At 63.2% G+C, this 110485-nt stretch carries 110 protein-coding genes, 1 tRNA gene and 4 pseudogenes (2 of these 115 running past the window's edge); 61 read left to right on the top strand and 54 right to left on the bottom strand.

What is annotated here, in order from left to right; genetic code table 11:
- Both QN224_RS25120 and QN224_RS34090 read right to left on the bottom strand, forming a co-directional pair.
- On the bottom strand, positions 1–303 hold the start of the coding sequence (locus QN224_RS25120; RefSeq protein ID WP_283978836.1) for a hypothetical protein. The gene continues 1323 nt to the left of window position 1, outside the view; 303 of the gene's 1626 nt are visible here — the first part of the coding sequence; its start codon is at positions 301–303; the stop codon falls past the left edge of the window.
- A complete protein-coding gene (locus QN224_RS34090; RefSeq protein ID WP_369292613.1) occupies positions 230–412 on the bottom strand; it encodes an AAA family ATPase in 183 nt (60 codons plus the stop codon). The genes QN224_RS25120 and QN224_RS34090 overlap by 74 nt, the downstream gene beginning before the upstream one ends.
- Before the next feature lie 515 nt (positions 413–927).
- Here QN224_RS34090 and QN224_RS25115 point away from each other — a divergent pair.
- The 6 genes from QN224_RS25115 (at position 928) to QN224_RS25090 (ending at position 8771) form a co-directional block, all read left to right on the top strand.
- A complete protein-coding gene (locus tag QN224_RS25115; RefSeq protein ID WP_283978835.1) occupies positions 928–1908 on the top strand; it encodes an ABC transporter substrate-binding protein in 981 nt (326 codons plus the stop codon).
- Between the two features lie 7 nt (positions 1909–1915).
- Positions 1916–3940 (top strand): iron ABC transporter permease, encoded by a 2025-nt coding sequence (locus QN224_RS25110; RefSeq protein WP_283978834.1) that lies wholly within the window; start codon positions 1916–1918, stop codon positions 3938–3940.
- Complete coding sequence (locus tag QN224_RS25105) at positions 3928–4998, top strand: ABC transporter ATP-binding protein (RefSeq protein ID WP_283978833.1); 1071 nt, start codon at positions 3928–3930, stop codon at positions 4996–4998. Before QN224_RS25110 ends, QN224_RS25105 begins: the two co-directional genes overlap by 13 nt.
- 433 nt (positions 4999–5431) lie before the next feature.
- Positions 5432–6040 carry a glutathione S-transferase family protein gene (locus tag QN224_RS25100; protein ID WP_283978832.1) on the top strand — a complete coding sequence of 203 codons (609 nt, stop codon included), beginning with the start codon at positions 5432–5434 and terminating at the stop codon, positions 6038–6040.
- A 301-nt stretch (positions 6041–6341) separates the two neighbouring features.
- Positions 6342–8048: an HAD-IIB family hydrolase gene (locus tag QN224_RS25095; RefSeq protein WP_283978831.1), complete on the top strand. Its 1707-nt coding sequence runs from the start codon at positions 6342–6344 to the stop codon at positions 8046–8048.
- 222 nt (positions 8049–8270) lie between these two features.
- Entirely contained in the window at positions 8271–8771 is a 501-nt protein-coding gene (locus QN224_RS25090; RefSeq protein WP_283978830.1) for a hypothetical protein, read from the top strand.
- An 84-nt stretch (positions 8772–8855) separates the two neighbouring features.
- Here the strand turns inward: QN224_RS25090 and QN224_RS25085 are convergent, their stop codons facing one another.
- Entirely contained in the window at positions 8856–9056 is a 201-nt protein-coding gene (locus QN224_RS25085; RefSeq protein ID WP_283978829.1) for a hypothetical protein, read from the bottom strand.
- Between the two features lie 278 nt (positions 9057–9334).
- On the opposite strand from QN224_RS25085, the gene ftsZ reads away from it, so the two are divergent.
- Positions 9335–10378 carry a cell division protein FtsZ gene (ftsZ, locus tag QN224_RS25080; protein ID WP_173509967.1) on the top strand — a complete coding sequence of 348 codons (1044 nt, stop codon included), beginning with the start codon at positions 9335–9337 and terminating at the stop codon, positions 10376–10378.
- A gap of 130 nt (positions 10379–10508) precedes the next feature.
- On the opposite strand, the gene QN224_RS25075 is transcribed toward ftsZ, so the two are convergent.
- Both QN224_RS25075 and QN224_RS25070 read right to left on the bottom strand, forming a co-directional pair.
- On the bottom strand, positions 10509–12326 hold the full coding sequence (locus QN224_RS25075) for an adenylate/guanylate cyclase domain-containing protein (protein ID WP_283978828.1): 1818 nt from the start codon (positions 12324–12326) through the stop codon (positions 10509–10511).
- Positions 12327–12568: 242 nt separating this feature from the next.
- Positions 12569–13903 carry a sorbosone dehydrogenase family protein gene (locus tag QN224_RS25070; RefSeq protein WP_283978827.1) on the bottom strand — a complete coding sequence of 445 codons (1335 nt, stop codon included), beginning with the start codon at positions 13901–13903 and terminating at the stop codon, positions 12569–12571.
- Between the two features lie 192 nt (positions 13904–14095).
- On the opposite strand from QN224_RS25070, the gene QN224_RS25065 reads away from it, so the two are divergent.
- The 5 genes from QN224_RS25065 to QN224_RS25045 all read left to right on the top strand — a co-directional run bounded on the left by QN224_RS25065 (position 14096) and on the right by QN224_RS25045 (position 19006).
- Entirely contained in the window at positions 14096–15238 is a 1143-nt protein-coding gene (locus QN224_RS25065) for a TRAP transporter substrate-binding protein (protein ID WP_283978826.1), read from the top strand.
- Positions 15239–15351: 113 nt separating this feature from the next.
- A complete protein-coding gene (locus tag QN224_RS25060; protein ID WP_283978825.1) occupies positions 15352–16020 on the top strand; it encodes a TRAP transporter small permease subunit in 669 nt (222 codons plus the stop codon).
- Positions 16017–17759, top strand: a complete 1743-nt coding sequence (locus QN224_RS25055) for a TRAP transporter large permease subunit (protein WP_283978824.1) — start codon at positions 16017–16019, stop codon at positions 17757–17759. The genes QN224_RS25060 and QN224_RS25055 overlap by 4 nt, the downstream gene beginning before the upstream one ends.
- 90 nt (positions 17760–17849) lie before the next feature.
- A complete protein-coding gene (locus tag QN224_RS25050; protein WP_283978878.1) occupies positions 17850–18440 on the top strand; it encodes an ankyrin repeat domain-containing protein in 591 nt (196 codons plus the stop codon).
- Between the two features lie 44 nt (positions 18441–18484).
- A complete protein-coding gene (locus QN224_RS25045; RefSeq protein WP_283978823.1) occupies positions 18485–19006 on the top strand; it encodes a YHS domain-containing (seleno)protein in 522 nt (173 codons plus the stop codon).
- Between the two features lie 282 nt (positions 19007–19288).
- Here QN224_RS25045 and QN224_RS25040 read toward each other — a convergent pair whose 3' ends face one another.
- From QN224_RS25040 to QN224_RS25025, 4 genes are all read right to left on the bottom strand, one after another.
- Positions 19289–20527, bottom strand: coding sequence for an MFS transporter (locus QN224_RS25040; RefSeq protein WP_283978822.1), 1239 nt, complete (start codon positions 20525–20527; stop codon positions 19289–19291).
- Positions 20528–20765: 238 nt separating this feature from the next.
- Positions 20766–21398 carry a PQQ-binding-like beta-propeller repeat protein gene (locus QN224_RS25035; RefSeq protein WP_283978821.1) on the bottom strand — a complete coding sequence of 211 codons (633 nt, stop codon included), beginning with the start codon at positions 21396–21398 and terminating at the stop codon, positions 20766–20768.
- A 104-nt stretch (positions 21399–21502) separates the two neighbouring features.
- On the bottom strand, positions 21503–21874 hold the full coding sequence (locus QN224_RS25030; RefSeq protein WP_283978877.1) for a nuclear transport factor 2 family protein: 372 nt from the start codon (positions 21872–21874) through the stop codon (positions 21503–21505).
- Between the two features lie 119 nt (positions 21875–21993).
- A complete protein-coding gene (locus QN224_RS25025) occupies positions 21994–23214 on the bottom strand; it encodes a helix-turn-helix domain-containing protein (RefSeq protein ID WP_283978820.1) in 1221 nt (406 codons plus the stop codon).
- A gap of 116 nt (positions 23215–23330) precedes the next feature.
- Between QN224_RS25025 and QN224_RS25020 the strand changes: the two genes are divergently transcribed.
- Together QN224_RS25020 and QN224_RS25015 are read left to right on the top strand one after the other, a co-directional pair.
- Entirely contained in the window at positions 23331–24122 is a 792-nt protein-coding gene (locus QN224_RS25020; RefSeq protein ID WP_283978819.1) for a thioredoxin family protein, read from the top strand.
- Between the two features lie 6 nt (positions 24123–24128).
- Complete coding sequence (locus QN224_RS25015; protein ID WP_283978818.1) at positions 24129–24458, top strand: hypothetical protein; 330 nt, start codon at positions 24129–24131, stop codon at positions 24456–24458.
- Positions 24459–24744: 286 nt separating this feature from the next.
- On the opposite strand, the gene QN224_RS25010 is transcribed toward QN224_RS25015, so the two are convergent.
- Positions 24745–26958 carry an adenylate/guanylate cyclase domain-containing protein gene (locus QN224_RS25010; RefSeq protein WP_283978817.1) on the bottom strand — a complete coding sequence of 738 codons (2214 nt, stop codon included), beginning with the start codon at positions 26956–26958 and terminating at the stop codon, positions 24745–24747.
- 247 nt (positions 26959–27205) lie between these two features.
- Positions 27206–27658, bottom strand: a complete 453-nt coding sequence (locus tag QN224_RS25005; protein WP_283978816.1) for a low affinity iron permease family protein — start codon at positions 27656–27658, stop codon at positions 27206–27208.
- A gap of 571 nt (positions 27659–28229) precedes the next feature.
- Here QN224_RS25005 and QN224_RS25000 point away from each other — a divergent pair.
- On the top strand, positions 28230–28439 hold the full coding sequence (locus QN224_RS25000; RefSeq protein ID WP_173509982.1) for a hypothetical protein: 210 nt from the start codon (positions 28230–28232) through the stop codon (positions 28437–28439).
- A gap of 143 nt (positions 28440–28582) precedes the next feature.
- Here the strand turns inward: QN224_RS25000 and QN224_RS24995 are convergent, their stop codons facing one another.
- On the bottom strand, positions 28583–29059 hold the full coding sequence (locus QN224_RS24995) for a VOC family protein (protein WP_283978815.1): 477 nt from the start codon (positions 29057–29059) through the stop codon (positions 28583–28585).
- 99 nt (positions 29060–29158) lie between these two features.
- Positions 29159–30049, bottom strand: a complete 891-nt coding sequence (locus QN224_RS24990; protein ID WP_283978814.1) for a sigma-70 family RNA polymerase sigma factor — start codon at positions 30047–30049, stop codon at positions 29159–29161.
- A gap of 119 nt (positions 30050–30168) precedes the next feature.
- On the opposite strand from QN224_RS24990, the gene QN224_RS24985 reads away from it, so the two are divergent.
- From QN224_RS24985 to QN224_RS24975, 3 genes and pseudogenes are all read left to right on the top strand, one after another.
- On the top strand, positions 30169–30630 hold the full coding sequence (locus QN224_RS24985; protein ID WP_283978813.1) for a carboxymuconolactone decarboxylase family protein: 462 nt from the start codon (positions 30169–30171) through the stop codon (positions 30628–30630).
- A gap of 340 nt (positions 30631–30970) precedes the next feature.
- A pseudogene (locus QN224_RS24980) lies at positions 30971–31361 on the top strand (DUF1348 family protein).
- Positions 31362–31365: 4 nt separating this feature from the next.
- The gene (locus tag QN224_RS24975) at positions 31366–31932 is read left to right on the top strand and encodes a TetR/AcrR family transcriptional regulator (protein ID WP_283978812.1); all 567 of its coding nucleotides are present in this window, start codon (positions 31366–31368) and stop codon (positions 31930–31932) included.
- 194 nt (positions 31933–32126) lie between these two features.
- Here the strand turns inward: QN224_RS24975 and QN224_RS24970 are convergent, their stop codons facing one another.
- Positions 32127–32756, bottom strand: coding sequence for an FMN-binding negative transcriptional regulator (locus QN224_RS24970; protein ID WP_283978811.1), 630 nt, complete (start codon positions 32754–32756; stop codon positions 32127–32129).
- Positions 32757–32948: 192 nt separating this feature from the next.
- Here QN224_RS24970 and QN224_RS24965 point away from each other — a divergent pair, with 192 nt between their 5' ends.
- Entirely contained in the window at positions 32949–34403 is a 1455-nt protein-coding gene (locus QN224_RS24965; RefSeq protein ID WP_283978810.1) for a PLP-dependent aminotransferase family protein, read from the top strand.
- A gap of 21 nt (positions 34404–34424) precedes the next feature.
- Here QN224_RS24965 and QN224_RS24960 read toward each other — a convergent pair whose 3' ends face one another.
- From QN224_RS24960 to QN224_RS24940, 5 genes are all read right to left on the bottom strand, one after another.
- A complete protein-coding gene (locus QN224_RS24960; protein ID WP_283978808.1) occupies positions 34425–35069 on the bottom strand; it encodes a CDP-alcohol phosphatidyltransferase family protein in 645 nt (214 codons plus the stop codon).
- Complete coding sequence (locus QN224_RS24955) at positions 35066–35461, bottom strand: hypothetical protein (protein WP_283978807.1); 396 nt, start codon at positions 35459–35461, stop codon at positions 35066–35068. The genes QN224_RS24960 and QN224_RS24955 overlap by 4 nt, the downstream gene beginning before the upstream one ends.
- The gene (locus tag QN224_RS24950; RefSeq protein WP_283978806.1) at positions 35458–36408 is read right to left on the bottom strand and encodes a phosphatidate cytidylyltransferase; all 951 of its coding nucleotides are present in this window, start codon (positions 36406–36408) and stop codon (positions 35458–35460) included. Before QN224_RS24950 ends, QN224_RS24955 begins: the two co-directional genes overlap by 4 nt.
- A complete protein-coding gene (locus tag QN224_RS24945) occupies positions 36405–37049 on the bottom strand; it encodes a lysophospholipid acyltransferase family protein (RefSeq protein ID WP_283978805.1) in 645 nt (214 codons plus the stop codon). The genes QN224_RS24950 and QN224_RS24945 overlap by 4 nt, the downstream gene beginning before the upstream one ends.
- Positions 37050–37188: 139 nt before the next feature.
- Positions 37189–37881 carry an adenylate/guanylate cyclase domain-containing protein gene (locus QN224_RS24940; RefSeq protein ID WP_283978804.1) on the bottom strand — a complete coding sequence of 231 codons (693 nt, stop codon included), beginning with the start codon at positions 37879–37881 and terminating at the stop codon, positions 37189–37191.
- A gap of 278 nt (positions 37882–38159) precedes the next feature.
- On the opposite strand from QN224_RS24940, the gene QN224_RS24935 reads away from it, so the two are divergent.
- The 7 genes from QN224_RS24935 to QN224_RS24905 all read left to right on the top strand — a co-directional run bounded on the left by QN224_RS24935 (position 38160) and on the right by QN224_RS24905 (position 45579).
- Positions 38160–38939 (top strand): SDR family oxidoreductase, encoded by a 780-nt coding sequence (locus QN224_RS24935; protein WP_283978803.1) that lies wholly within the window; start codon positions 38160–38162, stop codon positions 38937–38939.
- Between the two features lie 175 nt (positions 38940–39114).
- On the top strand, positions 39115–40035 hold the full coding sequence (locus QN224_RS24930; RefSeq protein WP_283978802.1) for a 2-dehydropantoate 2-reductase: 921 nt from the start codon (positions 39115–39117) through the stop codon (positions 40033–40035).
- Positions 40036–40420: 385 nt separating this feature from the next.
- On the top strand, positions 40421–41527 hold the full coding sequence (locus QN224_RS24925) for an endonuclease/exonuclease/phosphatase family protein (RefSeq protein ID WP_283978801.1): 1107 nt from the start codon (positions 40421–40423) through the stop codon (positions 41525–41527).
- Between the two features lie 2 nt (positions 41528–41529).
- The gene (locus tag QN224_RS24920; RefSeq protein ID WP_283978800.1) at positions 41530–42279 is read left to right on the top strand and encodes an NUDIX hydrolase; all 750 of its coding nucleotides are present in this window, start codon (positions 41530–41532) and stop codon (positions 42277–42279) included.
- A gap of 53 nt (positions 42280–42332) precedes the next feature.
- On the top strand, positions 42333–43136 hold the full coding sequence (locus QN224_RS24915) for an alpha/beta hydrolase (RefSeq protein WP_283978799.1): 804 nt from the start codon (positions 42333–42335) through the stop codon (positions 43134–43136).
- A 110-nt stretch (positions 43137–43246) separates the two neighbouring features.
- Entirely contained in the window at positions 43247–44980 is a 1734-nt protein-coding gene (locus QN224_RS24910; protein WP_283978798.1) for an adenylate/guanylate cyclase domain-containing protein, read from the top strand.
- Positions 44981–45150: 170 nt separating this feature from the next.
- Positions 45151–45579 carry a GFA family protein gene (locus tag QN224_RS24905; protein WP_283978797.1) on the top strand — a complete coding sequence of 143 codons (429 nt, stop codon included), beginning with the start codon at positions 45151–45153 and terminating at the stop codon, positions 45577–45579.
- 47 nt (positions 45580–45626) lie between these two features.
- On the opposite strand, the gene QN224_RS24900 is transcribed toward QN224_RS24905, so the two are convergent.
- Positions 45627–46616 carry a zinc-dependent alcohol dehydrogenase family protein gene (locus QN224_RS24900; RefSeq protein ID WP_283978796.1) on the bottom strand — a complete coding sequence of 330 codons (990 nt, stop codon included), beginning with the start codon at positions 46614–46616 and terminating at the stop codon, positions 45627–45629.
- Between the two features lie 105 nt (positions 46617–46721).
- Here QN224_RS24900 and QN224_RS24895 point away from each other — a divergent pair, with 105 nt between their 5' ends.
- Entirely contained in the window at positions 46722–47636 is a 915-nt protein-coding gene (locus tag QN224_RS24895; protein WP_173510003.1) for a LysR family transcriptional regulator, read from the top strand.
- 91 nt (positions 47637–47727) lie between these two features.
- Here the strand turns inward: QN224_RS24895 and QN224_RS24890 are convergent, their stop codons facing one another.
- Positions 47728–48555 (bottom strand): nickel-binding protein, encoded by an 828-nt coding sequence (locus tag QN224_RS24890; RefSeq protein WP_283978795.1) that lies wholly within the window; start codon positions 48553–48555, stop codon positions 47728–47730.
- A gap of 185 nt (positions 48556–48740) precedes the next feature.
- Between QN224_RS24890 and QN224_RS24885 the strand changes: the two genes are divergently transcribed.
- From QN224_RS24885 to QN224_RS24870, 4 genes are all read left to right on the top strand, one after another.
- The gene (locus tag QN224_RS24885) at positions 48741–50264 is read left to right on the top strand and encodes an FAD-dependent monooxygenase (RefSeq protein ID WP_283978794.1); all 1524 of its coding nucleotides are present in this window, start codon (positions 48741–48743) and stop codon (positions 50262–50264) included.
- Between the two features lie 196 nt (positions 50265–50460).
- Positions 50461–51135 (top strand): class I SAM-dependent methyltransferase, encoded by a 675-nt coding sequence (locus QN224_RS24880; protein WP_283978793.1) that lies wholly within the window; start codon positions 50461–50463, stop codon positions 51133–51135.
- A 417-nt stretch (positions 51136–51552) separates the two neighbouring features.
- Positions 51553–52470: a PhzF family phenazine biosynthesis protein gene (locus tag QN224_RS24875; RefSeq protein ID WP_173510007.1), complete on the top strand. Its 918-nt coding sequence runs from the start codon at positions 51553–51555 to the stop codon at positions 52468–52470.
- A 71-nt stretch (positions 52471–52541) separates the two neighbouring features.
- Positions 52542–53351 carry an endonuclease/exonuclease/phosphatase family protein gene (locus QN224_RS24870; protein ID WP_283978792.1) on the top strand — a complete coding sequence of 270 codons (810 nt, stop codon included), beginning with the start codon at positions 52542–52544 and terminating at the stop codon, positions 53349–53351.
- A 365-nt stretch (positions 53352–53716) separates the two neighbouring features.
- Here the strand turns inward: QN224_RS24870 and QN224_RS24865 are convergent, their stop codons facing one another.
- On the bottom strand, positions 53717–54121 hold the full coding sequence (locus tag QN224_RS24865) for an OsmC family protein (protein ID WP_283978791.1): 405 nt from the start codon (positions 54119–54121) through the stop codon (positions 53717–53719).
- Positions 54122–54171: 50 nt separating this feature from the next.
- Between QN224_RS24865 and QN224_RS24860 the strand changes: the two genes are divergently transcribed.
- Together QN224_RS24860 and QN224_RS24855 are read left to right on the top strand one after the other, a co-directional pair.
- Positions 54172–54381 (top strand): hypothetical protein, encoded by a 210-nt coding sequence (locus tag QN224_RS24860; RefSeq protein ID WP_283978790.1) that lies wholly within the window; start codon positions 54172–54174, stop codon positions 54379–54381.
- A tRNA-Lys gene (locus tag QN224_RS24855) sits at positions 54372–54447 on the top strand. Before QN224_RS24860 ends, QN224_RS24855 begins: the two co-directional genes overlap by 10 nt.
- A 93-nt stretch (positions 54448–54540) precedes the next feature.
- On the opposite strand, the gene QN224_RS24850 is transcribed toward QN224_RS24855, so the two are convergent.
- The gene (locus tag QN224_RS24850) at positions 54541–54786 is read right to left on the bottom strand and encodes a hypothetical protein (protein WP_283978789.1); all 246 of its coding nucleotides are present in this window, start codon (positions 54784–54786) and stop codon (positions 54541–54543) included.
- A 482-nt stretch (positions 54787–55268) separates the two neighbouring features.
- On the opposite strand from QN224_RS24850, the gene QN224_RS24845 reads away from it, so the two are divergent.
- From QN224_RS24845 to QN224_RS24825, 5 genes are all read left to right on the top strand, one after another.
- Positions 55269–55625 carry a hypothetical protein gene (locus tag QN224_RS24845; RefSeq protein ID WP_173510009.1) on the top strand — a complete coding sequence of 119 codons (357 nt, stop codon included), beginning with the start codon at positions 55269–55271 and terminating at the stop codon, positions 55623–55625.
- Between the two features lie 256 nt (positions 55626–55881).
- Positions 55882–57006: a GSCFA domain-containing protein gene (locus QN224_RS24840; RefSeq protein ID WP_283978788.1), complete on the top strand. Its 1125-nt coding sequence runs from the start codon at positions 55882–55884 to the stop codon at positions 57004–57006.
- Positions 57007–57525: 519 nt separating this feature from the next.
- A complete protein-coding gene (locus QN224_RS24835) occupies positions 57526–58296 on the top strand; it encodes a Stf0 family sulfotransferase (RefSeq protein ID WP_173510011.1) in 771 nt (256 codons plus the stop codon).
- A gap of 177 nt (positions 58297–58473) precedes the next feature.
- On the top strand, positions 58474–60525 hold the full coding sequence (locus QN224_RS24830) for an acyltransferase family protein (protein WP_283978787.1): 2052 nt from the start codon (positions 58474–58476) through the stop codon (positions 60523–60525).
- A gap of 92 nt (positions 60526–60617) precedes the next feature.
- Entirely contained in the window at positions 60618–61595 is a 978-nt protein-coding gene (locus tag QN224_RS24825) for a glycosyltransferase family 2 protein (RefSeq protein WP_283978876.1), read from the top strand.
- A 225-nt stretch (positions 61596–61820) separates the two neighbouring features.
- On the opposite strand, the pseudogene QN224_RS24820 reads toward QN224_RS24825, so the two are convergent.
- Positions 61821–61940, bottom strand: a pseudogene (locus QN224_RS24820) (DUF2280 domain-containing protein); the annotation flags it as partial.
- Between the two features lie 242 nt (positions 61941–62182).
- Positions 62183–62816, bottom strand: a pseudogene (locus tag QN224_RS24815) (putative metallopeptidase).
- A 101-nt stretch (positions 62817–62917) separates the two neighbouring features.
- On the opposite strand from QN224_RS24815, the gene QN224_RS24810 reads away from it, so the two are divergent.
- The 5 genes from QN224_RS24810 to QN224_RS24790 all read left to right on the top strand — a co-directional run bounded on the left by QN224_RS24810 (position 62918) and on the right by QN224_RS24790 (position 65415).
- Positions 62918–63439 carry a YfbU family protein gene (locus tag QN224_RS24810; protein WP_283978785.1) on the top strand — a complete coding sequence of 174 codons (522 nt, stop codon included), beginning with the start codon at positions 62918–62920 and terminating at the stop codon, positions 63437–63439.
- Positions 63440–63558: 119 nt separating this feature from the next.
- Positions 63559–63810, top strand: coding sequence for a hypothetical protein (locus tag QN224_RS24805; protein WP_283978784.1), 252 nt, complete (start codon positions 63559–63561; stop codon positions 63808–63810).
- An 87-nt stretch (positions 63811–63897) separates the two neighbouring features.
- Positions 63898–64083: a DUF3606 domain-containing protein gene (locus QN224_RS24800; RefSeq protein ID WP_283978783.1), complete on the top strand. Its 186-nt coding sequence runs from the start codon at positions 63898–63900 to the stop codon at positions 64081–64083.
- Positions 64084–64279: 196 nt separating this feature from the next.
- The gene (locus QN224_RS24795; RefSeq protein WP_173510015.1) at positions 64280–64585 is read left to right on the top strand and encodes a hypothetical protein; all 306 of its coding nucleotides are present in this window, start codon (positions 64280–64282) and stop codon (positions 64583–64585) included.
- A gap of 644 nt (positions 64586–65229) precedes the next feature.
- The gene (locus QN224_RS24790; RefSeq protein WP_283978782.1) at positions 65230–65415 is read left to right on the top strand and encodes a hypothetical protein; all 186 of its coding nucleotides are present in this window, start codon (positions 65230–65232) and stop codon (positions 65413–65415) included.
- Between the two features lie 219 nt (positions 65416–65634).
- Here the strand turns inward: QN224_RS24790 and QN224_RS24785 are convergent, their stop codons facing one another.
- From QN224_RS24785 to QN224_RS24775, 3 genes are all read right to left on the bottom strand, one after another.
- Positions 65635–65787 (bottom strand): hypothetical protein, encoded by a 153-nt coding sequence (locus QN224_RS24785; protein WP_283978882.1) that lies wholly within the window; start codon positions 65785–65787, stop codon positions 65635–65637.
- Between the two features lie 564 nt (positions 65788–66351).
- Positions 66352–67170, bottom strand: a complete 819-nt coding sequence (locus QN224_RS24780) for a polysaccharide pyruvyl transferase family protein (protein ID WP_283978781.1) — start codon at positions 67168–67170, stop codon at positions 66352–66354.
- Positions 67171–67213: 43 nt separating this feature from the next.
- On the bottom strand, positions 67214–67627 hold the full coding sequence (locus QN224_RS24775) for a hypothetical protein (RefSeq protein ID WP_283978780.1): 414 nt from the start codon (positions 67625–67627) through the stop codon (positions 67214–67216).
- An 82-nt stretch (positions 67628–67709) separates the two neighbouring features.
- On the opposite strand from QN224_RS24775, the gene QN224_RS24770 reads away from it, so the two are divergent.
- From QN224_RS24770 to QN224_RS24755, 4 genes are all read left to right on the top strand, one after another.
- A complete protein-coding gene (locus tag QN224_RS24770) occupies positions 67710–68369 on the top strand; it encodes a DUF2278 family protein (RefSeq protein WP_283978779.1) in 660 nt (219 codons plus the stop codon).
- A gap of 473 nt (positions 68370–68842) precedes the next feature.
- Complete coding sequence (locus QN224_RS24765; protein WP_283978875.1) at positions 68843–69892, top strand: Tim44 domain-containing protein; 1050 nt, start codon at positions 68843–68845, stop codon at positions 69890–69892.
- 535 nt (positions 69893–70427) lie between these two features.
- On the top strand, positions 70428–71090 hold the full coding sequence (locus QN224_RS24760) for a pentapeptide repeat-containing protein (protein WP_283978874.1): 663 nt from the start codon (positions 70428–70430) through the stop codon (positions 71088–71090).
- A 399-nt stretch (positions 71091–71489) separates the two neighbouring features.
- Positions 71490–72287, top strand: coding sequence for a DUF1194 domain-containing protein (locus QN224_RS24755; protein WP_283978778.1), 798 nt, complete (start codon positions 71490–71492; stop codon positions 72285–72287).
- A gap of 151 nt (positions 72288–72438) precedes the next feature.
- Here QN224_RS24755 and QN224_RS24750 read toward each other — a convergent pair whose 3' ends face one another.
- A complete protein-coding gene (locus tag QN224_RS24750; RefSeq protein ID WP_283978777.1) occupies positions 72439–73869 on the bottom strand; it encodes a PLP-dependent aminotransferase family protein in 1431 nt (476 codons plus the stop codon).
- A 218-nt stretch (positions 73870–74087) separates the two neighbouring features.
- On the opposite strand from QN224_RS24750, the gene QN224_RS24745 reads away from it, so the two are divergent.
- A complete protein-coding gene (locus tag QN224_RS24745; RefSeq protein WP_283978776.1) occupies positions 74088–74951 on the top strand; it encodes a DMT family transporter in 864 nt (287 codons plus the stop codon).
- A 69-nt stretch (positions 74952–75020) separates the two neighbouring features.
- Complete coding sequence (locus QN224_RS24740; RefSeq protein WP_283978775.1) at positions 75021–76409, top strand: M20 family metallopeptidase; 1389 nt, start codon at positions 75021–75023, stop codon at positions 76407–76409.
- A gap of 122 nt (positions 76410–76531) precedes the next feature.
- On the opposite strand, the gene QN224_RS24735 is transcribed toward QN224_RS24740, so the two are convergent.
- The 3 genes from QN224_RS24735 to QN224_RS24725 form a co-directional block, all read right to left on the bottom strand.
- Complete coding sequence (locus QN224_RS24735; RefSeq protein WP_283978873.1) at positions 76532–77104, bottom strand: dienelactone hydrolase family protein; 573 nt, start codon at positions 77102–77104, stop codon at positions 76532–76534.
- A 365-nt stretch (positions 77105–77469) separates the two neighbouring features.
- Positions 77470–78099, bottom strand: coding sequence for a TerC family protein (locus tag QN224_RS24730; protein ID WP_173510023.1), 630 nt, complete (start codon positions 78097–78099; stop codon positions 77470–77472).
- Between the two features lie 279 nt (positions 78100–78378).
- Positions 78379–79236: a glycosyltransferase gene (locus QN224_RS24725; protein WP_283978774.1), complete on the bottom strand. Its 858-nt coding sequence runs from the start codon at positions 79234–79236 to the stop codon at positions 78379–78381.
- Between the two features lie 130 nt (positions 79237–79366).
- Here QN224_RS24725 and QN224_RS24720 point away from each other — a divergent pair, with 130 nt between their 5' ends.
- From QN224_RS24720 to QN224_RS24710, 3 genes are all read left to right on the top strand, one after another.
- Complete coding sequence (locus QN224_RS24720; protein WP_283978773.1) at positions 79367–80104, top strand: hypothetical protein; 738 nt, start codon at positions 79367–79369, stop codon at positions 80102–80104.
- A gap of 164 nt (positions 80105–80268) precedes the next feature.
- A complete protein-coding gene (locus tag QN224_RS24715) occupies positions 80269–80760 on the top strand; it encodes a hypothetical protein (protein WP_283978772.1) in 492 nt (163 codons plus the stop codon).
- Positions 80761–81123: 363 nt separating this feature from the next.
- The gene (locus tag QN224_RS24710; protein WP_269282768.1) at positions 81124–81357 is read left to right on the top strand and encodes a hypothetical protein; all 234 of its coding nucleotides are present in this window, start codon (positions 81124–81126) and stop codon (positions 81355–81357) included.
- Positions 81358–81436: 79 nt separating this feature from the next.
- Here QN224_RS24710 and QN224_RS24705 read toward each other — a convergent pair.
- Both QN224_RS24705 and QN224_RS24700 read right to left on the bottom strand, forming a co-directional pair.
- Positions 81437–81847 (bottom strand): annotated as a pseudogene (locus QN224_RS24705) (DUF1194 domain-containing protein); the annotation flags it as partial.
- A gap of 19 nt (positions 81848–81866) precedes the next feature.
- Positions 81867–83306: an MFS transporter gene (locus tag QN224_RS24700; RefSeq protein WP_283978872.1), complete on the bottom strand. Its 1440-nt coding sequence runs from the start codon at positions 83304–83306 to the stop codon at positions 81867–81869.
- Positions 83307–83464: 158 nt separating this feature from the next.
- Between QN224_RS24700 and QN224_RS24695 the strand changes: the two genes are divergently transcribed.
- The gene (locus tag QN224_RS24695; RefSeq protein WP_283978771.1) at positions 83465–84367 is read left to right on the top strand and encodes a LysR family transcriptional regulator; all 903 of its coding nucleotides are present in this window, start codon (positions 83465–83467) and stop codon (positions 84365–84367) included.
- A gap of 45 nt (positions 84368–84412) precedes the next feature.
- Here QN224_RS24695 and QN224_RS24690 read toward each other — a convergent pair whose 3' ends face one another.
- From QN224_RS24690 to QN224_RS24670, 5 genes are all read right to left on the bottom strand, one after another.
- On the bottom strand, positions 84413–84631 hold the full coding sequence (locus tag QN224_RS24690) for a hypothetical protein (protein WP_173510029.1): 219 nt from the start codon (positions 84629–84631) through the stop codon (positions 84413–84415).
- A gap of 188 nt (positions 84632–84819) precedes the next feature.
- The gene (locus tag QN224_RS24685; protein WP_283978769.1) at positions 84820–85611 is read right to left on the bottom strand and encodes a phosphotransferase; all 792 of its coding nucleotides are present in this window, start codon (positions 85609–85611) and stop codon (positions 84820–84822) included.
- Positions 85612–85940: 329 nt separating this feature from the next.
- Positions 85941–86693, bottom strand: coding sequence for an SDR family oxidoreductase (locus QN224_RS24680; protein WP_283978768.1), 753 nt, complete (start codon positions 86691–86693; stop codon positions 85941–85943).
- Between the two features lie 94 nt (positions 86694–86787).
- Entirely contained in the window at positions 86788–87201 is a 414-nt protein-coding gene (locus QN224_RS24675) for a cupin domain-containing protein (RefSeq protein WP_173510031.1), read from the bottom strand.
- Positions 87202–87284: 83 nt separating this feature from the next.
- Entirely contained in the window at positions 87285–88037 is a 753-nt protein-coding gene (locus QN224_RS24670; RefSeq protein WP_283978767.1) for an SDR family oxidoreductase, read from the bottom strand.
- A 595-nt stretch (positions 88038–88632) separates the two neighbouring features.
- Here QN224_RS24670 and QN224_RS24665 point away from each other — a divergent pair.
- The gene (locus QN224_RS24665) at positions 88633–90219 is read left to right on the top strand and encodes a winged helix-turn-helix domain-containing tetratricopeptide repeat protein (protein WP_283978766.1); all 1587 of its coding nucleotides are present in this window, start codon (positions 88633–88635) and stop codon (positions 90217–90219) included.
- A gap of 54 nt (positions 90220–90273) precedes the next feature.
- Here the strand turns inward: QN224_RS24665 and QN224_RS24660 are convergent, their stop codons facing one another.
- From QN224_RS24660 to QN224_RS24620, 9 genes are all read right to left on the bottom strand, one after another.
- On the bottom strand, positions 90274–91083 hold the full coding sequence (locus QN224_RS24660) for a DUF1194 domain-containing protein (RefSeq protein ID WP_283978765.1): 810 nt from the start codon (positions 91081–91083) through the stop codon (positions 90274–90276).
- 197 nt (positions 91084–91280) lie between these two features.
- Positions 91281–92531, bottom strand: coding sequence for a bifunctional alpha/beta hydrolase/OsmC family protein (locus QN224_RS24655; protein WP_283978764.1), 1251 nt, complete (start codon positions 92529–92531; stop codon positions 91281–91283).
- Positions 92532–92657: 126 nt separating this feature from the next.
- Positions 92658–93386 (bottom strand): hypothetical protein, encoded by a 729-nt coding sequence (locus tag QN224_RS24650; RefSeq protein ID WP_283978763.1) that lies wholly within the window; start codon positions 93384–93386, stop codon positions 92658–92660.
- A gap of 344 nt (positions 93387–93730) precedes the next feature.
- Positions 93731–94237: a peptide-methionine (S)-S-oxide reductase MsrA gene (gene msrA / locus QN224_RS24645; RefSeq protein WP_269282791.1), complete on the bottom strand. Its 507-nt coding sequence runs from the start codon at positions 94235–94237 to the stop codon at positions 93731–93733.
- On the bottom strand, positions 94238–94681 hold the full coding sequence (gene msrB, locus QN224_RS24640; RefSeq protein WP_283978762.1) for a peptide-methionine (R)-S-oxide reductase MsrB: 444 nt from the start codon (positions 94679–94681) through the stop codon (positions 94238–94240). It abuts the gene before it with no gap.
- 106 nt (positions 94682–94787) lie between these two features.
- Complete coding sequence (locus QN224_RS24635; RefSeq protein WP_283978761.1) at positions 94788–95663, bottom strand: LysR family transcriptional regulator; 876 nt, start codon at positions 95661–95663, stop codon at positions 94788–94790.
- A 207-nt stretch (positions 95664–95870) separates the two neighbouring features.
- Entirely contained in the window at positions 95871–96869 is a 999-nt protein-coding gene (gene trxB / locus QN224_RS24630) for a thioredoxin-disulfide reductase (RefSeq protein ID WP_283978760.1), read from the bottom strand.
- 55 nt (positions 96870–96924) lie between these two features.
- Complete coding sequence (locus QN224_RS24625; protein WP_100674904.1) at positions 96925–97080, bottom strand: DUF1127 domain-containing protein; 156 nt, start codon at positions 97078–97080, stop codon at positions 96925–96927.
- Positions 97081–97137: 57 nt separating this feature from the next.
- Positions 97138–97656, bottom strand: a complete 519-nt coding sequence (locus QN224_RS24620; RefSeq protein WP_283978759.1) for a DUF417 family protein — start codon at positions 97654–97656, stop codon at positions 97138–97140.
- A 263-nt stretch (positions 97657–97919) separates the two neighbouring features.
- Here QN224_RS24620 and QN224_RS24615 point away from each other — a divergent pair, with 263 nt between their 5' ends.
- On the top strand, positions 97920–98534 hold the full coding sequence (locus QN224_RS24615; protein ID WP_283978758.1) for a helix-turn-helix domain-containing protein: 615 nt from the start codon (positions 97920–97922) through the stop codon (positions 98532–98534).
- 78 nt (positions 98535–98612) lie between these two features.
- Here QN224_RS24615 and pdhA read toward each other — a convergent pair whose 3' ends face one another.
- The 4 genes from pdhA to QN224_RS24595 all read right to left on the bottom strand — a co-directional run bounded on the left by pdhA (position 98613) and on the right by QN224_RS24595 (position 102255).
- Positions 98613–99581: a pyruvate dehydrogenase (acetyl-transferring) E1 component subunit alpha gene (pdhA, locus tag QN224_RS24610; protein ID WP_283978757.1), complete on the bottom strand. Its 969-nt coding sequence runs from the start codon at positions 99579–99581 to the stop codon at positions 98613–98615.
- A gap of 374 nt (positions 99582–99955) precedes the next feature.
- Positions 99956–100867 carry an NAD(P)-dependent oxidoreductase gene (locus tag QN224_RS24605; protein WP_283978756.1) on the bottom strand — a complete coding sequence of 304 codons (912 nt, stop codon included), beginning with the start codon at positions 100865–100867 and terminating at the stop codon, positions 99956–99958.
- 494 nt (positions 100868–101361) lie between these two features.
- Positions 101362–101817, bottom strand: a complete 456-nt coding sequence (locus tag QN224_RS24600; protein WP_283978755.1) for a carboxymuconolactone decarboxylase family protein — start codon at positions 101815–101817, stop codon at positions 101362–101364.
- A 15-nt stretch (positions 101818–101832) separates the two neighbouring features.
- Complete coding sequence (locus QN224_RS24595) at positions 101833–102255, bottom strand: cupin domain-containing protein (protein WP_283978754.1); 423 nt, start codon at positions 102253–102255, stop codon at positions 101833–101835.
- A gap of 120 nt (positions 102256–102375) precedes the next feature.
- On the opposite strand from QN224_RS24595, the gene QN224_RS24590 reads away from it, so the two are divergent.
- Entirely contained in the window at positions 102376–103782 is a 1407-nt protein-coding gene (locus QN224_RS24590; protein ID WP_283978753.1) for a PLP-dependent aminotransferase family protein, read from the top strand.
- Between the two features lie 208 nt (positions 103783–103990).
- Entirely contained in the window at positions 103991–104644 is a 654-nt protein-coding gene (locus QN224_RS24585) for a glutathione S-transferase family protein (protein ID WP_283978752.1), read from the top strand.
- Positions 104645–104828: 184 nt separating this feature from the next.
- Here QN224_RS24585 and QN224_RS24580 read toward each other — a convergent pair whose 3' ends face one another.
- On the bottom strand, positions 104829–105275 hold the full coding sequence (locus QN224_RS24580) for an AAA family ATPase (protein ID WP_283978751.1): 447 nt from the start codon (positions 105273–105275) through the stop codon (positions 104829–104831).
- A 287-nt stretch (positions 105276–105562) separates the two neighbouring features.
- On the opposite strand from QN224_RS24580, the gene QN224_RS24575 reads away from it, so the two are divergent.
- From QN224_RS24575 to QN224_RS24560, 4 genes are all read left to right on the top strand, one after another.
- Positions 105563–106675: an acyltransferase gene (locus QN224_RS24575; RefSeq protein ID WP_283978750.1), complete on the top strand. Its 1113-nt coding sequence runs from the start codon at positions 105563–105565 to the stop codon at positions 106673–106675.
- Between the two features lie 153 nt (positions 106676–106828).
- Positions 106829–107149, top strand: coding sequence for a low affinity iron permease family protein (locus QN224_RS24570; protein WP_283978749.1), 321 nt, complete (start codon positions 106829–106831; stop codon positions 107147–107149).
- Between the two features lie 301 nt (positions 107150–107450).
- On the top strand, positions 107451–109505 hold the full coding sequence (locus QN224_RS24565) for an SMc04171 family calcium-binding repeat protein (protein ID WP_283978748.1): 2055 nt from the start codon (positions 107451–107453) through the stop codon (positions 109503–109505).
- 489 nt (positions 109506–109994) lie between these two features.
- Complete coding sequence (locus QN224_RS24560) at positions 109995–110384, top strand: YkvA family protein (protein WP_283978747.1); 390 nt, start codon at positions 109995–109997, stop codon at positions 110382–110384.
- A 93-nt stretch (positions 110385–110477) separates the two neighbouring features.
- Here the strand turns inward: QN224_RS24560 and QN224_RS24555 are convergent, their stop codons facing one another.
- Positions 110478–110485, bottom strand: partial view of a RidA family protein gene (locus tag QN224_RS24555; protein WP_283978746.1) — the end only. Its footprint extends 400 nt past the window's final position; only the last 8 of its 408 coding nucleotides appear in the window; the start codon falls outside the window, past its right edge; it ends in the stop codon at positions 110478–110480.

Genomic DNA, 110485 nt, shown 5'->3' with positions numbered 1-110485 from the left:
CTTTTCTTTGGCGAAAATGGGACCGAGATCAAGTGCAGGAATCTCTAGGTATGGTTTGGCAACGGTAAACCCATTTATTTTTGGCAACTTTGCCTTGGGTTCAATGTTTGATTTTATTACATGAATATCGAAAATTTCTGATATTTTATTCGAGCCTGAATTTGCTCCCAACGTATTGCCGTCATACTCAATTGATAGTTTTGAGGCTGCCGTATCTTTTTTCTTGTGTTTATCTTTTTCGTCGACGTTTAGCCTTGCTGCCTCTAGCGCAATTGAATGCTGTAGATATGCTGCTTTTCCCAAATCCGTTCGGCGCAACAAGAATGTTGGTGCAGTTGGGACGAAGATTGACTGTCAAGCTCACCTTTTCGAAACCACGAATATTATCGATGTCAATTTTCGAAATCGTCATGCCTCACCCTACGAATCGCCAGCATTACCGTGATGGTTCAAATGTAGGGTGAGTATTCATTATTGCGCAAGCGACACGTGTGCTCGTTACATCGATGGTAGACGCGGACGCACAAAATCTCGATGCAGATGTGGAGATACATCCGCTGCACGTTTCAAAATGTAGGTGATTGATGCAGCTGGAGATTCTCGGTAGCGTGGTTGGAGATTGGCGACACGACAGAGGGGACATAAGACCGGAATTGGGGGGGCTTGTCCGCATGGGTATACTTTGCGAACACTCGAAGGCATGAAAGACTGCGTGTCCAAGTCTCAGATTTCCTCTTCGGTTGGGCAATTCTGCGGACACGACCCCAGCGTGAATTCTCACGAGTTGCAAAGGGAAGCTCACTCTCGATTTATCGGTAGGTCCGCTTCTGGCGCGAAGCTGTCTCACGTTCTGGTTCCCCTGTCACACCCCTGTAAAACACCGCCTCTATCCCTCGGCGCCATCTTTCACCCACCGAGGGCAATCCCATGAAAACGCTTCTCTCCGCCGTTGCCGCCGCGCTCGTCGCCGGCCTCATGTCCACCGCGGCTTATGCCGAAAGCCTGGTGCTTTATACCAGCCAGCCGAACGAGGATGCGCAGGCGACGGTGGATGCGTTCAAGGCGGCTAACCCCGGCGTCGAGGTCGAGTGGGTGCGCGAGGGGACGACGAAGATCATGGCCAAGCTGATGGCCGAGATCGAGGCGGGCAATCCGGTGGCGGACGTGCTTTTGATCGCCGACACGGTGACGATGCAGCGGCTGAAGGAGGGCGGGCATCTGCTGCCTTACAAGTCGCCCGAGGCGGCGGGTTATGATGCCGCGCTCTACGATGCGGACGGCGCCTATTACTCGACCAAGATGATCACCACCGGCATCGTCTACAACACATCTGCCGCGATGAAGCCGGAAGGCTGGCAGGATCTCGCCAAGCCCGAGGCCAAGGGCCTCGTCACCATGCCGAGCCCGCTTACTTCAGGTGCTGCGCTGATCCATGCCGAGACCCTCGCCGCCATTCCCGGCCTCGGCTGGGATTATTACAAGGCGCTTGCCGAAAACGGCGCGACGGCCGCCGGCGGCAACGGCGGCGTCTTGAAGGCGGTTGCGACGGGCGAGAAGGCCTATGGCATGCTCGTCGATTTCATGGCGATCCGCGAGAAAGCCAAGGGCGCGCCGGTGGAATTCGTCTTCCCGGCCGAGGGCGTTTCCGCCGTCACCGAGCCGGTCGGCATTTTGAAGACCGCGAAGAACGTCAACGCCGCGAAGAAATTCGTCGACTTCCTGATCTCCGAGGAAGGGCAGAAGGTCGCGGTGAAGATGGGCTATATCCCGGCCCGCAACGGCGTGGCGCTGCCGGAAGGCTATCCGGCCCGCGAGACGATCAAGGTGCTGCCGGTCGATGCCGGCGCGGCGGTCAAGAATTCGAAAGCGGACCTCAAGACCTTCTCCGGCATTTTCGGGACGAACTGATCCTCTCATGACGCGAGCGGACGAGATCGCCCGCAGTCGGCGCGCGAGCGCTCCGGTGGAATCCGACGCGGAAGGCGGCTCCGGCTTCAAGTTGCTGGAGCCGCCTCGACGTCTTCTGTCGAGGGCGTGGCGCTCGGGCCCATTGCGGTTTCTCTTCGGTGGCGGGGAGGCGGCGGAAAGCCGGCCTCCCCAAACGGCTCCCGTAAAACTACCCGGCGAACTGACGCGCGCGTTACGCGGCGTCGAGCTGCCGGCGATGCCTCACCTTACTGAAGGTGATTCCCTCAAGGTGAGGTCGCCGGGCGGCGGCCGGGGAGGGCGCTGGCTCGCCTTCCGCTGGCGCAAGCGGCGGGTGTCGTCCGGCGGCGAGCCGGCCTGGCTGCTGCCCTTCGTGCTCGGCGCCGTGCTCCTGCTTTCCGTGCTGCCGCTCGCGCGCCTTGCCGGGGCAGGCTTGAGCGGGCTTGTCGAAGGGCAGGCGGCACGGCTGATCTTCGAGCCGGCGACCTTCGCGGCGCTTCGCAACACGCTCATCACCGCCACCGGCGGCATGGTCGTCTCGCTCCTCCTCGGTTCGCTCTTCGCCTTCGCGGTGGCGCTCACCGATATCAGGCGCAAGCTGATCTTGAGCTTCGCCTTCATGCTGCCGATGATGATCCCGCCGCAGGTGACGGCGCTTGCCTGGGTGGAGATGTCCGGGCCGGCGAGCCCGTTGCTCAAGACGCTCGGGCTGGCGCCGCCGCTCGGGAGCCCGCAGCCGCTCTATTCGCTTTCCGGCATCGCTCTTCTTTTGGGCGTGCAGCATGCGCCGCTCGTCTTCCTGGCGCTCAAAGCCGGGCTTGCGGCAAGCCCGCGCGAGGGCATCGAGGCGGCGCGGCTTGCGGGCGCCGGGCCGTTCCGCGTCTTCCGCGATATCGTGCTGCCGTTGGCTACTCCGGGGCTGATTGCCGGCGGGGCGATCGCCTTCGTCTCCGGCATCGGCAATTTCGGCATTCCGGCGATCCTCGGCATTCCCGCGGGTATCGAGACGCTGCCGACCCTGATCTTCAGCCGGTTCGCAAGCTTCGGCGCCGGCACTTTCGGCGAGATCGCGCTGATCTCGACGCTGATCGCGGCGATTTCCGCCGCCGGACTCATCGTGCAGCAGCGCGCGCTCCAAGGCCGCGACTATCGCCTGATCGGCCATTCCGGCGCGCGCGCCGCCTTCGCGCTCGGGCGCTGGCGCATCGCCCTCGAAGCGCTGCTATGGGCCGTGCTGGCGCTGGTGCTGGTCGCGCCCCTCCTGGCGCTCGTCGCAAGCTCGCTGGTGCCGGCCTATGGCGTGCCGCTCAATCTCGAGACCGTGTCGCTCAGCGCCTATGGCGAAATCCTCTTCCGCCAGTCGATCACGCTGACGGCGCTCAAGAATTCGGCCTTCCTCGCCTCGGCAGCAGCACTTGGGCTGCTCGTCGTCACTGTGCCGGGCGCCTATCTGCTGACGCGGCGGAAGGGCGCGCTCGCCAATCTCATCGCCATCCTGATCGAGGTTCCCTATGCGCTACCCGGCATCGTGCTCGCCGTCGCCTTCATCCTCACCTTCGCCGCACCGCTGCCGGTCGTCGGCGTCTCGCTCTACGGCACGATCTGGATCATCCTCGCCGCCTATTTCTCCTCCTTCCTCGCGGTCAGCCTGAAGCCTGTCATGAGCGCCTTTCTCCAGATGGATCCCTCGCTCGAGGAGGCGGCAAGGCTTGCCGGCGCGGGCTTCTTCCGCCGCATGCGCGATGTGCTGCTGCCGCTGATTGCGCCCGCGGCGGGGGCTTCCGTCATCCTCGTCTTCCTGATCGCGGCGAACGAGCTCACCGTCTCGGCGCTGCTCTGGTCGGCGGGTACGCAGACCCTCGGCGTCGCGATCTTCAATCTCGACGACAGCGGCTCGTCCGATCTCGCCTCGGCGCTCTCGGTGCTCGTCGTGCTCTTAGTGATGGCGCTGATGGCCGCGCTTGAATTTTTCGCAAAGTACCTGCCGGAGGGCGTGCTGCCGTGGCGCAACTGATCCTCAATCATCTCACCAAGGATTTCGGCGCCAAGTCCTTCGGGAATAGCAGGCCGGCGGTCGCCGACGTTTCCCTCGCGCTGCGCAAGCAGGCCTTCCTCGCGCTCCTCGGCCCTTCCGGCTGCGGCAAGACGACGGTGCTCAGGATGATTGCCGGTTTCGAGCAGCCGAGCGACGGCTCGATCTTCTACGGCGAGCGGCGGCTTTCGGATGCCGAGCGCGCGCTGCCGCCGGAAAAGCGCAACATGGCGATGGTGTTCCAGTCCTATGCGCTCTGGCCGCATATGACGGTGGCGGAGAACGTCGGCTATCCCTTGAAGGTGAGGGGGATCTCGGGTGCTGCCTGGCAGAAGCTCGTGGGCGAAGCGCTGTCGCTGGTCAAGCTCACCGAGCTTGCCGAGCGGCGGCCGGCCGCACTTTCCGGCGGCCAGCGCCAGCGGGTGGCGCTCGCCCGCTGCCTCGTCACCCAGCCGGACGTGGTGCTGCTCGACGAGCCGCTCGCCAATCTCGACCAGCATCTGAGAAAGTCGATGGAGGAGACTTTCCGCGCCTTCCACGAGCGTTCCGGCGCCACCATGGTCTATGTCACCCACGATCAGGCCGAGGCGATGGCGCTTGCGACCGATGTCGCAGTGATGTCGGAAGGTCGGCTCCTGCAGGTGGCGCCGCCGGCGGAGATCTATGCAAGGCCGGAGGGCCGCGTGGTCGGCGGGCTGATCGGCCGCGGCAGCATTTTGCGGCTGCCGCTGGCGGAGAGCGGCGAAAGGCAACTCGGCTGGCCGGTGCTGCGGGAGGCGCTGGGGTCGCGCGATGCAAATGCTGCGACCGGCGGGCTGATTGCCGACGTGTCCCTTGCCGATGTTCTCGTGCGGCCGGAACACGTCCACCGCGGCACCGACGGAATTCTGATGCGTGTCATGTGCTGCGTCTTCGAAGGCGAGCGTTTCGCCCTCGACCTTGCGCTTGGCGATGACCAGCGCCTGAAGGCGTTCAGCAGCGTGGCGATCGCGGAAGGGCAGGCGGTGCCGTTCGTGGTCGCGAGTGGCTGGCGGCTGTGAGGGTGGCGGTGGCGGCGTGCCACACATACACACTCGACGGTGGTCGCGGTCCGCTGACCAGCGGCTAACCACGCGCACCTCATTCCTGTGCACGTCACAGGAATCCAGCGCGCCCAAGTCCTTGGGCGCGGAAGACTCCGTAGGGCCGGCAGTCGAGCGTTTTGGCCCGTACGCGGTGGGTTGGCCGGTGTTTCCTACGCCGCGTCGCACATGCTGAAAGCGGGTCATTCACGGCGCGGACGCGCCGTGGCTGGACTCCTGTGACAAGCACAGGAGTGAGGGAGGTTTGGGAAGGCGCCGGCCTGCATCGCCGGCGCTTTCGCATGCGCAGCTGTTCTGTTTTGTAAAACCAGATACAAACTAAAACCGGTTGTCTTTTGCAATCAATGTTGCCATAATGCCCATCATGATCGACCAAACAAGGGAGGTAACAATGAAGCTCTACCAGGGCATAGGACCGAATTCCTACCGCGTGCGCATCTTCATGGCGGAGAAGGGCATCACGCTGCCGATGGCGGACATCGATTTCTTCAAGGGCGAGCACAAGTCGCCGGAATTCCTGAAACTCAATTCGCTCGGCCAGATACCGGTGCTGGAACTCGACGACGGAACGATCATCACCGAAAGCGTCGCAATCTGCCGCTACCTCGAGGAGACGCATCCCGAGCCGCCGCTGTTCGGGACCGACGCCGTCAGCCGCGCCAAGGTCGAGATGTGGAACCGGCGGGCGGAACTGGTGATCTTCGCCACGATCGGCAATGTCGCGCTCCACACCGAAGAATTCTTCAAGGATCGCCTCACGCAGTTTCCGGCCTTTGCGGAGACCGAGCGGCAGGCGGTGCCGAAGAAATGGGCGTGGCTCGACCGCGAGCTTGCCGACGGCCGGCCGTTCCTTGCCGGCGACAGTTTCTCGATCGCCGATATCACCGCCGGCGTCTGCGGCTGGCTGGGCGAAGCCTTCGGCATGGAGATCCCGGCGTCGCTCACAAACGTGCAGCGCTGGAACGAGCGGGTCAGGAGCCGCCCGAGCTGGAACGCGTGAGCGCCGGAACGAAACGGCATTCGAAACTTTGAAACGGAGCAATTCCGACGGAAAACGGTTACATACTTTCCTGGAATTGCTCTGGCTCGCAGGTCGGCTCCACGCGCCTGTCGGTCCCTTGCGGCGGGAGTTCGCCGCTCCGGCGCCGAACATTCCCTGAACAAAAGCGGCGTCCGCCCATGCCCGGGAACCAGCGTCGGGCTCGCACGTTCGGTTTGTCCGGGAGATCAACGGCGACGGCCGGGAACATGCGCGCCAGGAACATGCGCGTTTGACGGCCGGGAAGAGAGGCGGCGAGCAAATGTATGTCATGGCCCTTGCGACAGATTATGATGGCACCCTGGCTGAGGACGGTGTCGTCAGGCCGGAAACCCTCGAGGCCCTGAAAAAACTGAGGGCGACCGGCCGCAAGCTCCTCCTCGTCACCGGCCGCGAGCTGCCGGACCTCAAGCGCGTCTTCCCCCATACGGACCTCTTCGACAGGGTCGTCGTCGAGAACGGCGCCTTGCTCTATTCGCCCGATACCGAAGAGGAGCGGCCGCTTGCGCCCGCGCCGCCGCCGGAATTCGTCGCGCGCCTGCGGCAGAAAGGTGTCGAGGAAATATCTGTCGGGCGGTCCATCGTCGCCACCTGGGAGCCCCATCAGGTCACGGCTCTCGAGGCGATCAACGAACTCGGCCTCGAACTCGAGATCATTTTCAACAAGGGCGCGGTGATGGTGCTTCCGAGCGGCGTCAACAAGGCGACCGGTCTGAAATCGGCGCTCGAGGAGATGCAGCTTTCCTTCCTGAACGTCGTGGCGGTCGGCGATGCGGAGAACGATCACGCGCTCCTGAGAACCTGCGGCTGCGGTGCTGCGGTCACGAATGCCCTGCCTGCGCTCAAGGAAACGGCCGATCTCGTCCTTGAAGGCGCGCGGGGCGCCGGTGTGGAGGAGTTGATCGGGCAGATCATCGAGCTCGATTATGCGCTCTGCGCCAATGCGCGTCACCAGGTGCCGATCGGCGAGGACGACGACGGGACGGTCGAAATCGGGCCGCCCGATGTCCTGCTGATCGCCGGAAGCTCCGGCATCGGCAAGTCGACGCTGGCAACGGCTCTTTCGGAGCGCATGCGGGAGCGGAATTGCCAGTTCTGCGTTTTCGATCCTGAGGGCGACTACGAGGGTCTCGAGGGCGCCGTGACCTTGGGCAGCAGTTCGGCGACACCAACCGACAGCGAGGTGCTGGAGCTCCTCGCCAACCCGGAGGACAACGTCGTGGTCAATGCGCTCGGCTTCGAAGTGGAGGAACGGCCGGCGTTCTTCGCCGAACTCATGCCGGGTCTTTCGGCGCTTCGGGCCAAAACCGGCAGGCCGCACTGGCTGATCATCGACGAGGCCCATCACCTCATGCCGGCGTCACGCGACAGTGCCTCGCTTGCGCTTTCGGACGACCGCTCGGGCATGATCATGATCACCGTCCATCCGGATGCCGTTTCTCCCGACGCGCTTGCGGCAGTCACCGCCGTTGCAGCGCTCGGCCCCAAGGCGCGCGAGGTGATCGAGGCTCTTTGCACGACCGTCGGCGAAGCGCCGCCGGACGGCCTCGACGAGCCGCAGGAGGAGGACGAGGTTCTTTTCTGGCAACGCTCGACCGACGCGCCCGTGCGCCGCATCCGGGTCGAGAAACCGAGGCAGACCCGCAAGCGCCACACGCGGAAATATGCCGAAGGCCATATGGACGAGCAGACAAGCTTCTATTTCCGCGGGCCGAAGAACGAAATGAACCTGCGCGCCCACAATCTGATGATGTTCCTGCAGATTGCCGAAGGAATCGACGACAAGACCTGGGAGCATCATCTGCGTGCCGGCGACTATTCGAAATGGTTCGAGGAGCGCATCGGCGATCCGGATCTGGCAGCGGAAGCCGCCGGCATCGAAGAGGACCGCGCGCTCTCGCCCGCCGAGAGCCGCGACAGGATCGCCGAGGCCGTACGCCGTCGCTACACCGCGCCCGCATTGGGGTAGAACTGATCTCGGCCCATGGGCGACGTTTTTGGCGTGCAAATCCCCACGTCACCACGAACGCCAAGCGCTGGAACGAGCGGGTCAGGAGCTGTCCGAGCTGGAATGCGTGAGTGATTTCATGCGTGGCGGCAGGCACGTGGTTGAAGCATTCGCAAGATGTTAATTCAGCGCAAGTACAACTCCGCAACGACCGAGGCTGAGACTGTGCTGATGATAACAAGAATGCCCGATTTTCGACGTGACGTGCTCGCAGCGGCCCTGCTGTCCGGCGTTCTTTACGGTACACCTGTCCCGGCCCAGGAACTTCAGAAGTTGAGTGGCATAGCTATGCTCACCGGCACCTGCGAACGTCTTGTGATGGGTGGTGACAACTTGTCGGGTCTTTGCGGCGGCAAAGTCGTCCAGTCGATCTATAGCACCGGCCGGACCGGATTTACCGTCGTGATGGGCGAAAAAGGGGCGGTGACTTTCAGCGGGATCGAGGGCGCGAAGCCGGACGCCGATACCCAATTGCAGAGCTTGGATGGGATTATTCTGAATCTCGGGATAGAGGGAACACCGCCAAGCTCTCAGGCCGTTACGGGCAGTTGCACCTATGGCAATCCGTTTAAAGGGCCGGCGACGATCAGTTGTCAGGGCGTCGACGCGAACAAGGAGGAATACCTCCTGCAGTTCACGTCAGATGGGGCCCCTCCGATCATGAGATATTTCGATCAGGAATAGCTACTGCAATTCAAAAAGCTACAGCGTCCTTTGCGCGTCTGATGAGACGCGCGGCGCTGTAGTAAGCGGTTGAAACGAGAGGCTTTACCGCTTCGACTTCGGCTTCTGCTTCGTTCCTGCACTCTTGCCGTCAGAGCTTTTGGAGCGCTCGTCGAACCGTTCGGCGCCTTTGCGGAGATCGGACCCTTTCTGCGCTTCCACCTTCTGCTCTTCTTCCGCGGTGCTCTTGTGCAAGCCGCGAGCGGATCGTTTGCCCTTTTCGGTAGGGGCCTGATCGACACCCATTGCAGCTACTCCTCCACTGACTATGTGCCATCCGAACGTACGGGGAATGTGCTTGTTCCCTTTGCTGGGGCCATGCTTCCGCGCTTTGACAAGCCGCACTGCGGTTCGCCTGCCCATCCACGTAGCTGTGGACTTGCCTCGTTTTTGCCGTTCTTGCCTTCTCCGTGGCCTTTTTGAGTTCCTAAAATGACTGACTGATTCGCGCCCGCACCGCTTTCGTCGCAGTTTCCGGGGACGGACAAGCCTTTCAACCGCGGAACTGCCCAAGGAGAACAGCCATGACAGAGTACAAGAAGCCGATCATCACGGAGATGCGTCCGAAAATCACTGTCATCGGTGTCGGCGGCGGTGGCGGCAACGCCATCAACAACATGATCGCGGAAGAGCTGCAGGGCGTCGATTTCATCGCCGCCAACACCGACGCGCAGGCGCTTTCGATGTCGAAGGCGGAGCGGCGCATCCAGCTCGGCGCGGCCGTGACCGAAGGCCTCGGCGCCGGCTCGCTGCCCGATATCGGCAATGCCGCGGCCCAGGAATCGATCGACGAGATCATGGATCATTTGGGCGGCACGCATATGTGCTTCGTCACCGCCGGCATGGGCGGCGGCACAGGCACGGGGGCGGCGCCGGTCATCGCGGAGGCAGCACGCCGCGCCGGCATCCTGACGGTTGCGGTGGTCACGAAGCCTTTCAGCTTCGAGGGCAAGCGGCGGATGCAGACGGCGGAGCAGGGCATCGAGCGGCTGCGCGAGAGCGCCGACACCGTCATCGTCATCCCCAACCAGAACCTCTTCCGCATCGCCGACGCCAAAACCACCTTCGCCGATGCCTTCATGATCGCGGACCGGGTGCTCTATTCGGGGGTCAGCTGCATCACCGACCTGATCGTCAAGGAAGGCCTGATGAATCTCGACTTCGCCGATGTGAAGACGGTGATGAAGGGCATGGGCCGGGCGATGATGGGAACGGGCGAGGCGACCGGAGACAACCGCGCGATGATGGCGGCCGAAGCGGCGATCGCCAACCCGCTGCTCGACGAAGTCTCGATGCGCGGCGCCAAGGGCGTGCTGGTCTCGATCTCCGGCGGCATGGACATGACGCTGTTCGAGGTCGACGAGGCGGCCACCCGCATCCGCGAGGAGGTCTATGACGAGGCCGACATCGTCGTCGGCGCGATCTTCGACCGCACGCTCGACGGCACCTTCCGCGTGTCGGTGGTGGCAACGGGCCTCGACAGCCCGCGCATGGCCGGCGACATGCAGGGCCAACCGGAGATGGCCAACGGCCAGCCGGCACAGATGCCATCGCGCACGCTGCAATAGGTCTGCGAAATCAGGCAATCCCCGGCGGAAAGCCGTCGCACGCTATCCGTGGAATTGATTAGGCGGGGGGAGCCGGAGAAGCAGGGGGTGCGAGGCGAGCCTTCTCGTCCCGCAGCTTCTCCGGCGCTGCCTATCCCGGCAAGCCGGCGCGCTCGAGGTCGGTGGCGAAGCGGTCGATGAAGTGTTCCGGCATGGCCGGGATGCCGCCGAAATAGAATTCGGCTCGTGCTTTTTCGATCGTCATCTCCGGCCGGAACTTGAGAAGCTCGGTGAGCGCCGCAGGCGCCGCCTCGGCGTTGCCTTGGGCGCCGACGACTGCCGTCAGCACCATTGCCGGCCAGAAGGTGGTGTTTTCCTGCCTGAGCGATGCGCGGGCGGCGGCTTCGGCTTGCGTGAGCCGGCCCGACTGGTAATGCGCGATCGCCAGCATGTTGTGAAACGTCCACAGATGCGGATCGCGCGGGCTCAGCCGGAACGCCTCGTTGATTTCGGCGATGCCCTCCTCCGGGCATTCGACGTAGCAGAGCGCCTGGCCGAGGGCGAAATGGCCCTGGGCAAAGCTCGCGTCGAGCTCGAGCGCATTGCGCAGGTGGGTGATGCCGCGTTCCGGCTGGCCGCGCAGAGCCAGCGCTCGGCCGAGGGCGACATGGGCGGCGGGCTCGCGGCTGTCGAGGGCGATCGCGCGTTCCGCGAGCCGGATGGCGTCGGCGATCCGCGCGCCGCGCTCGTCCATCGCGCCATACCAGCCGAGCTGGATGTGCACATAGGCGAGGCGCGCATAGGCCTGCGCGAATGTCGGGTCGACGCTCACCGCGCGTTCGAAGAGGTCCTTGGCGATCTTCAGGTCGTCGAGATTGAACTTGTAGAGGTGCCAGAGACCTTTGAGATAGATGTCCCAGGCATCCATGTCGGCGGCGGTCTGCCCGCGAAGGGCAGCAAATTCGATGATGCCGAGTTCGGGCTGGACCGTGCCGGTGATCTGGCCGGCGATCTCGTCCTGAAGCACGAACAGGTCGTCCAGCGTCCGGTCGTAGCGTTCCGCCCAGAGAAGTGTGGCACTGTCTGCGCGCAGAAGCTGGGCGGTGATGCGGATGCGGTTGCCTGAGCGCCGGATGCTGCCTTCGATCACGTATTTCACGCCGAGCTCCTCGGCGGCCTTCCTGATGTCCACGGGCTTGCCCTTGTAGGCGAAGGAGGAATTGCGGGCGACGACGTGCAGCCACCGGCAGCGCGCAAGCGTGTGAATGAGCTCTTCGGTGAAGCCGTCGGCAAAATGCTCCTGTTCGTCGACGCTGGACATGTTGATGAACGGGAGCACCGCGATCGACGGCCGCTTGCGATCGGGGAGAGTGCGGGCGGCGTGAGCGGATGGGGGCTGGTCGCACCGGTCGTCTTCACCGAACCGAGGCGCCGCCGCGGTGCTGCCGGGCGCCTCGTCCGGCATCCAGCGCCAGACGCGAACGGGGTGGCGAATGTCGGGGAGCGTGCGGCGGCCGAGGTCGGTCAAAGTAAAATCGAGCTTCGCCCCGATATGGTCGTGGACCTGTTGCGAGATGCAGATGCCGCCGGGCGGGGCGATCTCCTGGAGCCGCGCGGCGACGATGACGCCATCGCCGTGGATGCCGTCGTCTTCTACGATGACGTCGCCTAGGTGGATGCCGATCCGCAGGTGCATGTGGCGGTCGGAATCTGCGGTTTGATTGCGTCCGAGCATTGCCTGCTGAATCTCGAGCGCCGAGGTGACCGCCCCGAAGACGCTCGGAAATTCGGCGAGCAGACCGTCGCCGATCTGCCGGACGACTCGCCCGCCATGTCCGGCGATCGCCGGGAGAATGACCTCCGTCTGGTGAGCCTTCAGCGCCGCGAAGGTGCCGGCCTCGTCAAGCCGCATCATCCGGCTATAGCCGGAAAAATCCGCATCCAGGATTGCTGCCAGCCGTCGCTTCATGCGCCCCGTCTCCTGCAGCGCCGTCGCGTATTTCAGACGCACGAACATCGCTGTGGCACTTTGAATTGCCGCGGAAGAGTAACAATCGCGGAATTGGGAGTCCATGAAGACGGCCGGCGGCGCAGGGCCTTTCATTCGATCAGCAGCAGCCCGACCGCTGTGGCGAAAACCAGACGGCGCTCCGGTCCGTTGGCGTCCGTCGGATGATAGAATTCACGGCTGCGTCTTACGCGTTGAACCCGCTAGCGCCCGTTTGCCGGCGTCACGCGCCAGATGACGTTGCCGACATCGTCGGCCACCAGCAGGGCGCCTTTCTTGTCGATCGCCACGCCGACCGGGCGCCCCAGCGCCTTGTCGTCGGTGTCGATGAAGCCGGTCAGGACGTCCTTGGGCGGGCCGGCGGGTTTGCCGTCGCGGAAGGGCACGAAGATCACCTTGTAGCCGCTGCGCACGCTGCGGTTCCACGAGCCATGCTGGCCGACGAAGGCGCCATTGGCGTAGTCCGGCCCGAGCCGCGCGCCGGCCGCGAAGGTCAGCCCGAGAGAGGCGGTGTGGGCGCCGAGCGCATAATCGGGCTTGATCGCCTTCTCGACGAGGTCCGGGCGCGGCGGCTTGACGCGCGCGTCGACGTTCTGGCCGAAATAGCTGTAGGGCCAGCCGTAGAAGCCGCCGTCACGCACTGAGGTCATGTAGTCCGGCACCAGGTCGTCGCCGAGTTCGTCGCGCTCGTTGACGGCGACCCAGAGCCTGCCGTCGTCCGGATTCCAGGTAAGCCCGTTCGGGTTTCTCAGGCCCGAGGCGAAGACGCGTGTGCGGCGGGTCGCCGCGTCGACCTCGAGAACGGCGGCGCGATTTTCCTCCGCGGCCATGCCGTTTTCCCCGACATTGCTGTTCGATCCGACGGTGACATAGAGCTTGCTGCCGTCGCGGCTGGCGATGACGTCCTTGGTCCAGTGATGGTTGAGGTCTCCTGCGGGCAGATCGACGATCTTTTCGGGAGCTGCCGTCATGCGCGTCAGGCCGTCGGAGTGGGGGAAAGCGACGAGTGCATCGGTGTTCGCGACATAGAGTTTGCCTTTCGATAGGGTCATGCCGAAGGGCGAGTTCAGGCCCTCGATGAAGGCACTGCGCTGATCGGCGACACCGTCGCCATTGGTATCACGCAAGAGTGTGATGCGGTTGGCGCTCGGAGTGGCGGCACCGGCGCGCTTCTGGGCCTGGTCCGTGAAGACCTTCTTTATGCTGAAATATTCGTCGTGCTTGGCGGGGGCATTGCTTTCGGCGACCAGCACGTCGCCGTTCGGCAGCACATGCAGCCAACGGGGATGGTCGAGATCGCCGGCAAACGCGTTCACCTTCAGCCCGCTTGCCGTCTTCGGCTTGGCGCCATTTGGCCAACCCTTGGCCTCGGCGATGTTGACCGTCGGTATCAGCGTGCTGCTGGGCGCCGGCAAGGTCGGGTCGGGACCGTAGCCACCGCTTTGCTCCGCACGTCCTTGCGCCGAAACGCCGGCGCAAGCCGCGACGAGCGCACCGGCGAGGACGGTAGCTGCAATTCCAATCGCACCGGTTTTCATCTTGCGTCCTTCGAGCGGAATATTCGTGCCGCACTCGTATCGTCTCACGAGACTTCGATCCGCTCCAGCTTCTTTCTCACGCGCTCCTAACGGCGGTGCCCGGCCATCGTTCCCTGCAATCTTTGCGCGGGGCGTCATTAGGAGTATTCTTAAATGCTTAGGCGAAAAAGCCTATGTTTTCGGGAGGAAAAGATGAAACGCAGAACCCAGACCGGGGGGAGGACGTCGCGTCGCAAATTCCTGAGTGGCGCAGCAATGGCCGGGGCGGCGATGGTCGCTGCACCGAGCATCGTCAAGGCACAGGGGCCCGTGAACATGCGCTGGCAGAGCACATGGCCCTCCAAGGACATCTTTCACGAATTCGCGCTCGATTTCGCCAAGAAGGTCAACGACATGACCGGCGGGGACCTCAAGATAGAGGTGCTGCCGGCAGGGGCCGTCGTGCCGGCCTTCGGCCTGCTGGACGCCGTCTCGGAAGGGACGCTCGACGGCGGCCACGGTGTTCTCGTCTATCACTACGGCAAGCAGACGGCGCTGGCGCTGTGGGGCTCCGGCCCGGGCTTCGCCATGGATGCCAACATGCTGCTCGCCTGGCACAAATACGGCGGCGGCAAGGAACTGCTTGCAAAACTTTATGAATCGATCGGCGCCAATGTGGTGTCGTTCCCCTATGGACCGATGCCGACGCAGCCGCTCGGCTGGTTCAAGAAGCCTGTTGCCAAGGCCGAGGATATCGAGGGGCTCAAGTTCCGCACCGTCGGCATCTCGATCGACGTCTTCACCGGTCTCGGTGCCGCCGTCAATGCGCTGCCGGGCGGCGAAATCGTCGCGGCTCTGGACCGCGGCCTGCTCGACGCGGCGGAGTTCAACAATGCCTCGTCCGACCGGGTGCTCGGTTTCCCGGACGTCTCGAAGATCTGCATGCTGCAGAGCTATCACCAGAACGCCGAACAGTTCGAGATCCTGTTCAACAAACCCAAATATGACGGCCTGCCCGACCAGATGAAGGCGATCATCACCAATGCGGTTGAGGCAGCATCGCAGGACATGCACTGGAAGGCGATCGACCGCTATTCGAAAGACTATGTCGAGATGCAGACGAAGGACCAGGTGAAGTTCTACAAGACCCCGGAGGCTATCCTGAAAAGGCAGCTCGAGGTCTATGACGAGGTCGTGAAGAAGAAGGCTGGAGAAAACCCGCTGTTCAAGGAGATCCTGCAGTCTCAGATCGCCTTCGCCGAACGGGCGACGCGATGGGAACAGGATACCGTCGTCGGCCGGCGGCTGGTCTTCGACCATTACTTCGGCCAGGAGGGCGTGGCCAAGGAGCTTTAGCTCGACAAGGCCTCGGGCTGCTGGGCCCGAGGCCGCAAACATCACCGATTCCAATGAGATAGAGCGGTGATGCGGCCACGGCCGTGTCTGCCGCCGCCGGTGGGAGGCGCGGGGTGAACGTCCAGCATTTTCTCCTGAGGGTCGATGCAATCAGCGTTTGGGTCGGGAAGGCTTCGGCCTGGCTGATCATCGGCCTGATGACGCTCGTCTGCGTCGAGGTCTTCAAGCGCTACATCATGAACATGCCGACGGCGTGGATCTTCGATGCCAGCAACATGTTCTACGGCACGCTGTTCATGCTCGCCGGCGCCTATGCTCTGGCGCAGAACGCCCATGTGCGCGGCGATTTCCTCTACAGCTCGCTCAGGCCTCGCACGCAGGCGGTGCTCGACCTTTTGCTCTACATCCTCTTCTTCCTGCCCGGCGTCGCCGCCCTGATCTATGCCGGCTACGACTATGCGGCGCTGTCCTGGCGGATCGGCGAGCATTCGACGGTGACGGCGGAAGGACCGCCGATCTATTATTTCAAGACGGTCATTCCGATAGCGGGCGCGCTCGTGATGCTGCAGGGGCTCGCCGAGATCGCTCGCTGCGTCGTGTGTCTCAGGACCGGGGAATGGCCGAGCCGGCTGCGCGATGTCGAGGAGATCGACGTCGTCGCCGAGCAGCTCGCGCACAGCGAATATGTCGACGAGGAAGCCCGCGAGGCGGCGATCGAGCGGGCGCAGAACATCGAAAAGGCGGCCCGGCAACGGGGCATGGGGGGAGAGGCCGAAACGTGAGCGATCCGTTCCTTGGACTGACGATGCTGGTGCTCATCATCGTCGTCATCATCATGGGCTTCCCGACCGCCTTCACGCTGATGGGGCTCGGCATGCTCTTCGGTTTTTATGCCTTCTACAATCCGGCCGAGCACTGGATCGACAACCGCGTCTTCGACCTGATGGTCCAGCGCACCTATGGGGCGATGACCAACGACGTGCTGATCTCGATCCCGCTCTTCGTGCTGATGGGCTACGTGATGGAGCGCGGGGCGCTGGTCGACAAGATGTTCTACAGCATCCAGCTCTCGTTCCGGCGGGTGCCGGCGTCGCTCGCCGTCGCGACGCTCATCGTCTGCACCTTCTGGGGCATTGCCAGCGGGCTTGTCGGCGCCGTGGTGGTGCTGATGGGCGTCATCGCCATGAACCCGATGCTGCGCGCCGGCTACGACGTCAAGCTCGCCTCGGGAGTGATCACCGCCGGCGGCACGCTCGGCATCCTCATTCCGCCCTCGGTGATGATCATCGTCTATGCGGCGGTGGCAGGGCAGTCGGTGGTCAAGCTCTATGCCGCCACGATGTTTCCGGGCTTCTTCCTGTCGCTCCTCTATCTTGCCTATATTCTCGGCTGGGCGGCGATCAATCCGAAGATCGCGCCGGCTCTGCCCGAGGAGCAGACGCGGGTTCCGGTTGCCTCCTGGATGCCCCGCTTTCAGGCAGCCTATTCGCCAAACATGCTGGCCGGGCTTTTCCGCGCCCTGGTCTCGCCGTCGAAGGCGATGGCGCTCGATACCGGGGAGGGGCGGCTCACCTATTGGCGGCTCGTCAAGAATTTCGGCGCGGCGCTGGTGCCCTTCTCCCTGACGGCCTTCACGCTCGCGCTCGTGTGGTGGTATGCCGTCATCCATCCGCAGGCCTCCGCCGAGACGGAGGCGCCGGAGGGGCTGGAGCAGCTCGGCGCGCCGGCGGCGGATGCAGGCCCGGCCGCGGTCGACGGGCCGGCGACCAGTTTCTACGTGTCCTTCGGCATCGCCGCCGCGATCGCCGTCGTGGTGCTCATCCGCTACTATCGCAACATGAGCGCGGAGCGGCTTCAGGTGATGAAGATGCTCGTCTCCTCCGTCTTGCCGCTCGCCATCCTGACGGTCGTCGTGCTTGCCGTCATCCTGTTCGGCATCACGACCGCGACCGAATCCGCGGCTGTCGGCGCCGCCGGTGCCTTCCTGCTCGCCTTTCAGGCGCGCACGCTCAACTGGAAACGCACCAAGGAAGCAGTGTTCCTGACGGCGAAGACCACGGCCATGGTGTGCTGGCTCTTCGTCGGTTCGGCGCTCTTCTCCGCCGTCTTCGCCATTCTCGGGGGACAGGCGCTGATCGAGCAATGGGTGCTGGCGCTCGATCTCACGCCCGTGCAGTTCATGATCCTGTCGCAGGCGATCATCTTCATTCTCGGCTGGCCACTCGAATGGACCGAGATCATCATCATCTTCGTACCGATCTTCCTGCCGATGCTGAGGCACTTCGACATCGACCCGGTTCTCTGGGGCGTGCTCGTCTTCGTCAACCTGCAGGCGGCCTTCCTGTCTCCGCCGGTCGCGATGTCCGCCTACTACCTGAAGGGCGTCTCGCCGCCGCATGTCACCTTGAACCAGATCTTCGCCGGCATGATGCCCTACATGCTGATCGTCATCCTCTGCATGGTCCTCATGTATCTCTGGCCCGGCATGACGCTCTGGCTGCCGGAGTATCTCTACGGCTGAGCGGGCCCCGCGCAATTCTTGCCTCGCCTGACGGGGGTGTGGTAGTTTGACTACTTTCCGCCCATGGGGAGAACGAAGATGGCGCGGAGCATGTCGTATCTTGTTTCCGTCGTTCTTGGTGCCATGCTTTCGGCCTCGGCCGTCGTGGCAGGGCCGCTGCACGACGCGGCGAGGGAAGGCGACGTCGGGCGGGTCAAGGAACTCATCGACCAGGGCGCCAAGGTGGCGGAACCGGACGACACCGGCGAGCCCGCATTGCTGATCGCGGCGCTTGCCGGAAAGAGCGATGTCGTGATGCTTCTCCTGGAGCGGGGCACCGACATCGAGATCCGCAACAAGGGTGGGCTGACCGCACTGCACGCGGCCGCCTATGGCGGAAATCTCGAGGCCGTGAAACTGCTCGTCGAAAAGGGTGCGGCGGTCAACGACGACAAGAATTTCTACAGGATGACGCCGCTTCATGCGGCGGCCGAGGAGGGCCACGCGGACGTGGTCGCTTTTCTGCTCGCCAACAAGGCGGTGGTCGAAGCGAAGGAAAGAAACGGCTACACGCCTCTGACCCAGGCGGGGTGGCGCGAGCACTGGGATGCCGCCGGGCTGCTGCTCAAGGCGGGTGCCGCCTGCCAGGGCGCCGATCTTGTCGGCAAGTGGCTCTACGACGAGTGCACCAAGCGGAAATGACGCTCGCCACTAAGCGGACAACGGTCGGAATTCGGAGAACCGTCATGACGAACTATCAAGGAAAATGCGGGATGCGGATTGCCCTCGCGCTCGGCGCGGCGACCATCCTCTTCTCCTCTGGAGGGGTTGCGAGCGCCGAAAACCTCGTCAACACCGGCTATTTCGGCGACGTCGCCATCAAGGGCTACGACCCAGTCGCCTATTTCACCGAGAACAAGGCGGTCGAGGGATCGCCGCAATATTCGCACCGCTGGCTTGGCGCGACCTGGCATTTCGCCAGCGCCGAACATCGCGACCTTTTCATGCGCGAGCCCTCGAAATACGCCCCGCAATATGGCGGCTATTGCGCCGATGGCGTCTCCTTCGGGACGGTCACCACCAATATCGACCCGAAGGCGTGGCGCATCATCGACGGCAAGCTCTACATCAGCTACGACCCGGGTGCGGCCGACGGCTTCGAAAAGAACCCGAGCAAGGTCGTCGACTCGCAGAAACATTGGTCCGAGGTGCAGCAGACGCTGGTCAGCGAAAAGCTGCAGACGAACTGGCAAGCCAGCGCCAAGTGAGGCGCCACGAAGCGCGAAAGCGCTGCGCCGCGCCGATCACGCTACGGCAAGGCTTCTCCTATCCTCATTCCTGTGCCCTGTCACAGGAATCCAGCCAGCCCAAGTCCTTGGGCTGAAAAGACTCTTCCGCGCCGCAGACGCGGCGCTGCTGGATCCCTGTGACAAGCACAGGGATGAGGGCGACAAACGCGTCAGCCGACCCCATTAGCTTACTGTCGTGTACTGTGGCGTCTGAAAGCGGCCGCGACACACTCTGTGCGCGGCCGAGCGAGTTCGCTATCCTCACGCGGGCAATGGCGCCGGCTCGGCCTTTGCCTTGGGGAAGGGCCTGAAGGTCAATGCGATCAGGAAGGCGCCGATCCCGATGCCCCAGGCGCCGATATAGAGCCAACCGTAACTGGCGAAGGTGTCGTAGATCAGGCCTCCTGCCAAGGGACCGGTCGCCATGCCGAGACTGCCGGCCATTGCCGTTCCGCCGATGACGGTGCCCATCATGCGCAGTGGAAAGTTCTCGCGCGCAATCACGGCGTATAGCGGCATGACGCCGGCGTAGATGAAGCCGAACACCGCCGCCACGGCATAAAACGCGCCAAGATCGCGCACGAAGAAATAGGCCAGTGCGCCGAACGCCTGCAGCAGCAGCCCCGAGACCAGAACGCGTTTGGCGCCGAACCGGTCTCCGAAAAGACCGAAGGCGACGCGGCCGCCCATGCCTGCCAGCCCCTCCACGCTGTAGATCGAGACCGCCGCGATCATCGGTATGCCGCAGCTTATCGCGTAGCTCACCGTATGGAAAATCGGGCCCGAGTGCGTGGCGCAGCAGAAGAAGTTCGTCAAAAACAGGATGATGAACTGCGGCGACCTCATCGCCTGTCCCACGGACATGGCGGATTGCTGCTCTCCATCCGGAGAAGCGCCGGCAGCTGGGCCTTCGAGAGCGGGCGGGCGACGTACGAGCAGCGCGACCGGGATCATCACGGCCCCGGCGAGGGCGGCGATGATCAGGAGCGACGTTCTCCAATCATAGATGGTGACGAGCCAGGCGGCGAAGGGAGACATGGTCATGGGCGCCATGCCCATGCCGGCCGATACGAGTGACACGGCAAGGCTGCGGTGCGTGTCGAACCAGCCGGTCACGCAGGCCATCATCGGCGCAAAGATCGCGGCGGTCGCGCCACCGACAGCCAACCCGAAGACGAGTTGAAACTCGATGAGGGAGGTCGCCTGGCTTGCCAGAGCCAGCGCTGCGGCCAAGACAGCCGAGCCGATCGACACGACCACGCGAGGCCCCCAGCGGTCCGACAGAGTACCCCAGATCATGCTTGCCAGCGCCATGGCGACAAATCCGATGGTCATGGCACTGGACACGCCCGTAACCGACCATCCGGTATCCCGGGAGATGGGCACGAGAAAAACCGGCAGTGAAAACATGGCGCCTATTGCGATACAGCCCAACAGGCCACCGGCGGCAACAATCACCCAGCGATATGAACTTTGTGTCTGAAACTCAGCGTGCGACATGAGAATACCTCGTGGCAAAATTGGCGGCGACGCTCCTCCAAGACGAACGAGCCGCGTGAAAAACGACACGCCTGCCGAAAAATCTTGCACGACAGCGCCGCGCGGCTTTTAAGACGCGCAGAGATCGCTGTGGCACTTTGAAAGGGACTGCGGCTTTCACCATGGCCGCGGCTTGCCGCGACCGGGGATCGTTATCTGCGCCTGGAGCGGGTGCGGGTTCGGGGCGGATCGCCAAACCCTACCTCGGGCGACGAACGGCTCTCACCTTGCCGGCGCTTCCGCCGCCGCAGAAGAAGCGGTCGCCGCCATCGGACTCCAGTCCCGATACGCCCATGCCAGGCGGCATATCGACCCTCTCCAGGATGTCTCCCGTTTCGGGGTCGATGCGCCTGACATCGCTCTCGTCGCCTTCCCAGGTGCCGTGCCAGAGTTCGCCGTCGATCCAGGTGACGCCGGTGACGACGCGGTTGGACTCGATGGTGCGGAGGACCTTGCCCGTTTCGGGATCGACCTGATGGATCTTGCGGTCTCGGTACTGGCCGACCCAGAGCGTGCCTTCGGCCCAGGTGAGGCCCGAGTCGCCGCCGTTGCCGGGCGCAGGGATGGTGGCGAGCACGCGGCCGGTCTTCGGGTCGATCTTCTGGATGCGATCCTCGGCGATCTGGAACAGGTGCCGCCCGTCGAAGGCCGTTCCCGCATGCGCGGCGACGTCGATCGAGCGCGTGAGTTCCCCGTTCGCCGGATCGAAGGCGTTCAACTTGTCTCCGGATGCAAACCAGACCCGGCTACCGTCGAAGGTGACGCCATGCACGTTGTCGGCTCCGGGGAAGGGGCCGTATTCACAGAGAATTTCGGCGGCAGATCGTTTCATGCTTTTCCTCCTGAGACATGATTTCCTGCAGCGCGGCACAAAGCTCGCCGCAGCATCTGGCTTGCTGCGATGCGCCTATCGATCGGCAGACCAACACCGCATTCTTATTCCACGATTTTCCAATAGGAGTCCTTGCGGATCACCTTACCGTTGCGAAACGTGTAGAAGTCACAACCCCGGACCTCCGTTCTCATCCCGTCGCGGGTCGTGCCCGTGAGGATCCATTTCGAGATGCCAATGTCGGTAGCCGAGTCCACAAAATGCTCATCGTCGCCGTAGTGGACATCGGGCAGACCTTCAAAGCGTGTTGCCAGCGCTTCACGTACGTTCTCCTTGCCCTCGAAGCGGGAACCCCAGGGCTTGCTTCCTCTCGGCATCTCCAGGACGCAATCGTCAGAAAAGAACGCCATGATGCGATCGAGATCGTGCGCGTTGAAGGCCTCGCATAGTTCCTTCAGTGTTGATCGAATGTCCATCGCCACAGTCTCCATCCGGTCGGTCGATCTTGAACATGCAGCACCGTTGCCGCGCGCCAGCCGCGCTGCAAACTATCTGCCTTTATCCAGATCGCATCAATCCGGCTGTGGTCCTGAGCCTAGTCGCTCGGCAGCGGGCCGGGGAGTAACAAGATTGTCGGGAAACCGGTGAGCGGCGGGGTCATCCAGCGGCGCGCCGGTCCGCGGCCGAAGGATTGCACCTTGCCGGCCTCCGCAAGCTGTTCGAGCGCCCGCTGCACTGTGCGGGGGCTCGCGCCGAGCGCGATCGCCAGCGCCGAGCTCGACCAGGATTCGCCATCGGCAAGGAAGGCGAGCACCGCCGCGTGCCGTTCCTCGACGGGCGGCGCAAGCACGACGACCTCGCCTGCGCGGCGCGGCACCAGCGCAAAGCCATTCTTTGTCGCGCTCACGTCCGCCAGCGCCCGAAGCTCCGCGCGGAGCCGTCCGATCTCCACCCTGAGCCGCGCGCGATGCGATTCATCGGCGTGTTTCGCCCGGAAGGCGCGGGCAAGGAGCGTGCTCCTCGATACGTCTGCCGGCCAGGCTTCGGCGAGCGCCCGCCCCAGCGCGAACAGGATCGGGCGGGTCGCGAGCGAGACCACCTGCCTCTCGTCGCGCACGACATTGCGGCAGGCGTCGACGACGAGCGCGCCGGACGCGAAGAGCGCCTCGACCTCCTCGAGCAGGAGCGTGCGTTCCTCGCCACGCGCGATCAGCCGCGCCGCCGGCGTCTCGAGCACGAGCGCTGCGTTTTCGACCTCCGCCGTCAGCGCCGGGATATCCGCCTTGCGCGCGGCCTCGGCGGCACGGCTGAGCGCGGCATGCGCCGTCTTCGTCTGCAAGCGCCGGACGGCGATGCCAGCGACCGCGAGTTCATGGGCGGCGCGCGCGGCCGGTGGAAGCGGGGAGGGATCGAGCGCGGAGAGCATGCGCTCGGCCTCGTCGAGGCGGCCGATCAAAAGCAGGCGGCGGACTTCGACGTTTCGTGCATGCGCGGCGTTCACGCGGTCGCCATGTGCTTCGAGCGTCGCGCGCGCTGCGTCGAGCGCCTTCGGAGGCCAGCTGAGATCGCGCGAGACGAGGGCGATCTCAGCCTCGGCGACGACGCATCGCGCGCGCGCCACCGCCTCTCTGCGGCCGAAGGCGCGCGCGGCACTCTTCAGCAGCGCCTTCGCCCGGACGAGATCGCCGAGCTGCGCCATGGCAATGCCCCGGAGCGCCAGCGCTGGCGCGTCGTCACGGAGCGCAACCCGCTTCAATGCGCCGAGGGGATCACCCGCCGCGAGTGCATGCGCCGCGGCGGTGATCAGCGAGTCCATCGGAATCCCGTCACACTTGTCACTCTCACCATTCGATACCCGGTCGTAATCTATCTCCCGACCAACAAGCAACACGTCGCACCGAAAACGGGACGGCGCCAGACAGGAGAAGAATGATGACGGAACATCTGACCGGGACGCGCGAAGAGTGGCTGGCGGCACGGCTCGATCTGCTCCAGGACGAGAAGGAACTGACGCGGCGCAGCGACGCGTTGGCGCTCAGGCGCCAGGCGCTGCCCTGGGTCCGGATCGACAAGGACTACCGGTTCGAGACCGAGGAAGGAAGCGCCTCGCTCAAAGACCTCTTTGGAGGCCGCTCGCAGCTTCTCGTCTATCACTTCATGTTCGGCCCCGACTACACGGCCGGTTGCCCGTCCTGCTCTTCGATCGCGGATGGGTTCGACGGCATCGTCGTCCATCTTCAGAACCACGATGTTGCCTTCTCGGCGATCTCGCGAGCGCCGCTCGCAAAGCTGCAGGCATTCAAGCGGCGGATGGGGTGGAGCTTTCCCTGGGCCTCTTCGAACGACGGCGACTTCAACCGTGACTTCAGCGTCTGGTTCACCGAGGAAGAGCAGCGCAAGGGCGGCATAGAATACAACTTCCGCCGCGAGCCGCCGGCGCCGGAGCCGCTTGCCGGAAAGACCGTTCAGGAATGGCGCGGCGACGAGGGACCGGTCGCCCAAATCGCGGCAATGACCGGCACCGACGTTCCTACCTATACGCGTGACCGGCCGGGCGTCAGCGCCTTCGTGCTCGACGAAGGCGTCGTCTACCATACCTATTCCAGCTATGCGCGCGGACTGGACGGCGTATGGGGCATGTACCAATGGCTCGACCGAGCGCCTTTGGGGCGCAACGAGCACGGTGTCTGGTGGCGCCATCACGACGCCTACGGGCGGAGCTGACGCCCGATGTTGCGCCCCTCGACCAGCCCGAAGAGGACGCCGGCCGCAGGCAGCGGATCGGCCGGCGTTCCAGGCGGTAGCACCGCCACTTTCGGCGCCGCCGACTGGCTGTCCTTCGCGGCCGCGCCGACCTTCGCAACCATGGCGCTGCTGACCGGCGTTCTTGGCCCGGAGGATATGCTCTGCTCGTCCGCGCCGGATGCGTCGCTCTTGACCGGAATGGTGCCGATGTACCTGCTGATGAGCGTCTTTCATCTGGCGCCCTGGCTGAGGCTGGTCTCCAAAGCGCGGCGCCCCGGTCCCGCAATGTCTGCAAATAGAAAAGCAGGAGGCTGAACATCAGCACCAGGGCGTTTCGCATGCGGAATGGCTGAAGACGCCACCAGACTCCGTCATTCCTGTGCTTGTCACAGGATTCCAGCAGCGTGCAAGTCCTTGGGCGCGGGAGACTCCATCGGACCGGCAGCACGAGCGGTCTGGTATAGCCCGGCACCTCCTCCGCCGCGTCTCAACAGTGGAAACGTCATTCACGGGCCGACGCGCCGTGGCTGGATACCTGTGACAGGCACAGGGATGAGGGCGTGCCTGTTGGCTACCGTGTTCCCCTTAAATCGCCTGGTGTTCACCGCTCCAGCGAGAAGAACTTCAGCGCCTGCGGGGTGACGTGGATGTAGTCCTTGTCGGTCTGCTCGCCCGTGGTGTTGCGATAGACATAGCCGCAGACCATGCGGTCGAGGAAATAGCCGCCGATCTTTTCGCAGAGCTGGTCGTCCCGGATTTCCGCCATGCCGGTGATGCTGGTGTTGGCGGTGCGATAGGCGGTGTTGCCGGCCCTGTCGAAGGCCTGGAGGAACTCGGTGCCGTTCTTGTGTTTGCCGATCCAGGTCTTGTCGTCGATGAGGCCGGCGAGATCCGCCTCGGAGAGGCGGTCGGCCACCGCCCCGGTAAAGCCGAAGGGCCACTCCGGCACGCCCGCCGCTTTCAGACCGGCGAGGTGGTAGGCCAGGTCTTCCTTGCCCCAATAGTCATAGAGATAGCTGTAATAGGTGAAATTGGCCTCAGGAAAGAGCGCCTTCAGCTTTCCGACCTCCGCGGCCGCGCGCGCCGCGTCGCCACGACGGGCATAGGCGGCGGCGAGATATTCGCGGGCGGGTTCGGCGTCGGGCAGCGCGTCGCGCGCCGCTTCGATCAGGGGGATGGCGCGGTCGTTGTCGCGGGCGGTGTAGAAGACGATGCCGGCGAGCAGCTGGAAGCTCGGCGGCGGCGAGGGGTCGAGCCGCAAGGCGCGCTGCATTTCCGCGATCGCCTCCTGATGGCTGCCGGTATGCGCCAGAATCAGCGCCAGGTTGCCGTAGGCCTCCGCGTCGCTCGGCTGGGCGGCGACCGCGCGATGGGCGGAATCGAGCGCTTCGGTGTCACGGCCGTCGACGAGCTGCAAAAGCGCGAGCACGGTGTGGGCGCGGGCATTGTTGGGGTCGATCTTCAGCGCCTCTCCGGCGGCGTCGTAGGCAATCTTGCGGGCGACGGCGGCGGACCAGAGAAAGTTGTAATCGTTGCGCCAGACATCGACCGCGACCCGGGCGATGCCGGCATGGGCGTCGGCGAAACGCGGGTCGAGATCGATCGCCTTCTGGTAGAAGGAGAGGGTGCGGCGATAGGTGTTGACGTCGCTATAGATCAGGCCTTCCTGCTCGGCCCGGAGATAATTGTCGTAGGCCTCCAGATTGTCGGTCGGTATGCGGGAGAGCCGGTCCTGTTCGCTCTGGCTGAGTTTGACCTCGAGGGCCGACGTGATCTTGCCGATGACATCGTCCTGGACGGCGAAGAGATCCCTGTACTGGCGGTCGTAGCGCTCGGCCCAGAGCGAGTGGCCAGTCATCGCGTCGACCAGCTTGACATTGATGCGCAGCCGCGAATCCGCGCGCTGCAGCGAGCCTTCGAGCACGTAATGGACGCCGAGTTCGGAGGCGACGTCCTGGGCCGTGGCCTCGGAGCTGCGCATGGCGAGGACGGAGTGGCGGGCGATGACGAAGAGGCCGGAAACCTTCGAGAGCTCGGTGATGAGATCGTCGGTCAGGCCCCGCGCCAGATGGTCCTGCGTCTGGTCGCCGCTGACATTGATGAAGGGCAGCACGGCGACGGAGGGCTTGTCCGGCAGGGGATAGGCGATACGCCGGGGAGGCGGCTCCGGCCAGACAAGCGTCCAGGGCTGCCACCAGAGCACGGCTCCGGCGAGTATGGCCGCAACGGCCGCGGCGACCGCCGCGGCGAGCCCTGTGCCGCGGGTCCTGGGTGCGGCGACAGTCTTGCCGGCCGCTGCCGGATCGAGCACGACGCGATAGACGCGCACCGGCTCGGGAATGTTCTTCACCTTCTGCTCGCCGAGCGAGACGAAGCCGACGGCAAGCTTCGTCCTCAACTGGTCATAGGCAGAGCCGGAAATCGCGATGCCGCCCGGTTCCGCGAGCGCCTCCAGCCGGGCGGCGATGTTGACGCCGTCGCCGTGGATATCGTCGCCCTCGACGATGACGTCACCCAGGTTGATGCCGATGCGGAATTCGAACCGTTGCTCGCGCGATGCGTCGGCATTGCGCCGAGCCTTCTCCCGCTGCACGCCCACCGCGCAGCGAAGCGCATCGACGACGCTATGGAATTCGACGAGCAGGCCGTCGCCCATGGTCTTGACCAGGCGCCCATGATGCTCGGCGATCTGCGGCTCGAAGATCTCGGACAGATCCGTGTGGAAACGGATGCGCGTGTCCTCCTCGTCGATCCGGCTCAGACGGCTGTAACCGACGACGTCGGCAATGAGGATGGCTGCGAGATGGCGCTCCATGCCCGGTCTTCCATGCGCGGCTTTCCCGCAATGCGTGCGTATGCTCCGCCGATTTCCTCGGCATGATAAATCATGCTGCAATTCAAAGTGTTACAGTGACCACTGCGCGTCTGAAAATACGCGCATCGCTGGTCAGAAGGGACGTGGGCTGGAAACGACTCCACATCTTGCGCGACAGCTTACAGCAGGTGCTTCTCCGATGCCATTAGAACGGCAGACCGCGAGCGGGAGGCGCCGCCGGCGGCATTCATCCGTTGCTGCTGCGCCTGCATGTTTCCTTGAATCGGGGCCGATTTGAGAATTGAAACATGCAGCAATTCAAAGTGCTACAGCGGCTTTTTTTCGCGTCTGAAGAGACACGCGGCTCTGTCGTGGCGGAGTGTTCCGCTTCAACCTTGCCGTTGATGTCCGCGCGAACTTTTTTCAGTTCCTTGCCGTCGAGCTGGTCGATGCCTATGAAGCGGTTTTCGGCACTGCTGGTGAGGATCAGTTCGTCGAGCTTGGCCTGAAGCGCTTGGCCGTCGCGGTTTTGCGAGTTCTGCAGAACGAAGACCATCAGGAATGTCGTGATCGTCGTCGAGGTATTCACCGCGAGCTGCCAGTTCTGCGAAAAGTCGAATAGGGGCCTGCATAAGCCCCAGGCGGCGATCGCCAGGAATGCGAGGGTGAACGTCACGGGCCGTCCGGCGAGATCGGACACCTTGTTGGAAAATCAGGTGAAAATCGGTTCCATCGGATGCTCTCCCTTCCGAAGGCCCCGAACGTGTCCTCGCGATCATTGGTTCCGGACGGCGGAGAACGGCCCGACCGGCACGGCTTGACGTCCCAAACGCAAAAACAGAGCCCGCTCCACAGGAACGGACTCTGAGAGAAGTTCGCGACGAAATGCCTGCCAACTTATTGGCGCTCATCCATTATCAGAAACGCCGTACCCACCCAAAAAGCATTCGGGCCAATCCGTTTGAAACCCCCTCTCGCGTTCCTCGGGAATCGCCGCCATCCCAGCGAGTTCGAACTCCCAATCAGAGCTCACATGCAGGCAGCGAGCTCTGATCTAAAGGGACACTGAAATGAATTCTCTATATGAATTCTCACGGATTTGCATGTCCATATTTGCCAAATCCACCGCCCTGGTCCAGTAACTTTTAAGGGCGATTTGTAACGAAATACGATTGTTTCCCGTGTGACGACGGTCGCTCCGGAACCGCTCGGAAATCCGAAACGTTGTGACTGTAAAGCCGGTCCAATCGAAAACGGAAAGGAGGGCGGAAATGGCCCACCGCGACGCAAATCCGACGTATCACACCGAAAGGGTGAAAGGCGAGCTGAACGCGCTCATCGAGCACCTGCGCGAGGACATTACCAAGGTCGACGATCCGCAGTTCAAGGCGATGTTCGAGACCTCGGCAGAGGTCCTCGGCGGGCTGGTGAAGGCCTTCACCCACTACGAACAAAAGAGCGAGGCGGCCTGGAAGCCGTGACGGTTGTCCTCAAGGCCGCGACGCAGTCTCGCACAGAGTGGCTAGAGCGGAGTGCGCTCACGTGCGTTCGCGCCACCGCTCTACGTGTTTGTTTTTGCAGCATTCGTGCAACGTCAGGTAATTCCACCTGACTGCAAAATGCTTTAGCCGTTGAAGGCGCGTTCCAGCGTTGCAACGTCGAGCTTGATCATGGTGAGCATGGCTTCGGTCGCGCGCTTGGCGCGTTCGCGGTCGCGGTTCGCAACCATCTCGCCCAGCACCCGCGGCACGATCTGCCATGAGAGGCCCCAGCGATCCTTCAGCCAGCCGCATTGTTCCGCCTCGCCGCCGTTGTCGATAAAGGCGTCCCAGACGCGGTCGATCTCCTGCTGGTTGTCGCATTCGACCTGGATCGAGAACGAATGGTTGAAGGAATCGAACGGGCCGGCTTGCAGCGCCGTGAAGTTCTGGCCGCAGAGCTTGAACTCGATGATCGAGACGCTGCCGGGAGGGCCGCTCGGCGTCTCGGCCGGGACGATCGTTTCTCGGCCGATAGAGGAGTTGGGGACGACCGATACATAGAATTCGACGGCCTCACGCGCGTTTTCGGCGAACCATAGGTTAGAGATGACCCTGGACATGGGAAAAGCCTCCTGTTGAACCGGTATCCGGTGCTACATAGGACGCTTCCCCTTCGCCGCTACCGACAGCGGGGCCGCGATTTTTTTTGACCTGCCCGATTACTGCCCTTCCGCTTTTGTGCCAAGCACCGCGAGGTCGAGCCGATCGAGCCGTTCCGGATCGGCAAGAGCATCGATCGCGACGATCCTGCCCTCGCGGATCGTGATCGCCAGAACGACCCGCAACTGGCCGCCGGGGGCGACGAGCAGCCCGATCGCGCCGTCGACCAGCGCCGGCTGCGCTCCCTGGGCGCGGCCCTTGAATGTTTCGGCGACGGCCGCCGCGCCGCGGATCTCGGCGCGGACGCCGAGCCGGGCTGCGACCGGGTCCGCCCGGAACACCACGTCGGGGGCAAGCACTTTCAACAGCGCATCGAAATCGCCGGCGCGCGAGGCGGCGAGGAAGGCATCGACCACGCTTCGCTGGCGGGCGATATCCGGCTTCGCGCCGGTATCGGCACCCTGGACGCGGCGGCGGGCGCGGCTTGCGAGCTGGCGGGCAGCCGTCGGCGTGCGCTCGACGATCGGCGCGATCTCGTCGAAGGAGAGATCGAACATGTCATGGAGCACGAAGGCGATGCGCTCGGACGGTGTCAGGCGGTTCAGGACCACGAGCAGCGCCAGTCCGACGGAATCCGCAAGCAGTGCCTCCTGCTCCGGGTCCGGGCCTTCCGTGCGACGGGCGGCGGGCGAGGGCGCCTGGGTTTCCAGAGGCTCCTCGCGCCGGGTTTTTCGCGTGCGCAGCATGTCGAGGCAGACCCGCGCCACCACCGTCGTCAGCCAGCCGCCGAGATTTTCGACTTCGCCCGCATCGGTGCGGCTGAGGCGCAGCCAGGCTTCCTGCACGGCGTCCTCGGCTTCCGTCTTCGAGCCGAGCATGCGGTAGGCGACGGCGCTCAGGCGCCGCCTGTTGCCTTCGAACTGCTCGGCCAGAAATTTTTTCCCATCCATCGGTCACATTCCTCCGCTCGGCTCCGTCATGGGCATGACGAACGAAACCCGGCCGATGTGACAAGAAATCGGTCGGGGTTGCCGTCGAATTTGGCCAACACATCCGAAGGAGATGCACGATGCAAGCCAGAATGAACAACATCGCCATGATCGCACCCGAAGCCATGCACGCGCTGCAGGCGCTTGGTGCTTCGGCGGAGAAGGGCGGCGTGCCGGAACTCACGGTCGGCCTTGTCCACCTGCGCGCCAGCCAGATCAACGGCTGCATCGTCTGCGTCGACATGCATCCGCGGCTGATGAGGAAGGCCGGCGAAAGCGACAAGCGCATCATGGCGGTCTCCGCTTGGCGCGACGCGCCCTATTTCACCGATGCCGAGCGGGCCGCACTGGCGCTGACCGAGGCGGTGACGCGGCTTGCCGACCGGGCGGACCCGGTGCCGGACGAGATCTGGGACGAGGCGGCGAAACACTATGACGAACAGGCGCTCGCCGCGCTCATCATCCAGATTTCGCTCATCAACACCTGGAACCGCTTCAACGTCGCGACCCGGCAGGTGGCGGGGCAGTGGGACTGGAGCTGAGGGCGAGCGGACGCCGTTCTCAAGCTGTTGCAGCGATATCGGCGCGTCTGGCGAGGCACCCCTGTGCTTGTCACAGGGGTGAGAGCCACGGCGCGTCGGCGCCGTGAATGACTCGCTTTCGACATTTGCAGATTTTTCAAATTCGCAGGGCAAGGAGGAATCCGAACCATTCGGCATTGACGTCCTTACGCGCTGACTGTACTGATTGACACAGAGTTTACCGAACAGTACAGACAGCCAGTGAAGGAGATTGAAGATGTCCGAACAACGCCCGCCGCTGCCGCCCTTCACCCGCGAGACGGCGATACAAAAGGTGCGTGCCGCAGAAGACGGCTGGAACATTTTGCGATCCGGAAAGGGTGTCGCGTGCCTATACGGTCGACAGCCGGTGGCGTAACCGCGCCGAATTTGTGCGAGGCCGCGAGGCGATCGTCGCTTTCCTGACGCGCAAGTGGAACAAGGAACTCGAATATCGCCTGATCAAGGAGCTGTGGGCGCATGACGGAAACCGCATTGCGGTGCGCTTCGCCTATGAATATCGCGACGACTCCGGCAATTGGTATCGCGCCTATGGCAACGAGAACTGGGAGTTCGACGAGAACGGCCTGATGCACACGCGCCATGCCAGCATCAACGACATGCCGATCAAGGAAGCGGACCGGAAGTTCTTCTGGGAGAGGTCCGCGCCGCGGCCGGCGGATCACCCCGGCCTTTCGGAACTCGGATTGTAACATCATGGCAAAGATCGTCGCGGAGCGCTCGGACGTCATCCCCGTGCTCGCCGAGATTTTTCGGGAACACGGCTTCGAAGGCGCGAGCCTTTCGGTCATCAGTGCCAAGACCGGGCTCGGCAAGGGCAGCCTCTACCACTTCTTCCCGGGAGGGAAGGAGGAGATGGCGACGACCGTGCTACGCGAGATCGATCAATGGTTCGACGATCACGTCTATGCGCCGCTTCGGCAAGCCGAGGATCCGCGCGAGGCGATCGGCGCCATGCGCCGGTCGGTGGCGGACTATTTCCGCTCCGGCCGCCGTGTGTGCCTCGTCGGCGCCTTCGCGCTCGACAATGTCCGCGACCGCTTCGCCGATCAGGTGCGCGACTATTTCGCCGGGTGGCGGGCGGCACTCGCCACGGCCCTGGAGAAGACCGGCAACGACCCGGCCTCGGCGCGCGAGCTTGCCGAGGAGGCGGTGATCGCCATTCAGGGCGCGCTGGTTCTCGGCCGCGCGCTCGACGATCCGGCGGTGTTCGAGCGGGCGCTGGCGCGGGTCGAGGCGCGCCTGCTGGCAGGCAAGGATTGATCGGAGGTTCCGATGACGGGCTGCTTCGATAGCGGCCGCTGCCCCACGGCGCTTGCTCCCTGGCGGCTGCGCAAAGCGCTGTAGCGGCCTGAACTCCGTCCCTACAGTGCTGCGCGTCCTCGGACGCGCAAAGGTCGCTGTAGCGCTTTGAAATTGCTGCATGATTTTGTCCTGACCGACTCCGATCTAAGGAATCATGCAGTGACGGGAATGAGCGTGGCGGCGGTACGATCCGACGTGCGATCACTCGCGGCAAGACCGGACGCAACGCCGGCCCGGTCCGCTGCATTGCGGTTCTGGCTCATCTTCCGCTTACCCTCCAACCGGGTAATCGGCATGCGAAGTCCGACGATCCCTCTGAGCTGTGCCCTGATGAAATCTTCGGGCGCATCGCCGACCGCCCACGGATCGGCGCGCGGCTCTTCGTGCAGTCTGGTGAGACGCGTGACGACGTCGAGAAGCCTTTCGTCGTCCTCGAAGAATTCCGCCGGACCGTAGGCGTGGACGGCGACATAGTTCCAGGTGGGAACGACCTTGCCGGTCTCGTGCTTCGTCGCGTACCAGCTCGGCGTGATATAGGCGTCCGGTCCCATGAACAGGGCCATCGTTTCCCCGATCGCGGCAAGCTTCCACTGCGGGTTCGCCCGCGCAAGGTGACCGTAGAGCGTTCCGTACGGCCCTTCCGTCGGGTCGAGAAACAGCGGAAGCGGGGTTGCGACCGGACCCTCATCCGTGGCCGTCACGAAGTTGCAGAGACGCGCGGCCCGAATGGCTTCGTGGAGAGCAGACAGTTCGTCTTCGCGGAAGGCCGGGGGAATGTACATCTGATACCTTTCCAGCGCCCCACGTCATGTCAAACGCGCAAAAGGTCGCTGTAACACGTTGAATTGCTGCATGTTCTCGTCTTTGAATCGCTACGATTCAAGGAAACAGCAGCAGGCGGATTTGAGGTGAAAGTGCCATCAGACTGGCCTATTGTGGACTGCCAGTTTCTGCATTTAACATTGGGCCAGTTGATGGCGAAATCTGAGAAGGCACCGACCGTCCTGAAGCGCATTTGCGATGCCATCAAGGGCCAGATCAGGGACGCGACGTTCCGCCCGGGCGACAGGCTGCCGTCCACGCGCGGCCTTGCCGCCGAGTGGGGCGTCTCGCGAACGACTGTGACGGCGGCCTATGAGCAGCTTGCCGCCGAAGGCTATCTCGAAACCCATCAGGGCGCGCGCGCAAGGGTCGCGAAGAACGTCGATCTCGATGTCGCCGCTTGTCCGCCCGTCGATGAAGCCCCGCGGCATCCTGGTCTTTCGGATTACGGCCTCAGGATCATGCGTCTGCCCGCCGCCACCCGGCCGGCGTTGGATAGGCTGTCCATCGACTTCCGCTACGGCGATCTGTCTTCGTCCGACTTTCCGAGCCAGGCCTGGAAGAAGGCAGTGAACGCCGCGCTCATGCGGCGGCCGGCGCGTCTTCGCTATGCGGATCCGGCTGGCTCGCCGGCGCTGCGGACAGCCTTGCAAGGTTATCTTTGGAGAGCGCGCGGTCTCCGGTGCCAGCCGGAGCAGATCATCGTCGTAAACGGATCGCAGCAGGGCCTCGATCTCTGTGCCAGACTGTTCGTCAATCCGCGTGACAGGGTTGTCGTGGAGAACCCCTGCTATGGCGCGGCCCGCCACGTCTTCATCGGGGCCGGCGCGGAACTGGTTCCGCTCGATGTCGACAACGAGGGCATGCGAACCGACGGGCTGGGCGAGGGGCGGCTTGCATATGTAACGCCTTCACACCAGTTTCCTCTCGGAAGTGTCATGTCGGTCGGCCGCCGGAAAGAGCTTCTGGCGTGGGCGCGGCGCCGAAACGCCTACGTCATCGAGGACGACTATGACGGTGAGTATCGGTTCGATATTGCGCCCATACCCGCCCTGCAGACGTTGGACGGCGCCGATCGCGTCATCTATCTCGGAACCGTTTCGAAGACGCTTTCGCCGACGCTGCGTCTCGGTTACCTCGTCGTGCCCATGGCTCTTCGCATCCCCTTTGCCACCGCCAAGCGATTGACGGACAGGCATACGCCGACCGCGGAGCAGGAGGCTCTGGCCGCGCTCATCGAAAGCGGCGCATACGAACGGCATGTGCGGCGCGTGCGCCGCCGCAACGGGGAAAGAAGGGCGGCCCTGCTGTCCGCCCTGAAGCGGGCCTTCGCGGACCGGATACGGATCATGGGCGCGGACGCCGGGCTGCATGTCGTCGTTTGGCTGAGCGGCCTGCCGAGGGAACGGGAGCAATTGCTGGTCGAGCGCGGGCTTGCCCGCGGGCTGGGTCTCTACCCGATCGGCCCCTTGTTCGCCGCCTCGGACGGTCCCGGCACTGCCGGCCTCGTGCTGGGATATGCCAGCCTGGAGCTGCCGGAAATAGAGGAGGGGGTGCGGCGCCTCAAGCGCGTGGTCGACGAACTGCATCCTGCGTTGTCGTCGTGACCCCCCGATCCCAATGCGGTACTAACCGACCTCTTTCAGGCGCCGAACCAATGTCCGTCCGCGACGGATCGCGGTCAGTGCCGCACCGAGGGCGACCGCCCAAAGCGCGATCGTCAGCACCTCGTTGTGGCCTTGCCACAGGGGCTCGAGCAAGGAGATCACCGCGGCGGCGGTGACCGTTGCCATGCGGTGCTGCTTCGCCATCGGCCCGGAGAAGTCGCTCGGGATTCCGGTGGCGCGGCCGAGTTCGCGGACATAGGCGGTCAGGATGGCGAAGGCGGCGGCGGCCCAGCCGAGGCCGGGTGTGCCGATGCCGTAACCGATGCCGGCGAGGATCAGGAGGTCGGCGACGCGATCCGGAAACTCGTTCCAGAAGGGACCGTCCGGCTCGCCCTTGCCGCCCTCGACGGCGACCATGCCGTCGAAGAGGTTGCAGAGCAGCCGGAGCTGGCAGAACAATGCCGCCGAGAGCAGGCAGACGATCCTCATCCCGCCCGCGCTCTGGCCCGCCAGGATGAACGCGCCGCCGGCGAGAGCCGCGGCCACCATGCTGCCTTTGGAGATCTGGTTGGGGGTGATCGTCCGCGACGCCATCCATCGGGCAATCGCGCCCGCCCAGCGGGTGTTGCGGCTTGCGAGAGGCCGCCGATCGCCTGTCTCAGTCATGATTCAACGCCTCTTTTCCGGGAAATCGAATAAGCATAGATCCACGCATAGGTTGTCGAGACCAGGAGCGGGATCGCGACGGTCTTGAGTATCTCGGGCGTTCCGCCGAGCGCGTGGAGCGACACCAGCAGGCCCGCCGAGCCGAGACAGGCGATCAGCGGCGGCGCCCAGAAACGCCCCGCGCCGCTAACGCGCTTCGAAAGCGCGTCGATCACGGACTTGAGGAAAAGCGTGAGACCGGCCGAGAGCGCCCCCTGCAGGAGCCCGGAATAGAGCGGCTGCGGCATGGCGTGACCGCTGTTGGCGAAGACGGCCCATCCGCCCATGGCCAGAAAGGCGAAGAGCACATGCACCGTGCCGCTTCCCGCCCAGTCCCGCAACACGGATTTCATGAGAGCGACCACCAATAGCGCACGATATGGAAGAAGATCGGCGCCGAGAAGACGACGGAATCCAGCCTGTCGATCAGCCCGCCATGGCCGTCGATCAGATTGCCCCAGTCCTTGACGCCGCGATCCCGCTTGATCGCCGACATCACGAGCCCTCCAAGGAACCCCATGAGGGTGATGATGAACGACAGGAGGCCCGCCTGGAGCGGCGTGAACGGGGTGATCCACCATAGGGCGGCCCCGATCAGCGTGGCGCTGGCAACGCCGCCGACAAAGCCCTCGACCGTTTTCGACGGCGAAAGCTTCGGGGCGATCTTCGTGCGGCCGAAGAGCTTGCCCCAGACATATTGCAGCACATCGCTCAGCTGCACGACGATCACCAGGAAGGCGATCAGCAGCACGTTGCGCCCTTCGTAGCCCGGTATGTCGAGGGTCAGCAGCGCCGGCACATGCGAGACGCAGAAGACACAGATCATCAGCGCCCATTGCACCTCGGCGACGCGAAGCAGGAAGCGCTCGGTGTCGCCCCGGAGCACCGAGATGATCGGCATCAGCAGGAAGGCGTAGACGGGAATGAAAATCGAGAAGATGCCGTATTCCTCGGCCCAGAGCAGGTAATACTGGATAGGCAGGACGAGGAAGAAGGCAGAGGCGAGCGCCCAGTGATCGGCGCGCCGGGTGTAGATCAGGGTCACGAATTCCCTGAGCGCCGCAAAGGAGCAGAAGGCGAAGAGGACAAGGACGCCGATGCGGCCGGCGATGAAGGCGAGGCCGATCAGGATGACCATCGCCCACCATGCCCGGATGCGGGCGTTGAGGTTTTCGACCGCCGCGTTCGGTCCATCGGCCGTGAGGCGTTGCTCAAGCATGTAGCCGACCGCCGACGCGGCGATCAGCACGCCGAAGATGCCGAGAACCAGTGTCAGGAGATCCGAGCCTGCCGCAGTCATTCGCCGCTCCCTGCCGGTTTCGGAGCGAGCGCGATCAGGGCGGCCCGCATCCGTTCGAGAAAGGCTTCCTTTTCTTCGCCGGGGTCAATGCGCAGCGCCTTGCCGAAGGTGACGGTGCAGATCAGCGGAATCGGCACGATCTCACCCTTCGGCATGACGCGGTTGAGATTGTTGATCCACACCGGCACGAGCTCGACCTCCGGGCGCTCGGTGACCAGATGGAAGATGCCGCTCTTGAAGGGCAGCAGCCTTTCGTCGGTCTGGTTTCGCGTACCCTCGGGAAAGACGATCAGCGACGAGCCGGCATCGATCGCCGAGACCATCAGCGCGATCGGGTCCTCGGTCCGCTTTTCCCGATCGCGCTCGATCAGCACCGCATTGAAGACGTCGCGTCCGATGAAGGCGTTGGTGTGAGATTTCAGCCAGTATTCAGCGCCGGCCACCGGGCGGGTGCGATGCCTGAGCCTCGGCGGCAGCACGGCCCAGACCAGCACGAAATCGCCGTGGCTCGAATGGTTGGCGAAATAGATGCAGGGTTTGGCCGGCAATCCCTCTTCCGGCCATATGGCGCGAACCGCGGTTATCGCGCGGGCAAACAGAACGAAGGCAGCCGCAGCGACCTTCGCAACCAAAGCCTTCATCCGGATTTCACCCCCGCCAGCCCCATGACGCATGCGCAGACTGTAGCACGGCCATTGCGACAGGGAAGACGCCTTGTTTGGTGCAAGGCGGGGCGCGCAAAAAAGGCCCCGCTGAGGGCTGCGCATGCAGGGGCGATGCTCAGATGGCGTAAAGCTCGACCGGCTTATCGAAGCCTTTCAGGCGGTATTCACGGCCTTCGCTTTCGGCCGTTTGACTCTTCGCCCGCTCGCAAACGGCCCTGGTGACGAGAATCCGCCCCGCTTCGGCCGCTGACTGGGCGCGAGCGGCAGTGTTCACCACCGTTCCAATCGCAGTCAGGTCGCGATGCGATCGGCCGAACTCTCCGAAGCTGGCCTCGCCGGAGTCGATGCCGATACCAACGCCGAGTTCACTTTCGCCCAGGCCGGCACCCTCAGCCAGGTGACGTTCACGACGCGATTGGCAGCGGCGCTGGATTTCCCGCGCAGCGAGAACGGCACGTTCGGCGTGGTCCTGATGGTGGATCGGAAAGTTGAATATCGCCATGATCGCGTCCCCGACCGTCTTGTTGAGAAGGCCGTCGAATTCCCAAATGGCCGTGGCACATTCGTCGTAGAAATCATCCAGCAGCGACGAGACGGCATCTGCCGAGTGCGACTGCGAAAGCGTCGTATAGCCCCTCAGGTCTGCAAAAAGCACAGACACGTCAACAGTGATCTTGCGGGCTTTCATCACGCGCGTGAACATGAGCTCGCAGATCGTGCAGGTGTTCGGATTCATCCGGCTCGGGCGGATACCAAAGGCGCGGAAGGGAATGGAAGCCGGTCCGCGCAGGGGTACGGGGATACGCATCTGCTCCCAGCAGCCCTTGCAAATCCTCGATTGAGAAAACGACATCTTGTCGCCCGCCCCATTTTGCGTCGCTAAGCGATTCTACCACATCTGAGTACGCAACCAATGGCCGGTCCGTGGAAACGCCGATCCGGCCTCTTCCTGTGCTCGTCACAGGGAACCAGCGGCGGCGCGTGCGCGCGGTGGTATAGTCCGGGTGGGAATTCAAGAATGAACAGGTGTTACCGCCGCCGGCGCTGCGCGCCCGACGCGGCCGATCAAGCGGAGGAGGGGCGAACGTGGGAAACGAACTCAAGCATGCGCCGGATTTCAGCTTGGCGGGCAAGGTGACATTCGTTACCGGCGCATCGCGCGGGATCGGCCGCGCCTGCGCCCTTGCGTGCGCCGCTGCGGGATCGGACATCGTGCTCGGCCTGCGCGACATTGCGGCGTCGACGGAACTGATCGCGGAAATCAGGGACATGGGCCGGAAGATCCTTCCCGTCAAGCTCGACCTTTCGAAGCGCGCCGATATCGAGGCCTCGGTCGCCGAGGCGGTCGCGACGTTTAGGCGGATCGACGTGCTCGTCAACAATGTCGGCGTCGCGCCCGGCAATCTGGCGGAGGATGTCCTTGAGGCCGATCTCGACGAAATCCTGAACGTCAACGTCAAGGGCACGTTCCTGATGACGCAGACCGTCGGCCGGCAGATGATTGCGCAAAAGGCGGGCCGCATCATCAACATCAGCTCGCAGGCGGGCACGGTGACGCTTCGCGGCGAGGCGATCTACTGCATGAGCAAGGCGGCGATCAACCACCTCTCCCGTTGCCTCGCCGCCGAATGGGCCCGCCACGGCATTACCGTCAACACCGTTGCCCCGACCTTCATCTGGACAGACGGGACGAAGCCAGCGCTTTCCGACAAGGACTTCTACGAGCAGACGGTCGGGCATATTCCCTTGGGTCGCATCGGCGACACGGACGATGTCGTCGGCGCCGTCGTCTTCCTGGCCTCGCCGGCAGCATCGCTGATCACCGGACTGAACCTGCTCGTCGACGGAGGCTGGTCCGTCGCCTGAGGAGAGCGCAGGCGGGGCAGCGGAGGCGGACGATGGCAAAGCATTCTTTGGCCGTGCCGCGGCAGGGCGAAACTGATATCTTGCGCTTTCGGCCGCTCCGGCGCCGCGCGTTTTTCTTGAGCGCGCAAAGGTCGCTGCAGCCGTTTGATTTGCAGCAGCGCGAGGAGGAAAGGCCATGCGGATCGCGGTGATGGGCTCGGGCGGCATCGGTGGCTATATCGGCCTCAGGCTCGCGAAAGCGGGCGAAGACGTTACTTTCATCGCACGCGGCGAGCACCTTTATGCGATGCGCAGCAACGGTCTCAGGCTCGAAAGCCCGCTCGGCGACGTCAGCCTGCCGAATGTCAACGCCACGGACGATCCCGCCGAAGTCGGGACCGTCGATCTCGTGATCTTCGCGGTGAAGCTTTACGACAGCGAGGAGGCGGCCGCCGCCATCCTCCCGATGGTCGGGCCGAAGACGACGGTGCTGACGTTGCAGAACGGCGTCGATGGCGTCGATCTCCTGGCGCGTTCCGTGCCACGCGCGCAGGTCGTCGCCGGCGCCATCTACATTTCCACCTATCTCGAAGCGCCGGGGCTGATCAAGCAGACGAGCGGGATGACGCAGATGACGGTCGGCGGGCGCAACGACCCGGCGATCGCCGCCTTCCGCGATGCCTGCGGGCTGGCTGAGGGCATCTCGTTCCAGGCGGTCGACGACGTCGATCCGGTGCTGTGGATGAAGTTCGTGACGCTCGCCGCCTTTTCCGGCGGCACCAGCCTGATGCGCTCGGGCATCGGGGCGATTATCGCGGACCCGGAAGGCCGGATCTTCATGGAGCAATTGCGGGACGAGGGCATGGCGATCGCCGCCGCCAAGGGCCACCCGATGCCGGACGGCTATGTGCAGCAGACGACATCGCTCTGGCAAATGGTGCCGCCCGAGACGCAATCCTCCATGGCCAATGATCTTCAGCGCGGCAAGCGGCTCGAACTAGAATGGCTGTCGGGACGCATGCACTCCTTCGGAAAGGAACTCGAAGTGCCGACCCCGGCCCACACGGCGGTCTATCGGGCGCTGCATCTCTACGCGAACGGTGCGCCTTCACGGTGAGGGGCCTCTATCGCGCGATCTCCCAATGACGCCGCACGGCTTCGGGTTCCAGAGTACACGACAGAAGCGTAGTGGCATTGGCGGATACTTTTTCACCCTCATTCCTGTGCTTGTCACAGGAATCCAGCAGCGCCGCGTCCGCGGCGCGGAAGAGTCTTTTCAGCCCAAGGACTTCGGCTGGCTGGACTCCTGTGACAAGCACAGGAATGAGGGCAGGAGGAGATGCGTTACCGTACCGTGGCCAATGAGGCCGAAGCTGGCTTGATCGAACGCGCAAAGGTCGCTGTAGCAACTTTGAATTGCTGCATGATTTTATCCTCAAATCGATTCCGATTTGAAGAATCATGCAGTAAGCTCCGCGGCAATTTCTCACCGGAATTGCCCGATGTCGCTTCGCCTTGCTACCTTCAATATCGAAAACCTCATGAGCCGTTTCGATTTCTCCGGCTTTCGCAACCAGTTGAAGCAGGATCGCGTGTTGAGGCTGTTCGAAGTCCGCAGCGAGGCGGAGTATCAGCGGCTGGAAGAGGCGCGCACCATCGCGCATACCGACGACACACGGCAGATGTCGGCGCTCGCCATCGCCGACTGCGACGCGGATATCCTCTGCCTGCAGGAGGCCGACAACATGGCGGCGCTGCAGGCCTTCGAATACGGCTATCTGTTCCGCATGGTCGGCAACGGCTACCGGCAGAAATACCTGATCGAGGGCAATGATTCGCGTGGCATCGATGTCGCCGTGCTGACGCGCGAGAAGACGCGCGACGGCCAGCCGATCGAGTGCCTCGAGGTGAAAAGCCATGCGGGGCTTACCTATGCCGACCTCGACCTTTTCAACGATGAGCTGGCGCAAACCAACCGGCCTGCCGACCGCATCTTCAAGCGCGACTGCCTGGAGCTGGATTTGAGGATCGGCGGCCGACCGCTGACGCTTTACGTGGTGCATTTCAAGTCGATGGGGCCGGCGCGCGAAGGGCTCGACGGCCGGCAGGCCACGATGCCGCTGCGCGTGGCGGAGGCGAAGGCCGTGCGCCATATCATCGAGAGCCGCTTCGGGCGGGGCCGCACGGCCGACAAGATGTTCGCGATCTGCGGCGACATGAACGACTACCAGGAGAAGGTGGCGATCCGCGGCGACCGGCGCAACGGCTATGAATTCGTGCCGAGCGAGGAGGAGACAAGCGCGCTCGACGTCTTCACCATGGACGGCTTTGTCGAAAACCCGATGCTGCGCCGGCCGGTGCTCGACCGCTGGACCCTGTTTCACAGCCGGGGGCCCGAGGAGCGGCATCTCTGCCAGCTCGACTATATCTGGCTGTCGCCGGCGCTCGCGAGCCGCAACGCGAGCCGTGTGCCGGAGATCATCCGCGCCGGCCAGCCGTTCCGGACGATCTTTCCGGCCGGGCAGGAGGTGGAGCGCTACCCGCGCACCGGCTGGGACCGGCCGAAGGCCTCCGACCATTGCCCGGTCGCGATGACACTGGATATCTGACCATGAACCTTCTTGAAAGCAACCGCGCAGAGTGGCCCGCCGAGGGCACGGTTTTCCCGGTCTCGGCTGTCGGGATCGACGTTTCTCCGGACCCGCATCCGTTCCACCTGGCCGAGGTCGAACGCGCGCAGGAAAGCTGGCAGCGCGAGATTGCCGCAAACCCGCATCTCTTCGACGGCAGGATGGTGCTGCAGCGGGCGATCCGCATCGAGGACGGGCGCATTGTCGCCAACGCCCATGTCGTGCCCTATTCGACCTTCCTCTGGTGGCGCAAGAGCCGCGCGCCCGGGGCCTTGCATATCTTCGCCATGCCGATGCTGCTTTCGTCCGACGGCGCGATGATCGCCATCCGCATGGGGAGCCACACGGCCAATGCCGGACGCGTCTACAGCCCCGGCGGTTCACTGGAGCCCGAGGATATCGTCGACGGACGTTGTGATATCGACGGCAATATTGCGCGTGAGGTGCGGGAGGAGACGGGCATCGAGCTCTCCGAGGCGACAGCCGAGCCCGGCTATCACGCGGTGCACATGAAGGGGACTGTCGTCGTATTCCGCACCCACCGGCTGGCGGCGACGGCCGACGAGCTCGTTTCGCTGGTTGCCAGGCATGTCTCGACCGACCCGCATCCGGAAATCGACGAGGCCGTGGCGATCCGCGGGCCGGAGCCTGAGGCGCACAACTATCCGGACTTCTTCCCGGCGATTCTCGAGTGGTTTTTTGCGAAGAACGGCGGACCGGCCGATCCCTAAAACGCTCAAATTGAATTCTATGCTTTGACGAACCAGCGGTGGGGCATGCTGCCGTGAGCGCCACAAAACTCCTGCTGATCCTGCCGCTGATGGCGATCTTCGCCTATGTGTCGCTTGTGGGCTTCGTGTATTTTTCGCAGCGCGCCCTCCTGTATCCCGGCGTGAGCGCTACCCTTGCGCCAGAGCAGTCGCGTTGGGGCGAAAACGCATACATCAAGACGCCGGACGGAGAGACGCTTCATGGACTCTACAGTCAGGGCGACGCGGACAAGCCGGCCGTGCTGCTCTTCTTCGGAAACGGTGACCGGGTCGACAATTACGACTTTCTTGCACAGGCGCTGGCCGCGCGCGGCATTGGATTGCTGGCGATTTCCTATCGCGGCTATCCGGGATCGACCGGCTCCCCGAGCGAGGAGGGGCTACTGACCGACGGCATCGCCGCGTTCGACTGGCTTTCAGGGCGCTCCAGAAGCGGGATCATTGTGCTGGGCCGTTCGCTCGGCTCGGGCGTCGCCGTGAACACGGCCGCGCAGAGGCCCGCCGTCGGTGTCATCCTCGTGTCCGCATACCTCTCGGTTCTTTCGGTCGCGCAGACGCATTATCCGTTCTATCCGGTTGCGCTTCTGCTCAAGGATCCCTTCCGTTCCGACCTCACTATTACAAAGGTGAAACAACCGAAGCTGTTCATCCACGGTCGACTTGACGGCAGCATCCCGCTGTCTTCGGGCGAGGCCCTGTACCGCATCGCTCCCGAGCCGAAGCAAAAAGTGATCTACGACGGCCTGGGCCACAACGACATCTGGAATGAAAGTACGGTCGGCCATGTGATCCGCTTCGTGGAGGCGCTGAGGCGATAGAGCCCGTCAGGCAGCGGCGATTGCCGGGATCTCCGATCCCACTCCGTTGCCTCTTTCGACGTCCGTGAGAGAGGGCTAAAGTACAACGTACTGCGTGTGGAGATGGCGGGATGGCGAACGAGCGCGTCGAGCGGCGACTTGCGGTTATTATGGCCACCGATATCGTCGGCTACTCGCGGCTGATGGAGGCCGACGAAACCTCCACGCTTACCGCGATGAAGCGCTTGCAAGGCTCCATAGTCGCTCCGAACATCGCCGCACGCGGCGGCCGCATCGTGAAGCTGATGGGCGACGGCTCGCTCGTCGTCTTCAGCTCGGCGGTCGACGCGGTGGACTGCGCGATATCGCTTCAGGAAGAACTGGCGTCCGATCAGAAGGACGTGGCGATCGACGACCGCATCCTCTTCAGGATCGGGATCAATCTCGCCGATGTCGTCATCGAGGGCGATGACCTGTTCGGCGACGGCGTCAACGTCGCCGCTCGCCTGGAGGCAACCGCCGGGCCGGGCGGCATATGCATCGCCGATGTCGTCCATCGGCAACTCGGCATAAAGAATTGTTCGGCCTTTTGGGACGGCGGCGAGATAGTGCTGAAGAACATCGCGCGGCCCGTGCACGTCTGGCACTGGAAGGACGCGCCAACGGTCGGGTCATCCACGTCTTCGGCGGCGGCGCGAACGTCGATCGCCGTTCTGCCGTTCGAGAACCTCAGCGGCTCGCCGGACCAGGATTTTTTCAGCGACGGCATCACCGAGGACATCATCAGCGGCCTTGCCCGGTTTCGTTCGTTGTCCGTCGTCGCCGCCAGTTCATCCTTCAGCTTTCGCGGGAAGGATGCGGGGCTCAAGGAAATCGGCAAAAGGCTCTCAGCCACCTATCTGGTCGAGGGCAGCGTTCGACGGTCGGGTGAACGGATGCGCATCACGGCGCGGCTCATCGAGGCCGCAAGCGGAACGCATCTGTGGTCGGAACACTACGACCGCAGCGTCACCGATATTTTCGCCGTCCAGGACGAGGTGACGCGGATGATCGTCTCGACGCTCGTCGGGCAGATCGAGAGCGCCGATGTCCGACAGGCGCTGCGCAAGCCGACGACGAGTCTTGCGGCCTACGAATTCTTCCTGCGCGGGCTGGTGCATATCCGCGGCTATGGCGCCGACGACAACGAACAGGCCCGCATGATGTTCGAGGCGGCAGTCGAACGCGACCCGCAATTCGCGCTCGCCCACGCATATCTGGCACTAGCGAGACTGGCACTTCACGGCTACGCCAACGCGCCGGCCGATATTCTCGACGCGGCGCTGGCGCTTGCGCAAAAGGCGGTGCGGCTCGACGCAGGCGAAAGCGGCTGCGAGCGCTTGCTGGGTCTCATGCATTACTTTCGCCGGGATTTCGAGCTGGCGGAACGGCATTATCGCCGCGCCTGTCAGCTGAACCCCAACGATGCGAACACGATGGTGCAGATGGGTGGGCTGCTTGCGCGGCGCGGCAGGCTCGTGGAGGCGATGCAGTGGATCGACGAGGGTTTACGCCTCAATCCCTTCCCGCCGCAATGGTATAGTGTGACCCTCGGCAACACCCTCTATATACTCGGGCGATACGAAGAAGCGGCGGCGGCGCTCAAGGAGCAACCCAATCCCGGCCAATTCACCTGCGCGCGCCTTGTCGCCTGCTATGCGCAGGCCGGAAACGCGGCCGCGACCGAGGAGGCGAAGGCGCGCCTTCTGAAGCTGTGGCCGGATTTTTCGACGGAAGACTTCATCACGCGCGGCCTGCTCCTGGAGCTCTCGGAGCAGCGCCAGATGTTCCGGGAGGGCTTGCTGAAGGCGGGCCTGCCGGCGTGAAGGGGGGCGGTCGCCCGCGCGAGTCAGTTGCGGATCTGCCAAAGCCTCATGTAGCCTGCAGCGCCGTGCGTCGCGGGAGGGGCGCTGTAGCACCTTGAATTGCCGCATTTTTTGTCCCTGAATCGTCGCGATTCAAGGAACAGCGTAGCGCTTACGGACAGGAGAAGGCCATGGCCGATGCGAATTCCGGCACCGCCAGGATGCTGACCGGCAGATGTCTGTGCGGGGCTGTCGAGTACCGGGTGGCGGACCGGTTCGAATATGCGATGAACTGCCATTGCTCGAACTGCCGGCGCGCCACCGGTTCGGCCTTCAAGCCGTTCGCCGGCGTCAAGCGCGGGGAACTCGATCTCGTTCGGGGCGGGCATGCGACCCTGATCTATGGCGACGAGAGCGAGGCGCATGACGTGCATTGCGCGGCCTGCGGCTCGCTGCTCTTTTCCGTCGTGCGCGAGGGAGCCTACGCGCACGTCACGCTCGGCACGCTCGTGGATGCGCCGACGATCCGCCCTTCGGCGCATATCTTCGTCGGGTCGAAGGCGGAATGGTTCCACATCACCGACGACCTGCCGCAATACGCGGAATTCCCTGACGATTGAGCCTGTCCCGAGCGCGGTCCGTGTCGCACGAGCAATCTCTTCCACGATCAAACCGTGACGACGATCTTGCCGAACTGTTCGTTCGACTCCAGGAAGCGATGCGCCTCGACGATCTCGTCGAACGGAAAGGTCCTGGCGATCACCGGCCGGAGCGAACCGGACGTCAGCCCTTCGAGAATGAAGCTTTTGGCGGCCGCGAGCCGCGCCGGGTCGCCGATGATCTCGTGCACGAGGTAACCGCGCAGCGTCAGGCGCTTGCTCAACACGCTCAACAACGGGAAGGGGGTCGGCTCGGGGCTCAAGCCGCCATATTCGATGAGAATGCCGCCCTGTGACATCGCCTCCGTCAGAGGCTCGAAGGAAGGGCCGCCGACCGCATCGAACACCACGCGCACGCCCGCCGGATCGGCGATCTCCTTCAGCCGGGCTTCCAGATCCTCTTCGGCGGAAGCGATGACATGGGCGGCGCCCAATTGGGAGAGCGCGCGCTTCTTGGCGGACGTCCGCGTGACGGCGATCGTGGTTGCGCCGACGACGTTGGCAATCTCAATCGCGGCGAGCCCGACGCTGCTCGATGCGGCGGTAATGACGACGAAATCCTGGCTGCGCAGCCCGGCAATGTCGATCAAAGCGCCATAGGCCGTGAGATATTGCATCCAGACGGCGGCGGCCGCCTCGAAGCCAAGCGACGGCGGGTGCTTGACGACGAGCCTCGCCGGAAAGCTGGCCAGTTCGCCATAGGCGGGCCAGCGGACCATCGACGGCGGCGGCACGATGCTGACGGCATCCCCCGGCGCGAAGCCGTCGACCCCTTCACCGAGCGCTTCGACGATGCCTGCCGCCTCGAGGCCAAGGCCGGAGGGCAGCACCGGTGTCTCGATATAGGTGCCCGAGCGCAGCAGCGCCTCAGCCCTGTTGAGCCCGAGCGCCTTGACCCGGATTTGAACCTCACCCGGACCAGGTCCCTGCACATCGACGTTTTCGATGCGCAGAACCTCGGGACCACCAAGCTCATGAAAGCGAACGACGCGGACCATCGATATAACTCCAAAACAATTGAACTGAATAAAGGCTATGCCAGTCGCCTATGGGCGGGATAAATAGACTTCGAGGCAGAACAGTAGAAACCAGGAGTTCTCAATATGGATCGCCTTGCGAGCATGGCCGTGTTCGTCAAAGCCGTTGACCTCGGCTCGTTCGCCGCCGCCGCGACCGCGCTCGACCTGTCCGGACCGATGGTCGGCAAGCATGTGCGGTTCCTGGAAGAGCGGCTCGGCGTGCGCCTCCTGAACCGCACGACGCGGCGCCAGAGCCTGACGGATTTCGGGCGGGCCTATTACGAGCGTTGCCGGGTGGTCCTTGCCGAAGCCGAGGCCGCGGATGCGCTCGCCGCCGATCAGCTCTCCGAGCCGCGCGGACGGCTCAGGGTCACCATGCCTGCGCTGTTCGGCCGGCGCTGTGTCGTCCCCATTCTCCTGGAGCTTGCGAGGCGACATCCGGCGCTCGAATTCGACCTGTCGTTCAGCGATCACTTCGCCGACCTCGCTGGGGACGGCTACGATCTCGCGATCCGCAGCCTTTCGGCCGGTACCGGCAATCTGGATGACAGGGCCGGGACGATCGTGCGTCGCATAGCGCGCCATCACATGGTCGTCTGCGGCTCGCCGTCCTATCTCGCGAAGCACGGCGCGCCACGGCAGATCGAGGATCTCGGCGGGCACCATGGGATCATCTACAGCCGGTCGGGCCGGGTTCGCCCATGGCTGTTTCCGCGCAGCGATCACGCCCCGGCGGAGGTGACGCCGATCAACCGTCTGCGCCTCGACGACCTCGATGCAATCGCCGACGCCGCAGTCGCCGGGATGGGGCTCGCCTGGCTCCCGGGGTGGCTCGTTCGCGAGCGCCTCCAGGCGGGCGCACTTGTGCCGCTGCTCGCCGATCAGCCGGGACTTCACTACGACAACTACGCGCTCTGGCTGCAGACACCACATCTGCCGCTGAAGGTGCGATATGCGGTCGACGCGCTGGCGGCTGCGTTGCCGAGATTCATGACGTAAGGGGGCGGGGCCTTACGGTAGACGAGCGCGGCCGTTGTTTCATTTCATCGGGGAAGCGTGCTCGGCTGTGATCATGATGGGCGACCCGAACTCATCGTGGTCCAGACACTGCCGGGGCGCATTGGAATGCTGCAACGGGTCGGGAAAACCCTTTGAGCCGCCGGCGCTTCGTCGCGGTAAAGGCGTCCGGGCTGCCGTGCTCGCGATAGACATTCTCCGAGACGAGGGTCTGATCCGCGGCGGCAGCCGAGCACAGGCGGGCCGCGAGTTGTACGGTGGTGCCGAAGAGATCATTGCTGTCCTCGACAGGCTCTCCGCAGTCGAGGCCGATGCGGACGTGAATCGGTTCGGCGTTTCCGCTGTTGTAGCGCCGGAAATCGCGATGGATCGCCGTTGCGCAATCAACGGCGTGCTTCGTCGAAGCGAAGGATGCCATGATCCCGTCGCCGGTGTGCTTCACCTCGCGCCCGCCAAAATCGTTCAGGCACCTGCGCACGATCGAATCGTGTGCCCTGACCAGTTCGGTTGCCATGCGGTCGCCGAGGCGCGCCGTCATTTCCGTGGAACCGACAATGTCGGTGAACATGATGGCGCGATGCCCGCAGTCCTTATCGTCCTGCGGATGGCCGGCGGGCGGCTCTGGGTCCTGGATGCGACCGAGAAAAGCCTCGACCGCCGAAAGCGCGACCTCGACGATCTCGCCGGCAACATGGCCATGTGCCTCGCGATGCACGCATTGCGCGGTTTCCTTGTCCGGGGCGTCGATGAGGCAGAAAGTGGTGCCGCGCTGCTGGTCGAACCAGTAGGTGAGGAACTTTACGCCGTATTGATCCTGGATTTCGAGATCCTTGCGATGCGCCTCGGCGACATCGGCCGCCGAGTATCCCTTGAGGTCATGCCGGTCCATGAAAATGGCCACTATCGCCCCCCGCTGTTACCTCATATCGCGCTTTGCAGTCTATGTGCGATCCGATTGTTGAGCAATCGCTAAAGTCCCCATGTCGCTCGGTCACCGCAAGGCTCGTTGCTTGCGGCTGTATAGATCCATGAAGTAGTTCAAAGTGGCTTCTGTTCGGGGGCGGTCCACGGAGGCAAGGCAGGTCTATGAAGACTTCCGCGACGCAGGTGCTGATTGTCGGGGCAGGGCCGACGGGGCTGGTGCTGGCGCTGTGGCTGAGGCGGCTCGGCGTCGATCTCCGGATCATCGACAAGGCGTCCGGGCCGGGCGAGACCTCGCGCGCGATCGCGGTGCAGGCGCGCACGCTCGAATTCTATCGCCAATTGGGCATCGTCGACGATGTGCTCGCCGCCGGCATCCGTGTCGAGCGGCTTGCCGTGCGCACGCCGTCAGGCATCGCGGCGACGCTGAAGCTCGGCGATTTCGGCGCGGGGCTCAGCCGTTACCCCTTCGCCTTCGCGCTGCCGCAGGACATTCACGAACGCATTCTGGTCCGGCATCTCGAAAGGGCGGGCGTTGCGGTCGAGCGGCGCGCCGAACTCATGAGCTTCGAGCAGGATGCGGCGGGCGTGACGGCGACGGTGGTGAAGCACGGCGCCGGCGAGGTCATCCGGGCCGCCTATCTATGCGGGGCAGACGGCGCGAGCAGCACGGTGCGCCACGGCCTGAAGCTCGGCTTTCCGGGCGGCACCTACGAGCAGTCCTTCTATGTCGCCGATGTCGAGGTGGAGGGTACAATCGCCCGCGACGGCCTGAATGTGTGCCTTGATGCGCACGGCTTCGCAATCGTGCTGCCGGTGCGCCAGTCGGGTTCGGTGCGGCTGATCGGCATCGTGCCGGCAGAAAATACGGCGGAGGAGAAGATCACTTTCGAGGCGATCCGTGCCGAGGTCGAGCGGATCACCGGCGTCACCGTCAAGGCCGTCAACTGGTTCTCGACCTATCGCCTGCACCATCGCGTCGCCGAGCGTTTTCGCGTAGGCCGGGTGTTTATCGCCGGCGACGCCGGCCATATCCACAGCCCCGCCGGCGGCCAGGGCATGAATACCGGGATCGGCGACGCGGTGAACCTCGGCTGGAAGCTCGCCGCCGTTGTCGGCGGTCGCGCGGACGCGCGGCTCATCGACAGCTACGAGCCGGAGCGGATCGCCTTCGCCCGGCGGCTGGTCGCAAGCACTGACCGGGCGTTCCGGGTGTTGACCAGCCGCTCGGTGCTCGCGGGCCTCTGGCGCCGTTATCTCATGCCCCGGATGATCGCCCTGCTGGTCGCGACGCCCGCGGGCGCGCGGTTTGCGTTCCGGATCGTGTCGCAGATCGGCATCACCTACCGCGACCGCGGCGGGGCGGGCCAAGTGCGCGGCGGCGATCGGCTGCCCTACGTCGACGCGTTGTCGGGCGACAACTTCGCGCCGCTTTCGTCGCTCGACTGGCAGGTTCACGTCTATGGCGCGGCCAGCCCGGCCTTCCGCGCGGCGCTGACCAAAACGGGAATACCGGTCCACGCCTTCCCCTTCACGCCGGCCGCCGCCGAGGCGGGCTTCGGCCGCGACGCCATTTATCTCGTGCGCCCGGACGGCCACGTGGCGATGGCCACGGTGACACAGGATCCGGCGCCGCTCCTGCGCTATATCGAGGCGTTCGCCATCTCGCCCGGTGCGTCCGTGCCGTGAATGACTTTGCGGGCTGATCCAGAAGTACATCAGCGCGCCACGCATCCGATCAGACACCGCGCCGCCAAACGTCGAAATGCCGCGTCATTGCCCTCAAATCGGCTCCGATTTAGGGAATCATGGATCGGCAGCGGGAATGCTTGCGTTCGCGGAGGACGACGATTTAGTCGGCATCCTCCCGGGCGGAGGAGGGCACATGAGGCGTGAGAGCCGTCGGGCCCATTGGGAGAAGGTTTATCGCGGCAAGGGCGAGGACGAGGTTAGCTGGTTCGAGGAAAATCCGGCGCCGTCGCTGGAGCTGATCGCCGTCCTCGGCGCGACGTCCGAGACCTCTATCATCGACATCGGCGGAGGGGCCTCGCGCCTTGTGGACCATCTTTGCGACAGGGGATTTCGAGCCATCACCGTCCTGGACCTGTCGGAGGGCGCGCTCGCGGCGGCGAGAAGCCGGCTTGGCGAGCGCGCCGCACGCGTCCGCTGGATCGTCGCGGACGTCACGACGTGGCGGCCAACGGCAGCCTACGAGATCTGGCACGACCGGGCGGCGTTCCATTTCCTCACGGAGAAACATGACCGGGCCGCCTATGTCGCGCATTTGAGCGAAGGCCTGAGAGCCGGGGGCCACGCCATCATTGCGACCTTTGGCCCGGACGGGCCGGAGCGCTGCAGCGGCCTGCCGGTGATGCGCTACAGCCCGGAGAGCCTGGCCGAAACGCTCGGCAGCGCCTTCAAGCTTGTTAGCTCGCGCAGGCATGAGCACACGACCCCTTGGGGATCGAGGCAATCCTTCCAGTTCAGCGTGTTCCGGCACGTGACCGAAGAGCCGTGGCGCAGAAGGGAGGCGGCTGCTCATCGATATCCCGGCAGATGATTTCCCGACAAGGATCGAAGGCAGAGAGTCGTCGTCGTTCTTTCAATCGGTTGTGCCATGTTTCTTATATCCGATCGATTGGCTGACGTAAGGTCAGGCCGATCCTTTTCGCGACAGGAACGGGGCGGCGGCGTTCATGTTCAATGCTTTTTGCCTTGCCGCCCGCGCCACGGCATTGCAAGGTCTTCGGTGGAGTGTGCCGCAATGCCTGCGGATGGATGCTCCGGGGCGTGCGGCACGACGCTGGAACGCGCGTGATTCCTTCACAAGACCGGTCGGTTCTTCAAGGGCATGCGCGCGACGGCGCGGTGTGTCTGACCAGACGCGCAGACGCCGCTACAGCATTTGAATTTCCGCATGGCTTCCTCAAATCGGGACCGATCCAGGGAAGCGTGCAGTACCGGTGAGGGGGCATTGATGACACGGCGATATGCGATCTACGACGTTTTCACGCGGAAGCGTCTGGAGGGCAATCCCCTTGCCGTGGTGTTCGACGGCGATGGCTTGAGCGACGGGGCCATGCAGGCGATCGCCCAGGAATTCAATCTTTCGGAAACGGTGTTCCTGCAGCAGCCGGGAAGTGCCGCTCATTCGGCGCGGCTGAGAATCTTCACGCCGGCACACGAGCTGCCCTTCGCCGGGCATCCGACCGTCGGCGCGGCGGTGGCGCTGGCGGAGGCCGCGCATGGCGACTCCGGCAAGGCGCTCGACCTCATGCAGGTGCTGGAGGAGCGGGTGGGTCCGGTGCGCTCTGCCGTGCGGCTGAAGCCGGGCGAGGCGGCATTCGCGGAGTTCGACCTGCCGCGCAAGCCGAGCCGGCTCGAGGCGCGCTTCGACAAGCACGAGATCGCCGATGCGCTCAGCCTGAAGGCGACGCAGATCGGTTTCGAGAATCATGTGATCTCATTCTGGAGCGCGGGCGTGCCCTTCGTCATGGTGCCGCTGCATGATGTCGGCGCGGTGGCGGCGGTGGAATTCGACGCGCAACGCTGGGAGCAGCTTGCGCCGCTCGCCGAAGGACGGCTCGCCGCCGCCTATCTCTACTGTCGCGGCGGCATCAACCACATGGCGCGCTTCCACGCCCGCATGTTCAAGCCGGAGATGGGCGCGGTCGAGGATCCGGCGACCGGCTCGGCCGCCGCCGCCCTTTCGGGCGCCATCCACCTTTTCGACGAACTGGTCGACGGGCACCACCCGATCCTGATCGAGCAGGGGGTGGAGATGGGCCGCCCGTCCTTCATCCACCTGCATCTCGACATCGCCGGCGGCAAGATCGCGACCGCCCGCATCGGCGGCCATGCGGTGAAGGTCGCGAGCGGCGAACTGGCGATCTAGTCTTTGAAGCTACCAATTCCGAACGGAAAACCGCTACACAGGCGCATGTTCGGGGTGCGCGGAGGGAGGCCATGGCACTGCGCATAATCTCGCTGAACGCATGGGGCGGCCGCGTGCATGCGCCGCTGATCCGCTACCTCGCCGACAGCGATGCGGATGTTCTCTGCCTGCAGGAGGTAACACGCACGACCGGCTCGACGGCCGACTGGCTGGTCTATCGCGACCGTCGTCTCGAACTGCCGCAGCGCGCCAACCTCTTCGATGAGATCGCCGCCGTTCTTCCCGGGCACGACGCGTTCTATTGCCCCACGGCGCGGGGCGAGCTCTTCGATGGCGGGGAGCGGATCCTCTCCGAGTTCGGGCTCGCGACCTTCGTGCGCAAGTCGCTTGCCGTCATCGGGCAGGCGCTCGACTTCGTCCATGGCGGCTTTTCGGCGGATGGCTGGGGGGCGCATCCGCGTGCGCGAAACGCCCATTGCCTCCGGCTGATGACCTACGGGGACGCCTTCACCCTCACCATCGCCCATATGCATGGCCTGCGCGACATTGCCGGCAAGGGGGACACGCCGGCGCGCCGGGCACAGGCGGAGGCGCTGGTCGGGCTGGTGGAGCGGGTGAGGCGCAACGACGAAAGGCTGGTCGTCTGCGGCGACTTCAACGTCCTGCCGGGAAGCGAGACTTTCGAGGTGCTGGGGAAGCTCGGGCTTACCGATCTCGTGACGTCACGCGGCTTCACGGATACCCGGACCTCCTATTATGAGAAGGAGAACCGCTTCGCCGATTACCTGCTGGTGACGCCGGAGGTGAAGGTCAACCGTTTCGACGTGGTCGAAGAGCCGGAGGCTTCGGACCACCGGGCGCTGTTCGTCGAGGTTGGGTAGGCGAGTGGCGGGGCGACAGCGCCGTGCGTCTTTCCGGGCGCGCACGGTACAAGACAGCACACTGCGCCTCGTTGGTAGCGGTACGGGAAGGTTTTGCTTCGTTCCTCATTCCTGTGCTTGTCACAGGAATCCAGCAGCGCCGCGTCTGCGGCGCGGGAGACTCCTCGAGGGCGCGAATGATCGCGGGTTAACCCACGGGACACCGGATCACGTCTCGTCCGTCTCGAATACTGGAGGCCACTTCATTCACGGCGCGGACGCGCCGTGGCTGGATTCCTGTGACAAGCACAGGAATGAGGTGGGTGGGGTGGCCGCGCCCGCAAAAGTTGATGCAACACTTTGAAGTGCTGCATGGTTTTCAATCCTTAAGCCGACCGGATCTCCACCGGAACGCCCTTTTTGAGCGTGTTGGCAACCATGCAGATAGCCTTGGCGCGATCGATGATCGCCTGCGGATCGGACCCGTCGAGCGTTTCGCAGCTGACCGACATGGCCGCGGCCGTTGTCAGCAGCGGCTCGCCTTCGAGCTCGACCGTAACGCTGACGGCGATCTTGCCGAGGGCGGAGCCCATCTGGTGCGCGGCATAACGCAGATCGTTGCAGAAGCAGCCGCCAAGCGCCAGCGCCAGCAGCTGCGCGCCGTTGAAGCCGAGCCCGCGTCCGCCCGCCTTGCCCTCCGGCCGGTCGACGACGACCGTATGGCTCCCGGCCCAGCCGATCGCCGCCTCCGTGCCTTCGACATTGCGCAGTTCAACCGTCATGGACGCCATCGTCTTTCCTCCTGTCGAGAGGTGGAGTTTAGAGCGGGACGGAGCCAAGCGTGAGCGGTTTTGCGCAGCCGCGGCGCCGCCCCAACGAGGGAAAAGCGGTAGACGGCATCGTCCACGCCCCCGCATCACCGGCTTCGCCGCCATGCGATGAGCCTTTGAAAAATTTCCCGAAAATTTTGCAAAGGGTGCTGGACAAGCCGGACGAAGGCCATTATACGCCCCTCCAGACCGCAGCGACGCGGTTCTGGACGGGTGATTAGCTCAGTTGGTAGAGCAGCTGACTCTTAATCAGCGGGTCCACGGTTCGAGCCCGTGATCACCCACCAGTTTTTCTCACTGAAACTGATTGCTTCTGTAAGAAGCTGAAACACAGATACTCCGCCGGCGAAGCTTGAGGCAAGGATCTCGAGTTCCGGATGTCAGCGCTTGGTACCTTCCCAGGGGTAGGCTCTGAGCGGCTTCGGTATGGTCGGTCCTGGGTAGACTGGTTCGCGGTTGTCGCGATACTGGTCCGGGTCCGCAGTTAGGTCGGCGAGAATGCGTTTACCCCGAAGACGACCGCGCAAGCCTCTGGTGTTGATCCGATAGGCATTAGGGTTGTATGGCTTCGCATATTTGGAATTCGCGCCCGTAATCTGCTTCGGTTTCTTTCTCTTCCGTGCCATCGCGTATCTCCAGCCCACGCGGACTGTAGCAGCGAGTTTGAATAATCGAAAGCCATCTTGACTCTAGATGCCCGAGGCCGAAGAGCCCGTTTCCGCGACCGAAATTCCCGACGATCTGCCGTGATTGATCACTACGGCGGTGATCTTGAGGATCAGGAAACCGTTGGCGGAAGCGGCGCATCTGAGGGGAGCTTTATATCGCGGGGTGTCTGGCGAGCCGTGGCATCAGCCGTGGTTGGACGTCGCGCTATGAGCGTTGAGCTTCATTGCCGTGCGTCGTTCCCGCAGCGTTTTGTTGCGCGTCTGGGTGGCGGTCTGAATTGAACGGACTGAAGCAAATCCAGCAGAAGCGTGTAACGGTTTTCCCTCCGGAATTGCGTCATTTCAAAGAGTTAGATCATCTCACTGTTCAGTGAAAACGATGAAATGATCTGGTCGCCATTCGCCGCTGTGCTATCCTCGGTCGTGAGGTAGGGCACAAGATGAATATCCTACGTGGCCTCTTTCGACTGTGGTTGATCGTTTCTGCGCTTTGGGTACTGACATTGGTCGTCTACGTGGAAGTCGAAGGACGGCGGCGAGGCGTGACCGATGGAAGCTCCATCTTCGTCAAGGGCTGGGCAGTGATCGCCGACGGCTGGAAAGCCGAGAAGGAGGTGGCGTCCATAAGGGAAAGGGCCGCTGCATCTGGAAGCGGGAGCATTGTCGTGCCCGATGAGATCGAAAGCCGACTTCAAACCGGCAGGCAGCTACAGAAAACGGCTTGGCTTTTCGGCGGGATGCTGCTGGGCCCGCCACTTATCCTGCTTGTGCTTGGGGCTTGGGTTATCCGTGGTTAGAGTATAGTGAAGCGCCCAACTCGGCCCGCCATTTCCATTTATGCCATCGGGCAGGGCGCAATTCCGCTCGTTGCCGCTCCACAGCGCCGCGCGTCTTATCGGACGCGCACAGGGCGCTGTAGCACTTTGAATTGCTGCATGTTTTCATCCTTAAATCGGCAACGACTTAAGGGAACATGCAGTAGCGCGACGGCTGTTGCCTCACAAAGGCCACTTCACTAAGGTCCACGCGCGGCCATGTGGCAAGGGGGCAATCATGTCGATCAAGGCGATAGACCATTCCGGTTTCCAGGAGACGGTCTCCGTCGTCCCGGCGGGAGAGGCGCCCAAAAAAATGGGGTCTTCCTTTTTCCGGGGCAGTGCCAGTAACTTCAATCCGTACGGCTCCGATCACGTGAAAGACGACTTTGCGTCGCGATTCCTGTTGAAGGGCTGGACCCCGGATAAGCCGTTCATCTCTCCCACGACGAACGTTACCGCCTTCGGCTCGTGCTTTGCCGAGAACATCAGCAAGCATCTTGCGAAGCTGGGGTTCGATGTATCCAAGAACCGAGATCGCGACATCTACATCTCGTCGATGGGCGAGGGGCTGGTCAATGTCCATTCGATCGTCCAGCAGTTCCGCTGGGCGCTCGAAGGCGTGGCACCGCCGACAAACCTCTGGCACGGCTACAAGGCCGAAGAGTTCGACCTGACGGAAGAGATCCGGACGCGCACCCGGGACGTGTTCCTGAAGACGGACGTCTTCATCCTGACGTTCGGCCTGTCGGAAATCTGGTACGACGAGCTGACCGGCGGCGTTTTCTGGCGTGCCGTTCCGATGAAGCACTACGATCCGAGCCGGCATAAGTTCCGGGTTTGCAGCTTCGGCGAAACGAAGGCCTGCATTCAGGAGATCATCGATCTTATCGGCAAACACGTGCCTCGGGCGAAGATCGTCGTCACCGTCTCGCCGATCCCGCTCGTCGCAACATTCCGGCCAGTCGCCTGCCTGACGGCCAACTCGGCATCCAAGGCGATCATTCGGGCCGCCGTAGACGAGACGATTCGCGATCGCGGCGATGAATGGGCGGGCCGCCTCTATTATTTCCCCGCCTACGAGATCGTGAACGAGACGTTTCCGAACCGTTTCGTGGAGGACGGCAGACACCTGCAGAACATGATCGTGCCCGCGGTCATGAACCTGTTTCAGGCGACCTATTGCGACACCGACCTGACGATCGACCAGGCCGAGAAGACGCTGAGGGCCGCCCGGCTGCAATCGGCGAGGACCCTGGACGGCCATGCCCTTTTCTCGAGAGCCAGGCTTGCCTCGAATTTCTCCGCCGCCGTCAGGCGCCTTGTCGGCAAGGGGGCGGCGTCGAAAGCGAAGTCTCGCTAGCGCAATTCCAGGAAAACTGTGTAACGGTCTTCCGTCCGGAGTTGCGTCATTTCAAAGCGTTAGATCATTCCGCTGTGTCATTGAATCAATGAAATGATCTACAACGCCGCGCGTCCAGTCGGACGCGCAAAGACGCCGTAGCAGCTGAATTGCTGCATGTTTCTATCCTGCCGCCACAAACGCGAAAGCGCGCTCGTTTGGGCCGAGCGCGCTCGAGGCGAACGATCTACGGAGGGGTGCCGGCACCCGCGATCGAACAGCTTGAATATAGCACTGAATCGAGAGAGGAACAACGCGGCGCCTGGCGCTCCCGCTCGCGGCTGCGGTGCACCGATTCGGCCGTTAGGCCGCCGATCGAACAATCGTTCCTGGCTCGAAGCAGGACCGCGCGGTGTTGCACGTTTGCGCGGGGCAGCCATTGCGCGCCCGCTTTTTCCGGAAAATCGGGCTCGTGCGGCGAAAAATTGCCCAGATTGATCCTTAGCGGCGCATTTAGCGAAACCTAATATTGGGAACCTGATGCGCGGATATCTGATCCTCTCCGAAGCAAGAAGCGGCTCCAGCTGGCTGAGTACTCTCCTTGGCCATTCCGGCGGCATGGGATTGCCGGCCGAGTGGCTGGCTCCGAAGGCCCATCGTCTTGATACCACGGCGCTGTCCTTCGACGCCTTCTTCGGGGAAATCATCGGCAAGTGCTCGACCCCGAACGGGGCGTTCGGCATGAAGATCTTTCCGAACCAGCTTTTCGTGACGCAGGAGCGCTACGGCCGGGATTTCATCCGCCATTGCCTTTGCGAACACGAAACGGCGCTCGTCTTCCTTCGCCGGAAAGACACTCTGAGGCAGGCGATTTCCTTTGCCCGGGCAAGGCAGACGCGCGCCTTTGCCGCTCATCGAGGAGCGAAGGCCGAGCCGCACTACGATTTCGAACAGATCGCCCGTTGCTTCTTCTACATCCGCGAAAGCTACAATTTCTGGCAGAGCTATCTGGAGCTCCTCGGCGCGCCGTTCGCCGAATTTGTCTATGAGGATCTGGCCGGCGACCCGAGCCCCTTCATCACGCATATCGCCGAACACCTGCACGTTGCCCCGCCCGAGAAGGCCGAGACCCGGATGGTCATTCAGCGCGACGGCCTCACCGAGGAGTGGATCGCCCGCTTCAACGAGGATTGCCGGTCTGGAGACCTGCTCAGGGCCTATGACCGTCGCGAGCACATTCCCGGCAAGATGCGCAATTTCGCGAAACTGGCGACCGGGAAGCTCGAGCCGCGGTATCCGTTCGCGTTTTAGCGGCGATTGGCACGAGCTGACTCGAGTGGCGAGGAAACTTCCGCGATGATTTGCGCGGCCGCCATCTTCCCCCAACATTTCTGGTTACCCGGGCGTTCGTGCATGCGGGGGGGCATAGCTTTGCTGCCGGTGCCGTGTTAACCGGCGACACCCCTCGGATACGGAATCTCCCCAGGAATGCAGTACAGACCCGAAGTCGATGGCCTGCGCGCGCTTGCAGTCGTTCCAGTGCTTTTGTTTCACGCAGGTTTCGACATTGTCTCGGGAGGGTTCGCCGGTGTCGATGTCTTCTTCGTCATCAGCGGCTTCCTGATTACTTCGATCATCGACAAGGAGATCCGCGAGAGCCGGTTCAGCGTGGTTTCCTTCTACGAGCGGCGCGCAAGGCGGCTTGCCCCGGCATTGCTGTTTGTCTGCGCCGTGTGCACCGTCTTCGCCCTCATGTGGATGCTGCCGCACGAGCTCAACACTTTCGGCAAGGGGCTCTACGCGACAAGCCTGCTCGGTTCCAATTTCCAGCTCTGGGACCAGACGGGTTATTTTTCGCCGGACACCGACCAGATGCCGCTGCTGCATATGTGGTCGCTCGCGGTCGAAGAGCAGTTCTATCTCGTGTTCCCGTTGCTGCTCATTGCCCTGCGCCGCTTCTCAGGGGCCAGCGTTCTCGTTGTCGTCCTCGGGATTTCGGCCTTGAGCTTCGGCGCCACGCAGGTTCTCGCGCACCTCGACCCGTCCGCCAATTTCTATTTGCTGCCAAGCCGGTTCTGGGAGCTGGGTCTCGGGGCGGCGGTCGCGCTTTCCGGCCTGTCGAACGCCGAAGTGGGAAAGCCGGTCCGTGACATACTCGCGGCGCTCGGCCTGCTGGCGATCGTCGCGACCTATCTTTTCGTGCGCGAATCGGCGGCCTATCCGGGCTGGGCGACGGTGCCGGTCGTGGTGGGAACAGCGGCTTTCATCGCCTTTGGCCGGGCCGACACATTTGCCGGAAAATGCCTTTCGATAAAGCCGCTCGTCGCCGTGGGGCTCTGCAGCTACAGCCTTTATCTCTGGCACCAGCCCGTGCTGGCTTTCGCGCGCCTGCGTCTCAACGACGACATCACGCCCGCAGGCTATGGTGCCCTGATTGGGCTCTGTTTTGTGCTCGCCTATCTTACCTGGCGCCACGTCGAAACGCCCTTCCGTGATCGCAGGCGCTTTGGTCGGCGGCCGGTCTTTGCCATGACCTTGGGTGCGGGCGCTGTCGCCATCATCGCCGGCTTGTCGATGGACCAGAGCGACGGCTTCGAGGCGCGAAACCTCGAGCTTGCCCGTCTCAACGAGCCGAGTGTCGGCATCGGCAAGGATTGTGACGGCGTCGTCGGCCTCAAATGCAGCACCGGCGACAATCCCGAGATTGCCGTCTGGGGCGATTCCTTTGCGCGGCACCTCGTCGACGGCGCCCGCGCCTCGGACCCCGATGTGCGTCTCGTGCAATTGACGAAAAACAACTGCGGCCCGTTTTTCGATCTGGCGCCCGTCATCCCCAATCTCGCCCTCGACTGGCCGCAGCAATGCCTCGACCACAACGAGGATGTCCGGCGGTTCCTGCTGGCGCACAAGTCCATCAGATATGTCGTGCTCTCCTCGCCGCTGATCCAGTACCTGCGCGAGGACACGGTGTTCCTTCGCGGCAAAGGGCTCACAGCCTCGAGCCCCCAGCTTCTCGTCGAAAATTTCCAGTCGACGCTCGCCTGGCTCCGCTCGAACGGCGTCCAGCCCGTCGTGGTGGGTCCGCCTCCGAGGCACGGGCGCAACACCGGACTTTGCATCGCGCGGGCACGCCTGCTCGGCCTGCCTTCCGGAGATTGCGACCTGCCGGTGGCGGCGGTCGAGGCGCACGACAAGGAGGTGCGGGCCGTGCTGGCGCGCGTCGCCAAGGATTTCCCCGTGCTGAATTTCACCGACTACCTTTGCGACGCCAGCGATTGCCGGGCGGAAGATGACGGCGTTCCGATCTACGAAGACGACGGACATTTTTCGGAGAAGGGCTCCCGGCATCTCGGCAGGACGCTGGATTTCTCCCGGGCTTTCGTGGCTGTCGCCGCGCATGGTTGCGCGCAAAACCCCGACCATAGCCGGTCCTCGCCGCACGGGAACTGCGGATTCGTGGCGTCGCGGTCGGCCGAGTTGAATTCCGGCGACGATCCCGATAAACGCACCTATCACAGCGGCACCTGGAGCGGATTTTGAAGGACCTTCACTACCCCTTTCGTCTTTCGGAAGTTGAGAAAGGGCGGGCCGAACTTGCGAACGGGCGGGGTCAGCGAAGCCTTCTCGACCGGATCGTCACCCGGTACGAATCCTTCAAGCTGGCGGCGCGCGAGCGCAAGCGCAAGCGCACCATCGAAATGTCGTGCCTGAACGAGGGCGGTGCGCGGCCGCTCGGCCGGGAAGACATTCCGGTGGTCTTCAACACGCATAACGACCTGAAGCTGATGCCGTCCTTTCTCGCCCACTACAGAAGGCTCGGCGTTTCGCGCTTCATCTGCATCGACGACGTTTCGTCCGACGGCACGCGCGAATATCTCAGGTCGCAGCCAGACGTGGACGTCTGGAGTTCGCCGTTGCGCTACCGGGACGCCCGGCGCGGGCGCGAATGGCGCCAGACGCTGTTCGAGCGCTACGGCAAGGATCGGTGGTATCTCAACGTCGATTCGGACGAATTCCTGATCTACGACGATTGCGAACGCCAGCCGCTTCGCAACCTCATCCGGGCGCTCGAAGCGCGCGGCGAAAAGCGCCTTGCGGCCCCCATGCTCGACATGTACCCGGTCGGCCCGCTCGGTTCGGCGACGCTCGACGGCGCGGATGCGCGGATGCCTTGGGAGATCGCCGACCACTTCGACGGCGCCGGTTACGAAATCACCTATACGAAGCGGGCGATCAGCATCACCGGCGGACCGCGCAAGCGGAAGTTCGCGCACGTGCTGGAACTCATGAAATATCCTGTGATCTTCTGGGACGAGGATTGTAGCCTGGGGGTCAGCATTCACCAGCCGCTTCCCTGCGAGCGCAATTTTCCGGCAATCTCCGGCGTGCTGCTGCACTTCAAGTTCTTCTCCGACTACAGGGAGAAGATCGAACACGCGGTGACCGACGGACAATATTTCGACGGTGCCGCCGCCTATCGCACGATGCTGGACGATTTGCAGAAATCCGGCGAGTTCGACTTCCAGAGCCCGGACTCCGTGCGGTTTTCCGGCTCGAAGCAGCTGCGCGAACTGGGCTTCATCGCCCCGATCTCGTTTGCGTCGGACTAAAACAGGTGTGCAACGCTGCGCGAAGAGCAGCCGGAGCGGGCGCATCTCCCATCTGCGCCGGCGATAAAGTTTGAGCCTTCTCGCGCGGCCGACGCGGCGCGGCTGGATTCCTGTGACAGGCACAGGAATGAGGTGCGCATAGGTAAGCGCCGGTGGCCCGGAACCGCCGCGAGAGCTTTTGCCCTGCCCGTTTGGTTGGGATCGTATCCCCCATACCGCTTGAGGGCTGATGACGACGTCGAACTCGGCCTTGGCCGCTTTTGCGACGACCGCCGGACTATCGAAACAAGCGAGCGCCTGCGCGACGTAGGTTTTGACCTCATCTGAATATTTCGGATTGGCCATCTCTCTATAAAGGCTCCATCAAGGTATGCTCTTTGCGGTCGCGTGCAATGATGATGGAGGCACAAGTGGAGGACCGTGAAATAGAGCGCCGCGCAAAGAAGCTCTGGGAATTAGAGAACCCAGGACGGCCATGGCAGCCTATCGCGCACCGGATTGAAACGGGACAAGACCTCTCGACCGGAGCAAGCGAGGAGGATCGAGAGCGTTACCGGCGGCGCGTTCGCGACGGCGAGTGATCGGGACTAGGCGACCCTTAGCTGGCAGGTGCCGCATGCATGCGCGATCTGCACTCTGGCGATCTCGGGTTTCTGGTTGGCTGCGCGACCATGGCACAGCGGCGGCGTCTGCGCCATAGCGACGAACGACGCCGACGAACTCTTCCACATCATGTCCGCGGATGGTGAACACCGGACGACCGGTCGCCTTGCTGAACTTGGGCGCACTGAAAGCATCGACGTCCTGGGCGGCGTGATAGAGCTCGTGCTCGACCAGCGCCATGAACTCTGCGTCGCCGCACTCTCGGCAATACTCGGCGTCCAGCGTGATGATGAAATCAGGGACGTGGCCGAACCACTGCTTGATCTGCATCTCTGCCCGGGCGCGGGCCCATTTGCCCATGGCACCCTGTGGCTTTCCCTCTTCGCACTGGCCGATGATGCGGCGCCCCTTGCGGCTGTTCTCGACGGCTGTCCAGAGGAAGCCGATCTCGGCGTGCACCAGGTGAGCGTGCTCCGGATTGTGGACCGGTGATGCCGGATAGAGGAATGTCGCCTCTATCCAGTCTGGCATGTCCTCGGCAACAACGAATGCTGAGCCGCTAAGATCGAAAATAGTTGCCGGTGGCGCTGGCCGCTTCTGGCAGAGAGGCTGCCCCATTAAAGAACCGCGACTTTTCGAGCTCTTCGAGCGCCGATCTGCTTGCCACTTCGCGTTGAGTTTGAATACATCTACTCACCTCAAAGCGGAAAGGACCGCGCATGAAACTGTCACAAGGTGAAAAACTGATATTGATGGCTCTTGCCGCAGAAAAAGATGGCAAGGAGGAGCTAGACTTGGGCTTCATCCGCTCCGCTATCTTAAGCGGCAATACATGGGCTCTCACGTGGCAGTTTCCCGGAATACCCACGGACGACACTGACCCGAGAATAGCGGTCGAGACTGCCGATATCCTCGGTATGTGGTCTCACATCGAGCGCAGCGTTCGCCAGCTTTCGCCCGCAGACAAAGCCCAGCTTGAGAAGGATGCGTACCCCTTCGACTTGGAGTTCTCAGGATTTGATGGAAATCACGACGAACACCACGGCGTGGCGTCATTCATGATCAATGAGCTAGGCCGCTTTTCCGAATACCGAGGTCGCGAGTTGAACTCCCATAGCCAGAGTAGTCTTCCCTCGTATAGGAGGATGCTGCCGATCTTCAGCGAAGAGATGCGTAGCCGTGGGCTGACTGCTGGCCCGCTGTCCGCGGAGAGCATTCTCAAAATAGTGAAGCCGGCGTAAATGGGCGATTAAGCCGTGGCTGATGTTCCAACTTCTACCCTCACCTGAGGGCGCAAATTGAGACACCTGAAATCCGGAAGCGATTGACGGCGCTTCCGGGCGGTTTTCGAAGGAACAATATGACTGACGTGAAGCTACTTACTGAGCCTACAAATTATGCCATCGTTCAACTACCGCAGCGCAAGTTCCCGGGCGTGGTATTCCAGGGTGACAGCCTGAACAATTTCATCGGGGACCTTGAGGCGGCAGCCTCTGAGACCGACCCATTGCAGAAGTCGGCGGCGCTGGCAGACGTAATCGAAAGACTCCATGGTATTCGCGAGCACTACGAAGCTGTCTTAGATCGTGCTGGCATCGGACGCCCATACTGAAGCTACCGTGCTGCTCTACGCCGACGTGAACGCGGAACTTACCTCAACCTAGCGTCGTTTATTTCGGTCAACGCCTGGGAGGATGGAATGGCAGACAACAAAAAGGCCACTGCTCGCGATCGGCAGCGCGTTGCCGCCGGACAGCCATACGAGCTCAGCTACTTCCGTAAGAAACACGGCCTCTCAATCGAGCAGGCTCGTGACATCATCAAGAAAGCCGGCAACGATCGCGATAAAGCGAACGCGCTTGCCGAGAAGGTGAAGAAGGGCTGAGGTATCCTTCTGTGACGGGTTGCAAGCCCGGGAATCGAACCACCCGGTCTCTCGTGGTTATGAGCCACGCAGCTTACCGTCTCCAATGAAGATCGTCTCTGATATGATCTGATAACCTTTAGCTTGCCTTGCCTTTGCCCAGAGGCTGGGCGAACTTCCCATCTCGGGCATTCTTCAGGACTGGCATTCGATACCTATGAGCAAAACAGTTTTAGACAATTTGACCGGCATGTACTTCACCCTCGACGCTCCCGATGGAAGCTATGGGACGGGCCAGGTAATTCGCCTGGCTGCCGAGGGCGTCTATTTCGTCCGGTTCGACGGCAACGAGGTGACCTTACCTCTGGAGCTCGTGACCGTTGGCGAGATGCTGGAAACGACTGAGGAGGAGTACAAGCTCTGGCGGTTCTTCGACACGATCGAAGAAAGGGATAAGTGGATCGAATGGCTAGACGCGCCGTCTAAGCCACGGGTCGTCTCGCTTGTGAGACCGACCAAGTAAGCGAGGCGAAGATCAGCAGCCAATCGTAGGTCGATCGACCCTACCGCGTAGACGGCGGTCAAGGGTGGTCGCGCTTGCCCAGTCGGGGTCTTCTGCATTTTCCAGCAGCGCTACCGGGGCTTATTGACCGAGCGGCCCAGCCTGCTTCTTTGGCCGCTATCCCGTCGACGGGAAGTCTACCCAAGTTCACCCGGTGCTGATCGCACTCGGTAAAGAATTAAATGGCAGACGCCTGCATCCAACGCTCATTCGTGCATTCGAGAGCCGATCGGACATCATCGCTGATCACGTCTCGTCCACTCGCCACATCCGCGGCGAAGATCTCGGCCGACGGAAAGGCTTCTACCAAATCACCATCGCGGGACCGCGTTTCAGCGGGACGTGGAACTTCTTTTCAGGCGAGCTGGAAGATCTGGTTAATTCGATAATCCCAGCGTAAGTTTGCGCGGGAATCCGCCCGCTGCTTCGTATGAGCCACGCGGCTTACCAGTTGCCTTGCCTGCGGAAATGTATACCGGATTCATCCTCCTCTCCGGCAGGAGGCAAAGGTGGCCACTACCAATGGCGCTGGATCTTAATTCTGGCCCACAAGACGCGCGAATTTTCCTCGCCGTAGCACTGAAATCGCAACTGGGGGATGAAAGATGGCCTACATTGACCAGATCATCATGTTTTGCGCCGGTCTCTGGATGACCGCTGCGGGCTTTGGTTACGTTCAGACGAACACTCAGGTTCCTTGGCTCGCTCAACTCACAAGGCACTTTCGATGGATGGGGCCGCTGCTGATCGTTATCGCCATTGTCCTGGTGTTTGCCTCACCCGCCGTATAGACGGCGATCATCTGGCGGTCACCTGCGCGCTCGCGTTTTACCTAGCTCGGTCAACGCGAAATTCGCGAGAGATGCGATAAAGCCAATTGCCCCTGCAAAAAGCGCGACGACACCACCGAACCACTCTGCGGTCACTATTGCTACGAATCCGCAGACAGCGGTGGTGGCGATAATTTTGAATGCGAGTTTCGGGTCACCAGTTGGCAGCATGCCAACAACTTAGCAACCATCGCGCTCGTTGCAGGCTCCCGGCTGAGCCACGCGGCTTACCAACCTGAGGATGCGTCGGCTTTCCGGCAGGCGATCGTCGGCGGCCGCCATGCGCTGATAGCCGGGGGCGACGCGGATCCCGTACCAACGTGATCTCTTCATGCTTTTCCCGACTTCGTAATGCGATGGCCTGCAAGTGCTCTGGATTGGTGGTGTTGGCAGTATTTTCCGGCAGCCTTGGCAGCACAGAAAAGGTATGGGCCACCGTGGTTAAGGGGCCACTTGCATTCGCCGGGCAGCAAATCCTCTAGATGCTTGGCAACTGGCAAACGCTTCACATCGTAATCTGAGGCCGGGATTGGTACTCCCTCGTGCGGGCTGTAAGGCTTGCGCGTTTCGACCTTCCTCGGAGCCGGTACGGCCTTTTGGGGCCTGGTACTCCTAGATCGTTGTTTCTCCGGGAAAAACGCGCGATTTCGAAATGCGATCCCAACGATCACGTTTCGGCTGACACCCAAGCGCGAACCGCGACCGTGAACACCCCCCGGCCATTACTTGGCTCCGCTATGACAACACGCTCCGTCATCCCTGCGCCTGCCACACGGATCCAGCCACGGTGCGCCCGCGCCGTGAATGAGGATGCGGTTTGCCACGTCGATCCACCGTGCGGCAGCAGCAACCGCGAGCGCGGGTCATCCTTCGCGGCTCTGACTCAACCGCATGGCCTCAACGGAACGGAAACGACCGCATCAGGCGATCAATCGTCTTTGCGGATGGAACGGCGGGAGCGTTGCCGGCTTTGTCGACCCCGCCGGCCGTGAGCAGACTTTCGAAATCGACGGGGCCGGGGAGGGGCGCGCCGCGGAAGCTGAAATAATCCGCGAACTTGAAACCGTCGCCCTTTATCCTGCCGTGGGGCTCCATCCAGATCGAGGGCACGCCATAGGCGTCGGCGACGATGAGGCCGTGGAGACTGCTGGATATCACCAGGTCGCTGGCGGAGATCGCCTCGCAAATCTTCTGCGGGTCGCCAAGAAGGTTGAGAACCCTCCAGTGCCTGGGCAGGGACGCTCCATAGCGCTCCAGAAAGGTCCGGTAGGTGACGAAGTGCGGGATGACCACGACTTCCGACGTGGCGACGTTTTTCCTGGGCCAGATCAGCGGCAGCAGGATCGCCGGATCGCCAAGGGCGATATCGCGGCCGGGCGCGACCCTTGCCTTCGACAATTCTCCGCGAACCGCATCAAAGACGAGGCGCTGCGGCCAGAGCGCCGGTGTACCGGCGTGCATGAAACCCGAGCCCCAGACGTGCAACGTTCTCCAGGGGCGCTTTCGCCAGAACGCATATTTCTTGCGGCTGTATCGATAGTAGGCGTCGATGATGCTGCCGACTCCGATGAGTTCCGCGTGCGCGGGTTCGACATAGACCGGATCGACCGAAAACAGGTTCTGGAGAATATCGGCCATCAGATTGTCGCCGAAGTTCTCGATGGTCTTGCCGAAGCTCTCGCCGACCGTGGCCGAAAACACCTTCACCTTGCGCACGCAAACTCCTGTGAGGCCTATTCATTAGGCCCATTGGGAAGCATCACTCTCGATCGCTCGCGAATGCCGCATCCATCGCGTCACTCGCAGCACCGTGGTCATCGACCGGACCTCGCGTCTTATCCGCAAAGGTCGCCGACTGTGCATTGCTGCATGATTTTGTCCTTAAATGGGCTGAGAAAATCACGCAGCAGTCGATTGTCGACCGGTATTCTCGATGCAGCCTTACGGCTTGGATTTGAACGCATTCCTCCGGGTCGACGCGGAGATCGTAGAGTGCCGCGATGTCGCGCGCAAACTTCCGTTTCAAAACGCTAATTAAGTCGTCAATGCCGGAACCCTGATCTGAGAGGAAGGCCGTGCCGAAGAGTTGCAGCGGCCCGGCAATGCTACCGGGAAGCTCACAACCCATGGTAAGCTTACTGGAGGTGGAAAACCGCCTCACGCTTTTCCTCATCCCGCTTTCTTGAAACGCGGGATGCGGACGGAAAACCGCTTCACACTTTTCCTCATCCCGCTTTAACCGGGGAGGGCGCGACATGCCGCTGCAGGATGGCTACGGGCTCGTGATCGGCACGAAGCTCGATTATTTTCGCGACGATCCCGACGATTTCGGGCGCTATTACCACGGCAATCTGATCGTCGGCACGCCGCAGGGGCCTTACCACTGCGCGATCGACGTCGATCCGAAGAACATGCCGAACGGGATCGAATGGCGCGTGGTTGCGCTTGCCGCCGGCGCCATGAGCCAGTTCAGCCAGCTCGCCAACGGGTGGCACACGCTTGCCTCGAACGACAGTTCCGGCGCGCTCGACTATATCCGCTCGCCGATGCTGCACCCGCCGCTCGGCATCCTCTTCGTCCGACACAACAGCTTCCTCTCCCGCCTTCTCGATTTCATCCGCTGGAACCCGCCGTGGAACAAGGGTCTCGGCATCGACGCGCTGACCGATCTCGAAGGGGTGCTGACCAATGCCGCGCGCTGCTATGTCTTCGGCGAACCCTTCAATGTCGGCCTCGGCGTCCATAACATCCACCAGAACCAGGGCGACCCGGTCACATCGACATTCGTCGCCGAGAACGGCATCTGGCAGGACGGAGCGACGATCATCGAGAGCACGTCCGGCATGTTCACGGCCTTCCTCAACAAATTCAGGACGCAGTCCTACCGGACCGATGCGCTTGGCCGGCCGGCTTAAGAGTCCCGGGACCACTGCGTGTTTCCTGGGGACTTCGGCTGCGGCGACCAATGCACTCCGTCATTCCTGTGCTTGTCACAGGAATCTAGCCACGGCGCGTCTGCATCGTGATTGACTCTCGTTTTGTCGGAAACGGAGGTTGGTAAGGGCATCGACGATAGGCACCCTGGTGCATGATTCCTAGCGTCATTCTGTCCATCGGCCGGCTCGGTCTTCCGCGCCGCGGACGCGGCGCTGCTGGATTCCTGTGACAAGCACAGGAATGAGGAGCGTGTCGCGGCGACCGCAAGGCAGGGAAATCCGACTTATGCCCTTAAACTTGACGCCGGAAATCGCTATATGGCCTTTTGCAGCGCCGTGCGTCTCTTCAGACGCACAAAGGTCGCTGCAGCATTTGAATTGCTGCATGGTTTTCTCTTTGAACCATGCACGAGCCGGGACCGCCGGCTGGAGGAACAACGGGAATGAATGGCATGCAGCGTTTTGGACGAGTTCTGGCAATGGTCGCGGTTGGCCTCACGGTCATGATGACGGTGGTCGATGTGGCCGAGGCACGGCGGGCGGGCGGCGGCTTCGGCTCGCGCGGCAGCCGCACCTTTTCCACCGCGCCGGCGACCCGCACGGCGCCGACCAATGCCGCGCCGATCGAGCGGACGATGACGCCGCGGCCCGCTCCGACGACCAATCCCGCGACCAACCCTGCGGCGCAGAATCGGACCAACCAGAGGCCCGGCTTCTTCAACAGCTTCGGCGGCTCCATGCTCGGCGGCCTGATGATGGGCGGCCTGATCGGCATGCTTCTCGGCCACGGCCTTGGCGGCGGCATCGGCTTCCTCGGCCTGCTCCTGCAGGTAGGGCTGATCATCGGCGCGATCATGCTGGCGATGCGGTTCTTCGGCGGCAGCCGGCGCCCGGCCTATTCCGGCGCCAGTGCCTCGGCCCGCTCCTCCGCCGCTTCTTCCGGTATGCCGTCCTTCCGCATCCCGAGCATCGGCGAGGGAACGGGCAGCATCGGCGAGGGAACGGGAAGGGCCGCGAGCGCGAGCGGGCAGGGTGCCACCGCGGCTTCCGCCGGCGCACACTCGTCCGCCGCAGCGTCGGGCAAGACGGATGAAATCGGCATCACCCAGCGCGACCTCGATCGCTTCGAGGCGATGCTGAAGGAAGTGCAGGCGGCCTATGGCGCCGAGGACTATGCGGCGCTTCGTCGGCTGACCACGCCGGAGGCCATGTCCTACCTCGCCGAAGAACTGAGCGAAAACGCGACGACCGGGCTCAAGAACGAGGTTCGCGACGTCCATCTCGTCCAGGGCGATGTCGCGGAAGCCTGGCGGGAGAACGGCACCGATTACGCGACCGTTGCGATGCGCTACGAGAGCATCGACGTGATCCGCGAGCGCTCGACCGGCCGCGTCGTCAGCGGCGACGCCGACAACCTCACCGAGGCGGTCGAGCTTTGGACCTTCCAGCGCAAGCCCGGGGCCGAATGGCAGGTCTCCGCCATCCAGGGCGTCCAGGCCTGACGCACGGTTTCGGCGGTTTCCGGCCGCCGTTCCCGATTTCGTGAATCGTCGCCTGCATAATCGCTTAAGCCGAGCCCGGCTTGAGCGTAAAATCATGTCATCGAACCTACTGCATGTTTCCTTAAATCGTCGCCGATTTTAAGGACAAAAACATGCAGCAATTCGAAGTGCTACGGCGTCCTTTGCGCGTCTGATAAGACGCGCGGCGCTGTAGAGCGGGATGCGGGCGGAAACCGCTCACACTTTCCCATCCCGCTCGGCGTGCCGCGAGCGCTCCCGGTATGCGTCCGGACGCGCGCACGGTCTTGACGAAGGCGATCATTGTGTGTCTTTTCTGTCGGGCAATGATCGGTGTAACGCCTTGAATTGCTGGAAAATTCTTTTTGTTACGAGGCGTTGGAGCAACAGGATGGACATCGCGGGCAAGACGTCGGGAGGCTCGACCGGTTTGATTTCGCGAGCAGGAGGAGCGGGCGATTCGACGACGGGCCGCGCATCGTCGCTCGTGCTTGGCGCAGCGGCGCTCGTCGTTGCAATGGCGGCCTCGACCTTCGCCGGCCATGCCCAGAACGCGGACTGCAAGAGCTCCACCGGACCGGAAACGGACTGGCATGATTGCAACAAGCGGCAGCTCATGCTCGGCGGCAGCGACCTGCAGGGGAGCAACCTCGCCAATACCGATTTCACGCTCACCGATCTCAGGCGGGCCATGCTTCGTTCGGCAAATCTCGAAAAGGCGACGCTGGTGCGCGCCTCGCTCGCCGGCGCCGTCGCGGACAAGGCGAATTTCACCAGGGTCGAGGCCTATCGCGGCAATTTTTCCGGCATTTCCGCCGAGGGCGCGTCCTTCGTCAGCTCCGAATTGCAGCGCACCGATTTCACGCGCGCGCGCCTGACAGGCGCCGATTTCGAGAAGGCCGAACTCGGCCGCGCCGATTTCACCGAGGCCGTGCTGACAGGCACCAAGTTTTCCATGGCCAATCTCTCGCGCGCCAATCTCAGCGGCGCGATCTTCGAAGGGCCGATCGATTTCGACCGCGCCTTCCTGTTCCTGACCCGGATTGAAGGCCTCGACCTTTCCGCCGCGACCGGGCTTGAACAGGAGCAGATCGACCTCGCCTGCGGCGACGCATCGACGAAGCTGCCGGCCGGCCTTTCGGCGCCGGCCAAATGGCCTTGCCCGGCCGACGACGATTGAGGGGCACTGCCGGTCGTTGCCGAAGCCGCGACGTGGGTCGAGCGGGCTGTAGCGTCATCCACATTGTTGTTTGGCCCCGGGCCTTTCCCCTTGTTCGGTCATCCTCGGGCTTGATCCGAGAATCCAGAATCGAGCGCCACCTCGCTCGCGGGCGTCGTCGGCTGGCCTGTGCTTGATCCTCGGGGCAAGCCCGTGGTGAATGTGGATGACGGAGAGTGACGGCGTCAGTTACGCTAATCGCGATCGCGGGGCCGTATCACGCTCAGCGTCGGAAGCGCGGAAATCGCCCTCTCGGCCGGACGGGTCGGCCTGTTGAGATCACTGCGTGCTTCCTGAAATTTGAGGATAAGATCACATCGTAGTCCAGCGCGGATTTGCGTCGCGCCAAGGTGACCTGCGATGATGAAACGCCGATGGCCGCTTGCTGCTGCTCTCTGCCTCCTCGGCGGAGCCGGGTCCGCCGACACCGTTGCCGTCGATCTCGAACTCGTCATCGCGGTCGACGTCTCCTACTCGATGGAAATGGAGGAGCTCCGCGTCCAGCGGGCGGGCTATGTGGAGGCGTTCCGCAGTCTGGAAGTGATCAAGGCACTGCGTGGCGGGCCGCGAGGCAGGATTGCCGTCACCTATGTCGAATGGGGTGGCAAGGCGATTCAGGTCGTACCCTGGACGCTGCTTCACGACGCTGCGAGCGCGCGGGAATTCGCCGAAACCTTGCAGCGCCAGCCGCTGAGGCGCATCGCCTTCACCTCGATCTCCAATACGCTCGCGGTCGGCCGGACGCTTTTCCGGGCGAGCCCCTTTCGCACGAGCCGCCGCGTCATCGACATATCGGGCGACGGGCCCAACAATGCCGGAGCGCCGGCGCCTCTCGCCCGCAACAACACCATTGCCCAGGGGATCACCATCGACGGACTCCCGGTCATGCTGAGGAGCGCGCCGGATACGGCATCGATCGCGGATCTCGACGTTTATTACCGGGAGTGCGTCATCGGCGGTCCCGGGTCTTTCCTGTTGAAGGTGAAGCACATCGACGAATTTGCCGCGGCGATCCTCGCCAAGCTCGTCATCGAGATTTCTGGGCTGAAGGTGAGCCGCTACGGGCCGGATGAGCCAAAGCCAAGTCCTGTCCAGTACGGGCAACCCTATAATTGCTTCATCGGCGAGGAACTGCAGGAGCGCTCCATCGGCCGGTAGATCGCTTCATCACAGGACACGACGGCAGCTGAATGCTGCCTACTGCATGTTTCCTTAAATCGTAGCCGATTTAAGGATAAAAACATGCAGCAAATTCAAAGTGCTACAGCGACCTTTGAGCGTCTGATAAGACGCACTTCAGTTCGTGTGCTCATGCTCGAACCAAAGAAGCTCGCGACGTCCGCCTGTCGATCGCTCGTCCAAGCGTCTCAAACACGCGATCGTCCAGGCATTGCGAAACGTTGAAGCGCATGAACTCCTGAGCCGACTGGGAAAGGCTGAAGGCATTGCCGGGCGCGAGCACCACGTTCTCCGCCAGAGCCTCCCGGGCAATGTCGGCGGCGTCGAGCCCCGAGGGCAAGCGGCACCAGAGAAACATGCCGGACTGCGGCTCCAGCCAGGGTTCGATGCCGAGCTTTCTCAGCCTGGAGCCGGTTTCGGCCATTGCGCGTGAGAGCCGCGCGCGCAGCCCCTCCATGTGCTTGCGATAGCCGCCGTCCCTCAGCACGTTGTAGGTGAGCTCGGCCGACAGGCGTCCGCCGCCGAACGACGTCGCGATCTTGAGGTCCACCAGTCCGTCGATCCATTCCGGGCGCGCGGCGATGAAACCGCAGCGCGCCGAGGCCGACAGGGTCTTCGAAAAGCTGCCGATATGGACGACGCGGCTCAGACCATCGAACGCCGCCAGCCTTGGCGCGGGCGTGTGCTCGAAATCGGCAAAGATGTCGTCCTCGACGATGGTCAGGTCGAACTGGTCCGCAAGCTTCAAGACCCGATGGGCAACGACGGGAGATAGCACGGCGCCGGTCGGATTGTGGATGGCGGAATTGGTGATGTAGAGGCGCGGCCGGTGCTCGGCGACCACCTGGGCGAAAGCCTCGATGTCCGGCCCCGTCGGCGTATGGGGCACGCTGACGGTCCTGGCGCGGTGGGCGCGCAGCAGCGCGTGGAAGTTGAAGTAGCACGGGTCGTCGACGAGGACGGTATCGCCCGTTTCGAGAAAGAAACGGCACAGGAGATCGATCGCCTGCGTACCCGACTCCGTGAGCATGATCCAGTCGGGCGGCGCTTCGATGCCGCGCTCCATCATGCGCCGCGCGAGCAACTGGCGGAGCGGCGGAAAACCGAGCGGTGTCCCGTAGTCGGTAAGTGCGGCGTCGCCTGCGCGTGACAGGCCGCGCAGGCCTCTCCGCAATGCCGCCTCGGGCATCCATGAAGGAGGAAGCCAGCCGCAACCGGGCTTGAGCGTCTGGTCGCTGCTTTCGAGCGATTGCCGGGAGACCCATAGCGGATCGATCGCGCGATCGAGCCGGGGTCCGATCTCGGCAAGGGCCAGGGGCGCCACCTGCCCGGAGACGTAAAAGCCGGAGCCCGGCCTCGAAGCGATGACGCCTTCGGCGACTAGGCGTTCATAGGCGTCCACCACGGTCGAGGTCGAGACCTGCATGGTCGTGGCGAAGGCCCGGACCGAGGGCAGCTTGCCCCCCGGCGTCAGGCTGCGGTTGGCAATGCGTTGGCGGATGGCGTTCATCACCGCCGTAATGCGCGTTCCGCCGCCTGCGCCCGTCGCTGTAGCGCTCATCCGTACTGCTCCCTGAAGCACAACAGTTTTGTCGAACTGTACTGGATTGTCTCTGGCGGCGCCAGAGCGCCGCGCGTCATATGAACGCGCAAAGGACGCTCTAGAACTTTGAGTCCAGGGCATCTCCTCTGCTTTCAATGCTTCCGCTTGAAAACAGGATGCTCCGGCGGCTTCGGCTGATACCGGCAAAAGAGGCAGGCCGGAAAAGGGAACAACCCATGGATAAGACGACGACCGGATGGATCAACGGCTTTCTCGGGGTGCTGATCTTCAGCGGCTCGCTGCCGGCGACGCGGGCAGCCGTGCTCGACTTCGACCCGGTGTTCCTGACCGTCGCCCGGGCCGCGATCGCCGGCCTCCTTGCCCTCTGCCTCCTGGTTGCCTTCAGGGAGAAGCGGCCCGCCGCCGACCAGCTCGTCTCCCTGGCAGTCGTCTCGCTGGGTGTGGTGGTCGGGTTTCCCCTGCTGACAGCGCTGGCGCTCCAGCACGTGACGTCGGCACACTCGATCGTCTTCGTCGGAATGCTGCCGCTTGCAACGGCGGCCTTCGGCGTGCTTCGCGGCGGCGAACGTCCTCGTCCCGCCTTTTGGATGTTTTCCGTCACGGGGAGCCTGCTGGTCATCGGCTTTGCGCTCGCGCAGGGCCTCTCGGCGTCCCCTGTCGGCGACGCCCTCATGCTCGCCGCCATCGTGGTCTGCGGCTTGGGCTATGCCGAGGGCGCGAAGCTCTCGCGCACCCTTGGCGGCTGGCAGGTGATCTCCTGGGCGCTCGTCCTGTCCTTGCCCGTCATGCTCTCGATCGCGCTTTTCCTGATGCCGTCGTCGTTCGCCGAGGTGGGCGTGCCCGGCTGGGTCGGCCTCGGCTATGTTTCCCTCTTCAGCATGCTGATCGGCTTCATCTTCTGGTACCGCGGACTGGCACAGGGCGGCATCGCCGCCGTCGGGCAATTGCAGTTGCTGCAGCCGTTCTTCGGCTTGGCCCTGGCCGCGACCCTGCTCCATGAAGACGTGAGCCTGCTGATGCTCGCGGTCACGGTGGCAGTTATCCTCTGCGTCGTCGGCGCACGAAAATTCGCGAAATGACAGGCGGCGAACAAGGCGCGCGCCGCCGCCATGCATTCCGGCTCGCCTCGTCCGGTGCTATGTTGTTGCATGACCCGCGATGCAGCCATAGCGAGAGCCGAGGCTCACTTCGATTCCGGTGCTTTCCGGGACGATCTGGCGCGCCGCGTCGCCCTGCCGACGGAGAGCCAGAATCCGGATCGCGCGCCAGTGCTGGCCGAGTACATCGAAACCGAGATCAGGCCGGCCTTCGAAGCACTCGGGTTCGCCTGCCAGACATTATCCGAGGGCAACTGGCCTTTTCTTTTTGCCGAACGCATCGAGGATCCGGCGAGGCCGACCGTGCTTGGCTACGGTCATGGCGATGTGGTTCGCGGTCTCGACGAGGGCTGGCATGAAGGTCTGTCACCTTGGCGGATGACCGAACGCGACGGCCGATGGTACGGACGCGGCGTCGCCGACAACAAGGGGCAGCATTCGATCAACATCGGGGCGATCAGGGCCGTGCTGGAGACGCGCGGCAGACTTGGCTTCAACGCCAAATACCTGATCGAAATGGGAGAAGAGAGGCTTTCGCCGGGCCTTCGCGAACTGGCGACCACCCACAAGGATTTGTTCCGATCCGACGTGCTGATTGCTTCGGATGGGCCGCGGCTCTCGGCCGCGCGGCCAACGGTCTTTTTGGGTTCGCGTGGCGCCATCAGCTTCGATGTCTGGATAGAGGCACGCGAGGGCGGCCACCATTCCGGCAATTGGGGCGGTCTTCTTTCCGATCCGGCAATACAGCTTGCCCATGCGCTTGCAAGCCTCACGGGGCCGACAGGCCAGATCCGGATTCCGGAATGGCTTCCGAAGGCCATCCCGGACGACGTTCGGCGCGTTCTCGCCGATTGCGAGATGGAGGCCAGCGCCGACGATCCCGAAATCGATCCCGACTGGGGTGAGCCCGGCCTGACGCCGGCGGAAAAACTGTTCGCGTGGTGCTCGTTCGCGATCCTCGCCTTCGAAGCCGGGAACCCGAAGACGCCCGTCGGCGCGATTCCGCCGCGAGCCTGGGCGCGCTGTCAGCTGCGGTTCGTCGTCGGCGTCGATGTCGAGGATGTCCTTCCGGCGCTCAGACGGCGCTTCGACCGCCACGGCTTTTCCCATGTGCGGATCGCTCAAGCGAACGATGCGGTTTTCCACGCCACACGACTGGATCCCGGGCATCCATGGGTCAGCTGGACGGTGGACTCGATTGTTCGCACGACAGGCAAGAAGCCCGCCATCCTGCCAAACCTCGGCGGATCGCTGCCGAACGACATCTTCGCCGATATCCTGGAACTTCCGACAGTGTGGGTCCCGCACTCCTATCCGGGTTGCTCCCAGCATGCGCCGAACGAGCACCTGCCGCTCGTGATCGCCCGTGAAGGTCTGGCGCTGATGGCAGGGATCTACTGGGATCTCGGCGAGCCCGGCCTGCCGGAAGCGCATCATTAGAGCAATTCCGGGAAGTGTTCGACGTTTCCGTCCGGAATTGCGTCAAATCAAGAGGCTGGATTTCGCCGTTTCAATGAAGCGAGCAGCAGGAGGACGAACCGAGTAGGCCCGTCGCGCTCCCGTCAGAGAGCCGCGAGAAATTTCGCGACGCGCGCCCAGGTGCGCTCCGCCGCCTCGGCGTCGTGGTCGGGCAGGCTCGGATCCGTGTAGATATGCCCGGCGCCAGGATAGCTGAACACCTCGGCGGCAATTCCCGCTCCCTCGGCGATTGTCCGCCAGGCCGCCACGTCCTCTGCCGGCTCGAAAACATCCGGGTCGGCAAGATGCACCTGCAGCGGCAGGCCGCGGCGCGCATCATGGGGTATCTGGGCAATGCTGTGGAGGAAGAGCACGCCGGCCGTCTCGGGCCGCTTCGCCCAGAGATGCGCGGCGACCGCGGCGCCCATGGAAAATCCGCCAAGCACCGTCTCTGCTGGCAGATCCGCGGCCGCTCTCTCCGCGCGCTCGCAGAGCGTCGCCCAGCCGATCTCCTCCTTCAATTCGAAGCCCTGATCGATCGAGCTGGCGACCCGGCCCTCATAGAGATCGGGCGTGATGACCGTGTGGCCCGCCGCACGCAAACGCGCCGCCGCATTCCGCTCGAGCGGGCGCAATCCATAGACGGAATGAAACAGGAGCACCGTCGCCATCGCTATACCCTCCGGTGTTGGCCGGCCGCAGGCTACAGCAATTCCAGGAAAAGTGTGCAACGGTTTTCCGTCCGAAATTGCGTCACTTCAAAGAACAATTCCAGGAGCTGTGTAACGGTTTTCCGGCCGGAAATGCGCCGGGCGATCTGAAGGGCACCCGCTCTATCATCATGCCGCCGACGCGGGTCTGGCTCCCCGCCATCCCGCGTGCCACCGCCATCTCGAGCTTGACCCAAGGATGACGGCAAGAGGGAAGGCCTGCGCGCGCCCCCGTTTTTGAGCCCCGAACCCGAACAGCGCCCCGCGCACGCGCCCCGACGGGTCGGCGTCCCGATGCAGCCGACGGGGCTGCATCGGGCGCTTGCCGGAAATCAGCCCGCGATCGCCGCGACGGCCGGCGCGACGTGCGGCCAGACCTCGATCGATCCGCGGTAGATCATGTCGACCGCGACATAGAGGATGATCGCCAGACCGACATAGGCGATCCAGTGATAGCGGTTGAGCAGCTTGGCGATGAAGCCCGCTGCAACGCCCATCATCGCGATCGAAAGGACGAGGCCGATCACCAGTACCGTCGGATGCTCGCGGGCAGCACCCGCAACCGCGAGCACGTTGTCGAGCGACATGGAGATGTCGGCAACGACGATCTGGATCGCCGCCTGCGCGAAGGTCTTCTTGTGAACCTCTCCGGTCCCGTGGCCGGCGCCTTCGCCGACGCTGGCGCGCAGCTCGCGCCACATCTTCCAGCAGACCCAGAGCAGGAGGATACCGCCGGCAAGCAGCAGGCCGATGATTTCGAGAAGCTGGACCGTAACGCTCGCCAGCGCGATACGAAGAACGGTCGCGGCGAGAATGCCGACGAGGATCGCCTTCTTGCGCTGCTCGGTCGGAAGCCCGGCGGCTGCAAGCCCGATGACGACGGCGTTATCCCCGGCAAGCACCAGGTCGATGACAATAACCTGCATAAGTGCCAGCAAGCCGGCAGACGTAAAAATTTCCATGATCCGATGATCCCCCACTGAGCAAAGCGGCTGGGCATCGCTAGCGGAAAAGCCACCGGCGGATCAAGTGGCGATGCCGGTTTGCTGCAAAAAAACTGGAGCGCGCCGATGCGGAGAGGGTTCTGGGGTCGGGCGGCCGCCGCGCAACGCCATTGCTGGGGTCCTTTGAGGGGCCGAGACGGCGTCCTCGCCTCACCTCGTTCGTGCTCGTTACAGGAATCCAGCCGCGGCGCGTCGGTGCCGTGAATGACGGCCCATGCGACCGGGCGGCCGCAAGCGTCACGCCGGCGAGAACATCGCCGTGATCCGCTGCCTGAGCGCTCGCTTGTACATTCTGAACCACGGCGCCACGCGCTTGTTCGCGTGCTGCTCGAGCGCCTTCTTCAACACGATCTTCTCCCTGGCCGTGTAGTTCGTCTCGGCGATGATGCAGCGTGCGATCTCGACATATTTCCTTCGCGCCGCCAGCCGCTCCGCCGGCTGCAGGTGATAGCTCGCCTCACGCATGATCCGCTGCGTGAAGGTGGCCTCGGGCGCGAACGCCACCTGGCCGTTGATCATGGCCCGCATCGTGGTCAGGTGATCCGCTGCCCAGGCATAGGGATAGTCCCTGAGCACAGCGATATCCTCGATGACGGCATCGCGCCGCCACAAGCCGTAGAACCAACTCGGATGGCAGCCGAGCAGGATCGCCTTCGCCCGCGACAGGCGATCGGAGCCTTCGCTCACCGGCAGCGGGTAGTCGGCCTCCCGTCCGGTCGACGTGTTGATCCGGTGGACCGGGGTCACGGCCAGCCGGGCATCGCCGTCGCGGTCGAGCGCATTCACGGTTGCCTCGAGATGGTTCTCGTCCGTCAGGTCGTCATCCGCCCGCCACATGAAATAAGCGGCCTCGCCGAGGTGCAGCGCCTTCTTGAAGTTCTCCATCACCGGCACGTTGATGTTGCTGCGAACGTGGCGGAACCGTCGGTCCCTTCGCGCAAAGTCGGCGCAGATCTCGCTGGTGCCGTCGGTCGAGGCGTTGTCGCAGATGATGACCTCGAAATCCTCGAAACTCTGCCCGCGCAGGCAATTCAGGCTTTCGGAAATTGTCTGGACACCGTTGTAGGTGGGAACGGCGATACTCACGCGAGCCATGTTTTCCCTGTTGCACGCTGTTGTTGAGGCGACTATATGAGCGGCGCCTGAACAGTTTCTTTTGTCAAGCCACACGCCGTGGATGACAAGCGTGTACACCTCGGCCCCCTCAACCGCAAGACGATCATCGATGCCGAAAATCGACGTTTGCATTGTCGCCTCGCGGCGCCCCGATCTGTTGGCCGCCACGCTCGAAAGCCTGTCGAAGCGGATGCTCGATCACTTCGAGATCGAGAATGTCTACATGAACCTCGATCCGATCTTCGGGGATGAGGACGCGCATGCCGCCTGCCTCGATCTCGTCCGGCTCCGGTTTCCGGCGGCCGTCGTTTTCGAGCCCGAAACGCCGGGCTTCGCCGGCGCCGTGCGGCGGCTCTGGTCGGCCACAAAGGCGGAGTTCGTCCTGCACCTCGAAGACGATTGGGTCGCGTTGACCGACATCGGCCCGGACGTTTTCACCGCCTTCCGGAATGCCTCGATCGCACAGGTGTCTTTCCACACCGCCGAGCAGAAATGGGACATCGCGAAGAAGGGCCATTTTCACAAGCGCAACGAATATGTGCGACTGTTCGGTATCAAGATCCCGACGTTCAGCGCCTTCCCGATCTTCACCACCTCGCCGTCGCTTCTCAGAGGCGAGTTCGTGAGGGAGTGCGCGAGGTTGATGGACCCCGCGAAGGACCCGGAAAAACAATTCTACTACGGCGTGAACCCGGCCCTCGAAAAATACGTCCGCAACAAGAAAAGCTATATCTTCTCGCCCGAAAAGCGCCCGGTCATCAAGGACATCGGCCGCGACTGGCAGAAGGAGAAGAAAATCAGGAAGGTCATCCGCGACGCCAATTCGGTCTGGGAAGCGGAGGGATAACGGTCTTTCGCGGGTCCGAGTTCGCGGTCAGGCGCGGCCCTCGACGCCCTTGGCCTCGCCAGCACTTTTTGCACAATACCCGTCCGCCGGGATTATCGTTGCCCGGTCACGCAACATCCCGCGTTCCGCGCTAAGTCTGGAGCAGCAGGAGAACGGTGTCCACGATGGAGGACGTCAGCGAAAGATCCTACGAACGGCTCACGCCGGAGGACCTCGAGGAGATCGCGGCCGTCGCCCTTCGCACGCTCGCCGCCATCTTCGATCGCGCGCCCGTCGCCGGCCTCTATCGCGATCGCCTGCTCCTTCTTGCCCTCGCCCAGGGCGGTGCGCTGCATTATCTCGACGGCGTGAACGGGCTCAAGGACATCGACGTCTGGGCCTTCTTTGCGGCAGGCCCCGCGAGACGGTTCCCACACCGGAAGCGCTGGTGCGTCGATTTCGGCCCGTCCCGTTTCGGCCGGCACCCGGCCGACCTCGGCTATCGCGGCCGCCGCCTCGACCTCATGGGCCGGTCGATCGCGATTGCACCCGGCGAGCCGCCGCAGCAGGCGGTGCGGCATTGGCTCGCCATGCGGAGCCGTTCCGCGGTCGAACTTCGCAAGAAGCCGATGTTCTCATTGTTTCCGCAAGCGTTCTTCGGCGAGCGGATCAACTAAGCAATTCCAGGAAAAGTGCGCAGCGGTTTTCCGTCCGGAATTGCGCAGCAGCTAACCAAGCAATTCCAGGAAAAGTGCGTAGCGGTTTTCCGCCAGGAATTGCGCAGCACCTAACCAAGCAATTCTAGGAAAAGTGCGTAGCGGTTTTCCGCCAGGAATGCGTAGCATTTAACTCAACAATTCCAGGAAAAGTGTGCAGCGGTTTTCCGTCCGGAATTGTGTGACAACATTCCCGCCCGCTTCACGAAACGCGATTGACTCCCGCCCCAAAGAGAACATAATAAGAACATCCATCGGCGATGCGGCCGCCAATCTGAAACTGTTGAAGAGAGAACTCCGTCCATGCACGGAGAAGGAGGATTCATGTCTGCCGCGGAGCGGTCCGATATCGAGGAATTCGACGAGTGGCTGGACGAAGTTGCGGCCGCGCTCGCCTGGCACGACGGCGACGCCGAAGCGACGATCCGCACGCTGCTCGCCGACTGCAAGCATCTGCGCGAGCAACTGGCGCTGGCCCAGATCGCCATGGGCATGGGCTTCACACGTGGCTGGTCGCCCTGCGCGGAACGCTCGGCCGAGCTGGTGAGACGAGAGTGACGAGCACGGGAACAAGGATCGGAAGAGACCGACGAGGCGCTGCACGCTACTGTCGTTTGAGCGAAGCGATGAAAATGATCTATCGTCCGATCGAGCGCTCCTGCAGTTCCTCGCCGATGAAGCAATTATAGGGTTGCCCGTACTGGACAGGACTTGGCTTTGGCTCATCCGGCCCGTAGCGGCTCACCTTCAGCCCCGAAATCTCGATGACGAGCTTGGCGAGGATCGCCGCGGCAAACTCGTCGATGTGCTTCACCTTCAACAGGAAAGACCCGGGACCGCCGATGACGCACTCGCGGTAATAAACGTCGAGATCCGCGATCGATGCCGTATCCGGCGCGCTCCTCAGCATGACCGGGAGGCCGTCGATGGTGATCCCCTGGGCAATGGTGTTGTTTCGGGCGAGAGGCGCCGGCGCTCCGGCATTGTTGGGCCCGTCGCCCGATATGTCGATGACGCGGCGGTTCGCCCAGAATGGGCTCGCCCGGAAGAGCGTCCGGCCGAGCGGCTTATGTTACGTCACCCGGAACCGCAGTGCGGTTTGCGAAGGCGCGGCTGGTGACCGCGACGACGAGTGCGGCGACGATCAGGACTGCGGCGACGGCGAAGGTGATGCGCATGCCGGTGGCGACCGCCTCGGGGGATGCCGTGGCGATCTCGCTTGCGCCTGAGGCGAGCGCGAAGACCGCTCCCATGAAGGAGGCGCCGGTGACGAGGCCGAGATTGCGGGAAAGGTTGAGCATGCCGGAGATGATGCCTCGCTCGCCCGATCCGACATCCTTCATGACGGCTGTGTTGTTGGCGGCCTGGAACAGCGCATAGCCGGCGGTCACGGTGACGATGGGCGCGATATAACCGGCAATGCCGAACCCGGCCGGAATGAGGGAGAGGAGGAAGGCGCCGGCGGCGATCGCGGCAAGCCCGGCGACGGTCATCGGCTGCGCGCCGAGCCGGTCGACCAGGCGGCCGGCGGGCACGCCCGCGAGTGCCGCGACCAGCGGGCCGGCGGACATGACGAGGCCGACGCGGGCCGCATCGAGCCCGAGCCCATGGGAGAGGTAGAACGGCCCGACCACCAGCGTCGCCATCATCACCGTCGAGACCAGCGCGCTCACGGCCAAGCCGGCGGAGAGCACCGGATCGCGGAACATCGTCAGCCGGAGCAGGGGCGAGGCGGTTCTAGCCTCGACGAACACGAAGAGGGCACCTGCGACGATCGCGATCAGCAGGAAGCTCATGCTGAGCGGGCCAAAACTTCCGCGTCCGATCGTCATGGCGAGCGCATAGGCCGCAAGCGTCAGCGCCAGCAGCAACGTGCCGAGGGTGTCGAAGCCCGGCCGCGTGCCATCACGCCGCTTGTGATCCACGGGCAGGGCGCAAAACGCGATGACGATCGTCAGAATGCCGAGCGGCACGCCGGCGAGGAAGATCGCCCGCCAGCCGAGGCCGGAGATCAGGAGGCCGCCGAGCGAGGGGCCGAGGGCGGTGCCGATCGCGGACGTCGTTCCGAGCAGCCCCATGGCGCTGCCGGTCCTTGCCTTCGGTACCGTCTCGCCGACGAGCGCCATGGCAAGCGCCATCATGACCGCCGCGCCGAGACCCTGCGCCGCCCGCGCCGCGATCAGCATTGAAAGCGTGGGCGCGATGCCGCAAAGGGCGGAGGCTGCGGTAAAGAGCGCGATGCCGGAAAGCAGCAGCCGGCGGCGGCCGACCATATCGCCGAGCCGCCCGACGCTGGCGATGAGCGTGGTGATGGCGAGCAGATAGGCAAGCACGATCCACTGGACCTCCTGGAACGAGGCGTCGAACGCCTCAGCCAGCGCCGGCAGGCCGACATTGGCGATGCTGGTGCCGAGCGAAGAGAGCAGCATCGAGAGGGAAAGGGCGGCGAGCGCCCAGCGAAAGGAGGGCGTCCGCTCGCCCGTTCCGGCGCCTGTTTCGGGGACCATCCCGGCTGGCCGTGTCGTGATCGACATTGCTATGAACTCCGTTTCCTGCGTTTGGGGGTTGCGGAAAAGGTAGTCCTTCGCGAACCATGGCGGAATGCGCATCATTTGCACTTCATTCGTGCGTTTGACGCCATGTCACCATGGGCTATAGTCGGCGCATGTCGAAACCTGACCTCAATCTTCTTGCCACCCTCGATGTGCTGCTATCGGAAGGCAGCGTTGCCCGCGCGGCCAGGCGGCTGCGGCTCAGCCCATCGGCGATGAGCCGGGCGCTGGCGCGGCTGCGCCAGGCGACGGGCGATCCGCTGCTGGTCCGGGCAGGGCGCGGCCTTGTGCCGACGCCCCGCGCGCTCGAACTCGGCGAGCGGGTCGGCCGGCTCGTAGAGGAGGCGGAGGCGGTTTTGAGGCCGCAGGAAAAGCTCGACCTCGACCGGCTGGCCAGAACCTTCACGCTCAGGACCAGCGACGGTTTCGTGGAGAATTTCGGGCCGGACCTGATCGCCCGCGTCGGCCGGGAAGCGGCCGGCGTACGGCTGCGTTTCGTGCCGAAACCGGACAGGGACAGCGGGCCGCTTCGCAAGGCGACCGTCGACCTCGAGACCGGCGTGGTGGGCGAGACGATCAGTCCGGAGGTGCGCACCCAGGCGCTGTTCCGCGACCGGTTCGTCGGCGTCGTGCGGCTGGGGCACCCGCTTTGCGAGGGCGAGGTGACGCCCGCCCGCTATGCCGCCGGCAGGCATGTGCTCGTCTCGCGGCGCGGCCTCGACAAGGGGCCGCTCGACGAGGCGCTGGAGGCACTCGGGCTCAAGCGCGAGATCGTCACGATCGTCGGCGGCTTTGCCGCCGCACTCGCGCTCGCCAGCGCCACCGACCTGATCGCCAGCGTTCCCGAGCGGCATACGGGAGCGCTCCGGGCCGGCATGCACAGTTTTCCCTTGCCGGTCTTCGCGCGGGAGATCACCGTTTCCATGCTCTGGCACCCGCGCCTCGACGCCGACCCGGCGCATCGCTGGCTGCGCGCATGTGTGCGCGACGTTTGCGCGGGGCAGAGAGCGGATTGAGCGGCAGGCGCGTTGGAGCACGGTCGCCGGGGGCTTTTCCCGTTCCTACCTGCGGAAAATGCCTTTGTAGTACGCGCCGTTTCTCGGCGGCGGCTTGTTCACCCCTTTGGCTCCGGGGTTGAATTTGCCGCTCCGGTGTCCGTCATTGATGCGCGTTGCCGATATGCCCTTGTAGTAGCTTCCCGCTGCAAATGCAGGAGAGGCGCCGGCGGCGATCGTTGCCGCGAAGAGGGCTGCTAGAGCCAGGTTGGCAGACTTGCTCATTTTTCATCCTCGGTTGACCCGCGCCACTTGCCCGTGCTGTCGTCGAGGCGCGTGGCGTCAGGTTGTGCGGCAAAACGATGGAGCCGCCAGAACCCTCCCGTTACAGGCTACCCGGAAGTCGTGACGAATGGATGTAATGCCCGCGACGGCCCCCTTCGCGTCGGCACCTTACCGCCATCCGATCCGTCTCACATCAACGCCTTCTCCAATGCCTCACGGTTGCGGATGAGCCAGGCGACGCCGCGCGTCTGCCAGGCGATGCCCCAGACGCGCGGGGCGATTTCGGTTTCGGGCGTGATCTGCTGTTCGACCACCTCGTTCGCAGCGCTCTCGGCTGCGAACGCGATGATCCTGTAGCCGAGCCGGTGGCGCTCGCCGGCTGGTAGTCCGTAGCCGTCGGCGAAGATGCGCACCTGGCGCACGCGGCGCTTGGCATCGGGCAGGCCGTTCATCTCCGCGACGTCGTCGTCATAGAGTTGGGCGTTGTTCCAGGCGGCCATGGCGATCTCGGTGAGCCGGTCGACGGGGCCGGCCGCCTCCCAGTCGATCAGCGCTACCGGCTTGCCGTTTCGCGAAACCACGTTCCAGGGGGCGGCATCGCAGTGCCCGACGCTGTCCGGCGTGCCGACGTTCCGGCCAAACCAGGGGCGCCAGAGCGCATCTGCCGGAGGCCGAAAGGAGGCGGTCGCATCGTGCAGCCGGCGCATGAGGCCGCCAAGCGCGTGAACAGCCTCGTCCGACCAGGGGGCCGGATTGATGACATCGCCTTCGATATAGGTGAGGACTTCGCGGCCCTGCTCGTCAAAGCCGTCTCCGACGACGCGAGGCGCACCGGCGAAGCCGGCATCCTCAAGATGGCGCAGCAGGGAATGGACCGAAGGAGCCCATGGGCCCGTCTCGCGGATGACGACCCCGCCTCGTCGGCTGACAACGGTTCTCTCGCCGCCGGCGAGCGACGTGGCTTCGGCTTCCTTGGTCATCCCGCGGATGATAGCAGCCGTACGGGTGAGGGGAAGGGCGGTTTCCGCCAATTCCCGTTGCGGCGGCGTGGAGACGCGATCGTCCGCTCAGCTCTCCCGCGCGAGTGACCAGATCTAGCCGGAGAACCAGCCGCCACCCCGGCCGGAACCTCCCTTGCGGGTTTGATAAGACGCGCGGCATCGTGGGGGGCGCGGCTTGGCGAAAGGTGTTGCGGGCAGCGGCCAGTGCCATGTGGCGCAGGCCGCTTCCCGTGGACCTTCCAGAAATGATCCAACCGTTCGGAACGATGCAATTCCGGAGGAAAACGGTTGCACGCCTTGGAATTGCGCTAGGCGACCGACAGCCCGCCGTCGACGCTCAGGATCTGGCCGGTTGCCCAAGCCGTGCCCGGATCGGCGAACATGGCGATCCAGCGGGCGATGTCGTCCGGTTCGCCGCGTCTCTTCAGCGGGATCATGTCTCGCTCGTGCGACTTGACCTCGGCCGCCTGTTCGGCGGAAAGGCCCATCATGCCCGTGAGTGCGCCGGATTCGGTGGGGCCGGCGGAGATCGCGTTGACGCGGATGCCGTCCGGGGCGAGCTCAAGTGCCCAGCAGCGCGTGAGGTGCTCCAGCGCTGCCTTGCTGGCGGCATAGTGGGAAAGACCGGCCGCAGCCTTGTGGCCGTAGGTGCTGGAGATGTTGATAATCGCGCCTTTGCTCGCCCGGAGGAGGGGAAGGGCGGCAGCGGCAAGCAGGCTCGGGCCGGTGACGTTGACGGCGAATATCGCGGCGATGCGTTCCGCCGTTGCGTCGGAAAGGGGCATGATCGCGCCGGCGCCGGCATTGTTGACGAGCAGGTCGAGGCTACCCCAGCGATCGGCCGCCGCGGCAATGGTGCGCGCCGCATCATCGGCGTTGGCGACATCCGCGACGATGCCGCCGATGTTTTCGGACAAAGCGCAGACCGCGTCGACCGCGGACTGTCTTCTCCCGGTGATCAGAACTTTTGCGCCGCGTCTCGCGAGTGAAAGCGCAGCAGCGCGGCCGATCCCGGAGCTTCCGCCGGTGACGATGGCGACCTTGTCTTGAAGTGAATCCATTTTTCTGTCCTGGTTGAATGTCGACGGGATGCGGCAGTCCCGAAACGGCCGGGAGCCGCCGGGACTGTTGCGCTCGGTGAGTGGTTCCGGCGGCTCACTCCTTGATCGGCGTGGTGATTTCCTTTTCGTCGGTGTCGACGACAAACACCGCCAGCAGCCGCGCAGGCTCCGTGTCGCTGGCATTCGCGCTTACCTCATGATGAGAGCCTGGGTCTTCGTAGAAGTTTTCGCCGACATGGTAGACCTTTTCCGGTGAGCCGTTGACGCTGCTGCGGATCGCGCCCTCGAGAACCGTCGCATAGATGAAGGCGGACTTGGGGTGCGTGTGGGCGGGTGATCCGCCACCCGGCCCGTATTCGACGAGCACGCCCTTCATGCTCTTGCCAGGGACGTTAGGGAGCGCGTGGTCGAAGACGACCGTCACCTTGCCCGCGGGCCGGTCGCCTGCCGAAGCCGCGGAGATCGAGAGCGCTGCGAAGGCAGCGGCCGAGAGAAATCGTTTAAGCATGGCAATTCTCCTTCGAGGGGGGATCTGTCGTGAAGTTCCGGCCCGGTTCCGGGCTATTTTTTCTGATTTGCCCATCGCCCGCGTCAGCGCGAGGCTTGCTGGCCGAGCCAGTCCTCGAACCGGATCGCACCCAGGCGCGGGCTCTTGCCGGGGGTCAGCGATTGATCGTCGAGAACGGAGCCGAAGTAGCGTGCGTGGACGTCCGGCACCACCTTGCGCGTGTCCTGCGTTGCGCTGAGGAAGCGCCTGACCACTTCGTCGAGCGGTATGGCCTCGGGACCGGCGACTTCGACCGTGCCGTTGACGGGCGGCGCGACCGTGACATCGGCAAGTGCTGCCACCACGTCGTCGGACGCGATCGGCTGAAACAGCGCCGGCGACAGGCGGATTTCCTCGCCGACCGTGCCCGATTGGGCAATGCCGCCGACGAACTCGAAGAACTGCGTGGCACGCAGGATGGTGTAGGGAATGCCGGATGCCTTGATGAGATTTTCCTGCGCGACCTTCGCCCGGAAATAGCCGTTGTCGGGAAGCCGTTCGCTGCCGACGACCGACAGGGCAACGTGGTGACGGACGCCGGCGGCGGCTTCCGCAGCCAGGAGGTTCCGGCCCGACGTCTCGAAAAACTCGAGCACGGCCTTGTCTTCCCACACCGGTGCATTCGCCACGTCGACGACGATATCGGCGCCGTCGAGCGCTTCGGCCAACCCCTCGCGGGTGATGGTGTTAACGCCCGTGGTGGGCGCGGCTGCGAGCAGGTCGTGGCCGCGCTCGCGAAGGTTCTTCACAAGTTTCGATCCGATGAGGCCGGTGCCTCCGATGACGACGATCTTCATGGCTTCTCTCCCTTTCTCCCGACCGCAACCATTGCCGTCGATGTGCACGGAGAGTGCCTGCACCTGTCGGGGAAGTCCTTGCGGCGGGCTCGAATTGAGCTTGAGGGAAGCTTGGTTATTCGTCCAAGGGTGCTTGCCGGCTGGGCACATTGTACGACAGCAGCGTACTGCTCCTCGTCGGTTGCGTACGGCTAGGTTCTCCTCCCAACCTCATTCCTGTGCTTGTCACAGGAATCCAGCCACGGCGCGTCCGCGCCGTGACTCCGTCTCGCGGCAATACAGATGCTGTCACAGTTGTAGTTTCGCTTCAGTTGCACGTACGATTCTCCCGCGCCCAAGGACTTGGGCGCGCTGGATTCCTGTGACGAGCACAGGAATGAGGGAGGATGGGGACGGCCGTGCGTTACGGCTCAGCTAATTTGATGAGGACGAAAAAGCATCTGCCGAACCCAATTACGTGCTGTCGCTCGATGGGCACCGGATGCTCTTGCCTTTGAAGCTGCGACTGAAACCGCTACACACGTTTCCTGGAATCGCCCTAAGCACGGCAAGGCGTGCTATCAAGGGACGGAAGCATTCGTCAGGGGATAGCGACGTGCAGTTCGTGTTTGGAGACTACGTGCTCGATCCGGAGCGCCGCGAATTGACTCTGCGCGGGCAAGTCGTGGCAGTCGGGCCGCAGGTCTTCGACCTGTTGCTGCATCTCGTCAGGAATCGCGACCGCGTAGTCAGCAAGGACGACCTGCTCCAGGCGGTGTGGGGCGGCCGGATCGTCTCGGAATCGACGATCACCAGCCACATCAACGCGGTTCGCAAGGCAATCGGCGACAGTGGCGAAGAGCAGCGGCTCGTCCGGACGGTCGCCCGCAAGGGCTTCCGCTTTGTCGGCGAGATCAGGGGAGGCGAGATCGGGGAAACGCGACAGCTCGTCGTCGAACAGGCGGCGCCGGAGCAGAAGGAACCGCCGCCGGCCGCGCTCGTCCTTCCGGAGAAGCCCTCCATTACCGTCCTGCCGTTCCTCAATCTCAGCGGCGATCCGGAGCAGGACTATTTCGCCGACGGCGTGGTGGAGGACATCATCGCGGCCCTGTCGCGCATCCGCTGGCTGTTCGTGATCGCCCGCAATTCGAGCTTTACCTACAAGGGCCGTGCGGTGGATGTGAAGGAAGTTGGCCAGGAGCTTGGCGTGCGCTACGTGCTGGAAGGCAGCGTGCGCAAGTCCGGCAACAAGCTGCGTATCACCGGACAGCTCATCGACGCCACGACCGGGACGCATCTCTGGGCAGAGCGCTTCGAAGGCACGCTCGACGACATCTTCGAACTGCAGGACCAGATGGCCGAAAGTGTCGTCGGTGCGATCGCGCCACAGCTCGAACGGGCGGAGATCGAACGCGCCAAGCGCAAGCCGACGGAAAACCTCGACGCCTACGACTATTACCTGCGCGGGATGGCGAAGCTGCACAGCGGGACCCGCGAAGCGATCGAGGCGGCGCTGCCCCTGTTCTACAAGGCGACCGAACTCGATCCGGAATTCGCTTCGGCCTATGCCGCGGCGGCCTGGTGCCATTTCTGGCGTAAGGTGAATGGTTGGACAACCGACCGGGCCCGGGAGATCGCCGAGGGCGCGCGCCTTGCTCGGCTGGCGGTGGAACTTGGCCGGGACGATGCGGTGGCGCTGACAAGAGGCGGGCACGCGCTCGGCCATCTCGCGGGCGACCTCGACGGTGGCATCGCGCTCATCGACCGGGCACGGCTGCTCAATCCCAACCTCGCTCCCGCCTGGTTCCTCGGCGGCTTCCTGCGCGTTTTCCGTGGTGAAACGGAGAGCGCGATAGAGAATTTCGCCCATGCCGTTCGCCTGAGCCCGCTGGACCCGGAGATTTTCCGGATGCAGGCCGGGACGGCGCTCGCGCACTTCTTCGCCGGGCGCTTCGATTCCGCGTCGGCCTGGGCCGAGAAGGCGCTGGGGAACCTCCCCAGCCTGCTGATAGCGGTCGCCGTGGTGGCGGCGAGCCACGCGCTTGCCGGGCGCAGCGACGAAGCCCGGCAGGCGATGCAGCGCCTGCGCGCGCTCGACCCGTCGCTCCGCGTCTCCAACCTCAAGGACTGGCTGCCGATCCATCGCCCGGAAGATCTCGCGCGCTTCGCGGACGGCCTGCGACTGGCCGGGCTGCCGGAGTGAACCCGCCGCGGGTTCCGCTCTTCTGGATCGTGATCGCCGAAATCTGCCTCCGATCTACCGATTCAGTTCCGGAAACACCCGCTCGATGAAGTTCGGATTGAGCTTCTCGCCGAACAGGCAATCGACCGGGGATATGGCAGCGGCTCGCCGCAGGCTCCAGGCAGGCGTGCGGCCGCTTACCTCCAGGAGCAGCTTCTGGCGAACGGCGATGCCAAAGTCCTCCGCCTCGTGTACGGGAATCATGAAGGAGCCCGGGCCGCCGATGACGCATTCCGAATAGTACTGATCAAGCGGAACGCCCGAATTGGAGGGCCTGATGAGGATCGCCAATCCGTTGATGACGATCCCGCGCTCCAGGGCGGCAGCACGCGCGGGCGCGACCGGCGGTCCGACGTTGTTGTGGCCGTCGCCGGAAAGATCAAGGACGCGGCGCACACCGGAGTAGGCATTGGACTCGATCAGGTTGGTCCCGAACAGGATCGCGTTGGAGATCGAGGTGCCGCGCCGGGTGCCGACCGGGCGGGCTTCGAGCCGGGCGGCGAAGGCTTCGGCGTCCTCGGCGTCGTCGATCACCTGCCAGGCCAGCACCGACGCTTCGTTCACCAGCCCCGCCCATTCAAAATAACCGATGGCAATACGCCCCAGGTAACCGCCCTTGATGGCATTGATGAAGTCCGGGTGTCTGAGTGCCTCCAGGTAGCCGAGGCGCTGCACACGCGCCTCCTCCATGTCCATCGAGCCCGACATGTCGACCGCCAGCACGAGTTCCAGGTCGACATCCGAAGACGCCGCATCCGGAGGTGCGGCGTCCGCCTGCATCGGGATTCCAGTGAGAAACAGGATCAACGCCAACACGCGCAACATCGCATCAGCCCCCTCATCATGTCCTACAGCGCCGCGTCTTATCCGACGCGCGGCTACGATTTAAGGAAACATGCAGTAGCAAGAGAGTACCACAGGATCACCGGGTCGCGTTAGCCGCCCGCATGGTCCTTGAACCGAAACCACCTGCGATGCCGTTCCGGGGGAAGGCGGCAACCACCCCATCTCGGTGGCCGAAGCTATCGTTCCGTCGCCTGGGGGCCTGATTTCACGACGGTTTTTACCTTCGCCACGGCTTCGAGCGTGCGATGGACCGGGCATTTGCCGGCAATTTCGGCGATCTTGCCGCGAAGCTCTTCGGAGACCTCGCCATCGACGGAAATGACACGCTCGAAATGGTCGATCCTGGCGCCGCCGCTGCGTTCCGCTTCGGTGCACTCCTCGCAGTCCCTGGCATGGATCTTGGCATGGGAGACGTCTACGCCGATGCGCCCGAGCGTCAGCTTCTTGTGATCGGCGTAGAGGCGCAGCGTCATCGAGGTGCAGGCGCCGAGCGCGATCGACAGGAAGTCGTAGGGCGAGGGTCCGGAATCGAGCCCGCCGACGTTTTCAGGTTCGTCGGCGAAAAGCCGATGACCGCCTGCCTGAACCGCGTTCTGAAACTTGCCTTCGCCGGTTTCCATCACGCGGACATGTTCGATCGGCTCGGTCCCCTGCGGCGCGTCGGCGGCGAGATAACGCGTCATCCATCCCGTAATGACCCGTCCGGCGAAGGCCGCGTCTTCAGGGTCGGTGAGCAGGTGGTCGGCCTTGTCCAGCGAAACGAAGCTCTTGGGATGTTTGGCCGCGAGGAAGATTTCGTTGGCGTTCTCGATGCCCACCGTCTGGTCCAGCGGCGCGTGAAGGATGAGGAGCGGTTTTTTCAGGCTCGCGACAGCGTCCCTGATGCGCTGTGCACGCGCGTCCTCGACAAACTGCTTCCTGACAAGAAACGTACGCCCGGCGAGGTCGACGTCGGCCGCGCCGTTTTTCTCGATCTCCTCGAGGCTCGTTCCGAAATTCTTCAGCACATGGCCGACATCGGCCGGCGCGCCGATCGTGGCAACGGCACGCACCTCGGGAATGTTGCCGGCGACGGCCAGGACCGCTGCGCCGCCGAGCGAGTGGCCGATCAGCAGCGACGGTGCCTGATAGTGTTGACGGAGATAGTCGGCGGCCGAAAGAAGGTCGGCGACGTTGGAGGAGAAATTTGTCGAGGCGAATTCGCCCTCGCTCGATCCGAGGCCGGTGAAATCGAAGCGCAGCACGGCTATGCCTTCGCGCGCAAGCTCCGCCGCAATGCGGCGCGCCGCCGCCAGATCCTTCGAACAGGTGAAGCAATGGGCAAAAAGCGCGTAGCCGCGCAAGGGCCCGTTGGGCAGGTCGAGGCGGGCGGCGAGCGTTGCACCGGAATGGCCGGCAAATTGAAGCCGTTGCGTGTTGAAAGCCATGGTGACGCTCCTTCGCTCAAGATCATTTTTTCGTTGAAACAGTGAAATGATCTAACGCTTTGAAACTACGCAATTCCTGACGGGAAACCGTTGCTGTACAGGACCGGCAATCGCGGCAGCATCATTTCAGAACAGCGCGTAATCCGATAGCTCGATCGTGACGGCGTTGAAATCGCGGTCGAGTGTGCGATCCGGCTTGAGTGTGAACACGCTGCGGCGGGTCGGGTACTTCAGCCCGTCAACGTTGACGTAATCAGATATGAAGTGCGCAGCCGGCGTGTCCGCCCACACATCAACCGTATAATCGTGACGGCGCAGCAGCCCATCCGAGCCGAAGTAGAAGCGCTGTTCCCGCGTGTGGCTGTGTACGCCTTCGGGAAACTGGACGGCTACGCCGCGGAGCGTCTCACCTTCGTTCTCGATCGGGGCAATGTCGCGAGCTTCATAGCCGGGCTCGCCGAAAACGAACGGCGTCGCATGATACGTCCACATGGCATAGCCGTTGAAGTAGGCGAGGTTCAGCGGGTCCCATTGTCCGTTGAAGCTGCGATCAAACGCTTCACGTCCGTTGTTTCGCTCGGCGATAACAGCGCCATCTCCGGCGGTGATCTCCACACGCTCGGGAGTCCAGATCATCGTCCAATCCGGTTCTCCAAAGGGAGTAACTCGGGTCCACTGCCGGTGGAACTCGCTTGTTGCACGCCGCGGCACAGGGATCAAAGGAGCGCCTTTCAGCTCCCATAGCTTTCCACCGCTCAGTATCGTTGAGGCAATACCCTTGGACTTGCGCCAGCGGTCGTGCCCGCCATGCGCTTCCAGAGCCTCTTGCAGCAGCGGGTGCAACTTGCCATGCATCGATCTTCTCCTCAATTGGGATCGCGACGACTATTTGGGCGCTTGCAGGCGGGGTACGTACTCCGCGGCTTCCAACGTGGAATCCGCTCGGATATTGCAAGAGGCGGCTCCTGAACGTGAATGGGCCGAGGATAGCACCTTTTGTGCCTCAAATCTTTTTTGGACGGACAGCACTTCAATCGCTTCGGCGATCTTGTTCGCCTTGGAAGTGCAGGCGCTCTCAATGAGCGACGTCATGGTGATGGACATGCTGACGGAAGCGCGTTCAGCCTGAACGCGCTTCCGGGCTGCCTCGATGAGCAGCTATGACCGAGGCAAGAAACGCCGCGGCCAGAGGCGGCCGGTTACTCGGCCGCTGACCGCCGGGGCAGCACCCAGTCGGGGCGCGGGAAGTGGCAGGTGTAGCCGCTGGGATAGTTCTCCAGGTAATCCTGGTGCTCCGGCTCCGCCTCCCAGAAGTCTCCCACCGGCTCGACTTCGGTCACGACCTTGCCCGGCCACAGGCCCGAGGCCTCGACGTCTGCAATCGTGTCCTCGGCAATCCGCTTCTGCTCGTCGTCGACATAGTAGATCGCCGAGCGGTAGGAGGTGCCGATGTCGTTGCCCTGTCGGTTCTTCGTGGTCGGATCGTGGATCTGGAAGAAGAACTCCAGAATCCGCCTGTAGCTGATCTTCTCGGGATCGAAGACGATCTCGATGCCTTCGGCGTGGGTACCGTGATTGCGGTAGGTCGCATTCGGCACATCGCCGCCGGTGTAGCCCACGCGGGTGTCGATGACGCCGGGGAGCTTGCGGATCAAATCCTGCATCCCCCAGAAGCAGCCACCAGCCAAAACAGCTCTCTTGGTCATTCAGATATCCTCCACCTGGTTGATATAGGCGCCGTAGCCCTCGGCCTCCATTTCCTCGCGCGGAATGAAGCGCAGTGCGGCGGAATTGATGCAGTAACGCAGTCCGCCCCGGTCTTCAGGGCCGTCGGGAAACACATGGCCGAGATGGCTGTCGCCATGCACCGAGCGCACCTCGGTGCGGATCATGCCATGCGAGTTATCCCTGAGTTCGTTGACGTTTGCCGGTACGATCGGCTTGGTAAAGCTCGGCCAGCCGCAGCCGGAATCGAACTTGTCGGCCGAGGCGAACAGCGGTTCGCCGGAAACGATGTCGACATAGATTCCCGGCGTTTTGTTGTCGGTGTACTCCCCGGTGAAGGGGCGTTCGGTGCCGTTCTGCTGCGTCACCCGATACTGCTCGGGCGTAAGCTTTCTGACCGCTTCGTCGGTTTTTCTATAGGTCATTGCCCTTGTCTCCGTTGCTGGATTTGTTGCCTGAATATGGCGATCCGTCCTGAGGATTCCCAATATAGGGTGTGCATAGATTCCATAGCCGCGCGACAGCACCCGCTCATGACCAGTCGTGCCGGGCCGCCGACTGCGCGATCTTGCGGATCTCGAGCGGTGTGCCGGAACCGGAGACCGTCACAAATACCAGTTCGCGCTCCAGGGAAATCCCTTCGACCGGACGGGTAACGATGCCCTGCACGACGATGGACCGCTCGGGCATGATGCAGATCGCACGGCCCTCCGCGACCACCTGCTGGACCCAGTCCTCGCGGTCGGCGCTGAAGCGCGGCTGCATGACCGCATCATGGTCCATCAGGTGCTCGGTGATCTCGGTGTGGAACTCGCAGGCCAGGCGATCGATATAGGGATAGGCGGCGATCGCCTCGGTGCTGACGACATCCTTGCCCGCCAGCGGATGGCTCTCCGCGCAGGCGAGGAGGAACCGCTCGCGAAAGAGCGGCACGACGTTGAGCTTGGGGTTGGGGCGCGGCGCCCGCGGCAGGATACAGGCGTGATACTTGCCGGAAAGCACTTCGTTCGCGCCTTCGCCGGCCAATAGCTGATGCATGTTGATCTTCACGGAAGGAAGCTCGCCAAGCGCGGCGTCAAAGAATGCGGCAAATGCAGCGGGGCCGATGGTCGGGGCTACGGCGATATCGAGAATACGGCGCCGGCCGAGCACCGTGCTTTCGGAATGCTCGCGCACGTTTCTAAGCGCGAGCTCAATCCGCATGAACTCGGCCTGGACGTCGCGGCCGAGCGCTGTCAGGCGGCTGTCCTTGCCGTCGCGATAGATCAGCGGACTGCCCAAGTCTTCCTCGAGGCGCTGGATTGCCCGCGTGAGGCTGGGCTGCGAGACACCGCTTCGACGCGCGGCTTCGGTGAAGTTCAATGTTTCAGCCAGATTGAGAAAGTACCTGACCTGATTGATGTCCATGGATCGGTCTCGCTTGGGCTTGGATTGAACGGCCATGATCTCGGCAAGAGGAGGCAGTGGCAGCTGCCGGACACCGGTTGTCACTCCGGCGCCGTTCGAATGCAAGGGCATCCGGAAGGCGTCGGGAAGCACGGACCTTTGCAGATGAACTGCGGGCGGATCCGCGCTTCCTCAGGAGGCCTTCGCGTCGCCGGTGATCCCCTGCACTTACGCTCCAACCATCTCCGCTTCGCGCGGCTCGACCGCCCGGGCGACCGGCTCGGGTGAATGCTCGGCGAGGAATTTCTCGGCTTCGAGAGCCGCCATGCATCCCATGCCGGCGGCGCTGATGGCCTGACGGAATACCGGGTCGATGACATCGCCGGCGGCCAGCACCCCGGGGACAGTCGTTTTCGTCGACCAGGAGCCAACCTTGATGTAGCCGTCCGCATCCATGTCGAGCTGGCCGCGAAACAACGCCGTTGCCGGATCGTGTCCGATCGCGACAAAAAGGCCGTGCGTGGATAGCTCCTTCACGTCGCCCGTCTTCACGTCACGGATCCGAACGCCGGTCACCGACTTCCTCGGCTCGTGCTCGCCGATAACCTTGTCGATGACGTGGTTCCAGATCACTTCGACGTTCGGTTTGGCCAGGAGACGGTCCTGCAGGATCGACTCCGCGCGGAAACGATCGCGGCGATGAACGACCGTGACCTTGGAGGCAAGGTTCGACAGGTAGAGCGCTTCCTGCACGGCTGTGTTGCCGCCGCCGACAACGACCACTTCCCTGTTTCTGTAGAAGAAGCCGTCACAGGTCGCGCAAGCCGAGACGCCGAATCCATTGAATGTCTTCTCGGAGGGAAGGCCAAGCCAGCGGGCCTGGGCTCCCGTCGCGATGATGAGCGCATCGGCGATGTACATGTCGCCGGAGTCACCCTTGAGACGGAACGGGCGCTCGGAGAGATCGACGGAGGTGATGATATCGTACGCCACTTCGGTGCCGACATTCTCCGCCTGCTGCCGCATCTGCTCCATGAGCCAGGGGCCTTGAACGGGTTCGGCAAAGCCTGGGTAGTTCTCGACATCCGTCGTGATCGTGAGCTGGCCGCCTGCCTGCAGCCCGGTCACGAGGAGCGGTTTCAGGTTGGCGCGGGCAGCGTAGATGGCGGCGGTATAACCGGCCGGTCCGGCCCCGATGATCAGGACCCTGGCATGATGCGTGTTCATGAGGTGATCTCCTTCTGCGTCACGTCTGGGATCAGCCGTGACGCAGTCTCGGGGTTCATTGGTCGTATTGCCGGCGCGCGATGACATCGATTTCGTTGCGGGAAATGCCGACATCCTCGAGCAAGTGGTCGTTCAATTGCGTGAACGCTCGAAGGGTCCGGCGATAGCGCCGGTGGGCGCGGATTTTAGACAGAACAGAGGTCAGATACATGGGATGTTCCTTTCGTTGAACCGACCGGCACGGCCGATCTGGGAATGGTGGCTTTGGTCAAGCGTTGGTTGAGCGGAGCGCCGTGAGCGAGTCGACGGCAATCCAGAGGGAGAGGGCGAGCAGGCCGATGTCCTTGAGCAGGAACTGACCGGCAGCGACCGAGATCGCCGGAAAGCCGAGCTCCGGCACGGTGACTCCCGGGGTCGTCACCATGAAGCTGAGCGTGGTCGCGAACAGCCCGGCCGAGAGCAAACTGCCGACGAGCGAGTAAACCGGGTTGACGAGCCGTGCCGCGATCAGGGCGCCGATGCTGAGTTCGAGGAAGCCGAGAAGGCTCGAGAAGTCCCGTACGCTGAAGAGGGAGTAGCTCCAGCTCAACAGCGGACTGTTGCCAACCAGGCCGGTCAGCCCTTCCGCTTCATAAGCGGTGAACTTCATACCGCCGAACCAGCCATAGATCACGACCAGCGAAACATAGAGGCCCGCCGCGCTGACGGTCCGGCCGTGGTGCTCGGCCAGATCGAGGGAAGCGGCGCGAGCCTGTGCGCGCGGGTGGGCGCTAGGAACACGAGGCATTGTCTTCTCCTTGGGTTGTCCGCGGTGGGCGATCCGCCCGGTTGACGCGGGATAAACGATACCGATCTGTATCGAACGAAAGAAGAAATATACCGATCTGTATCGTTTGGCAAGAGCGGGTTCTGAAGAGATCTCCGGCCTTGTTCCCTAGGGAACTCTTCACTTTGGGGGTACCGTCAGCCGCGCCTCAGAAAGCCCCTTGTATTTGCCTTGCGCCACCGCTAAGAAAAGATACAGATCTGTTACGTGTTGTGAGGACGATAATGCGCCGTTCGGAAATCCGGGACCACCTGCTCGACACCGCACTCCGGCTGTTCAACCAGCACGGCTATCACGCGACGGGCATCGACCTGATCATCGCCGAGGCGGGGGTGGCCAAGACGACGCTGTACCGGCACTTCGAAACCAAGGAAGACCTGATCCTGGCAGCGCTCGAACGGCGCGACGAAGAGGACCGTAACGCCATGCGTGCCTTTGTCGAGCAGCATGCGAGCGATCCGGTCGAGCGCCTCCTGACGACGTTCGATTTCCTCGAGGCCTCGGTTCGGGACAAGCAGTTCCGCGGCTGCATGTTCGTGAGCGCGGCGGGGGAGCATAAGGACACGGTCAATCCCGTGTTCCGCGCTGCCGTGATGCACAAGCGCCTGGCAATCGCCTATTTTGAGGAACTCGCCCATGCGGCGCGGTTTGCGGAGCCGAAGCGGATCGCGGCCGAGATCAACCTGCTGCACGAGGGCGCGATGGCCGTCGCACAGATGACCCGGATCGCCGAGCCTGCCCGGCAGGCCAAACGCATGGCAGGCCAGTTGCTCGCGGCCGAAGAGCGGGTTCCGTCAACCCGGGGAGGGGATGCAGGACAGCGAACGCAGGCTTCCTGAGCCTGGTCCTCCCACCGGCGTCCGGCCTTGCAGGGCGGAGGCCCGAGAGCCTGTCGCAGGCGCGAACACCTCACGACGTCAGAGCAGGATTTCGGTATAGAGTTCCGACGGATCAGGCTCGGGATCATTCGTGGCAAAATCGGCCGCTGCGTTGACGGTCTCGCGCGTCTCGCTGTCCATCGCCTTCAGCTCGTCCTCGGACAGCTTCCACTTCTCCAGCAGACGCCGGCGTACCAGATCGATCGGATCCTGCTCCTCGCGAACGCGGGTCACCTCATCCTTCGAGCGATACTTTGCCGGATCCGACATGGAGTGTCCGCGGTAGCGGTAGGTATGCATCTCAAGGATGTACGGGCCCTTGCCGGTGCGGGCATGCTCGATGGCGCTTTGAGCGGCTGCGCAGACGGCGCGGACGTCCATGCCGTCCACCGGCTCGCCGGGAATGGCGAAAGACACGCCGCGTTTGGAAAAATCGGTCTGGGCCGAGGCGCGGCTCATTTCCGTGCCCATGGCATAGCGGTTGTTCTCGATCACATAGACAATCGGCAGCTTCCACAGCGCGGCCATGTTGAAGCTCTCGTAGACCTGGCCCTGGTTGGCAGCACCCTCGCCGAAATAGGTCAGGCAGACATTGCCGTTTTCCCTGTAGCGGTTCGCAAAGGCAATGCCGGTGCCGAGCGATACCTGAGCGCCCACGATACCGTGACCTCCATAGAAGTGCTTCTCCTTGGAGAACATGTGCATGGAGCCGCCCTTGCCCTTCGACAGGCCGCCGCGGCGCCCTGTCAGCTCGGCCATGACGCCGTTCGGGTGCATGCCGCAGGCCAGCATGTGGCCGTGATCCCGGTATCCGGTGATCACCTGGTCGCCCTCTTTCGTCGCCATCTGCATGCCGACGACAATGGCTTCCTGGCCGATGTAGAGGTGGCAGAAGCCACGGATGAGGCCCATGCCATAGAGCTGCCCGGCCTTCTCCTCGAATCTGCGGATCAGCAGCATCTCGCGATAGGCATGCAGCTCTTTATCCCTGCCGAATTTCGGTGCCATGGCTGTCTCCGATCGTGTGTCAATTCAGCATGCTCCGCACAGGAGCCGAGGACAGTCCGATCCTGCGGGGCAGGTGTATTTGCGACTCGATGAAACTTGCGACGCCGTGCCTGAAGCTCCCCGCCGGGCCATGTCCCTGTCGTGGAATTGCGACACGTCCGAGCTGGTAATCCTTGGCCATCGCGATCACGCCAGTCAGCGCAGAGGGATGGCTGGCGCCATGATAGTTCATTTTTCCGGAAGCGGGCATCTATGTTCCAACCCGGCCCGCGCCTTGCAGTCCGAGAGCGTCGGCCCGATCTGGTGCGGCGGCCGCTCAAATTGCTACAGCGCCGTGCGTCTGAAAACGCGCGGCGCTGCAGGGTGGCACGGCATCAGGCACCCTTCCACAGAAGCGGCCGTGGCACGAAGGCGAGTTTTTCCTTCGCCCGGCGGTTGGACGCTCCGGTCAGGCGGGTGTGGTAGTAGACCGCTTCCTCGCCGGCCGTCTTCAGCGCGTCCTCCACGCTCAGGCGCTTGGGCTCCGGCGCATCGACCCACCGGGCGAAGGCCGGCAGCCATTCGGCGACGGGCAGGGGATCGTCGTCGACGACATTATAGACGCCCGGTTCGGCGTTAAGCGATGCGACGGTCGCGGCGACCGCGTCGTCGATGTGCACGAACGACCAGACGCCGTTGCCTTCTCCGATGATCGCCGACTCTCCCTTTCGGGCCTGATCCGCGATGGCTCCCTCCGGTCGGTACCAGGTGCCGGGGCCATAGAAGAAGCCGTAGCGCAGCACGACGCCGTCGAGCGGCGGCGAGGCGAGCACCCGGTCCTCATAGGCGCCGATGGTGCGCGTGCTCTCGCCGATCTCGCCGGGCGCGTCGTATCTGAGCCTCGCGGCCTCGCCGGCGAGCTCACCTGCCGGGGCCTCCAGATAGAAGCCGCGGGACTGCATGATGTAGCGGCCGACGCCGAGCTTTTCGGCCGCGGCGATGAGATTGGCGCCGCCCTCGCGGTGAAGGCGGGTATCGTTTGGCATCGATTTGATGATGTCGGCGGGGTTGGCCGGAAGCCAGGTGAGCTGGTCGATCACCACGTCCGGTGCTGCCGCCTCGATCGCTTTATGGACCGCCTCTGGGTCGAAGGCATCGGCGAAAGACGCCGCCGCCCCGAGTTCGCGCAGACGATCCGACCCACGGCCGGGACGCGTCATGCCGGTCACCTGATGGCCAAGCGTCGTGAGCGCCCGCACCAGCGGCAAGCCGACGGCACCCGTGGCACCTGCGATGAATATCTTCATAGCCAACTCCTTGGTTCGAGGGCATTTCATGGTTTCGGCTGCACGGTGGCAGCCTAGTCAGTTGCGGTATAGCGGGCTCTCCCGTGACCCTCATTCCTGTGACAAGCACAGGAATGAGGGAGAAAAAGTATCCGCCAATGCCACTACGCTTCTGTCGTGTACTGTGGAACCCGAAGACGTGCGGCCTCATTGGTCGCGGGTACGGTAACGCATCTCCTCCTGCCTCATTCCTGTGCTTGTCACAAGAATCCAGCCAGCCCAAGTCCTTGGGCTGAAGAGAGTCTTTCGCGCCGCAGACGCGGCGCTGCTGGATCCCTGTGACGAGCACAGGGATGAGGGGCGGAAAGGCATGCGCCAAACCCGTTACGCTACGGCGCATGCCGTGTGGTGAATCCGCGAAATGGATGTAACCGGTGGAAAACACGCCATTCCTGGCGGAAAACCGCTACGCACTTTCCATAGAAGCTCTTAGTGCATTTCGAGATACGCCCGTCCTAACTTTCCAGTGCCGCCTGTGGCGTATTGCGGAAACTGATCGCCATGCGGTTGTAGGTGTTCATCAGGCCGATCGCGATCGTGAGATCGACGAGTTCGCGCTCGTCGAACGCGGTCCGCGCGGCCTCGTAGGCTTCGTTCGGTACGTTGGTCTCGGCAACGCGCGTGACCATGTCGGCCCAGGCGAGGGCGGCCCGCTCACGCTCGTCGAAGAGATTGCCGGCTTCGCGCCACGCCTGCACCAGTGCGATCTTCTCGATCTTCTGCCCTTTCTTCATGAGGTCGCGGGTGTGCATGTCGAGGCAGTAGGCGCAGTTGTTGATCTGCGAGATACGAAGATAGACCAGATCGACCAGGACAGGAGGGAGGCTGCTCTGCATGATGTAGCCGTAGACTCCGCCCAAGGCTTTGACGCCGGCTGGTGCGATCTGGTTGTAGTCGAGACGCTTGCTCATGTGTTTTGTTCCCAGTCAGTCTTGCTTGATGGTGGTGGTCAGTTCCTTTTCGTCGCTGTCGGCGACGATGACGGCGAGCAGCTTTGCGGGCTTGGTCTTGCTTGCATTGCGGCTGACGAGATGAGCGGACGCCGGCGGCTCGTACCAGCTCTCGCCGGCGCGATAGGTCTGCGTCGGCCCGTCGTTTACCTTCGACTCGATTTCTCCGAAGAGGACGTAGGCGAAGATGAAGGCTGACTTTGCGTGGTTGTGCGGGAGCGAGGCCCCACCTGGCGCATAGTCGACGATGAGCGTGCTCAGCTTCTTGCCCGGGATGTTCGGTATCGCCTTTTCGAAGTGGGGCGTAACGGTTTCGCCAAGGTCATGCGCTGCGGCAGGAATTGCGGTGGCGATTGCGAGGGCGGCGGCGGTGGCGCCAATCAAAGATCGTATGGTCATGATGACGGTTCTCCTTTGCGTCTGGTCACGAAGGCGTTTTTGCCTTGCCTCCTAGAAATGCCGGTTTGCTGGTTCTAAAAAAAGGACCAAGAACCGGCAAAAATCGTGTACTACGGAAGCATGGACAAGCCGCTGCAGTTGGAACTCGATCGGTCCGCGAAGACGCCACTGGCCGAGCAGATACGCAAGGGCATCAGCACCGCGATCGAAAGCGGCGTGCTCGCCCCCGGCGCACGTCTGCCCTCCTGGCTCGATCTCGCGGCCCAGCTTGGCGTTGCCCGCGGCACGGTGCGCTCGGCCTACGAAAAGCTTTCCGCCGCCCAGCTCATCGTCGCATCGCGCGCGGGCGGAACGCGCGTCGCGGATCAGCCGGCCGCCATTGCCCGGGTCGAGCAGCCGCCCGATCCCGGCTCGTTCATGGAGCGCTATATCGAGATGACGGCGGGCCCGGCGATCTTCCAGATGGGCGTGCCCGCGCAGGAGACCTTTCCCGCGACACTCTTCGCCAGGATCCGCGCGCAGGCCGTCCGCGCGGAATCGAGCGCGCCGGCGATCTATCCCGACCCTCGCGGCGAACCGGACCTGCGGCGGGAGATCGCCGCCTATCTTGCGGTCGCGCGCCGCATCGAGTGTTCGCCGTCCCAGGTCATCATGACCGGCGGATATGCGAGCGGGCTCGGACTGGCGCTGCGCGTGCTCGGCCTCGAGGGGCGGAAGGTCTGGATGGAGGAGCCGGGCTTCCCGTTCACCCGGCGCGGGCTGGAGCTCGCGCGATTGTCGCCCGTGCCGATCCCCGTCGATGTCGACGGCATCGATGTCGATCACGGCATCCGCCATGCCCCGGATGCGGCGCTGGTCGTCGCGACCCCGGGACAGCAGGCGCCGCTCGGGCCCACCCTGTCGCTGGCCCGCAGGCTGCGCCTGCTCGACTGGGCCGCCCAGGCGGAGGCCTGGGTGATCGAAGACGACTATCTCAGCGAATTGCAGCTCGATGGCCGCGCAGCACCGGCACTCGCCTCGCTCGATCGCGCCGGCCGCGTCATTCACATCGGCTCCTTCAGCAAGACCATCAGCCCGGCGCTCCGGCTCGGCTTTCTCATCGCACCGCCGACGCTCGCCTCCCGTTTTGCGGAAGTCGCGGCCTGTCTCGCGCCGGCCCCCGGTCCGGCGGTGCAGCTCGCGGCCGCAGAGTTCATGCGCGAAGGCCACTACATGCGCCATCTCAGACGCACGAAGCGCGTCTATGCCGCCCAACGCGACGCCTTGCTGAAATGCCTTCCGCCGGCCGCCGGCGAGGTGACCGTCGCCGGATTGGCCGTGCTGCTGCGCCTGCCGGACGGCGCGCCGGACATTGCCATTGTCAGGGAAGCGGGGGCGTTCGGAATGGCCCCGGCACCGCTCTCGGTCTGGTACGCGTCGCCGGCTTCCGCGCAATCCGGCCTGCTGCTGGGCCTTGCGACGGCCCCGCAAAGGCAGCTCGCGAGATCCTGCGACCGCCTGCTCGGGATCATAGGGCGGTTCACGTGACGGCGCGGGAGCATGGCGGAGCGCGCGACCGGCGCTGCTTCAAGGAGGTGAGCCTTCCATCGCGACCGCCTTGCGGAGAAGGCTGACGCTCAGCAGCAGCAGGAACGTAATCTTGAGCTTATGTTCGAGCTGCAAGGATTATCTCATGGGGTGTCGGAACCTCGTCCAGCCAGTCGTCTTAAAGACGGACAAGCCATGGAGAACAACGATGACGATTACGATTACCGCCTTTGAACGCTCGCCCGATCGCGGCAAGGGTCTGGCGCGTGACATGCGCGTTCGCTGGGCGCTCGAAGAAGCGGGCCAGCCTTACGACGTTCGTCTTCTTTCGTTCAAGGCGATGAAGGAACCCGCGCATCTCGCGCTTCAACCTTTCGGGCAGATTCCGACCTATGAAGAAGGCGATCTCGCGCTCTTCGAGTCGGGGGCGATTGTGCTCCATATCGCCGAGCGCCATCAAGGCCTGCTGCCAGACGACGCGAATGCCCGGGCGCGTGCTATCGCCTGGATGTTTGCCGCGCTCAACACGGTGGAGCCGCCGGTTTTCGACCGCGCCCTCTGCATGATCCTTGAGCGCGACAAGCCTTGGTACGAGCATCGCCTGCGGTACCTTGAGGACAGCATCCGCAATCGGCTGGAGAAACTTTCCGCTCGCCTTGGCGATGCCGACTGGCTCGACGGTGCGTTCAGCGCCGGTGACCTGCTGATGGTGACGGTGCTGCTCAGGCTGAAAAAGGGATCGGGCATGCTGGAGGAATATCCGAACCTCTCCGCCTATGTCGCCCGCGCTGAAGCGCGGCCCGCATACAAGCGTGCTTTCGACGCTCAGTTGGCGGTTTTCACCGCCGCCTCGACCGGCTGACAAGGGGCCCGCTCCGGGGCCTGCTCCGGGGCCGTGAGGCGACGAAGGCGTGCGTCTCCTTCGTAGCTGTCAAGTGACGGAACCGAAGCATCCGGGCGAAGACAGAACCTCTTGAATCCAGTCGCAGATCAGTGCCGCACTCTGCTCGGGCGCAATATCCGTCGTATCGAGCCGCAGCAGATGTTCAGCCCCGTCCTCCATCAAGGGGCCCAAGCACTGCCGGCAATTCCCGCCGATCGGTCAGCTTGCCGAGAGGCTTGCGATCTTCGGAGGCCATCCTCTTGAGATGTTCCTCAGCAGAGCAGGTGATCGTCACGGCAAAAAACCGGGAGCCGCGTCGGTTCGCGAGATCACGAATGATGCGCCAGTTTTCCTCTGCCCACTCCGAGCGCCCATAGGCGTTGGTCATGATTACGGGGACAGTGGGGGAAATTTCGGCGACCCTCTGGAAAGCGGCATCTCGCACGCTGCGGACCAGCGCGTAGAACTCCGGCGAGCGGAAATCTGCTAGCGAAAACGCGGGATTATAGATGGCGTGATTGTCCAGCAAGCGTCCATCGAGGCGTTCTGCAACGTGACGAGCAATGGTGAGTTTCCCGACACCGGGCCACCCGTTCAAATGAATGATCATCGCTCCTCCACTCGCGTTGTGCGGCAATAGATACCAGTACCTGCGAGCATTCGAATGACAGCTATCACGGGAAGGGGCCTTCCTTCGCTACCGCCTGGTTTCCAGGGCGGATCCGCCAGCCTTTATCCATCCGACCTAAGTCCGATGCGAGCTGGCAAAGGTCTTACTCCCATTGCAAGAATGTACCGGCCGGTGACATAATCATAGGTTGAGGGCTGAGGAACGACGGCAGCCGATCTACTTGCTGCTTTCTTCACCGGCTGAAAATCTCTCGTAGGATGTTGCGCTTGACCGCCCTGAGCGCCAGTGTTTCTGCGGTTGAACTACACAGCCCGCCCTTCACGAGCGAGCGCCTCGCCTATATCCACTATTTTCGTGCAGTAGCAATTCTTCAGATTCTCATTCTGCATGCATGTCGTGTCTTCATGATGCGGGGGTTCGATGAGCAAGTTCCTCCATCGAACCTCTTCTTGATCATTAACGACATTCTTTTTCATGATGCAACGATGTATTTGGCAGTAATATCGGCAATAATTTTCTCAGCACGTCTCTCACGCAGGCCAGCACTCTATTTTTACAAGCAACGACTCTGGAATATAGGCGTTCCGTATCTGGCGATGTCTATCTTCTTCTCGACGCTGATTTTCTTCCGATCAACGGACGTTGTCGGAATTGACGATTTTATCGTCTTCGCGAAGACGTTATCATACAACGTTCTTTGGGGCGAAGCTCAAAACACGTATTGGTATATCCCGGTCATTCTGATGCTCTGGGTGCTCAGTCCGATCCTTTACAAGTTGCTTGGCACTGCCGCGAGATACCCGATGTTGATTGCGGCCGTTGTCTTGCCGCTCTTTTTCTCACGGACAGGAACCAACATTACGGTTTCTATGTGCATCTTCTTCACCGGCACCTACATCATCGGCTTGTACATAGGTGAGGCACTCGAGGAACGGTTGGGCGCGATCGCCCGATATCTGCCGGTGTTCGGCGTCGTCGCGGCCGTCACGACGGTTTTGCTCTGGTTCCTGTACACATACGGGATAGATAAATGGGGGCCGACGTCGCTGCGGGAGAGCGTGCATTTTGTCCAGAAGCTCTCGCTTGGCGCTATCTTGCTGGTCTGGCTCTGGCGATCGTGCGAGGGCCTCCCCGTCATGCTTGCACGCCCCTTGGACACAATCGCTTCGACCGCCTTCGGACTGTATCTCCTGCACGGCTTCATTTATCGCAGATTTCTTAAAATCGCGTCCGCGGTTTTTACTTCACCCGATTCGATCTGGAACCTGATCGGCGGAGGAGCCATCATCTTCTGTCTCGGATTACTCAGTTGCCTGGCGATCATCTTCCTGTCGCGCAGGCTGCTTGGCAAACATTCACGCTTATTGATCGGCACGTGACGTGGCGGAACATCTGCAGCGCCGCCGCCAAGCGCGCCCTGCCGCTTCCAACCAGTGACATTCAAGGCGGAGACCGGGCCCATTGCGCCGGCCGTCATTGCAAGCGTGAACGATCTCTCGGAACCCAAAGCCGGCTTGGCCGTTTGGTTCTCCATGATAGAAGATCCGATACGGCGTTCGCTCAGCGCACTGGCGGCTGCGACCGCTCGTCCTCAAGCGTTTCTGGTCGTCATCGCCTACGGCGCGCTATGGCTGATCCTTGAGCCCGAGACCTTCGACATGCATGGCCTCGCCACGCTTGTCGTGTGGGTCATGACGCTGATAATCCAGCGCGCCGAGCACGGCGACACCCAGGCGATCCACGCAAAACTGGACGGACTGATTCATTCCATCGAGCGGGCGCCGAACAGGCTCGCGGAGATCGACGACAAGGAACCCGAAGACATCGAAGACGAGAGGCAGACGAACAGCTAGCCACTCGTGCGCCTTCTCCCGCAAGGCGGGTCACGGCCGCGCTGCGCGAGCGCGCCATCCACGGCATGCGTCCAGAACAAACCGATCATTCACCGTTTCAACGAAATGGTGAAGATCTTAAGTCTAGCATACAGTTATATCTATCCGCTCTAATATAATTTTCAAAGCAAATTGCAGGCAATAGCCAAATAAGTTCCGCGTTGCTAGGCGTGTCGCACATGTATACGTTCACAGGCATGTCAAAGTTATAGTTGAATATTGAAATTATATTTGCACCAAGCAGGCTGCGGAGGGTGACGACATGGCCAGGATTGCAGGCTCCTACACCAATGACATTTTGCGAGGCTCCGACGAAACCGACTACATCTGGGCTCTGCCCGGTTGGGACGATATCGATGCGGGTGGCGGCGACGACTTTGTCGACGGTGGTGACGGACGCGATGTCCTGACGAGTTCGAGCGGCTACGACCGCCTCGACGGGGGTGCCGACGACGACCAGATCGTTCTCATCGGCACGGGTGGCGCCGTTACCGGAGGCGTCGGCTACGACGGGTTGATCATCGATCTCTCCATGACTTCCGACCGGCTGGAGTTCAACGGGGAGAGCGGTCACGGCATCATCGGATACGGCGGCGCGAACGAACGGCACATCTTCTTCCACGACACGGAGTGGCTGAGGCTCTCGGCGGGAAGCGCAAACGACCGCATCAAGGGCACGGCGGGCGGCGACACCATCTCGACCGGAGCCGGCGACGATGTCGTCGAAGGCGGAGCCGGGCGTGACATCATCACCAATACAGGCGGCCACGACCGCCTCGACGGCGGCGAGGGAAACGACCGTTTCGTCCTCGTCGAAGCGGGCGGCACCGTCTTCGGCGGCAGCGGCGACGATGTGCTGGCGATCGATCTCTCCGCGGCCTCGGGTCCGGTGGTGTTCAACGGCGAGAACGGCCACGCCATCCTCGGCTACCAGACGATCGACGAGCGGCATCTTTTCTTCCGGCACGACAGCGTCGAGCGCATCGAATTGACAACCGGGAGCGGAAACGACCGCATCCAGGGAAGCGCCCTTGGAGACGTCATCCGGACGCAAGCCGGCAACGACGTCGTCGACGCGGGGGCAGGGGACGACTTGATCGTCGACGGGCGCGGCGCCAACCGCCTTTTCGGCGGCGACGGCAACGACGGCATCACGACGACGCTCTATTCGGCCGAGATCGACGGCGGGCTTGGCGAGGACTGGATGCGGATCGAGGAGAGAGTGCGCACGAGCGACGCCACCATCGATTTCGCGGCTGGCCGCGCGCACACGGGAATGGTGTTCCGCAGCATCGAGCAGGCGAGCGTTGCGCTCGGCAGCGGCAACGACACGGTAATCGCCGGCAATCTCGCCTATCTGGTCGTATACGCCGGCGCCGGCGAAGACCGCCTCGAGGGCGGGGCCGGTGGTGACTGGTTCAATGGTGAAGGCGGCAACGACCGCATCGATGGCGGCGGAGGGAACGACACGATATCGACGGGCGTCGGCAACGACGTGGCCTTCGGCGGCGACGGCAAGGACACGCTCGCCAGTGATGGCGGCAGCGACACCCTCGATGGCGGCGCCGGCGACGACTGGATCAGGGACGCCACGCCCGGCAGCGGCAGTCTGGGCGATGGATCTGTCATGCTCGGAGGCGCCGGCAACGACTCGTTCATCGCCTATTTCAGGGGAGAGGTCGACGGCGGCGAAGGGCGCGACCTGCTGCAGCTGAACCTCGGCGCGCTTGCGGATGCGGCCGATTTCGACGCGATGCGCGGAGCCACTCAGACCGGATTGACCTTTGCCAATGTGGAGGATTTCAGCGTCTCGACCGGGATCAGGAGCGACGTTCTGCGGGGTGGAGACGGCAACGACGCCTTCCATGCGCTCGGCGGCAACGACCTTCTCGAAGGCCGGGGCGGGAATGATGAGCTGCGCGGCTACTCGGACAACGACCGGCTGTTCGGCGGCGATGGTGAGGATTTCCTCTCCGGCGGCCTCCACGATGACATGTTGAGCGGCGGCAATGGCGCCGACATATTGGTCGGCGGCAGCGGCGCGGACACGTTTCTCTGGTCGACCGAAAGCCCGGGCCAGGGGGGTATCGACCGGATCCGCGACTTCGACACCAGGGGCGGCGACGTGATCGCGTTCTCTTCCGCCGCTGAGGACAGTACCGGTATTCACGATTACGCCAGCTTCATCGCAGCCTCGACCGAGACGGACTCCGGCGTGTACGTCGCCTTCAACGGCTCCGACACCCACGGGCTTCTGATCGAAGGCGTTTCGCTTGCGGCGCTCTCCGCCAACGACGTGATTTTCGACTTCGTCTGAAACCGGTGGCCTGCCGACTGCATGTTTCCTCAAATCCTCACCGAAAACATGGAGCAATTCAAAGTGCTACGGCGTCCTTTGGGCGTCTGTTAAGACGCGCGGCGCTGTAGTCCACGACAGTAGCGTACTTGCGTTTGGCGGACGCTCACCTCACCCTCCTCATTCCTGTGCTTGTCACAGGAATCCAGCGCGCCCAAGTCCTTGGGCGCGAGAGAATCGTGCGCGCGATTAAGGCGCAACCGCAACTCCGGCTGCTTCTGCGTTGCTGCGAGACGGGGTCATTCACGGCGCGGACGCGCCGTGGCTGGATTCCTGTGACAAGCACAGGAATGAGGAACGGAGAAGCCTTGCCGTACCGCATCGGAGGAGGCGCAGTCCGCCACGGTCGTGTGCTGTGACCCGACGCGCGAAGGATGCGGTCGCACCTGGAATTGCTGCATGTCTTTGACCTAAATCGGCTAGGATCCAAGGAAACATGCGGGAGCGAACATGCAGTGGCTGGACCGGGCAAGGACATGGGCAAGGGGCATCAAGCGGGACGTCGTCGTCCTGTGGCTCGCGGCGCGTGACCGGCGTGTTCCCTGGTATGCGAAGCTCGCCGCCGGGGCGGTCGCGGCCTATGCCTTGTCGCCGATCGATCTGATACCGGACTTCATTCCGGCCTTTGGATATCTCGACGACCTCGTCATCGTCCCGCTCGGCATCATCGCCGTGATCAAGCTGATCCCGGCCGACGTTCTGGCGCAATTGCGCATCGAAGCAACGAAACGCACGGAGCGGCCCGTCAGTCGAGGCGGGATGATCGCGATCATCGCGATATGGGTTCTGCTCGCGGCCCTGCTCCTTTGGATGGTGGTTGGCGCAACCGCCGTGCGCTAGATCATCTCATTGTTTCCTTGAATCAACGAAATGATCTAACTCTTTGAAACGACGCAATTCCGAACGGAAACCCGTTGTCCGGAGGGCGACCGCTCACGAGG

The sequence above is a fragment of the Sinorhizobium sp. 7-81 genome (assembly GCF_030124405.1).
In the GTDB taxonomy this organism is placed as follows: domain Bacteria; phylum Pseudomonadota; class Alphaproteobacteria; order Rhizobiales; family Rhizobiaceae; genus Sinorhizobium; species Sinorhizobium psoraleae.
Note: the sequence above shows the minus strand (reverse complement) of the source record. Positions and strands in the feature narration are given on the sequence as shown.

What these genes read in the sequence shown, in the direction of transcription:
- QN224_RS24835 (WP_173510011.1), top strand. Translation starts at nt 57,526, where the DNA reads ATGCGCGGATATCTGATCCTCTCCGAAGCAAGAAGCGGCTCCAGCTGG.
- QN224_RS25040 (WP_283978822.1), bottom strand. Translation starts at nt 20,527, where the DNA reads ATGTCGCACGCTGAGTTTCAGACACAAAGTTCATATCGCTGGGTGATT.
- QN224_RS24940 (WP_283978804.1), bottom strand. Translation starts at nt 37,881, where the DNA reads ATGCGTATCCCCGTACCCCTGCGCGGACCGGCTTCCATTCCCTTCCGC.
- QN224_RS24680 (WP_283978768.1), bottom strand. Translation starts at nt 86,693, where the DNA reads ATGGATTCACTTCAAGACAAGGTCGCCATCGTCACCGGCGGAAGCTCC.
- QN224_RS24580 (WP_283978751.1), bottom strand. Translation starts at nt 105,275, where the DNA reads ATGATCATTCATTTGAACGGGTGGCCCGGTGTCGGGAAACTCACCATT.
- QN224_RS24765 (WP_283978875.1), top strand. Translation starts at nt 68,843, where the DNA reads ATGCAGCGTTTTGGACGAGTTCTGGCAATGGTCGCGGTTGGCCTCACG.
- QN224_RS24920 (WP_283978800.1), top strand. Translation starts at nt 41,530, where the DNA reads ATGAACCTTCTTGAAAGCAACCGCGCAGAGTGGCCCGCCGAGGGCACG.
- QN224_RS24700 (WP_283978872.1), bottom strand. Translation starts at nt 83,306, where the DNA reads ATGGTCCCCGAAACAGGCGCCGGAACGGGCGAGCGGACGCCCTCCTTT.
- QN224_RS24720 (WP_283978773.1), top strand. Translation starts at nt 79,367, where the DNA reads ATGCCGAAAATCGACGTTTGCATTGTCGCCTCGCGGCGCCCCGATCTG.
- QN224_RS24625 (WP_100674904.1), bottom strand. Translation starts at nt 97,080, where the DNA reads ATGTATCTGACCTCTGTTCTGTCTAAAATCCGCGCCCACCGGCGCTAT.
- QN224_RS24990 (WP_283978814.1), bottom strand. Translation starts at nt 30,049, where the DNA reads ATGGATGGGAAAAAATTTCTGGCCGAGCAGTTCGAAGGCAACAGGCGG.
- QN224_RS24685 (WP_283978769.1), bottom strand. Translation starts at nt 85,611, where the DNA reads ATGACCAAGGAAGCCGAAGCCACGTCGCTCGCCGGCGGCGAGAGAACC.
- QN224_RS24905 (WP_283978797.1), top strand. Translation starts at nt 45,151, where the DNA reads ATGGCCGATGCGAATTCCGGCACCGCCAGGATGCTGACCGGCAGATGT.
- QN224_RS24795 (WP_173510015.1), top strand. Translation starts at nt 64,280, where the DNA reads ATGAGCAAAACAGTTTTAGACAATTTGACCGGCATGTACTTCACCCTC.
- QN224_RS25010 (WP_283978817.1), bottom strand. Translation starts at nt 26,958, where the DNA reads ATGGAGCGCCATCTCGCAGCCATCCTCATTGCCGACGTCGTCGGTTAC.
- QN224_RS25110 (WP_283978834.1), top strand. Translation starts at nt 1,916, where the DNA reads ATGACGCGAGCGGACGAGATCGCCCGCAGTCGGCGCGCGAGCGCTCCG.
- QN224_RS24775 (WP_283978780.1), bottom strand. Translation starts at nt 67,627, where the DNA reads ATGAGGAAAAGCGTGAGGCGGTTTTCCACCTCCAGTAAGCTTACCATG.
- QN224_RS24670 (WP_283978767.1), bottom strand. Translation starts at nt 88,037, where the DNA reads ATGAAGATCGTCGTCATCGGAGGCACCGGCCTCATCGGATCGAAACTT.
- QN224_RS24615 (WP_283978758.1), top strand. Translation starts at nt 97,920, where the DNA reads ATGCGCCGTTCGGAAATCCGGGACCACCTGCTCGACACCGCACTCCGG.
- QN224_RS24605 (WP_283978756.1), bottom strand. Translation starts at nt 100,867, where the DNA reads ATGAAGATATTCATCGCAGGTGCCACGGGTGCCGTCGGCTTGCCGCTG.
- QN224_RS24875 (WP_173510007.1), top strand. Translation starts at nt 51,553, where the DNA reads ATGACACGGCGATATGCGATCTACGACGTTTTCACGCGGAAGCGTCTG.
- QN224_RS25085 (WP_283978829.1), bottom strand. Translation starts at nt 9,056, where the DNA reads ATGGGTGTCGATCAGGCCCCTACCGAAAAGGGCAAACGATCCGCTCGC.
- QN224_RS24810 (WP_283978785.1), top strand. Translation starts at nt 62,918, where the DNA reads ATGAAACTGTCACAAGGTGAAAAACTGATATTGATGGCTCTTGCCGCA.
- QN224_RS24755 (WP_283978778.1), top strand. Translation starts at nt 71,490, where the DNA reads ATGATGAAACGCCGATGGCCGCTTGCTGCTGCTCTCTGCCTCCTCGGC.
- QN224_RS24560 (WP_283978747.1), top strand. Translation starts at nt 109,995, where the DNA reads ATGCAGTGGCTGGACCGGGCAAGGACATGGGCAAGGGGCATCAAGCGG.
- QN224_RS25025 (WP_283978820.1), bottom strand. Translation starts at nt 23,214, where the DNA reads ATGGACTCGCTGATCACCGCCGCGGCGCATGCACTCGCGGCGGGTGAT.
- QN224_RS24730 (WP_173510023.1), bottom strand. Translation starts at nt 78,099, where the DNA reads ATGGAAATTTTTACGTCTGCCGGCTTGCTGGCACTTATGCAGGTTATT.
- QN224_RS24740 (WP_283978775.1), top strand. Translation starts at nt 75,021, where the DNA reads ATGACCCGCGATGCAGCCATAGCGAGAGCCGAGGCTCACTTCGATTCC.
- QN224_RS24715 (WP_283978772.1), top strand. Translation starts at nt 80,269, where the DNA reads ATGGAGGACGTCAGCGAAAGATCCTACGAACGGCTCACGCCGGAGGAC.
- QN224_RS24900 (WP_283978796.1), bottom strand. Translation starts at nt 46,616, where the DNA reads ATGGTCCGCGTCGTTCGCTTTCATGAGCTTGGTGGTCCCGAGGTTCTG.
- QN224_RS24725 (WP_283978774.1), bottom strand. Translation starts at nt 79,236, where the DNA reads ATGGCTCGCGTGAGTATCGCCGTTCCCACCTACAACGGTGTCCAGACA.
- QN224_RS25035 (WP_283978821.1), bottom strand. Translation starts at nt 21,398, where the DNA reads ATGAAACGATCTGCCGCCGAAATTCTCTGTGAATACGGCCCCTTCCCC.
- QN224_RS25050 (WP_283978878.1), top strand. Translation starts at nt 17,850, where the DNA reads ATGTCGTATCTTGTTTCCGTCGTTCTTGGTGCCATGCTTTCGGCCTCG.
- QN224_RS24695 (WP_283978771.1), top strand. Translation starts at nt 83,465, where the DNA reads ATGTCGAAACCTGACCTCAATCTTCTTGCCACCCTCGATGTGCTGCTA.
- QN224_RS24590 (WP_283978753.1), top strand. Translation starts at nt 102,376, where the DNA reads ATGGACAAGCCGCTGCAGTTGGAACTCGATCGGTCCGCGAAGACGCCA.
- QN224_RS25045 (WP_283978823.1), top strand. Translation starts at nt 18,485, where the DNA reads ATGACGAACTATCAAGGAAAATGCGGGATGCGGATTGCCCTCGCGCTC.
- QN224_RS24790 (WP_283978782.1), top strand. Translation starts at nt 65,230, where the DNA reads ATGGCCTACATTGACCAGATCATCATGTTTTGCGCCGGTCTCTGGATG.
- QN224_RS24770 (WP_283978779.1), top strand. Translation starts at nt 67,710, where the DNA reads ATGCCGCTGCAGGATGGCTACGGGCTCGTGATCGGCACGAAGCTCGAT.
- QN224_RS24620 (WP_283978759.1), bottom strand. Translation starts at nt 97,656, where the DNA reads ATGCCTCGTGTTCCTAGCGCCCACCCGCGCGCACAGGCTCGCGCCGCT.
- QN224_RS25070 (WP_283978827.1), bottom strand. Translation starts at nt 13,903, where the DNA reads ATGAAAACCGGTGCGATTGGAATTGCAGCTACCGTCCTCGCCGGTGCG.
- QN224_RS24975 (WP_283978812.1), top strand. Translation starts at nt 31,366, where the DNA reads ATGGCAAAGATCGTCGCGGAGCGCTCGGACGTCATCCCCGTGCTCGCC.
- QN224_RS24925 (WP_283978801.1), top strand. Translation starts at nt 40,421, where the DNA reads ATGTCGCTTCGCCTTGCTACCTTCAATATCGAAAACCTCATGAGCCGT.
- QN224_RS24675 (WP_173510031.1), bottom strand. Translation starts at nt 87,201, where the DNA reads ATGCTTAAACGATTTCTCTCGGCCGCTGCCTTCGCAGCGCTCTCGATC.
- QN224_RS25020 (WP_283978819.1), top strand. Translation starts at nt 23,331, where the DNA reads ATGACGGAACATCTGACCGGGACGCGCGAAGAGTGGCTGGCGGCACGG.
- QN224_RS24870 (WP_283978792.1), top strand. Translation starts at nt 52,542, where the DNA reads ATGGCACTGCGCATAATCTCGCTGAACGCATGGGGCGGCCGCGTGCAT.
- QN224_RS25095 (WP_283978831.1), top strand. Translation starts at nt 6,342, where the DNA reads ATGTATGTCATGGCCCTTGCGACAGATTATGATGGCACCCTGGCTGAG.
- QN224_RS25115 (WP_283978835.1), top strand. Translation starts at nt 928, where the DNA reads ATGAAAACGCTTCTCTCCGCCGTTGCCGCCGCGCTCGTCGCCGGCCTC.
- QN224_RS24595 (WP_283978754.1), bottom strand. Translation starts at nt 102,255, where the DNA reads ATGACCATACGATCTTTGATTGGCGCCACCGCCGCCGCCCTCGCAATC.
- QN224_RS25075 (WP_283978828.1), bottom strand. Translation starts at nt 12,326, where the DNA reads ATGAAGCGACGGCTGGCAGCAATCCTGGATGCGGATTTTTCCGGCTAT.
- QN224_RS24850 (WP_283978789.1), bottom strand. Translation starts at nt 54,786, where the DNA reads ATGGCACGGAAGAGAAAGAAACCGAAGCAGATTACGGGCGCGAATTCC.
- QN224_RS24585 (WP_283978752.1), top strand. Translation starts at nt 103,991, where the DNA reads ATGACGATTACGATTACCGCCTTTGAACGCTCGCCCGATCGCGGCAAG.
- QN224_RS24950 (WP_283978806.1), bottom strand. Translation starts at nt 36,408, where the DNA reads ATGACTGCGGCAGGCTCGGATCTCCTGACACTGGTTCTCGGCATCTTC.
- msrB (WP_283978762.1), bottom strand. Translation starts at nt 94,681, where the DNA reads ATGACCTATAGAAAAACCGACGAAGCGGTCAGAAAGCTTACGCCCGAG.
- QN224_RS24635 (WP_283978761.1), bottom strand. Translation starts at nt 95,663, where the DNA reads ATGGACATCAATCAGGTCAGGTACTTTCTCAATCTGGCTGAAACATTG.
- QN224_RS24955 (WP_283978807.1), bottom strand. Translation starts at nt 35,461, where the DNA reads ATGAAATCCGTGTTGCGGGACTGGGCGGGAAGCGGCACGGTGCATGTG.
- QN224_RS24895 (WP_173510003.1), top strand. Translation starts at nt 46,722, where the DNA reads ATGGATCGCCTTGCGAGCATGGCCGTGTTCGTCAAAGCCGTTGACCTC.
- QN224_RS24985 (WP_283978813.1), top strand. Translation starts at nt 30,169, where the DNA reads ATGCAAGCCAGAATGAACAACATCGCCATGATCGCACCCGAAGCCATG.
- QN224_RS25100 (WP_283978832.1), top strand. Translation starts at nt 5,432, where the DNA reads ATGAAGCTCTACCAGGGCATAGGACCGAATTCCTACCGCGTGCGCATC.
- QN224_RS24880 (WP_283978793.1), top strand. Translation starts at nt 50,461, where the DNA reads ATGAGGCGTGAGAGCCGTCGGGCCCATTGGGAGAAGGTTTATCGCGGC.
- QN224_RS24845 (WP_173510009.1), top strand. Translation starts at nt 55,269, where the DNA reads ATGAATATCCTACGTGGCCTCTTTCGACTGTGGTTGATCGTTTCTGCG.
- QN224_RS34090 (WP_369292613.1), bottom strand. Translation starts at nt 412, where the DNA reads ATGACGATTTCGAAAATTGACATCGATAATATTCGTGGTTTCGAAAAG.
- QN224_RS24885 (WP_283978794.1), top strand. Translation starts at nt 48,741, where the DNA reads ATGAAGACTTCCGCGACGCAGGTGCTGATTGTCGGGGCAGGGCCGACG.
- trxB (WP_283978760.1), bottom strand. Translation starts at nt 96,869, where the DNA reads ATGAACACGCATCATGCCAGGGTCCTGATCATCGGGGCCGGACCGGCC.
- QN224_RS24785 (WP_283978882.1), bottom strand. Translation starts at nt 65,787, where the DNA reads ATGAAGAGATCACGTTGGTACGGGATCCGCGTCGCCCCCGGCTATCAG.
- QN224_RS24995 (WP_283978815.1), bottom strand. Translation starts at nt 29,059, where the DNA reads ATGTCCAGGGTCATCTCTAACCTATGGTTCGCCGAAAACGCGCGTGAG.
- QN224_RS24570 (WP_283978749.1), top strand. Translation starts at nt 106,829, where the DNA reads ATGATAGAAGATCCGATACGGCGTTCGCTCAGCGCACTGGCGGCTGCG.
- QN224_RS24650 (WP_283978763.1), bottom strand. Translation starts at nt 93,386, where the DNA reads ATGCATGGCAAGTTGCACCCGCTGCTGCAAGAGGCTCTGGAAGCGCAT.
- QN224_RS24965 (WP_283978810.1), top strand. Translation starts at nt 32,949, where the DNA reads ATGGCGAAATCTGAGAAGGCACCGACCGTCCTGAAGCGCATTTGCGAT.
- QN224_RS24960 (WP_283978808.1), bottom strand. Translation starts at nt 35,069, where the DNA reads ATGACTGAGACAGGCGATCGGCGGCCTCTCGCAAGCCGCAACACCCGC.
- QN224_RS24805 (WP_283978784.1), top strand. Translation starts at nt 63,559, where the DNA reads ATGACTGACGTGAAGCTACTTACTGAGCCTACAAATTATGCCATCGTT.
- QN224_RS24660 (WP_283978765.1), bottom strand. Translation starts at nt 91,083, where the DNA reads ATGTTGCGCGTGTTGGCGTTGATCCTGTTTCTCACTGGAATCCCGATG.
- QN224_RS24970 (WP_283978811.1), bottom strand. Translation starts at nt 32,756, where the DNA reads ATGTACATTCCCCCGGCCTTCCGCGAAGACGAACTGTCTGCTCTCCAC.
- QN224_RS24830 (WP_283978787.1), top strand. Translation starts at nt 58,474, where the DNA reads ATGCAGTACAGACCCGAAGTCGATGGCCTGCGCGCGCTTGCAGTCGTT.
- QN224_RS24930 (WP_283978802.1), top strand. Translation starts at nt 39,115, where the DNA reads ATGCGGATCGCGGTGATGGGCTCGGGCGGCATCGGTGGCTATATCGGC.
- QN224_RS24655 (WP_283978764.1), bottom strand. Translation starts at nt 92,531, where the DNA reads ATGGCTTTCAACACGCAACGGCTTCAATTTGCCGGCCATTCCGGTGCA.
- QN224_RS24865 (WP_283978791.1), bottom strand. Translation starts at nt 54,121, where the DNA reads ATGGCGTCCATGACGGTTGAACTGCGCAATGTCGAAGGCACGGAGGCG.
- QN224_RS24745 (WP_283978776.1), top strand. Translation starts at nt 74,088, where the DNA reads ATGGATAAGACGACGACCGGATGGATCAACGGCTTTCTCGGGGTGCTG.
- msrA (WP_269282791.1), bottom strand. Translation starts at nt 94,237, where the DNA reads ATGACCAAGAGAGCTGTTTTGGCTGGTGGCTGCTTCTGGGGGATGCAG.
- QN224_RS24945 (WP_283978805.1), bottom strand. Translation starts at nt 37,049, where the DNA reads ATGAAGGCTTTGGTTGCGAAGGTCGCTGCGGCTGCCTTCGTTCTGTTT.
- QN224_RS24690 (WP_173510029.1), bottom strand. Translation starts at nt 84,631, where the DNA reads ATGAGCAAGTCTGCCAACCTGGCTCTAGCAGCCCTCTTCGCGGCAACG.
- QN224_RS25000 (WP_173509982.1), top strand. Translation starts at nt 28,230, where the DNA reads ATGGCCCACCGCGACGCAAATCCGACGTATCACACCGAAAGGGTGAAA.
- QN224_RS24840 (WP_283978788.1), top strand. Translation starts at nt 55,882, where the DNA reads ATGTCGATCAAGGCGATAGACCATTCCGGTTTCCAGGAGACGGTCTCC.
- QN224_RS24800 (WP_283978783.1), top strand. Translation starts at nt 63,898, where the DNA reads ATGGCAGACAACAAAAAGGCCACTGCTCGCGATCGGCAGCGCGTTGCC.
- QN224_RS24760 (WP_283978874.1), top strand. Translation starts at nt 70,428, where the DNA reads ATGGCGGCCTCGACCTTCGCCGGCCATGCCCAGAACGCGGACTGCAAG.
- QN224_RS25030 (WP_283978877.1), bottom strand. Translation starts at nt 21,874, where the DNA reads ATGGACATTCGATCAACACTGAAGGAACTATGCGAGGCCTTCAACGCG.
- pdhA (WP_283978757.1), bottom strand. Translation starts at nt 99,581, where the DNA reads ATGGCACCGAAATTCGGCAGGGATAAAGAGCTGCATGCCTATCGCGAG.
- QN224_RS25065 (WP_283978826.1), top strand. Translation starts at nt 14,096, where the DNA reads ATGAAACGCAGAACCCAGACCGGGGGGAGGACGTCGCGTCGCAAATTC.
- QN224_RS24750 (WP_283978777.1), bottom strand. Translation starts at nt 73,869, where the DNA reads ATGAGCGCTACAGCGACGGGCGCAGGCGGCGGAACGCGCATTACGGCG.
- ftsZ (WP_173509967.1), top strand. Translation starts at nt 9,335, where the DNA reads ATGACAGAGTACAAGAAGCCGATCATCACGGAGATGCGTCCGAAAATC.
- QN224_RS25090 (WP_283978830.1), top strand. Translation starts at nt 8,271, where the DNA reads ATGCCCGATTTTCGACGTGACGTGCTCGCAGCGGCCCTGCTGTCCGGC.
- QN224_RS24910 (WP_283978798.1), top strand. Translation starts at nt 43,247, where the DNA reads ATGGCGAACGAGCGCGTCGAGCGGCGACTTGCGGTTATTATGGCCACC.
- QN224_RS24600 (WP_283978755.1), bottom strand. Translation starts at nt 101,817, where the DNA reads ATGAGCAAGCGTCTCGACTACAACCAGATCGCACCAGCCGGCGTCAAA.
- QN224_RS24565 (WP_283978748.1), top strand. Translation starts at nt 107,451, where the DNA reads ATGGCCAGGATTGCAGGCTCCTACACCAATGACATTTTGCGAGGCTCC.
- QN224_RS24710 (WP_269282768.1), top strand. Translation starts at nt 81,124, where the DNA reads ATGTCTGCCGCGGAGCGGTCCGATATCGAGGAATTCGACGAGTGGCTG.
- QN224_RS25015 (WP_283978818.1), top strand. Translation starts at nt 24,129, where the DNA reads ATGTTGCGCCCCTCGACCAGCCCGAAGAGGACGCCGGCCGCAGGCAGC.